Source organism: Arthrobacter sp. NPDC092385, from assembly GCF_044755105.1.
GTDB lineage: Bacteria > Actinomycetota > Actinomycetes > Actinomycetales > Micrococcaceae > Arthrobacter_D.
Genome location: NZ_JBIVQL010000004.1, coordinates 57,672 through 171,199 on the forward strand (window position 1 = coordinate 57,672; position 113,528 = coordinate 171,199).

Below are 113,528 nucleotides of genomic sequence, written 5' to 3' on the forward strand. Positions count from 1 at the left end.
GGCTGGGTGGCGTTCAACCCCACGCCGCCCGAGGACAACGAGCCCGTACCGCCGCAGCAGCAGCCGAAGTCCTCGCCGAAGCCGCAGGTCCTGCAGCCGCCGCCCCCACCGCAGGAGCCCGCCGAACTCCCGCCGGACTCGGCCCCCGAACCCCAGGACGCCGAGGAACGCGAGAAGGACCTCCTCGACGAGCTCGCGCCCTACCTCGCCATCATCGGGATCGCCCTGATCCCCGTCGTCGTCCTGCTCGTCCCGCTCCTGCTCGTCGCGCTGCTCAAGCGGAAGAGACGGAAGCGCCGCGAGCACGACGGCATGCCGGCGGACCGCGTGGGCGGTGGCTGGAGCGAAGTGGTCAGCCTGGCCACCGACCTCGGCGCGGAGACGAACCCGCGGTCAACGCGACGCGAGAGTGCCCGCGACCTCGGCGCGGCCTTCCCGGAGAGCCGTGCGTCCACGACGCTCCTCGCGGCGAGGGCCGACGCCGGGATCTTCGCCGCGGGTGACCCGAGCGAGGAGGAGGTCCGCGACTACTGGCGCGACGTCCACACCTCCCTCGAGGGGATGCGCGGGTCGGTGGGCTTCTGGAAGCGCCAGCGCGCGCGGTTCTCCCCGCGGTCGCTCCTGCGGGACGCCGGTGCACGGAAGCGCGGTGCGGCCGCGCGACGGCCCGCTGCCGGGTCCGGCAGGAGTTCGGGCGAGCGGTCCGGAGAGGATGCCGGCCCACGCTCCCGTCGGCGCCGGCGGGACCGGACGGGGGAGACCCCGTGACGGGCGGCAGTGCACCGGAGTGTCCGCGCTGCGCGGCGTCCCTGCCCCCGGGCACGCCCTACTGTGTTCACTGTGGCAACAGGACCGGGCATCGGGCCGGTCGGGAGCCGGCGCCGGCCGGGGGAAGCAACGGGGTAGGAATGGCGCAGCAAGGACTGAGGGACGCCGCCGCGTCCAGACGCCTGGTCGCGAAACTGGTGGACGTGCTGCCGGCCGCACTCCTCGGCGGAGTCCTCACGGCAATCGGCGTGAGCACCATCGAGACGCAGCAGGTCTCCGCCGTCAGCCGGCAGGTGGACCTCACCGGATTCCTCGTCTTCCAGGGCATCGGCTCGCTGCTGTCCCTCGCCTACGGGATCCTCGTCTGGGGCTGGGAGGCCAGGACGGGCAAGACGCCGGGCAACCTCCTCCTCGGTCTCCGCACCACCGGCGAGGACGACCATCCGGCCGGGTGGCTCGCCATCCTCGTCCGCAATCTGCTCGTGGCCGTGGCCGGTCTCGTCCCCGTGGTCGGCACGGTGCTCATGCTCGTGTCCAACATCTTCGATCGGAACGGCAAGAAGCAGGGCTGGCATGACAAGGCCGCGCACACGCGCGTCTTCGACGTCCGGTCGGGGCGCAACCCGCTCGAGACCGGCGGCATCGGCGGGCCGGCCTCCTTCGCGCCGCCGGACCCCGTGCCAGGACTGCAGCCCGTGCCGTCACCCGTCCCGGGCCGGTCCCCGAACCAGGCCGACGACCAGCCGGCGACTTGTGCGCCGCACCGGCTCCAGGCCCCGTCGGCAGGGGGGCCCGCCCTGCCTGCCCCCGTCCTCGAGGCCCTGCCGGTTCCGGTCGGCCCCGGCAGCATGGTTCCGCCGGCTCCGGCCGTGGCGTCCTTCGCGCCGACGGCTCCGGCCGTGGCGTCCTTCGCGCCGACGGCCCACCCGGACGACGACATCGAGCAGACCAGGGTGACCTCGGGCCGAGCCTCGGGACCGCTGAAGATCCTGTTCGACAACGGGCGCGAAGTGGAGCTGCGCTCGCAGGCGCTGATCGGCCGCAACCCCGCAGGGCAGAATGGGGAGATGATCGACCAGCTCATCGACTTCTCCGACCAGGGACGCTCCGTGTCCAAGACCCACCTCCACGTCCGCGTGGAGGGCCAGGGACTGTGGATCACGGACCGGAACTCCACGAACGGCAGCGCGATCACCGCGCCGGACGGCCAGCGCACCGCCGTGGGTGCGGGCCGGACGCTCCTGGCCCAGCCCGGGTCCACCGTGCACTTCGGCGACCGCAGCTTCCTGGTGGTGCGCCCATGAGCGTCCAGGGCGCCGCGGCGGGCCCGCCGCGCGACCTGCGCCTCGACTACGGATTCGCGACGGACCGCGGACTCCGCAGGGAACTGAACGAGGATTCCCTCATCGCGTCCGAGCCCATCTTCGCGGTGGCGGACGGCATGGGCGGGCATGAGGCCGGTGAGATCGCGAGCGGCATCTGCGTGCGCACCCTCGGATCCAGCCCCATCATCGGCCGCCACCTGCCGGAGTTCTCGGCGGCGGACCTCGAGGAACTCATCGAGGACGCCGACCAGGAGATCCGGCGGCAGACGGGCGGCCAGGCGGGGACCACGCTCACCGGCGTCGTCCTGGTGCAGGAAGCGGGCATGCCCTACTGGCTGTTCTTCAACGTCGGCGATTCCCGCACGTACCGCCTGAGCCAGGGGCAGTTCGGGCAGATCTCGGTGGACCACTCGGAAGTCCAGGAGCTCGTGGACGTCGGCAGCATCTCGCCGGAGGCGGCGCGCACGCATCCGCGCCGGCACGTCGTGACCCGGGCCCTCGGAACGGGCGACGACGCCGAGGCAGATTTCTGGCTCATGCCCGTGGAGGAGGGCGACCGCATCCTCATCTGCTCGGACGGCCTCAGCGGCGAGGTCACCGATGACGGCATCTACACGGTCCTGAGCACCGTGCGCGATCCGCAGCAGGCCTGCGAGGAGCTCGTCGAGGCGACACTCCGCTCCGGCGCACGCGACAACGTGACCCTGATCATCGTCGACGCCACCGGGGTGGGTGAGGAGGCGGAGATGCAGACGACGGCGCCGCGCGGCGGCACCTTCGCGGCCGATGTCGGGCACGCCGTCGAGACCGGCAGGCACCCCGTGCAGACCGGCGACGTCCCCCGACCGGCAGGCTCGCACGCCGTCCTGCCCACGGACGTTCCACGCGGTCACCAGGGGCAGCCGGAGACCTCGGGGGAACAGCCATGACGGACGGTCCGGCCCCGGTCCAGCTTCCCGGACGCACGGCGCCGACCTACGCCTACACGCCCGGCGACTGGACCCTGCTCGCCCGCGGCGGGATGCTCGCGGCGGTGCCCCACGGAACGGACGAAGCCAGGGTCCGGGCGCTGTGGGAGGCCATGGACGACGACGACGCCGGCGTCGCGACGCTGCTTCCCCTCCTGAGCGGGGGATTCGGCGCCGGACTCGCGGCGATGCCGCCATTCGCCGTCGCCGCCACGACCGGCGGGCTGCACGTCATCCTCAGGGGAGCCGTCCGGCTCACGGTCACCGGACCGACGGGTTCCAGCACCTTCACCGGAGAGCGCGTGACCACCTGGACCGAGCATCTGCTCGACGAGGGCAGCTTCTCCTCCTTCACGCTCACGTGCGGGCCGTCGGCCGGTTCGGCGCCGTCGCTGCCGCTCGCCGTGGGCGGCGTCCTGGCAGCATCGGTGACGACGAAGACCTCGGCGGCCAACGCAGCGGAGCTCCCGGAGCCCTCCCGGGTCCGCCGAGGAGTCGGCGGTACGCCGGATGGGATGTCGGACGGGACATCGGACGCGACATCGGGCGGCACGCCGGATGGGACGCCGGGTCCGACACCGGCCGGGACATCGGACGTCCCGCCGGGCCCGACATCGGGCCCGACATCGGGCCCGACACCGGACGGGACATCGGACGCAACGCCGGATCCCACGCCGGACGTGACGCCGGACGCGCTGGTCGCCGAACCCGGGAGCCTCGGGGCCATGGACCCCGAACTCGAGGCCGAGCCTTCGCTCGCGGTCGGGGAACGCGACGTGGACGGGAGGCGCCCGGAAGCCGGTCCCGCCGAGGCGGACGACTCCGCGACGATCAACCCCGGCCTCTACCTGACGAGCGTGCCGGCGGACGTCGCCGACCCCGGCGTCGTCTCCGCCGTGGAGCCGCTGGCGGCGGTGACCGATGCTCCGGCGGCGCGCCCGCAGGGGCACGACTTGCCAGGAGCGGGCGCGACCGATGGCCTGCAGGGTCACGACGCAGCAGCCCGACGACCGGAGGGGGACCGGGTCCAGGGCCACGGTCCCTCCGGGAGCGGCTTCGCGCCGGACGTGGAGGAGGACGGCACCTCGGGCATCGGCTACGACCACCTCTGGGACCAGACCGTGGCCCGCCGCGTGGAGGACGCGGCCGTCCGTGAGGCCGACGACGCTCCGACGGTCGGCTCCGCGCCCGGCCCCTCCCTAGCCGGTCCGTCCACTCTCGGCCCGTCCACTCTCGGCCCGTCCGCTGCCGGCCCCTCAACACCGGGAGAAGTCGCCGCACCAGCGCTGGAGCCCGACGCGGAGAAGCCCGGGAAGCCGACGCCCGACGCGTCGGCGCAGGCGCCGGTGGAAGCGGCCGCCGCACCGCCCACGGTCCTGATCGACTCCGTACCCTGGTCCACCGGCCGGTCCGCCACGACAGTAGTGCCGGAATCCACGGGGTCCGTGCCCCCGGCGCCGCGCGTACCGGCGTCGGCCCCGTCGGCGTCCGCGCCCTCCACCCCGGCCTCGTCCTCGACCTCGTCTACGCCGGCCACCCCGTCCACCCCGCCGGTCCTGGGTGACCACGACGGGCAGACCGTCATGCGCAGCCGGCTTCCGGAGGCTCCCATGGCACCGGAGCTCCCCGTACCCCCGGCACCCGTCGAGCGGGCCGCCGGCACCGGTCCGCTCGTCCTCGCCCGGCTGTGCGTCGCAGGCCATGCCAATGCCCCCACCAGCTCCGCGTGCTCCAGCTGCGGAGGCGCGCTGCAGGACGAGACGCAGCAGGTACCCCGGCCGGGCCTGGGCGTCATGAGGATCTCCACGGGCGAGGTCGTCGACCTCGACCGCTCGATCATCGTCGGACGGCAGCCCTCGGTCTCCCGCGTCCAGGGCCGGGAGATGCCGAAGCTCGTCCAGGTGCAGTCGGCGTCCGGCGACATCTCCCGCTCCCACGTCGAGGTCCGTCTCGACGGCTGGCACGTGATGCTGTGCGACCTCAAGGCCACGAACGGCACCGTGCTGATCCGCGACGGGCAGCCCCCGCGCAGGCTCGGCCAGGGCGAGACGGCCTTCCTGCTCGACGGCGACATCGCCCAGCTCGGTGACGACGTCTCCCTGCGGTTCGAGGACCTGCCGTGAGCACCAGGCGCCCTGCCGCACCGCCGCCGTCGATCTCCGGGTACCGGTACGTGAGCCTGCTCGGCTCCGGCGGCTTCGCGGACGTGTACCTGTACGAGCAGGACCGCCCGCGCCGCCAGGTCGCCGTCAAGGTGCTCATCTCGGACCTCAGGACCGACGGTGCCCGGAAGGCGTTCGAGTCCGAGGCCAACCTCATGGCCCAGCTCTCCTCCCACCCCTACATCGTCACGATCTACGAAGCGGATACCACCGCCGAGGGCCACTCCTACCTGGCCATGGAGTACTGCTCCCGCCCGAGCCTCGACATCCGCTACCGGCGGGCACGCCTCTCCGTCGCCGAGACGCTGACCGTCGGCATCCAGGTGGCGTCCGCCGTCGAGTCCGCGCACCGGGCCGGTATCGCGCACCGCGACATCAAGCCCGCCAACATCCTCGTGACGGACTACAACAGGCCCGCCCTGACCGACTTCGGCATCTCCGGCACCATGGAGTCCAGCGGCACGGACGAGGACCAGGGCATGTCCATCCCCTGGTCGCCGCCCGAGGCGTTCCACGGCGGGGGGATCGACGGCGTCAAGGTGGACGTCTGGGCGCTCGGTGCCACGGTCTACACACTGCTGGCCGGCCGCTCGCCCTTCGTCTTCCCCGGCACGGACAACTCGCAGGCGGCCCTCATGGACCGGATCGCGAGCATGCCCCTGCAGCGCACCGGGCGCGAGGACGTCCCGGATTCGCTGGAGCTGGCCATGGCGACCGCGATGTCGAAGCAGCCCGGCTCACGCTTCGAGTCCGCCTACTCCTTCGCCCTGACCCTCCAGCGGATCCAGACCGAGCTGGGATACTCGGTGACACCGTTCGAGGTGCTCGACGACGCCCCGCTGCAGCCCGGGGACGACGCCGGCGCCGAGGAGACCCGCGTGCGGCGGGTGGTGTCCATCGACCCCGAATCCACGACCTTCGCGCCCACGTTCCCGAACGCGCCGTTCCCCGACCGTGATGCGACGGGCCACACGGGCCCCGCCGGTTCCACCGGCGCGGGTGCCGTGCGCGCGGTCGGGCCGCAGGCCCCTGCCTCCTCGCCGGCAGCTCCCTCACCGGCACCCGCCGCGGAGTCCGCCGGTACGGGCTGGGGCGAGCGGACGGTCCTGAGGGGCGCCGGCACGGCCTCCGAGGACCCGCTGAGGCTCGACACGACGATGCACCGCCCCGCGGCGGCCGGCTCGACGGCGGTGGAACCGGCGGATCCGGCCGCAGCGCCCACGCGCCGACGGCGCCTTCCCCTGCTCATCGGCGTCGGCGCGCTCGTGGTGCTCGGCACCGCGGGCGGGGTCGCCGCCGTCGTCCTTGGTGGCGACGGCGCGGAACCGGCGCCGCCCGTGGGACTGACGCAACCGCCGTCGGACCCGATGGCAGGCCTGGAAGGGAATGTCCCTGCACCCGAGGGCCTCACGGGCGTGCCGCAGGGCAACGACATCGCCTTCTCGTGGGCCAACCCGGATCCGCAGGACGGCGACATCTACCGCTTCCGCACCGTGACGGTGCAGGAGTCGGGCGAGTGGATCAGGACCCAGCAGCTCTCGGCGACGGTGCAGGCCAGCCCGTCCGGCACCACGTGCGTCGACGTGCAGCTCGCACGCAGCAACGGGACGGCGTCCGAGCCAGCCCGCAGCTGCTACCCGGAGTAGGAGAGGAACACCTTGGGGGAACTCGCAATAGATTTCTGCGGTGAATGGCACGAGCCCGCGGAGAACCAGGTCTTCGACATCGGCAGGGAGGGCGACCTCGAGGTCGACGACAACCCGTACCTGCACCGGAAGTTCCTGCAGATCGAACGCCAGAACGGCATCTGGTGGCTGAACAACGTCGGCACCATGCTCTCGGCCACGGTCGCCGACACGAGCGGTGGGATGCAGGCCTGGGTGTCGCCCGGCGCCCGGATCCCGCTGGTCTTCGGGCAGACCCGGGTGGTCTTCACCGCAGGACCGACCACCTACGAGTTCGACGTCCACCTGAAGACGCCCGCATTCCGCCAGGAGAGCCGCGGCGCCGACAGCGCCGGGGACACGACGATCGGGCCGGTGCGGTTCACCGACGCGCAGAAGGCGCTCATCGTGGCGCTCGCCGAACCGATGCTCCGCCGTGAAGGCACCGGCTTCAGCGCCATCCCGTCCTCCGCGGAAGCCGCGAAGCGCCTGGGCTGGGCCCTGACGCGCTTCAACCGCAAGCTCGACAACGTGTGCGACAAGCTCGACCGGGTGGGCGTCGCCGGCCTCCGCGGCGGCGGCGGGAAGCTCGCCACCAACAGGCGCGCCCGCCTCGTGGAGCACGCCATCACCTCGCACCTGGTCACCTCCGACGACCTCCACCTGCTGGACACCATGAAGGGCACATCCGATGACGAATAGCCGGCACGCATGAAGCTTCGCCTGACCCTCCGGCGCGAGCCGGAACCGGCCAAGGACCTCGCCGTCACCGTGGACGGCCTCGCGACCGTCAGCGACGTGGCCCGCGAACTGTACGCCTCCGATCCGGGCCGTGCGGGAGCAGCCGTGCCATCGGGCCTGTCCCTGACGGTCGACGAGTCCTACGTGGCCGGCGGCATGCGCGGACGCACGCTGGACCCGGACCGCAGCCTGTTCGAGTCCGGCCTGCGCCCGGGCTCCACCGTGACCATCACCCGGGTCAGCGACGGGTTCGACCTGCCCGGCCAGGACCGCGGGCCCTCGGTCGCCACGCTCCGCGTGCTCGCCGGGCCCGACGCCGGCAAGGAGTTCTCCCTGCCCGTCGGCGCCAGCTACCTGGGCCGCGACCGCAACGCCGACATCCGCTTCTCGGATCCCATGATGTCCAAGCGCCACGCGCGCATCAACGTGTCCGACACCATCGAGATCATCGACACCAATTCGGCCAACGGCCTCCTGATGGGCGGCACGAGGATCAACCGCGCCCCGCTGACCTCCGCCGACGAGGTCACGCTCGGCGACACGACCGTCAGTGTCGTCTCCCTCGGCCGTGCGGGTGCGGGGGAGTCCACCAATCCGCTCGTCGAGTTCAACCGCTCCCCGCGCGTCGTGCCGTCCTTCGTGGTTCCGCCGAAGACGCCGCCGGCCGGGCCGAAGCGCCCGCAGCCCCAGCGCTTCCCCTACATCATGATGGCAGCGCCGCTGCTGATGGGCATGGTGATGTTCGCGGTGACGCGCAGCCCCTTCAGCGCGCTGTTCGCGCTCATGATGCCGCTCATCCTCGTCGCCAGCCACCTCGACCAGCGCAGCAATGCGCGGCGCGTCTTCCGGGAAGCCGTGGAGCAGTACACGGGCGCCATGGAGTTCTTCCGGAAGGACATGGACCGCCTGCAGCGCGTCGAGCGCGCGGTGCGGCAGGCCGAGGCGCCGTCCGTCGCCGAGACCGTGGACGCCATCTACAAGCTCGGTCCGCTCCTGTGGACGCACCGGCCCGAGCACGCGTCCTTCCTGACGCTGCGCTTCGGCACCGGCACGGCGCCGTCACGCGTGGAGATCCGCGAACCGTCCGCCAACGACACCCTCGCCGAGTACGCGGAGGAGATCGCCGCCGTCGTCGAGCGCTACACGACCCTCGACGACGTCCCGATCGTCGCGAACCTCCGGCTGTCCGGTGCGCTCGGCCTCGCCGGTACGCGCGGCGTGGTCGACGACGTCGCGCGCGGCCTCGTCATCCAGGCGATCGGCCTGCATTCGCCCGCCGAACTCGTGCTGACCGCCCTCACCTCGGTCGAATCGAAGGCGCGCTGGAGCTGGCTCCAGTGGGTGCCCCATGCCGGTTCGGTCCACAGCCCCCTGTCCGGTGACCACCTCGGTGCCGGGCCCGCCGCCGGCGCGGCCCTGCTCTCCCAGCTCGAGGACCTCATCGCGGCGCGCTCCGGCCGGCGCACGGGTGCCGGCCTGCGCGGGGCGCTCGAACCCCAGGACATCGAACTGCCCGCCCCCGTGGTGCCGAGCGTGCTCGTGGTGGTGGAGGACGACGCCTCGGTGGATCGCGCCCGCCTCACGCGGGTCGCGGAACTCGGCCCCGACGTCGGCGTGCACCTCCTCTGGATCGCCACGTCCGTGCCCGCGCTGCCCGCCGCGTGCCGCGACTTCCTCGCCGTCGACGGCGAGAGCGCCAACGTCTCCGGGCAGGTACGCCTGGGCCGGCTCACCACGCCCGTGAGCTGCGAGAGCGTGGACGAGGACCTCGCGGGCCGGCTCGCGCGCATGCTCACCCCCGTGATCGACGTCGGTACCCCGGTGGACGACGAGTCGGACCTGCCCCGGGCGGTGTCCTACGTGGCGCTCGCCGGCCACGACCTGATGGAGGCGACGGCGGCCGTCGCCGACCGCTGGAAGGAGAACAACTCCGTGGCCGCGTCGGCGGTGCCGAACCGGAAGCACCAGGGGTCGCTGCGCGCACTCGTGGGATCCAAGGGCGTGGAGCCGATGTACCTCGACCTGAAGACGGAAGGCCCGCACGCCCTCGTGGGCGGCACCACCGGCGCCGGTAAGTCCGAATTCCTGCAGTCCTGGGTGCTCGGCATGGCCGCCGCGTACAGCCCCGACCGCCTCACGTTCCTCTTCGTGGACTACAAGGGCGGCGCGGCCTTCGCGGAGTGCGTGAACCTGCCGCACAGCGTCGGCCTCGTCACGGACCTCTCGCCGCACCTCGTCCGCCGGGCGCTGACCTCGCTGCGTGCCGAACTCCACCACCGGGAGCGGCTCTTCAACCGCAGGAAGGCGAAGGACCTGCTCGCCATGGAGCGCGAGGCGGATCCCGAGACACCGCCGTCGCTCGTCATCGTGGTCGACGAGTTCGCGGCGCTCGCCCGCGAGGTCCCCGAGTTCGTGGACGGCGTCGTCGACATCGCGGCCCGCGGCCGATCCCTCGGCCTGCACCTGATCCTCGCCACCCAGCGGCCCGCCGGCGTCATCAAGGACAACCTGCGGGCCAACACCAACATGCGCATCGCCCTGCGCATGGCGGACACGGACGATTCCGAGGACATCCTCGGCGATCCCATGGCCGCCTACTTCAGCCCGACCATCCCCGGCCGCGGCGCCGCCAAGACCGGCCCGGGCCGCATCCAGGGCTTCCAGACCGGGTACGCGGGCGGCTGGACCACCAGGGCACCGGCACGGCCCCGCATCGACATCGTCGAGATGGACTTCGGATCCGGCCCGGCGTGGGAACGACAGGGCGGGGAGGAGGCCGAGGAGGTCGGTGGGCCGAACGACATCTCGCGCATCGTGGCGAACGTGTCGCAGGCCGCGATCGAGCTCGGGATCGCGCCGCCGCGCAGGCCGTGGCTCGCCGAACTCGCCTCCGCCTACGACTTCTCCAGGCTGCCGAACCCCCGCACCGACGAGAAGATGCTGCTCGGCGTCGCCGACGACCCCGCCAACCAGGCGCAGCCGACCGTCTTCTACGCCCCGGACACCGACGGCAACATGGCGTTCCTCGGCGCCGGCGGCTCGGGCAAGTCGGCAGCGCTGCGGACCCTCGCGATCGGCGCGGCGGTCACGGTGCGCGGCGGGCCGGTGCAGGTCTACGGCATCGACTGCGCCTCCAACGGCCTCCAGATGCTCGACCAGCTGCCGCACGTCGGGGCCATCCTCGACGGTGAGGATTCCGAGCGCATCGGGCGGCTGCTGCGGTACCTGCGCGGCGTCATGGACGAGCGGGCGGACCGCTTCGCCGAGGTGCGCGCCGGTACCATCACCGAGTACCGCAGGCTGGCCGGCCGCCCGGAGGAGCCCCGCATCCTCCTGCTGGTCGACGGACTGTCGACCTTCCGCGAGAACTACGAGTTCAAGGGCTCGGCACGCCACTTCGAGCTGTTCCAGCAGATCGCGACGGACGGACGGCCCATGGGTGTCCACGTCATCGTGACGGGGGAGCGGACCAGCGCGCTGCCGCCGTCGCTCGCGGCATCCATCCAGCGCCGCATCGTCCTGCGGCTCGCTGGCAAGGACGACTACGCCATCCTCGGCGTGCCCAAGGACGTCCTGTTCATGACCTCACCGCCCGGGCGCGCCCTCAGCGACGGCCAGGAGCTCCAGCTCGCGATCTTCGGCGGCAACGCGAACCTGGCACTGCAGGCGCGGGAGGTGGAGAGGCTGCGCGACGCGATGCTGCGGCAGGGTGTACCCCAGGCGCCGGGCATCCTCAGCCTGCCGGAGTCGATCGAGCTCGACGTGCTCCCGGCCGGTACGCCGGGGAATGCCGTCATCGGGGTCGACGACGCCAACCTCGAACCGGCGGCGATCGCCACCCGCGGCGGGTTCATGGTGAGTGGCCCGCCCGGAGCCGGACGCACCGTGGCACTGGTGAGCCTGGCGGCGGCCCTCGAGCGATCGTCGCCGCGGACCCGGCGCATCTACCTCGGGGCCCGGAAGTCCTCGGTCGCGTCCCTGCCCGTCTGGGACGAGGCCCATGCCACACCGGGCGCCGTCCAGCCCGAGCTGGCGCGCCTGCTGGCGCTGACCACCGAGTCCGACGACGCCGTCGCCTTCTTCATCGAGGGTGTCACCGAGTTCACGGACTCGCCCGCCGAGATGGAACTCTCGACGCTCGTGAAGGCCGCCATCAAGGCGAACCAGTGGGTGGTGGGGGAGGCCGAGACCTCCACCTGGTCGAGCGCGTGGAACCTCGCGGGGCCCTTCAAATCGGGCCGGCGCGGGCTCCTGCTCAATCCCGGCGAGATCGACGGCGACACCCTCCTGAGCACCTCGGTGGGGCGGACGGCGGGGAACCGGTTCATCCCGGGCCGCGGGTACGTCATCGGCAGGGGCAAGGCGTATAAGGTTCAAGTTGCCACCACGACGGGCGGCGCGTCCTAGGTCTCGGACGTGCCACCAGGGCCCGCTGGTGGGTGCCTGCGCCCCTCATGGGGAGGGCTCCCCATCGACACTCCCGGGGGGCTCGCATAGGTTTCAAGTAGTTGCCCGGCCGGACGGACCGGCAGGGCAGCCGGTACCGGGATCACCGGACCGGCACACTCGGAAGGTGGGGACGATGAGCAACATCACGCACGGTAACAACCCTCAGGAGATGCAGGAACTCGCAATGCTCCTGACGCAGAAGTCGGAAGAGATCAACCAGATGGTCAACCAGCTCACCACGAAGCTCGGTTCCACCGGCTGGGAAGGCCCCGACGCGCAGCGCTTCCGCAGCGACTGGGAAGGGCACCGTGCCAAGCTCACCGCCATCGCCTCCGAACTCGGCACCGTGAGCCAGACGGTCCAGAAGAACAAGCAGGACCAGGAGACCGCCTCGGCGTAGGTCCCACCGACTCCGCCACCGGCCCGCAGCCCTCCGCTGCGGGCCGGTGGCGTCACTGCGCAGAACAGGCACGAGTGCGATGGTCCGGGCGGTAGGGCAAGATGGGAAAGTGACCCCAGAACCTGACAGCGCAGCGGACACCCTGGTCTCCGCCGAGGAGACACCGGCCCCCAGTGACGCCCTGAGGGAGGAGTACGCGCAACTCACCGAGGAGGTCCGGGCGCACCGCATCGCGTACTACCAGGACGCCGCGCCCACCATCTCCGACGCCGAGTTCGACGCCCTCTTCCGCCGGCTCGAGGAGCTGGAGGCACTGCACCCCGAACTGGTCTCCAACGATTCACCCACCCAGGAGGTGGGCGGCGAGGTGTCCTCCGCCTTCGCCCCCGTGGAGCACCTCGCCCGCATGTACAGCCTCGAGGACGTCTTCTCGCTCGACGAGCTGCGGGCCTGGCTGGACCGGGCGGCCGCAGGCGTCGAGCAGCGGAACCCGGGCGCCACCATCGCCTGGCTCACGGAGCTCAAGATCGACGGCCTCGCCGTGAACCTGCTGTACCGCAACGGCGAGCTCGTCCGTGCGGCTACGCGTGGCGACGGCGTCACCGGCGAGGACATCACGCACAACGTCCTGACCATCGCCTCCATCCCGCGGCACCTCGCCGGGAGCGACCATCCCGAGGAGGTGGAGATCCGGGGCGAGGTGTTCTTCCCCACGAAGGAGTTCGGCCAGCTCAACGAGCGCATGGTCGCCGCGGGCAAGGCGCCGTTCGCCAACCCCCGCAACGCCGCGGCGGGGTCCCTGCGCCAGAAGGACCCGGCCATGACCGCCGAACGCCCGCTGGACATGTACGTCCACGGCATCGGGGCGCGCACCGGACTGGCGGCGGAGACGCAGTCGGAGACCTACGCCCTCCTCACGGCCTGGGGGCTGCCGACCTCCCCGTACTACAGGGTGCTGTCGACCCAGGACGAGGTCATGGAGTACATCGGGCACTACGGGGAGCACCGCCACGACCTCCTGCACGAGATCGACGGCATCGTGGTGAAGGTGGACAGCTTCGCGCTGCAGCGCGCCCTCGGCCACACCTCGCGCGTGCCGCGGTGGTCCGTGGCCTACAAGTACCCGCCGGAGGAGGTGAACACCAAGCTGCTCGACATCCTCGTGAACGTCGGACGGACCGGACGCGTCACCCCGTTCGGGCTGATGGAGCCCGTGAAGGTCGCCGGGTCCACCGTCGGCATGGCCACGCTCCACAACCAGGAGGTCGTCAAGGCCAAGGGCGTGATGATCGGCGACATCGTGGTGCTGCGGAAGGCCGGGGACGTCATCCCCGAGATCGTGGGACCGGTCATCGCACTGCGCGACCGCCAGGACCCGCCGGTGCGGGAATTCGTCATGCCCACCGAGTGCCCCTCCTGCGGGACCCCGCTCCAGCCCGCGAAGGAGGGCGACGTCGACATCCGCTGCCCCAACGCCCGGTCCTGTCCCTCGCAGCTGCGCGAGCGCGTGTTCCACCTGGCCGGCCGCGGTGCCTTCGACATCGAGGCCCTCGGATGGGAGGCGGCGATCGCCCTGACGCAGCCCGCCGAACCCGAGGTACCGCCCATCACCACGGAGGCGGAGATCTTCGACCTCACGCCGGAGAAGCTGGCGGATGTCCGGATCGAGCGCGACAAGAAGGTCAAGGGCGTGGTGACGGGGCGCGAGCTCGTGCCGTACTTCTATTCGAAGGGCACGGCCAAGAAGCCCTCGGAGCCGAGCGCCACCACCCGCAAGCTCTTCACGGAGCTGGAGAAGGCGAAGAGCCAGCCGCTCTGGCGCGTGCTCGTCGCCCTGTCCATCCGGCACGTCGGCCCCACCGCCTCGCGTGCGCTGGCCACCGCTTTCGGCTCGATGGAGCGGATCCGCACCGCGAGCGAGGAGGAGCTGGCGAATGTCGACGGCGTCGGCCCGACCATCGCCGCCGCCCTCAAGGAGTGGTTCGCGGAGGACTGGCACCGCGAGATCGTGGACCGCTGGGCCGCGGCGGGCGTGCGCATGGCGGACGAGGTCGACGAGAGCGCTCCGCGCACGCTCGAGGGCCTGACCGTCGTCGTGACCGGTTCCCTGGAGCAGTACAACCGCGACGAGGCGAAGGAGGCCATCATCACCCGCGGTGGCAAGGCCGCCGGTTCGGTGTCGAAGAACACCAGCTACGTGGTGGCGGGCGAGAACGCGGGCACCAAGCTCGAGAAGGCCGAGGCGCTCGGGATCCCGGTGCTCAACGAGGAGGGCTTCATCGCGCTCCTGGAGAACGGGCCGGCCACCGGCCCCGACGGTGACGGAGCCGACGTGGACGAGGACCGGGAGGTCGCCGAGGAACTCGAGGCCGGAGCGGGTGCCGGTCCCATCGTCTCCGAGGGGGACACCGCGTCATGATCCCGGCGGGCGGGGGGAGCGGGGACGGCACAGGGTCGTCCCCCGGGGCGCTCCTGCACCTCGCCCGGCAGGCTGCAGCCGCCGGCGCCGAGGTGCTGGCCCGCCGTGGCGCCCGGACACCGGGAGCCACGAGCAAGAGCTCGGACAGCGACTGGGTGACGGCCTTCGACGTCGCCGCCGAGCGGGCGGTGCGCAGCGTCATCGCGACCTCCCGACCGCACGACGCCATCACCGGCGAGGAACTCGGCACCACCGTGCCTCCAGGCGCAGGCCCCGGCGGCGCGGGGATCCGGTGGTCCGTCGACCCGCTCGACGGAACCACCAACTTCATCCGCGACATCGCCTACTACGCCACCTCGGTGGCCGCCGCGGACGGCGACGGCACCTGGCTCGCCGGCGTCGTCCACGCACCGGCGCTGCAGCGCATCTACTGGGCCTCGCGGGGAGGCGGGGCGTGGCTAAGCGACCGCGGCGAGGTGCGGCGCCTCAGCGGTCCACGCGCCGGGCGCGGGCGGCTCCTCGCCACCGGATTCTCGTACGACTCCGCGGTCCGCGCGGACCAGGTAGGGGAGCTGGGTGCGCTCCTCGAGGGCTTCGGTGACCTGAGGCGCCTCGGCTCGGCTGCACTCGACCTCTGCATGGTGGCCGACGGCACGCTCGATGCCTTCATGGAGCGCGGCCTGAACGAACACGATCTCGCGGCCGGTGCGCTGATCGCCGAGGAGGCCGGCGTCGTCGTGCATCGCCCGGCCCTGGCACCCATGCTCGACGGCGGCCCGAGCGAGGCGGAGAGGCTTGCCGCGGTCACGGCGGCAGGAAGCGCCGACTTCATTGCACGGCTCACCCGAACACCGCACCCGACCGGAGGAACACCATGACCACACCGTCCTGGCAGAAGGTCTTCTCGACGCTCGCGGGCGGGCGCGCCCGCGAGCTCTACGCGCGGGCCGTGCTCGGGCAGCCCCTCGATGCGGCGCCGAAGGAGGTGCAGCGCCTCGTCGACGCGGGGCTCCTCACGGACGACCACGCCGTGAACGGGCACCTCTTCAAGGAAGTCCTCTCGTCCGCTGCACCCGGCACGCCGAAGGGCGTGGACCGGTTCTTCCGCGACGGGCGCATCGACGGGCTGCCCCGCGCCGGCCAGGACCGCTCCGACCTCCTGTCCCACCTCGCTGAGCGACTCCTGCCTGCGGACGAGGAGATCAGCGAACCCGAGGTCAACCGGCTGCTGGCCACCGTCACGCACGACATCCCGACGCTGCGGCGCGCACTCGTCGACCACGGCTACGTGGAGCGCTATCCGGACGGCACGGGCTACCGGAGGGTGACGGAGGCGTCCTGACCCCACTGCACGGCGGTCGGCGGGACCGTCCGGAAGGCAGAAGGGCTCCCACACCAGTGCGTGGGAGCCCTTCTGCGGAAGTGGACCTGCGTGTCCTCAGCCCGCTGCGGGGGGCATCATGACGGTGTCGATGAGGTAGACGACGGCGTTGGCGGTCTGGACGCCGCCGCAGATGACGTTGGCGCCGTTGACCATGAGTTCCTGGCCGGAGCCGGTGACCTCGAGGTCGGCGCCCTGGACGGTGGTCTGGGTGGTGCCCTCGAGCTCAGCGGGCTGGATCTTGCCGGGGACGACGTGGTAGGTGAGGATGCTGCTGAGGCCCTCGGTGTCGGTCTTGAGGCCCTTGACGGCCTCGGCGGGCAGGGCGGCGAAGGCTTCGTCGACGGGTGCGAAGACGGTGAACTCGCCGCCGTTGAGGGTGTCGACGAGGTCGACGTCGGGGTTGATCCCGCCGGAGACGGCGGCGGTGAGCTGGGTGAGGATGGGGTTGTTCGAGGCGGCGGTGGCGACGGGGTCCAGGGCCATGCCGGCGACCGATCCTGCGCCGTCGGGGACCGTCTCGGCGTAGCCGGCGCAGCCGGGGCCGACGAGGTTCGCGGCGGGGTCCATCATGGCGTCCGCGGAGGCCGAGGGGCTCATGCTGGCTTCTGCCGACGGCGTCTCGCTCTCGGGGCCCGCCGTGCTGCTCTCGCTGGCCATGTTGCCCGAGGTGGTCTCGGTCGCATCGGTGCCGCCGCACGCTGCGAGACCGAACATCGAGACTGCTGCGATACCGAGGATCGAGAGGTTCCTGCGCTTGGTGAGTTCCATGCTTCTCCTTGGTAGGTGGGCGGGAACTGATCGCCGCCCGCTGTGTCCGACCTTCCCGACGCTGCACTCCACGCGGATGTCTTACTGGTCCTTCGGTGGCACCTCACGGGCAGATGGGTGCCGGACCGGCGTGACGAGCGACACAGCTACCCGCCACCAGCGGTTCTCCACCCGCCGATCCGCATCCCATGGTCGCGGTGGGACGGTACTGGCCGGCGAGCCTGCTTCCGGCTGCCGGCCAGCACCTGCCGTCAGTTCGCCGGTGTGATCTGCGCGTAGAGAGCGGCGGGGTCGTGGGCCAGGGATGCCTTGACCATCGCGCTCCACTCGTCGACAACCACCTCGATCGCGCCCTCGGCCAGTCCGTCGAAGGACGCGCGGGGCACGAGTGCCGGGTCGATCATCGGTCCGTCGTAGCCGGCCATGATGTCGGTGTCCGCCGCACCGAGGTGGACGCCCTGCACGAGTGTGCCCTGCGCCGCGAGGTCCTGCCGTACGCCATTGGTCATGTTCCACTCGGCAGCCTTCGCGGACGCATAGCCTCCGTTACCGGGATAGGAGAACCAGGACAGCGCCGACAGCACGTTGACGATTCCCCCTCCGCCGTTCGCCGCAAGGATCGGGGCGAACTCGCGGATCATGTCCAGGGTGCCCCAGAAATGCGTGTCCATCTCGCGACGGAGCAGGTCGAGGTCGCCCGTGACGAGGGGTGTCGAGGTGGCGATGCCGGCGTTGTTGATCAGCAGCGTGACGTCGGAAGCCGTCCGGGCCGCTGCCACCACCGAGGCGTGATCGGTGATATCGAGCCGAAGCACCTCGACGCGGTCGAGGGCCGCAAGGTCACGTGCCTCGGGGGTGTCGGTGCGGCGTGCTGTGGCGTAGACCTTTCGGGCTCCCCGGGCGAGGAGCTCGTCGACGAAGCGGCGCCCTATGCCTCGGTTGGATCCGGTGACGAGGGCGATCTGGTCGGTGATGTCCATGTGTGGCGTTCTCCATTCTGGCGGCCGGGCCTCGTGCCCTGCCTGCTCGGCTACAGTAGGACTTCACGTTGACGTCAAGGGCAAGTCCGGCCCGGACGTCGGAAGAGAGGAGCGCTCGTGCGCATCGGAGACATCGCCGAGCGAGCCGGGGTCAGCACCCGGGCCCTGCGTTACTACGAGGAGCAGGGCCTGCTGCCGGCGGATCGGACGGCGCGGGGCCAGCGCGTGTACGAGGAGGCAGCCGTGGAGCGGGTCCAGCTGATCCAGCAGCTCTTCTCTGCAGGACTTGCCAGCCGCACGATCGTCGACCTGCTTCCGTGCGTCGACCGGGGTGAGGCGAGCGAAGAGGCACTCTCCCTGCTTCAGCGTGAGCGCGACCGCATCACCGAGAGCATCGCCGAGCTGGAGAAGGCGCGTGCCCAGCTCGACCGTGTCATCGAGATCTCCCTGCACCCCGACCCGGAGCACTGTCCCGCCCTCCGCGCCGAGCCGTCACCCCAACCGGTCTGAGTCCCTCCGGTCGGCAGCCCGCCGTCGATGAGACGGCGTACCAACGCGCGAGTCGTCAATATATGTTGACGCTGCATACCTTCGTCCACTACGTTCAGCGAAGAGGATGCGTCAACACGTGTTGACGGGCTCTTTACCTGAACGGGTGCGTCCGGCATCCAGAGGAGAATCTCATGCAGCCACGGGAGTGGACAGGGGACGCGGAGTTGCTCGGCCCGGCCAATCGGGCACTTCGTCCATCGTGGCCGGCGGCGATCGCGGTCGCCTCTTCGCGGCGGGTCTTCGTGGCAACTGCGGGGACCGAGGCGGAGAGCACCTTCGAGATCGGGTCGGTCTCAAAGGCGCTCACCGGCATGCTGTATGCCGACGCGCTGCAGCGCGGCGTAGTGTCACCGATGACGATGCTGGGGGATGTGCTTCCTCTTGACGGTTTCGGGCCGGTCGCCGCGGTGCCTCTCGGCTCGCTGGCCGTCCACCGATCCGGCCTCCCACGACTGGCCCCCGGGATGTCCGTTCTGCGTCGCAGTCTGGCGTTGTCGATCCGCGGGGAGAATCCGTACGGCGAGACCCTCGCTGGGCTCCTCGAGCAGACGCGGGACGTGCGCGTAGGGTCACCGCGACCTCGGTACTCGAACCTCGGGTTCCAGCTTCTCGGGCATGCGACCGCGAGTGCTGACGGGCGCGGGTACGGCCGACTCCTCCGTGATGTCCTTGGACCCGGGTATTCGACGCCGTCGCGTCAGGATGACCTCCACGACGCCGACCTCTGGGGGACCTCGCGGGTCGGCCGCCCGGTCCAGCCGTGGGTCGGCGAGGCCCTGGCTCCCGCGGGCGGCATCCGGGCGAGCATCGGCACCCTTGGTGGCCTCCTGCGGGCGATCCTGGATCACACTGCTCCGGGTGTCACAGCGCTCGAACCCGTTGCAGATTTCTCCCCGGGCGTCCGGATCGGCGCCGCGTGGATCACTGTGCCGTACCGCGGCCGCACCATCACGTGGCACAACGGTGCGACGGGGGGATTCGGCAGCTGGATCGGTCTCGACCGGGAAGCCCGCATCGGTGTGGCCGTGCTGTCCGCGCGGCACGGAGCGGTGGATCGGCCGGGCTTTCGGCTCCTCGAGGAACTCGTAGCCAGCGGATCGGCAGTCCTTGACTGACGAGGCTGCACTCGATCTACCGATAGCAGGTCGGCTGACTGGCGCGATCCGTAACCATCGAGCACCGCCCTGATCATCATGGCGATTCGTCGGCTAGCTAGCCGTGGCGGAGTATGGCTTCATGACGGAAGCAGCCAGGAGTGAGGGTCTCGTGGTCCGTGTGGGCGGGCGGTCGCGGACTGAGCTCGTCGAAGCATTGCGGGATGCAAGCGTCCAGCTCAATGCCCACGCCGAGACGCTGATCGCTCACTCCGCGTTCGATGACCCGGTGGGTCGACCACTACGAATCGTGGAGCGGACCGTAGCGCAACTTGGCTTCGAGCAGGGTGCCGTTCAGTCCCGAGTCTTCGCGGCCGCACAAGAGCAGGGCCTTGAACTCTGTCCCCTGGTGACCGGCCCCTACCTCCGGTTGGCGATGATGGACCAGATGAACGCACCGGACTCGGTCCTTTCCGCGGGCCGTGGCCCGAGCGGAGCGGTCCATATCGGATCCGAACCCGTCAGCGAGGACGTGGAGTATCCCAAGGGGTTCTACCTGCGTGTTCTGGACGGGCAGGCTTGGCTGAGGGGATATGGCTGCGATGACACGTACGTGTGGTCTCCGGCGCAGCGGCTCGCGTTCCTATTGCCCGATGCGAACGATCAGCGCTGCGCAAGCGCATCCTTCAGCGGGAGGACGCGAGGCTGGGCAGAGCCATGCCTGGTCTTCGACAGCGGTCATGCGCAGCTTCCATCCGGTCGAGCCCCTGAAATTGTTGAGGCCCGAGTGCGTTGATGTATCTGTTGCTCTTGACAACCGATCGCAGGGAAAGCACGATGAAGTTACTAAGGAAAGCGGTTTCCCATGGGGGGCGCCTGACTTGATTCTGCACCAGGACATCAAGGGAGATGGTTATGGTTTCGTTCGTTCATCCACGAAGGTCACGACGAGCACTGGGAGTGGCGGCAGTGGCAGCCGTCGCTGCGGCAACTCTCGTGAGCATGCCAGCATCTGCGGCACCCGAGAACACGCCGGTCCGGCAGGTTGAATACCTGGACCGGGCCCCGGTCGCTGTGACGACCGAAGGGGGAGTCTATGTCGGTTGGCGCGTGCTCGGCCTCGACGCAGATTCGATCGGCTTCCACGTCTACCGCGACGGTGTTCGCATCACTGATACCCCGATCACCGGCAGTACGAACCTGCTCGACGCGGAGGGGACAAGTGCTTCGGTCTACCGCGTGACCGCCCTGATCGACCAACGCGAAGTGACGGTCACCGACGAGTTCATACCGTGGGGGGATCAGTCCCTGGATATCCCACTGCAGAGACCGGCTGGCGGCACGACGCCGACGGGCGAGGCCTATGAGTACGAGGCCAACGACGCATCGGTCGGAGACCTCGACGGCGACGGCGAGTACGAGATAATCCTCAAGTGGAATCCGACAAACGCGAAGGACAACTCACGCTTGGGTTACACGGGCAACGTCTACCTCGACGCCTACAAGCTCGACGGCACACGGCTGTGGCAGATCGACCTCGGTCGCAACATACGTGCCGGAGCGCACTACACCCAGTTCCAGGTGTTCGACTACGACGGTAACGGTCGGGCCGAAGTCGCAATGAAGACCGCCGACGCCACGGTCGATGGCGCCGGCGTAGTGATCGGCGACGCCGCAGCGGACTACCGCAACACGAGCGGCCGCATCCTCGCCGGGCCGGAATATCTGACCGTCTTTGAGGGCACTACTGGTGCGGCCCTCGACAGCATCGACTACGTACCGGCGCGCGGAGAGCTCGCATCATGGGGTGACACCAGCGGCAACCGGATGGACCGCTTCCTGGCCGGCACCGCCTACCTCGACGGTGAGACTCCGAGCATGATCTTCAGCCGCGGGTACTACGCCAGGACCTCCATCGCCGCCTTCGACTTCGTGGACGGCAAGATTCAGGAGCGCTGGGCATTCGATTCGACCACGGCCGGAAACCAGTTCGCCGGGCAGGGCAACCACAACCTCTCCATCGCGGACGTCGACGCGGACGGCGCCGACGAGATCGTCTTCGGGTCGATGACCATCGACAGTGACGGAACCCCGCTCTACACCACCGGCCTCGGCCACGGCGACGCGATGCACGTCACTGACCACATCCCCTCCCGTGACGGGCTCGAGGTCTACTCGGTGCATGAGAGCATGACGAGCAGCGGTCAGCGTGCCGCAACGATGCGCGACGCAGCGACCGGAGAGGTCCTCTGGTCCATCCCCGGCACGCGTGACACCGGTCGTGGAGCTGCAGGGGACATCGACCCAACCCACGAGGGCAATGAGGCGTGGGCGATCGGAGGCACCTACAAGTTCTACTCGAAGGTCGGATCACTCCGGGCAGCCGATGGCACTGACCTCGGAACGAGCATCCCCGCGGCGAACTTCCTCACCTGGTGGGACGGGGACCTGCTGCGCGAGATCACCGACCACGACTACACCGATCCACTGGAGCTCGCCTCTGGTGCGACGCCGACCGTCTCGAAGTGGAACTGGGAGTCGAAGACAGAAGATCGGCTACTCACCCTCGACGGCGCCCTCACCGGCAACGGCACCAAGGGCAACCCGGCACTGCAGGCCGACCTGTTCGGCGACTGGCGCGAGGAACTCGTTTACCGCAGCGCCGACCACTCGTCCCTGAAGATCTTCACCACCACCGATGTCACCGAGCACCGCATCCGCACCCTGATGCACGATCCCGTGTATCGGCTCGGTGTCGCATGGCAGAACACCGCCTACAACCAGCCCCCTCACACGAGCTTCTTCCTCGGCGAGGGAATGACCACACCCCCGGCGTCGAGCATCGCCTACGTCAACGCCCCAGCGCTTGACGAGACAGCACCAGTGGTGACAGGGCTCAAGGACACCAAGGTGGGTGCAAAGCGCGGCCTCACAGCCGAAATCCGGGCAGAAGATGCTGAGTCGGGGATCCGCTCACTCACCGTCACCTTCAACGGACACGAGCTCACCGGGACCGACGGCCGCTATGAGCTCCCCATCGAAGGACTCAAAGGCAGCTACGAACTCAGCGTCACCGCTATCAACCACGCCGGACTCGAAACCACCACTACCGCCGAGATCACCGTGCGACCAGGCAACGGCAAACCCCAGTAGCACGACAAGAAGAAATCAACAAGTCAGCGCTGATACGGGAGGCGGAGCTAGTGCTTCGCCTCCCGTTCCGCTGCTCGTAGTAGCGAGACAACTCTTCGAGGCAGAAATGCTCCTGTGACCTCGGGTGAGTCGATGCTCAGCGCCCAACCATCTCTGGCGTCTTGAGAACCTTCAGGTTATCGGGACACACGCCGAGGGTTACGGAGGCGTAAGTCGGGCTCGGCGTTGGATCTCGCGGTAAACGGTTGTCCGGGAGACGCCCAGGAGTTCGGCCATTTCGCCTCGCGTGTATTCGCCGGCGTCAACGAGGCCGAGCAGGTGCTTGCGTTGATGGTCAGAGAGTTTGGGTTGCTTGCCGCGGAGCCGACCCTTGGCTCTGGCGACAGCCATACCTTCGCGGGTCCGGGCACGGATCAGGTCGGACTCGAACTCCGCCACGATACCCAGGACGTTGAACAAGAGCCGACCGATCGGATCTGTCGGGTCATAGATGCTGCCGCCGAGACTCAGGGCGACGCCCTTGCGTGTGAGTTCATCGGCTATGCCACGGGCATCGAGCACTGAGCGCGCGAGCCGGTCGAGTTTCGTCACGACCAGGGTGTCGCCCCTGCGGCAGGCAGCCAACGCTTCACGTAAGCCGGGTCGAGTTCGGTTCGTGCCGGTGAAGCCGTGGTCGACGTGAATGTTTTCCGCATCGACTCCAAGAGCCATTAGGCAGTCTCGTTGGGCGGTGAGGTCCTGGCCGGTGGTCGAGACACGCGCGTATCCGATCTTCACCCGATCAGTGTTGCAGATCACGTGCCCAGGCGCCCGTTCTTATCGTCCCGGCTAAACGTCCACTCCGCGAGCTGACGGCAGTTGAAGAGTGTCGGTTCTCACGCTCGTCAGCACAGATTCTCAAGGTCGCCTGCACGGGCGTAGGCCGATCCTGATAAGGAACGTCCTCACGACTCTGAATGGAGCCCGAATTTCCAATTCCCCCTCCGTGTACGATCGCGGGCATGACTGCGTGCTCCGTCCTTCGTTGCCTCGAGGCTGCATCGGCTTCCTTCGCTTTGGCGCCCTACTCCGAACGCGCAGTGCCCGTCTGCGGGGCACATAAAGCGAGCCTCGATGCCGGTGCACGCTGGCTTGCCAATCCGGGTACTCCGACGGGAGAGCTTCGTGCAGCGAAGGGTTCAGTTGACGTAACGATCATGATAGGGAACGATCTCTCGTCCGAACCACGAGTTCGTGAGATGGGCGTCAGCCCCACAATCGGCAGCGAGATTGGCTTTTCCATTTCTTTGGGCCTCGAGACACGAGAGGGTCAACAGTCCGTCGACTTTTGGTTGACCGAAGAGCAGGCCAGGCGGCTTGGTTCATGGCTCACGGAATAGCGCCACAACGCCCGCAGCAGGATCCTCCAGCGGACGATGACCGTCTATCGCGGGATCCTCAGGAGCGAGCTTTCCCGCTCATCGGACGACGTTTCATATAGTGGCCTAATGGAACTACGCTCGACGACAGCGAATGACCTGCAAACCATTCTCGGCTGGGTGAAAAACAACCAAGAGATGGTCATGTGGTCGGGCCCAACCTTCACGTGGCCGCTCGAGTACGCCCAACTCGAACGCTACTTCCACAACCCAAACAGAACTTACTGGTCCGCCATTGACACCGAATCGCAGGAGCTCGTGGGACATGCATCCCTCCTGATAGACAACGACGCGGATCTGATGCGTGTCGGGTTCATCATCGTAAATCCGGAATACCGAGGACGTGGAGTAGGACGTGAGTTCGTCGATGCGGTTGTATGCGACGGCTTCCAAGCATCGACTCTCCCCGTCATGAAGTTGGGGGTCTACGCTCACAACACCGCAGCGCTCAAGCTGTACGAGAGTCTTGGATTCAGTAAGACCGGGGTTGTCTTCCAAACCACCGTCGACGAAGAACAGTGGGACGTCCTAGACATGGCTCGCCCCGCAGTGACCGGGTAGGGATCCTCTAGCGGCTACACGCGATCACGTGCAGGAACATGTTCAGGCCAAGTCTCACCAATGCCTCCTGGCTCGTACACGTGCTCGACGAACCCTCTGACCTCTGCCACCAACTCCTCCTGCGTCATATTGGCCGCATCGTCCGGGATGATTCGTTTCGTGCATGGCCTGGACCGTCCAACAGTGAAGCCGTAGGTCCCGTCGGCTGGTCCGTTGATCCACAGGAAGTCGTAGGACAGGGCTCCGTTGGGCTGGCGTCGCTCGCTGATCCGGAACACTTCATGCTCGACCGTGACGTCGAAGGGGTTCATTCCGTGATCCTAGAACCGGCTTCGCTCGGAGTCAGGCACATACTTCACCGCAGGGTCAGAGACGCCCGCTCGAGGATGGTTTGCTAGGTCCATGGCTGAGTCCCGAAAGAAATCGATGCATCCAGCTCGTCGACGGTTGATCATTGCGATAGTGGTCTGGGCGCTAGTGGTTCGGACGCTCATCCTTGTAATCGCAGAAGCACTCGGAATTTCACGTACTTGCAGCGAGCTGCTGAGCATCGCCCTCTTCCTTGCAGTCTTCATTCCACTCTCTGTCGCTGCAGCCAGGGAACTCACGGACCTGCGACGACAGGGGCTTGAACCCCTTCCCCAGATCCCTACACGACGTTCGCTGATCGGGTTCGGCGTCTCCACAGTCCTGTTCTGGGGCTTCTTCGGCTGGCTCGTTATCTGGAGCGATCGCTTCGTGTTCCCGCTTTTGCCAATACTCAGCACCATCTTCCTGATAGTCGCTATCCGGAGGTACCACCTCGCAGGCCAAGCACCCACGACTGATCCGATGCTTCGCGCGCAGGGCGCTACCTCGCCGAATGACCGCTAGAGGATGGCTGTTAGATCGTCCCAGACAGGGACATCATCGGCTGGCGCGGAGTCTGTGAATGCGGGTGGTGGGGCGAACTGTGGGAATGGGTTCAAGCTTCGGCCGCAGCGGACCTTGACCAACGCCGTGACTATGTCGCTCCGGAGGACTACGCGGAGGCTTCCTCACAGGTCGAGGACGCCATCCACGAGGAGTGGAAGGCCCACATCGCCCCCTCGGAAGCGGTCATCGGCGTGGAAGCAGCAGCGCGGGATCACAAGCAAGCCGGGGCCCGGCTGGATAAGACTGTGGCGGCCGCGAGAGCGGCTGGCGCCTCCTGGACCGACATAGGCCGAGCCGCGGGCATCAGCCGGCAATGGGACTGTAAGAAAAACGGTGTGTGAGGTTCGGCCTGATCCGAGAGGAGATGGCCGTGAACGACTTCACGACCGAAGTATCAGAGGCGATGATCGATCCTGTGACGGGAGAGATCATCGATCAAAAGGACCTCGCCGAACGGCTGCTCGCTCAAGCCAAGGAGCAGGGCGTGAGCTTGGTTGGCCCCGGCGGGCTGCTGAATCAGCTCACGAAAAACGTCCTCGAGACCGCCTTGGAAGCGGAGCTGACCGAGCACCTCGGGCATGAGCACGGGCAGACGCCGATCGCGGAGAACATGCGCAACGGCACGCGGGTGAAGACGGTGCTGACCGAGATCGGTCCGGTCGAGATCGAGGTGCCCCGAGATCGGGATGGTTCCTTCGAGCCGGTGATCGTGCCCAAGCGGAAGCGACGTCTGGACGGGATCGATCAGATCGTGCTCTCCCTCTCCGCCCGGGGGCTGACCACCGGGGAAATCGCAGCGCACTTCGAGGAGGTCTACGGGGCCAGGGTTTCCAAGGACACCATCTCGAAGATCACGGAGAAGGTGGCCGGCGAGCTGGCGGAGTGGTCCTCCCGTCCGCTGGACCCGCTCTACCCGGTGCTCTTCGTCGATGCGATTGTGGTCAAGGTCCGTGACGGGCAAGTGCGTAACACCCCGTTCTACGTCGTCCTGGGCGTCACCACGAACGGGGAACGGGAGATCCTCGGTATCTGGGCCGGCGACGGAGGCGAGGGTGCCAGGTTCTGGCTGCAAGTCTTCTCCGAGTTGAAGAACCGCGGCGTCCAGGACGTGCTCATCGCCGTCTGCGACGGTCTCAAGGGCCTGCCGGAAGCGATCACGACCACCTGGGAGCGGGCAGTCGTGCAGCAGTGCATCGTGCACCTGATCCGCAACTCGTTCCGTTACGCCGGCCGCCAGCACCGCGACGGGATCGTGAAGGCCCTCAAGCCCGTCTACACGGCCCCGAGCGAGGCCGCGGCGAAGGACAGGTTCGCCGAGTTCGCCGCCGAGTGGGGCCAGCGGTATCCGGCAATCGTGAAGCTCTGGGAGAGCTCGTGGGCGGAGTTCGTACCGTTCCTCGAGTACGACGTGGAGATCCGACGAGTCATCTGCACGACGAACGCGATCGAGTCGATCAACGCCCGCTACCGCCGAGCCGTCAGAGCGCGCGGCCACTTCCCCATCGAGACCGCGGCGCTCAAGTGTCTCTATCTCGTGACCCGGTCTCTTGATCCGACCGGCGGCGGCTGAGTGTGTCAAGCCAATGTGGCCCCGGTAGGACGGTTATCTCTGGCCCCACCCGTGACTCGATTGTTTGAGGCGGTTGATAACCGTTGAAGATCCCTCCGCGGATGAACAGGTTGCTAATTTACGTTGCCTGCCGTGGCCTGCCGCGGAAGCTTGAAGTCCTGAGGGCTTCTAGCAGCGAGGAGGTCAGCAAGGTCCTGGACAAGGCGCACCTCGCGATACGCGTGGCGCCCGCTCCCAAACCATTCAGGACTGGCGATGATCGCGCCTGCACCGTCGAGCGCGCCGCCTACCAAGGGTGGAACATGATCGAAGCCCAGTCCCAGCCACCGCCAAGTTCCGCACTCTTCGCAGGTACTGCCCGCACGGCCGTGAGTCGCAGTTGTTGCTGCCTCGAGCTCACGTGGGTCGAACCAGGGCGTGGTACCGACGGGGATCTGCAACTGGAAGGCGTGGGTGTGGATTGTCCTGGGCCAGGCAATCTCCCTGAGCTCAATATCGAAGGTCGAGGCAATCTCTCGGGCTAAGGGGGCATCGGCACAAATGATGTCGTCATGGTCATGAGGAATCCATGCTCCCTTCGCGTCGGTAAGACCCTTCTTCTCCAAGACGAGCGACCCTGTCTGCTCATGCTTCGGGATGGCGCAGGTGTGGCACCAGCCGTCTGGCCCGTACATCGGATCGAGCCCAAGCGACGCTCCAGGCCAGGGCCACCCCCTGTTCTTGTTGTACCAAAGGGCAACGTAGTCCACTAAGCCTCGTCTCTCGATCAAACTGCACCACGATGTGCGCGTATTCCGATACTACAAACCTGCCAAAATCCATCACCTTTCATGTCCAGAGGGGGATGTTCATGGGTCAAGCAGGGTGACCTAGCCGACGTCCTGGTGGGCGAGGGTGTGGGCGAGTCGGTAGGAGTCAGTGCCGGTCTCGATGATCGTCCCGTTGAAGGTGAGCCTATCGACGATGGCGGCGCAGAGCCGTGGGTCGGTGAAGGTTTTCGTCCAGCCGGAGAAAGATTCGTTACTGGCGATCGCGATCGAGTTCTTCTCTTCCCGTTCGGTGAGGACCTGAAACAGCAGTTCGGCGCCGCGGCGGTCGAGTTCCATATAGCCGAGTTCGTCGATGCAGAGCAGATCAACCCGGCCGTAGCGAGCAATGGTCTTGGCGAGCATCTTCTCGTCGGCGGCTTCCACGAGTTCATTCACGAGCCTGGTGGCAAGCGTGTATCTGACCCGGTACCCCTTCTCCGCGGCCGCGGTGGCCAGGCCGATGAGCAGGTGTGACTTGCCGGTGCCGGAGTCCCCGATCAGACACAGCGGCCGGCTTTTCCGGATCCAGTCCCCGGTCGCGAGGGTGTGGATGGTGGCCGGGTTGATATTCGGGTTGGCGTCGAAGTCGAAATCCCCGAGCCACTTGTTTCGGGGGAAGTTCGCGGCCTTAACCCGGCGCAGGGAGGATCTGCGGTCCCGGTCATCGCACTCGGCCAGCAACAGCTCGGCCAGGAAGCCCTGATAGGACAGCTGCTCCTTCCCGGCGACGGTGAGCGCTTCATCAAGGACCGCCCGGATCGTGGGCAGGCGCAGCCGGCGGCAGGCCTGGTCCACGGCCGCGACCGCGGCCTGCTCGGTGAGCCCGCGACGCCGGCGCAAGGTCGGAGTGACCGTCGTGGTGGTTGTGGGGGTCATGAGATGTTCTCCTTTGACGCTGTCCTTGAGAGAGCGGTTGGGCTTGGCTGCGGACGTTTAGCCAGCAGCTCGTCATACACGCCGACCGACGGGATGGGCCGGGTATCCGCCGGAAGACCAGCGATGACCGCCGCCGGTTCCATCAACCTGCGCTGAGTCAGGCTGACAACGCGTTGCACTTCCTCGGCTCGATGAGCAACACGATGGGCACCGGAATGACGGCCCGAATCGGACCCACCCTCAGCCGCTGCGGCGTGGCGTCGGGCTTCGACCGCAACGACGTCAGCGCTCACCGCGCCAACCCCGAGAGCAGCACTGATGCCAGCTTTGATGCTGTCGGCGTCAAGGGAGCGGTGGAGCAGCAGTACGTCGATGAGCTCCCGGGTCCCGTCCGCGTCACCGTTAACCCGGCGGGACGCCGCCCAGAACGCTTCATGGGCGCTGGTGAACGTTCCGGCATCTCGGGCCCGAGCCAAAGCGGTCGAGCCGGGTAGGGCGCCGGGTTTTGTCTTCAGGACCTCGAGGTAGTGATCGAGCTGCACGGACTGGCCGTGCTTGATGATGATCCGCTGATGCCGGGCCACCACAGTGCGTCCGTCGAAGACCACGACCTCGGACGCCCGGAGGGAGACCCTGACTTTGCGGCCGATGAACCGTGCCGGGACCGAGTACTTGACCATCCGCACGGTGATCATCGAGGACCGGTCAACCCTGGGCGTCAGCACCACCCCGGGATCGAAGACCTCCACCGGCAGCGGTGCCAGGAACGGCTGCTCGATGGCGAAGTCCTGACCGATCGTGCGGATCCTGTCGTTGATCCGCCGGGAAACGTCCCGGGCTTCCCAGACCCGAATACGGTCATTGAGCTCCTCCAGGGACGCGACGACGGGCATCGGGGAGAGCCGGTTGCGGCGGAACCAACCCACCTCACCCTCGACCCCGCCCTTCTCGTGGGCCCCGTCGATGCCGGGCTGGCAGTAGAACGCGTCGAAGCCGTAGTGGGAGCGGAACAGCACCCACCGGTCGTTCTCAACCCGTTGCCGTCCCTGCCCGAACACCACCGCGGTGACCGCGCTGGTGAGGTTGTCGTACCTGATGTGTCTGGTTGGGATACCGCCCAGCACGGTGAATGCCTCGATATGTCCTTCGAGGAACGCTTCCTGCGCCTGCGTCGGATAGACCCGGTGGATGGCCTTCCCGGAGTGGGAGAGCCGGTAGACGAACATGTGACACTTCGTCTTCACCCCGTTCAGCACTACCCAGACCTCACCGAAGTCCACCTCGGCCTCCGCACCCGGCGCGTGTTCCTGCGGGACGAACACCTCCACCCGGCGGCCGGCCTCCATATCGATTTGGGCCCGCCGGACCCGGACGTAGTCGCGCACCGTGGAGTACGACAGCTCCACCGCTCCGAGCTCGTCGATCAGCCGGGCAAGAATCCTGCGGGCAGTATGGCGTTGCTTCCGCGGCGCCGTCGTATCCTCGAGCAGCATCGCGTCAATCGCGGTCTTGAATGGCTCAAGCCGTCGGGACACTCCCTGCCTGGGTTTACGTTCCGGCGGTAAGGCAGAGATCAGAGCCTGCCTGACCGTCCTTCGATGCACTCCATGCCTAGCCGCCAGCGCGCGAACCGAGAGACCCTCTACTCGGGCGTCCCTGCGAATCTGCGCGAATAACTCCACCCTCGACTCCATCCAGACCAGCCCTCCGTCGCACCCATCAACCGATGGATCCAACGGTGGCGGTGGGGCCACATATAACCGTCATACGAGCCCGGCGAGTCATGAAGTGGGGCCAGAAATAACCGTCCTACCGGGGCCACTCAAACCTGCCACAGTCAGGCGGCAGAGCACGCTGGGTGATCAGGTGGAAACCAGCGCTCAACGCGTTCGCGATCACCTTCGCCGGACGATTCGAGAAGACCACTCACTGATGAAAATCGCCGGACCCCACACACCGTTTATCGGACAGTCCCTGTGTGAATCCCAGCAGTAAGTGGCGTGATTTTCGCAGCGCTTCCTGTCGTGCTCTGCGCGACGACGCGATGAGTTTGGGTCAGCGGTCTCCTCGGGCGAGCACGCCCGATATGAGTAGTTGCACAAGAGTAGCGGCCTCGTACTGGGCATCGCTTGCGGCACTGATGCAGAGGTTGCCAATGCCTTTGAGCACGTTGTAGGCATCGATCTCCGTCGCTGCGGCCCCTGGCTCCCGGGCGGCTTCAAGGAGCGAACCGCAAACCGGGACAAGACGGCCGACGAAGTAGGTATGCAGAGCATCGGAACCGGCGCTGTCTCCTTGCAGTGCGCCGGCGAGCCCGTGCTTGGTGACAAGGAAGTCCACGAACAAGGCCACCCAAGCGCGTAAGGCCGCCTCGGGCGACGCGCTCTCCGCGAGTAGTCGTGGGCCGGCTTCTGCGCACGCCTCGACCTGGTGCCGGTATACCGCGACCACAAGCTCCGGACGCGTGGGGAAGTGTCGGTAGATCGTTCCCACGCCGACGCCGGCTTTCGCTGCGATTTCCCGCACCGGAGCGTCGACTCCGGACGTCACGAACACCGCTGCCGCTGCGTCAAGGAGGGCCTGCTCGCTTTGACGCGGGCGGCCCACGTTCCTGGACTGCGGAACGCGTACTTGCTCGCTGTGGGTGTCAGCCATGTGCCCGTCCTCAATGAGTCGATCTCATCTGCTCGAATTACGGAGCCACGTTCCGTAATATTACGGAATGCTGCTCCGATAGTAGTATCGCAGAGCGCAGCCCTTCGAAAGGAACTCACCATGACCTCATCACTCATCGCCGCACTGGACGGCATCATCGATACCGGCGCTTCGGTGATCTCGGTCGCCCCTGTCCAGCTGTCCGCTCCCGGCCGTGCCGTTCCCCTGGAGGTGCGGGTGTCCGCCCCTGTGACCGGCAGGAACCTTCCTGTCGTCATGTTCTCCCATGGCAACGGATGGAACCTCGACGGGTACGCGCCGCTCACGGCGTTCTGGGCCTCCCGCGGGTTCGTCGTGATCCAACCTACGCACCTGGACTCGCGCCGGAACGGCTTCGGGTTCGACCACCCGGTGTTCCCGACGATCTGGACCGAGCGGATCGCGGATCTCACACGCATCCTCGACCAGCTGGACAGCATCGAGGCCGCCGTCCCCGGACTTGTCGGCCGCGTCGACCGCAGTCGCGTTGCCGCAACAGGCCATTCCTGGGGTGGCCAGACGGCGCAGGCGCTCCTCGGAGCGCGGATCCTCGATGAAGCGGGCCAGGTCGGCGAGGACATGTCCGACAGCCGCGTCACCGCGGGAATCCTCCTCGCAGCAACCGGGATCGGCGGTGACGACCTGCATCCATTCGCCCAGGCCAATTTCCCCTTCATGCGCCCCTCGTTCCACGAGCTGACCACGCCGACCCTCGTCATCGCCGGTGATCGCGACCAGTCGAAGATGTCCAGCCGTGGGCCGGACTGGTTCACCGACGCCTACACGTTCAGCCCGGGCGCGACCGATCTCCTGACCTTCCACGGGGCCGAGCACGCGCTCGGCGGCATCGTCGGACACGAGGTCGCCGAAACAACCGACGAGAACCCGGAACGGGTCGCCGTCGTCCAGCGGATGAGCACCGCTTACCTCCGTACCGCTCTCCAGGTGGACGCGAACAGCTGGCCCGCTGCCCGATCCGCATTCAGCGACAGCACCAATTCGATCGGGCGCGCCGACAGCAAGCAATAGGAGCAGTCAGATCTCCCGCCGCGCACCCGCCGCCGGCGAAGGGGCCGAGGTGTCCTTGATGAACTGAAGTCGCCGCGTGACGTGTACGGAAACAACCGACCGATGAACGGGCTTCAAGGTCGAGCACGAGCACGGGTGCCGTGTTCTATAGGCCGTGTCCGAAACCAATGTCTTGCGACGCTCGTCCGCGAGAAGATGTAACTGGTTGGGCCCCCGGTAGCAGTCCAGCGTCTATGCGATAGCTAATTGGTTTTGTTGCGTCCAGTGTTCCCAGTAGCGTTTCGGCGTCATGCCGTGCAGGGATCCGTGGGGACGTTCATGATTGTAGATGTCCTTCCATTCCTCAGCCAGGTACTTGGCTTCGGCCATGGTGTCGATGATCTCTCCGGAGAGGTGTTCCCTCCGGAATTGGGCGTTGAAGGATTCGATGAAGCCGTTCTGCCAGGGCGATCCCGGGTCGATGAACGCGGTATCGACCCCGGCGGTTTCGCACCACTGGACCAGGGCCGCGGCGGTGAATTCGGGGCCGTTGTCACACCTGACGTAGGTCGGTGCGGTACCGGTTTCGGCGATGACGTTCTCCAGGACCGCGACCACGTCCGAGGCTTTGAACGACCGGCGCGGGATGATCGCCAGCGCCGTGCGCGTGTATTCGTCCATGACGTTGAAGAACCTGACGTGGCGCCCGCAGGAAGTCACGTCGGACTGGAAATCGAAGCTGACCACATGCATCGGGTACTCGGCCGTCAGGCGCTTCTGCTCCCCGGCGCCGGGCCCGGTGCGGCGCTTCTTCCGTGCCCTGGGTTTACAGACCAGGCCTTCGTCGCGCCAGAGCCGGCGAATCCGCTTCCGGTTCAGAGCCACGCCCGCCCATGCGGGCTGGGCCAGGAGGTGCCAGCGGGCCTTCCGCCAGCCCCAGGCCGGGTGCGTCACCGCGATGACGCGCAGGGCTTCCCGGAGTTGCGCTTCCGCGAAGCCCATATCGGGCTTCTTCTTGCGGAACGCGGACCGGTTCTGCCCCAGCACCGTACAGGCGAAGCGTTCGGATGCCCCGAACTTCTCCACCGCCATGCGCACGGCACGGCGGCGGGGTCCGGGGCTCAGAATTTTCCCTTGGCCACCTCACTCAGGATGTCGATGGCCAGTTCCTTCTCCGCGAGCAGCCGCTTGAGCCGGGCGTTCTCCTTCTCCAGCTCCCTGGTCCGCTTGGCCGCTTCGGCGTTCTTCTCAGAACCGTACTGGTTCAGCCACCGGTACCAGGTCGCCTCGGTGACCTGGAGCTCCTTGACGACCTCGACCATCGGGTGTCCGTCGTTGAGCATCTTCTGGCCCTGCCGGACCTTGGCGATGACCTGCTCGGGGGTGTGTCTGCGTGCCATGATTCGTGAATCTCCTCCTGTGTCCATTCTCGGACACGAAACTCACACAGACACTGGACTCCTACCCGGGGACCCACCATACCCAATCGCCATTCAACAGAGTCGCCTGCTGGTCGAGAAGAGGCGCGCGCTAGCATTGCGGCTGCCGGGTCGATACCGACGACCGTTCGTCCAGGGGCAGTCCCAATCAACGCGAACTTTCGGCATTGGTGACAGTCTGAACTTCGTATCACTTCCCGCGGTCTGGGAAACAGCACCAGTTGCCGTGCTGGTATCGCTGTTCTATCTGTTTCTACTGGTTCCGTGTGTGTTGCTCTCCGCGGCACTGATCACAGCCTCGCTTGTTATCCGTCACGGCCAAACAAGCGAGCAGGCCTCAAGGGAGAAGGATCCCGTCTCCGTGGCTCACTGAGCGCGGCAACCATCCCTACTCCGGGGCGACGCGGATCGTGCAGTGCGAGGTCGAAGATCCGTGGGTCAGGTTCCTGAATGCCGTGCTCCGGCTGCGATCCATGCGTCGAGGTCGCGTGGGCGTTGAAAGGTCAGGACAGGAGGCATCGAGGGGTCGGCGATGATCTTCGCGATGGCTTCCCGCTTACGGGTGAAGGTCCTAAAGTGCCAGGCGATGATGGAGTCCCTGGCGAGAGCCCGGCGGAGGGTCTCTATGTTGCCATTGCAGATGCGCTGCCTGGTCACGATGCGGCTGACGGTGCGTCGGATGAGGCGGCCAAGGGAGAACCATCGCGGATAGTCGAGGAACACGATGAGCTCAGCCCGGTCGAGGATGATGTCCCGCCAGGATGAATACGCGCTATCAAGGACCCATCGCTCCTGAGCCGCGATGCTGGCCGCAATCCGATATTGGTCCTCGATCGGCCGGCTCGTCCATCCCGGGAGCCAGCCCAGGTCCTCATCAGCTGAAAACTTCGGCACACCAGTAGTTCTTGCGTAGGAATGCGCAGCCGAGGTCTTCCCGCTACCGGTCACGCCATGGAAGACAACACGCTGGGCCGGTGTATCTGTCATGTCTCCCACCGTAACGTCCGGTGTGGTGGCGTTCCGCGAGTTACAGCGGGCGATCCCGGGTCCGATAGTCCGACCCTGGTCCTGCAGTCAGGGGTTCAGTGCCATGCTGTAACGCATTTCGGACAGCACTGTCACGCCGATGGTCTCCTCCGCGGTGGTTCCGTCCCATGCCAGGCCCATTCGTTCGTAGAACAGCAGACCGCGCTGGTTTCCTTCAAGCACCCACACGGAGAGTTCGCTAAATCCGTGCCCGCGCAGCTGGTCCAGCGCCCCTTCCCATAACCGGTATCCGAGACCTGTACCTGCGTGTTCCTCGAGCAGGTACAGGGCGGTGACTCTTCCGGCTTGCGATCCTGCATCCACGTCATCGCTGCGATCCGCGTGGATAAAGCCAACCAACTCCCCGTTGACGACGGCGATGTGCGGCCGCGGCGCGCCTCGATCCAGGATCATCCTGTTCCAGCCATCTGTCCGGCGTTGAATGTCCAGTGCATCAAGGTACGCGTCATCCATCAGCCCCCGATAGGCCCACTGCCAGGCTCGGACATGCACGGAGGCCAGGTCCGGCAGGTCAGCGTCGGTGGCACGACGAATCTCGACAAATGTCATCGGCCCATTCAATCGAAGAAACGCTGCTTACGGTAGACAATGGGTCCACGGAACCATTTCATCTCAGCGAGGGTGCTCACCACGTGCACGAGCATCAGATGTGTGGATGGCGTCGGCGAGCAGCTGTACGGGACTCTCCGCGATGGTCTTGCGAGAGCGCTGGCTAGGCCACGTCGTAAACCCGTCATCCCTCCATCGAGGAACGACGTGGAAGTGAAGATGAGCCACGGATTGTTCAGACCCTGGCCCACTGGCGCTGAGTAAATTCACGCCCGGAGCACCCAAAGCATCACGCATGGCGACACTGACCTTCTGTACGAGCACCATGGTTGCCGCTAACGACAAAGCGCCGGCCTCGTGGACTCCCGACACATGCACCGTCGGTATGACAAGAGTGTGCCCGGGGGCCAATGAGCTTGCGGGCAAAGGAAGAAGCGCCGCGGCGTGCTCCTCTCTGGCAATCCAATCAACAGGCGCGTGGTCCATCAGCAAGGAACAAAATGCGCAGCTCATATAATCATCCTGCCCCGCAGCAGATGTACCGCGGGAGGATCGCTGAAGGTGCTTGCGCAGGGAGATCGATGCACCGCTCTACTCACACCGTCGCCTGATCACCGAACGACTTTGCGCCCGAGGACGAGCATTCCCAAGGTCACGAAAGCTGTCACGGGGGCTGGTACGGGTAGGTTGTAGGCGGCGAGGTCAGGGGAACTAATGGTGAAGCAGGAGACACGAGCTCGTTATCTGCTCGAGGACGCCGGGGACTATGTGTGCCTTCAGTGGTGTTCGGGCATCACGGTTGAATCCGCCGATGTGGCGTCTGCAACCGAAGCGGTCACCGCTATATCTCCGAACGGTCCGCGTCCTCTCCTGGTGCGCATCGGCCTTATCGACCACATCACCGCGGATGCCAAGCAGCTGCTGGTCAGGGACAGGTGTTCTTCCCGCATCGCGATCATCGGCACCGACGACATCGGACGGATCCTCACGGCCTTCACCCACCGTTCGGTGACGCCCACCCGGTACTTCACCAACGACGAGGAAGCCACCGACTGGTTGCACGATGACACCCGTGAACACCCCAGCATCTTCGGTGAAAGCTACGGCGTGCACAACGCTTTCACCTCGGACATGTGCGACGGCGTGCTCTGGGTGACGTGGGTCCAGGCCTTCCACATCACGGACGCCATCGCGGAGAACATCGTCCTACGCGCCGAGTTCATGAATCCCACCTCGTGCCCGCCCATGCTCCTGAACCTCCATGAGGTCATGTCAGCGACGGACAGGGCCATGGAGATCCTTGCGAATGGGTTGAACATCGCCGCCCTAGCCGTCATCAGTGCCGATCCGCGCGGTCGGACACTGATCGCCTACTACAAGCAGCGGGCACACCCGCCGTATGCAACCCGATTCTTCAGCACGGTCGAGGAAGCCGAGCAATGGCTGGCCCTAAGACCGAGTCCCTAGCGACACTATCGCGCTTTGATCGGGCGCTTTCTTCGAGGCGTCCCCCCTGTCCGTAAGCGGAGCCTTCACTGAGATCTCTTCGGTACTGGGTGAACGCCGTCGTCAGCTCAGCGAGGGATTCGAGACGCATGTCGGCGAGGTCGACCTCTGGGCGTTGAGCGTGAAGGTATCCCCACGGGCCACGACGGATGAAAGCGGTGCGCATGCCCGCTGTCCGCGCTGGCAAGATGTCGTTGTCTAGGCGGTCCCCGACATACAGGATCGCGCTGGCGTCGAGGCGGGTGGCCTGCACAATGCGGGAGAAAAATTCTGCAGAGGGCTTCGCTACACCCCAGGCAGCGGAAGAAGCGATGAAGTTAGCTTCGAAGCCGAGCTCGTGTAGCCGAGCTTCGACACCGATCGGCTGGTTCCCGGCTATGCCAACAACGAGGCCAGCGTCTCTGGCAGCCTTCAAGCAGCTCAGCGCGTCGGGGTACAGGTCCACCTGGTCGATGGACGGGGGCTCAGCCGGACGCTCGACACCCAACACGTCCCAGACGCCACGATGGTCCTTGTCGTGAGCCATCAAGGCGCCGAGTGTTCCCATCAACGCAAAGGGCGTCACGCCCGCACGCTCGGCCTGCGTCGTCCAAGCTCGGGATTCATCGACCAGCGTCTCGCCGACGTCGAACACTATCGCCTGTACTCCGGCAGGGAGCCTCACCCTTCTAGGCTCCGTGTCCACTCAGTCCGTCTCGTCCGAAATTGCAGATAGTAGCTGTCCTCTCCGAGGAATACTCCCGGTTCGCCTCTCCTTGTCTCCTGCATCCCAAGCGACTGAAGGATCCGCACGGAGGCCATGTTGGCGACCAGCGCTTCCGCCCACATGCAGTCCAGAGCCAATTCCTCGAAACCGTACGCAAGGCTGGCTCGGGCGGCTCGTAGGCCAAGGCCTTGGCCCCAGCGACGTGAGGGGCCGATCACGAACCCCAGCTCCTTCTCGCCCGGGTTCGAGCCGTGAAGATCCACGTACCCGACCAGGTCACCGTCGGCGTCCTCGACAGCTAACCGAATCAACCCATCGGGCGGGTCGTCAACCTGTCGTGCCCAGAAGTCGTGCAGTGCATCTCGGGATGTCATGGTCCACCCTGTGTGGCGGCAGAAAGTAGTGTCCTCTCCCCATGCAGCGAGGACGGCTGCATCCGCGTGCTGCAGAGGCCGCAAGCGCAAAGCTGAGGGAGTCATGTCCTCAACCTATCGGCCCGTCCACTGGATCTCTCAGAGCGGGCATCAGCGGTGTTCATGGCGTTTGCGAGCAACTGAGCGGGACTTTTCACGACTGTATGGCGAGAGCGTTGGCTTGGCCACGTTGTGAATCCATCATCCCGCCATCGGGGAACGACGTGGAAGTGAAGATGGGCCACGGATTGTTCCGACTCTGGCCCACTCGCGCTGAGTAGGTTCACGCCCGCCCCGCCCAGGGATCCTGCATCGGACCCGATTGCTGTGAGACTGCGTGCCGATTCGGATCCGTACCTCAGGTAACCCCTGTGCAGCGTTAGTGTCGGGTCATGCCTCTCATAGATTCTTCGATCCGAACGATCGATAGTTCGGTGTCGCATACCTGGCACATCGCCGCGCCGACAAGTCGCCTGTGGTGGGCTCTTACCGACCCGGTGGCATTGCCGCAGTGGTTAGGGAAACTAGCTGCTGGAACCTTCGTTGCAGGAGACGTCGTAAGAATTCAGCACGCGCCAGACTACTTCTGCACCAGCCGAATCACGGAGTATGAACCGGAGCATTGGCTGCGGATGACGTGGAAGTTTCCAGATGAACCTCCGTCGGAAGTCACCATAAGGCTCACTCCTGAAGTGAGTGGGACCCTTATCGAACTGACGCACGAAGGGCTAGGAGACGACGCGCGCAACTACCTTCCTGGGTGGCACACGCACCTGCTCTATCTTGAAGCGCTGCTTCTGGGCCGGCCTCGATCCATGACTGATTTTTGGTCAACGTTTGAAGAGCTTTCCAAGTTTGAGACCGACTTCTATTGAGTACTGAGACAGAGTCTGTCGAAGTAGCCAAGCCGCCTCGAGAACATCGACATGATGATGCCCGCAAGCCGGTCCCTCACTCGGACAGCCCCAGGTGAGCGTACGAGGAAGGACAGGGCCGGACAGACACTGATTTCGGGGATTCCCATAACACCCGCCCGAGAAAATGCCCGGTGAAGGCGCGCCTTATACGGACACGCTCCTGCCGCCTGCAGGCAGTCCACCGGAGATGTCCGGAGGCCACGGCGCTCGAACCTCCGTCCGAGCCCGAAACAGCACCTGGCCGGACGTCGTTGAGCCCCTGCCCCATGGCAAAATGAACCGGTGACTTCCGCTCCGTCCGGCAACGCCGTGTCCGACTCCCGCATCACCATCCGTCCCGTCCAGCCGGAGGACTTCGACGACGTCCGCCGCATCACGCGCGGCGCGTACCTCGAGGCCGGCTACTTCGCCGACGACTCGCACCCCTACATGGCTGTGCTGGCCGACATCGAGCACCGTGCGCAGCACGCGGAGGTCTGGGTGGCCGAGCGCGAGGGCGCCGTGGTCGGTTCGGTCGCGCTGACGTTCGCGGGCCAGCGGTACACGGACATCGCCGTCGAGGGTGAACTCGAGTTCCGGATGCTGGCGGTCGACCCCGCCGTCCAGCGCGGCGGCGTGGGACGGGCCATGGTCGAACGCATCGTCGAGCACGCCCGCACGCTGCCCGGCATCGAGGCCGTGAGTCTGACGAGCGGCTCCGACATGGTGCGCGCGCACCGCCTCTACGAATCCATGGGCTTCGTCCGGGTTCCCGAGCGCGACTGGGAGGTCCCGAACGAGGACATCCTGCTCTGGGTCTTCCGCCTGCCGCTCTGACGCGGGCAGGCCCTGTTCCCGCCGTCGCCCCCGCCCTTCGCCGATGCCGGGCGCTGCCCGCGCCAGCATTAGACTGGACGCAGATACCCACGTCCGACTTCCAGGGGAGATCCATGGCTGAGATCAACCGGGACGACGTCGCGCACCTCGCGCGCCTCGCCCACATCGACATGACCGACGACGAGCTCGACCGCATGGCCGGTGAGCTCGCCGTGATCGTCGATTCCATCAAGACCGTGAGCGAGGTGGCGGGCGACGACATCCCCGCGACGAGCCACCCCATCCCGCTGAGCAACGTGTTCCGCGAGGACGTCGTGGGGGAGACCCTCACCAACGAGGAGGCGCTCCTCGGCGCACCCGACAACGCCGACGGCCGCTTCAAGGTCCCTGCAATCCTGGACGGGGAGTAACCCATGACCGAGATCATCCACCTCTCCGCCGACGCCCTCTCGCAGAAGCTCGCGTCGAAGGAGGTCTCCGCCGTCGAGGCCACGCAGGCCTACCTGGACCGCATCGGCGCCGTGGACGGCGCGATCAACGCGTTCCTGCACGTCAACACCGACGAGGCCCTGCTCGTCGCCGCCGAGGTCGACAAGGCCCGCACGGACGGGGACACGCTGCACCCCCTCGCCGGCGTGCCGATCGCGGTGAAGGACCTCATCGTCACCAAGGGCCAGCCCACCACGGCCGGGTCGAAGATCCTCGAGGGCTGGCAGAGCCCCTATGACGCCACCGTGGTCCGCAAGCTCCGCGCGGCGAAGATGCCGATCCTCGGCAAGACCAACCTCGACGAGTTCGCCATGGGCTCCTCCACCGAGCACTCGGCGTACGGTCCCACCCGCAACCCCTGGGACCTCGACCGGATCCCCGGCGGGTCCGGTGGCGGCTCCGCTGCCGCCGTCGCGGCGTTCGAGGCGCCCCTGGCCCTCGGCACCGACACGGGCGGTTCCATCCGCCAGCCCGGCGCCGTCACCGGGACGGTCGGCGTGAAGCCCACCTACGGCGGGGTCTCCCGCTACGGTGCCATCGCCATGGCCTCCTCGCTCGACCAGATCGGCCCCGTGTCCCGGACGGTCCTCGACAGCGCACTGCTGCACGAGGTTATCGGCGGCCATGACCCGCACGACTCGACATCGCTGACCGATCCCGTCGGCGCGCTCGTCGAGGCCGCCCGGCTGGGCCAGGTCGAGGGCATGCGCATCGGCGTCATCAGGGAACTGCAGGGCGAGGGCTACCAGGCCGGCGTCCTCACCCGCTTCCATGAGTCGCTCGAGCTGCTGCGCTCGGCGGGCGCGGAGATCGTGGAGGTCTCCTGCCCCAACTTCCGGTACGCACTCGGCGCCTACTACCTGATCATGCCGTCGGAAGCCTCCAGCAACCTCGCCAAGTACGACGGCGTGCGCTTCGGCCTGCGCGTGGTGCCCGAGGGCGCCCCGACGATCGAGCGCGTCATGGGAGCCACCCGTGCCGCAGGCTTCGGCGACGAGGTCAAGCGCCGCATCATCCTCGGCACCTACGCCCTGAGCGCCGGCTACTACGACGCCTACTACGGCTCGGCGCAGAAGGTCCGCACGCTCATCCAGCGCGACTTCGCGGCCGCGTTCGAGCAGGCCGACGTGCTCATCTCGCCGACCGCCCCGACCACCGCGTTCAAGCTGGGCGAGAAGCTGAACGACCCGCTGGCGATGTACCTGAACGACGTCGCCACCATCCCGGCGAACATGGCCGGAGTCCCCGGCCTCTCGCTGCCCGGCGGCCTCGCGGACGAGGACGGACTGCCCGTCGGCATCCAGCTCCTCGCCCCCGCCCGCCAGGACGCGCGCCTCTACCGCGTGGGCGCCGTCCTCGAATCACTCCTCGAAGAGACGTGGGGCGGCCCGCTGCTGGCTCAGGCCCCCGAGATTGCAGGTAGGAAGTAATGACTGCTGTAACCGATGAGGTCCTGACCTTCGACGAGGCCATGGAGAAGTACGACCCCGTGCTCGGGTTCGAGGTCCATGTGGAGCTCAACACCCGGACCAAGATGTTCTCCTCCGCGCCCAACGCGTTCGGCGACGTCCCGAACACGAACGTGACGCCCGTGGACCTCGGCCTGCCCGGGGTCCTGCCCGTGGTCAACGGCGTTGCCGTGGAGTCCGCGATCAAGATCGGCCTCGCGCTGAACTGCAAAATCGCCGAGAAGTGCTACTTCGCGCGGAAGAACTACTTCTACCCGGACACCCCGAAGAACTTCCAGACCTCCCAGTTCGAGGACCCGATCGCCTACGACGGGTACATCGACATCGAGCTCGCCGACGGCACCGTGTTCCGCGTCGAGATCGAGCGCGCCCACATGGAGGAGGACGCCGGCAAGCTCACCCACATGGGCGGCTCCACGGGCCGCATCCAGGGCGCCGAGTTCTCCCTCGTGGACTACAACCGCGCCGGTGTGCCCCTGATCGAGATCGTCACCAAGCCGATCGAGGGTGCGGGCTCGCGCGCCCCCGAGCTCGCGAAGGCCTACGTGGCCGCGATCCGGGAGATCGTCAAGAACCTCGGTGTGTCCGACGCCCGCATGGAGCGCGGCAACGTGCGCTGCGATGCGAACGTCTCCCTGCGCCCGCACGGCCAGGAGAAGTTCGGTACCCGCACCGAGACCAAGAACGTGAACTCGCTGCGCTCCGTGGAACACGCGGTCCGCTACGAGATCCAGCGCCACGCCGCCGTCCTGGACTCCGGCACGCCGATCATCCAGGAGACGCGCCACTGGCACGAGGACACGCGCTCGACGACGTCGGGACGCCCCAAGTCCGACGCCGACGACTACCGCTACTTCCCCGAGCCGGACCTCGTGCCGGTCGTGACGAACGAGGCGTGGATCGAGAAGCTGCGGGCCGAACTGCCCGAGCCGCCCGCCGAGCGCCGCAAGCGACTGCAGGCCGACTGGGTCTACTCGGACGCCGAGTTCCGCGACGTCGTCAACGCCGGCGTCATGTCCTCGATCGAGGACACCATCGCCGCCGGAGTGAGTGCCGCCGTCGCCCGCAAGTGGTGGATGGGCGAGATCTCGCGGCGCGCCAAGCTCGCCGACGTCGAGCCCGCCGAACTGGGCGTGACACCCGAACTGATCGTCGAGCTCAACGCGCTCATCGAATCGGGCAAGATCAACGACAAGCTCTCCCGCGACGTCCTCGACGGCGTCCTCGCCGGTGAGGGCACGCCCACCGAGGTCGTGGAGAAGCGCGGCCTCGCCGTCGTGTCCGACGACGGCCCGCTGCTCGAGGCGATCGACGGCGCCCTCGCGGCCCAGCCCGACGTCGCCGACAAGATCCGCGGCGGCAAGGTCCAGGCCGTCGGCGCGATCGTGGGCGGCGTCATGAAGGCGACACGCGGCCAGGCCGACGCCGGCCGCGTCCGCGAGCTGATCCTGCAGCGCCTCGGAGTCGAGGGCTAGCACCGGCACCACGGACGAGGGAGGGTGGAATGGCGGTCCTGCCGAGGGCGGAGATCGACATCGCGCCCTCCCTCGTCCTGTCCCTGCTGTCCGAGCAACAGCCCGACCTCGCCGGGCTTCCCCTGGGGTACGCCGGGAACGGGTGGGACAACGCCCTGTTCCGGCTGGGGGAGGACCTCGTGGTGCGGCTGCCCCGGCGCGAGGTCGCCGAAGCCCTGATGATCGCCGAGCAGCGATGGCTTCCCCGACTGGCCACGCACCTGTCCGTGCCGACGTCGGTCCCGCTGCGCGCCGGCGTCCCCGGTTCCGGGTACCCCTGGCACTGGTCCGTGTGCCGCTGGGTCGAGGGGGCGGCCGGCAGCACGGTCCCGCGCGCGGTTCGTCGCCGCGCCGCGCGTCCGCTCGCCCGGTTCCTCGCGGAGTTCCAGCAGGAGGCTCCTGCGGACGCCCCGGTCAGTCCCGTGGGACGAGGCGGGCCGGTGGCCGTGCGGGACGACGTCGTGCGCGCGCGGCTGGCATCCCTGCCCGCGCTGCCGGGCCTCCCCGCGGCACGGCTCCTGCACGTCTGGCAGGCGGCCCTCGCCGCGCCGGCGTGGTCGCAGGCGTCCCTCTGGCTGCACGGCGACCTGCACCCGGGCAACCTGGTGCTCGGGCCCGATGGCACGCTGGCCGGCGTCGTCGACTTCGGCGACCTCTGCTCCGGCGATCCCGCCACGGACCTCGCCGCCGCGTGGCTCGTCTTCGACGCCGCGGGCAGGGAGGCTTTCCGTGCGGAGTTCGACGCCCTGCGTCCGACCGACCCCGCGACCTGGACGCGGGCCTGCGGCTGGGCGCTGAGCATGGGCAGTGCCATGGTGGCGTCCTCCGACGACTCCCCGGACGTCCGCGTCCTGGGCCTCGAGATCCTGTCCGCGGTCCTCGAGGACTCCGCGGCCTGACGGCCTGACCTACGCCGGACCGCCCGCGTGTCCGCCCGCGTGTCCGCCCGCACGAACCCGCTGATACTGTTGCTCCGGGCACATCCCGCCCGGCACTCGTACCGCGAACGGCCCAGCCCATCCCGCTGGACGCCCGGAGCGGCATGGAAGGAACCGTCCAGTGAAGGCGCTGTACAAATCCGGGGCCCACCCCGGCTTCGAGCTCGTGGACCGGCCCGAACCCGTTGCAGGGTTCGGCGAGGTCAAGATCCGGGTCATCACCACCGGCATCTGCGGCACGGACCTCCATATCGAGAGCTGGGACTCCTGGGCGCAGGGCATGATCAAGGCCCCGCTGATCCCCGGCCACGAGTTCTACGGCGAGGTCGTGGCGCTCGGCGAGGGCATCCGCGGCGTACGGATCGGGGACCGTGTCTCGGGCGAGGGGCATATCGTCTGCGGCGTCTGCCGCAACTGCCGGGCCGGCCGCCGCCAGATGTGCATCCACACCTCGAGCGTCGGCGTGCAGCGCGACGGCGCCTTCGCGGAGTTCGTCGTCGTCCCCGAGACCAACGTCTGGGTGCATGACGCGACCATCACGCCCGAGCTCGGCGCGGTCTTCGACCCCTTCGGCAACGCCGTCCACACGGCCCTGAGCTTCCCGCTCGTCGGCGAGGACGTGCTCATCACCGGAGCCGGCCCCATCGGTCTCATGGCCGTCGCCGTGGCCCGCCACGCGGGAGCCCGCAAGATCGCCATCACCGACGTCTCGGCGCCCCGGCTGGACCTCGCGCGCGGGGTCGGTGCGGACATCGCCGTCGACGTCAGCCGCATGCGCATCGCGGATGCGCAGCGTGAACTCGGGATGAAGGAGGGGTTCGACATCGGGATGGAGATGTCCGGGCATGCCACCGCGCTGCCCGAGATGATCGACAACATGAACCACGGCGGGCGCATCGCCATGCTCGGCCTGCCCTCCGGCCCCATCTCGATCGACTGGGGCAAGGTCGTCACGCACATGCTCACCCTCAAGGGCATCTACGGGCGGGAGATGTTCGAGACCTGGTACGCGATGAGCGCCATGCTGCAGTCCAACCGGACCCTGCGCGAGGCGGTCTCGTCCGTGGTCACCGACTGCCTGCCGGCGAGCCGGTGGCAGCAGGGATTCGCGACAGCGCGCGACGGCGCGAGCGGCAAAGTGGTCCTCGACTGGACCACCTTCTAGGAGACAGGAACACCATGTATTCAGCAGTCCGCGACCAGCTCGCCGGAGAACTGGACGAGATCCGCTCGGCAGGCCTCTTCAAGCACGAGCGGCGCATCTCCTCGCCCCAGTCCAGCACCATCACGGCAGGAGCCCTCGGCGCCGCCGACGCCCGGGTGCTCAACTTCTGCGCCAACAACTACCTCGGCCTCGCCGACCACCCGGACATCATCGCCGCGGCCAAGAGAGCCCTCGACGAGCGCGGGTTCGGCATGGCGTCGGTCCGTTTCATCTGCGGCACGCAGGACCTGCACCTCGAGCTGGAGCGGCGCGTCTCGCAGTTCCTCGGCACCGAGGACACCATCCTGTTCTCCTCCTGCTTCGACGCGAACGGCGGCGTCTTCGAATCGCTGCTCGGCGCTGAGGATGCCGTGATCTCCGACGCCCTGAACCACGCCTCGATCATCGACGGCATCCGCCTGTCCAAGGCGCAGCGCTTCCGGTACGCCAACCGCGACATGGCGGACCTCGAGGCGAAGCTGCAGGAAGCCGCAGGGGCTCGACGGCGGCTCGTCGTCACCGATGGCGTCTTCTCCATGGACGGCTACCTCGCCCCGCTCGAGGCCATCTGCGACCTCGCCGAACGCTACGACGCGATGGTCATGGTCGACGATTCCCACGCCGTCGGGTTCATGGGCCCCACCGGCGCCGGCACGCCGGAACACGCCGGGGTCGCTCATCGCGTGGACATCTTCACGGGCACGTTCGGCAAGGCGCTCGGTGGGGCGTCCGGCGGGTACGTCGCCGCCCGGAGCGAGATCGTCGCCCTGCTGCGCCAGCGTGCCCGCCCGTACCTCTTCTCCAACTCGCTCGCGCCGTCGATCGTCGCCGCGACCCTGACCGCCCTGGACCTGGTGCAGGACAGCACCGAGCTGCGCTCCTCCCTCACCGCCAACGCCGCGCTGTTCCGCCGCCGCATGACCGAGGAGGGCTTCGACCTGCTCGAGGGCGAGCACGCCATCATCCCCGTCATGTTCGGCGAGGCGGTGCTCGCGGCGCGCACGGCCGATGCGATGCTCGCGCACGGCGTGTTCGTCACGGCGTTCAGCTACCCCGTGGTCCCCAGGGGTGCGGCCCGCATCCGCGTCCAGCTCTCGGCGGCCCACAGCGGCGAGGACGTCGAGGCGTGCGTGCAGGCGTTCGTTACCGCGCGTGCCGAGGTGGACGCGGGCAGTCTGGGAGCGGATGGCGGGCAGGCGTCCCACGCCGGCGCGCCGGGCGCGCACGTGGGTAACGCGTAATCCGGCACCACCTCGCGGGTTCCAGTAGGTCCTAAGGGCGCACGTCCCCGTCGACATACATCCAGCGCCCTTCCACTCGGACGAATCGGCTGCGCTCCTGCAGCAGCCCCGACCGCCCGGCTCTCCGGAACGACGCTCGGTACTCCACCACGCCGGCGTCGTCGCAGTCGCCGCCGAGGGCCGTGTCGACGATCTGCAGGCGCCGCCACTCGACGTCCCCGTCGAGATCGACGGTATCCGGACGTGTCGATGGGTCCCACGAATCGAGCAGGTACCTCTCGAGCCCGAGAGCGAACGCCGAGAACCGTGAGCGCATCAGTGCTACCGCCGTCGAAGCTGCCCCTCCCCGGTGGAGCGGCCCGCAGCATTCCCCATACGGCAGACCGGATCCGCAGGGGCAGTCGTCGAGCGTCATATGATTCCTTTCCTGACCGGGAAGGGTCGATCGCTCAGGAGTTCTCGTCGGAGACGCGGATGATGACCTTGCCGGTCACACCGTTCTCGACGGCGTCGTGAGCGGCGCTGGTCTCCTCGAGTGGAAACCAGGAGAGGGGCAGTCCGGCAGCCTTCCCGACAGGCAATACCCCGCTGCTCAGCGCCGCCGTGATGTCCTCCGCCGCAGCGACGAGCGCGTCCTGACCCACCGTGTAGAGCAGCAGGCCCTGCCAGCGGACGTTCTTCGCGAAACTCGCGACCACGGGGGCGGTGAAGTCGTCACCATTGTTGTTCGCGTAGTACGCGATGGAGCCATGGTTGGCGATCACCTCGACGTCGAGCGCCGCGTTCTGCCCGGGGGACACCTCCACGACATGGTCAACGCCGCCTGGAGCAACCTCGCGGATGTGGTGGGCGAGGGAATCGTCGGGGTAGCGGAGAACGTGGTGGGCCCCCGCAGCCAGACCGAGCTTGGCCTTCGCGTCGCTGCTGACCGTTGCGATGACGGTTGCGCCTGCCCAGGCGGCGAGTTGAATCGCCGCGTGGCCGACGGCTCCGGCGCCGCCTTGGACGAGAACCGTGCGTCCCTCGAGGGCGCCGGGAGCGAGTCGCGACGGCCCCTGCTCGTGGACGGTCAGGGCGCGGTGCGCCGTCATCGCCGGTACACCCAGGCTGGCTGCCACATTGAGATCGACGCCGTCCGGCAGGCGGACAGCCCGTTCGGCGGGAATCACGGTGAACTCCTGGGCGGTGCCCGTCGGGCGGCCGTGAGCAGCCAAGTAGATCCATACCCGGTCGCCTACCTGCGGCTCGGTGACGCCCTCCCCGACCGCGTCGACGACTCCGGCGCCGTCCTGGTTGGGGACTACCTCGGGGAACGGGAGGTCGCCGTCAAGCGCGGGCCTTCCAATCCGTCGGATTCACGCCGGAGTTGACGATGCGGACTCGCACTTCGCCCGGACCGGGCGTCGCGATGTCGCGGTCGACGAGAGAGAGAACGGAGGAGGGACCGGTGGAGGAGTAGACGATTGCTTTCACGACTAGCCGGAACTATCGGTGCCCGGACGGTATTCCCGGGGCTCGGGGTCCGCCCTATCGACGGGAGGGCACACCGGACGCCCCCGGATGGGGGAGCGCCATCCTAGGATGACGGGATGAGCCCCCTCGAGTGCGACGTCCTGATCATCGGCGGCGGGATCGCCGGCCTCTCCCTGGCGTCCTCCCTCGCTCCGTTCTCGAGCGTGGTCCTCGTCGAGGCGGAGGGCACGCTCGGGTACCACACGTCGTCCCGCTCGGCGCGCCAGCTCATCCCGAGCTACGGCCCCGGCCCCGTGCTGGACCTCACCCGCAGGACGCTCGAGCTGCTGTCCGGGGTGCAGTCCTCCACCGGCCTGCCCCTGACCGTCCCGCGGTCCTTCCTGCTCGTCGGATCCGGGGACGACGTCGCGGCGAAGGCGAGCGCTTCGATGCGGGGCGTGTCCCACGCGGAAGCGCTCGGGCTCTGCCCCCAGCTGCGCCCGGAATCCTTCGAGGCGGCAGCCATCGACGAGCACTGCGTCGGCACGGACACCGACCTCCTGCTCGAGTACCACCGCCGCAGCGCGAGTGACGACGGCGTCATCATCCTCACCGGGGCGCAGGTCACGGAGGCCCGCTACGACGGCAGCGGCTGGACCGTCCGGGCCGGCTACCGGCCCATCACCGCGGAGGTGGTGGTCGATGCGGCGGGGGCCTGGGCCGACGGCGTCGCGGTGCTGTGCGGCGTCGCGCCCCAGGGGCTGGTTCCCCTCCGGCGGACCGCGGCGATCGTCGCCGCGGAGAATGCACCGCGGGTCGGGACACCGATGGTGGCCGCCGCGGACGAGTCGTTCTACTACCGGCCCGATGCCGAGGGCGTCCTGATCTCACCGAGCGAGGCCGAACCCGCCGAGCCCGGCGACGCCCAGCCCCACCCCGGGGACGTCGACCGGCTCATCGAGCACCTCGGCAGCGTCACCACCCTCGGCATCACGTCGGTCCTGCGGTCCTGGACAGGCCTGCGGACACAGCGGGAGAACGGGCTGCCCGTGGTGGGTTTCGACGCCGGCCATCCCGGCTTCTTCTGGCTCGCAGGCCAGGGCGGCTACGGTTTCCAGACGTCGTCGGGCATCGCCGAACTGGCGGCCGTCCTGCTCAGCGGGGCGGACCCCGCCGATCTCGGGGCCGATCCCGAGCGCATCAGCGCCGCCGCCGCGGCCCTCCGGCCGGCCTGAGCCAGGCCCTGGTGCACTTCGATCGGTGCGGCGGAACGCCGTCCGCCTGAGCGGCCGGCGGCCGGCCCGCAACCGGTCCATGGTGCTGCGTCTGCCCGCCCCGGGCAGACGCAGTTTCCGTAAGGTAGGGAACAGAAGGCCGCCCCGGCGCACGTGCCGGCGGTGGGCCTGGCCATCGGTGGAGCGCCCGTCGCGGGCGGGCAGAGGGAACGGAACGGGATCATGTCAGCAAGTGGAGGCAACAAGGCGATCATCGCGGCCCTGGCCGCGAACCTCACCATCGCCGCACTCAAGTTCGTGGCGTTCGCGCTCACGCGCTCCTCGTCCATGCTCGCCGAGGGCATCCACTCGGTGGCCGACTCGGGGAACCAGGTGCTGCTGCTCGTCGGGGGCAAGCGCGCCAGGCGCCAGGCGAGCCCGGAACATCCCTTCGGCTACGGCCGCGAGCGGTACATCTACGCGTTCATCGTGTCGATCGTGCTGTTCAGCGTCGGTGGCCTCTTCGCGCTCTACGAGGCGTACCACAAGTACCAGGACCCCCACCCCATCGAAGGCTCGTTCTGGTGGGTTCCCCTCGCCGTCCTGATCGGCGCCATCATCGCCGAGTCCTTCTCGTTCCGCACCGCCATCAGGGAGTCCAACCACACGCGGGGGACCATGAGCTGGGTGCGCTTCGTCCGCACGGCCAAGTCACCGGAACTGCCGGTCATCCTCCTCGAGGACCTCGGCGCGCTCGTAGGCCTCCTGTTCGCCCTGATCGGCGTCTCGATGACCCTGCTGACCGACAACGGCCTGTGGGACGCGGCAGGGACCGCCATGATCGGACTGCTCCTCGTGGCGATCGCCGCGATCCTCGCGGTCGAGACGAAGAGCCTGCTCCTCGGTGAGTCCGCGTCCGCGGCCGACGTCGCCAGGATCGAGGCGGCCATCGCCGGTGACGGATCCACCCGGATCATACATCTCAAGACCCTCCACCTGGGCCCGGACGAACTGCTCGTCGCGGCCAAGATCACGGTCGCGAGCCAGGACAGCGGAACGCAGATCGCAGCGGACATCAACAGCGCCGAGCAGCGGATCCGGGCGGCCGTACCGATCGCCACGGCCATCTACCTGGAGCCCGATCTCTACGATCCCCGGGCCTCGGCAACGCCCTCAGCGAACGGAAGCTCCACGCGGCCGCTCCCGCACGGCGGGTAGTCCGCGCAGGTCTAGGATGGGCGCATGAACGTCATCGAAACACGCCTTCCCGGCATCGGAGTGCGGCGCGAGATCGTCACCGGCTCCGGTCGGAGGGTGGGAATCGTCGCACAGCGCGACGGCGATCTCGACCTCATCATCTCGAAGGCCAACGACCCGGATGCCTGCGTGGCGTCCATCCCGCTGACCCCGGACGAGGCCGCGACCATCGGCAACCTCCTCGGCTCGCGGCAGCTCGTCGCGCAGCTGACGGAGGAGCACCGCGACCTGCCCGGAGTGTCCACCCGGCAGTTCCTGATCGAGCGCGGCTCGCCCTTCGACGGGCGCCCCCTCGCGGACACCCGGATGCGCTCACGCTCCGGGGCCTCGCTCGTCGCCGTCCTCCGCTCAGGTCAGGTGCAGGCCTCGCCCACGCCCGATTTCACCCTCGCCGCCGGCGACCTGCTGGTGGTGGTGGGCACGTCCGAAGGCCTCGACGCCGCGGCGGACATCCTGCGTAACGGCTGAGCCGCCTGTGCACACGACCGCCCTGACCCTGATCGAACTCGGCGCCATCCTCCTGTTCCTCGGGATCCTCGGGCGGCTCGCCGGCCGGATCGGACTCTCGCCGATTCCGCTCTACCTGATCGGGGGCCTGTTCTTCGGGCAGGGCGGGTTCATCGAGCTCGACGGCGTCATCGAGTTCAGCGAGGTCGCCAGCGAGATCGGCGTGGTGCTGCTCCTGCTGATGCTCGGGCTCGAATACACCGCGAAGGAGCTCGTCACCGGGCTGCGCCAGTCCTGGCTGGCGGGCATCGTGGACTTCGTCCTGAACTTCACCCCGGGTGCCCTCGTCGCCGTCATCCTCGGCTGGGGGCCGGTCGCCGCCCTGGTCATGGGCGGCGTCACGTACATCTCCTCCTCGGGCATCGCCGCGAAGGTCATCAGCGACCTCGGCAGGCTGGGCAACCGGGAGACCCCCACCGTCCTCGCGATCCTCGTCTTCGAGGACCTGGCCATGGCGGTCTACCTGCCGGTGCTCACCGCGGTGCTGGCCGGTTTGAGCTTCGCCGGGGGCCTCGGGACGGTCGGGATCTCCCTCCTCGTCGTCACCCTCGTCCTGGTGGTCGCCCTGCGGTGGGGGAACGTCGTCTCGGCCGTCGTCGACAGCACGGACCGCGAGGTCTTCCTCCTCACCCTCATCGGCGCCGCCCTGCTCGTCGCAGGGCTCGCGTCGGCCCTGCAGGTCTCCGCGGCCGTCGGGGCGTTCCTCCTCGGCATCGCGATCTCGGGTGCGACGGCCGAGAACGCCGCGCGCGTCCTCGAACCCCTGCGGGACCTCTTCGCCGCCATCTTCTTCGTGGTGTTCGGCCTGAACACCGATCCGGCGTCCATCCCGCCGGTGCTCGGCGTCGCACTCCTGCTCGCTCTCGTCACGTCGGTTACGAAGATCGCCACCGGGTGGTGGGCCGCCCGGCGCCAGGGCATCGGGCGCATGGGGCGTGCGCGCGCCGGGACCGCCCTCGTGGCGCGCGGCGAGTTCTCGATCGTCATCGCGGGGCTCGCGGTGACGTCCGGCGCCGTGATCCCGGACCTCGCGGCCCTCGCCACGACCTACGTCCTGCTCATGGCCGTCCTCGGGCCTGTCCTGGCGCGCCTCGCCGAGCCGGCGATGGAACTGCTGGAGCGCATCCCGGGGCGGAATCCGCGGACGGTCACCGCGGCCTGAGGCGCAGCGGGCAGGACGGTCATCGGCTCGCTGCAGTGCTAGTCGTCGAGGATCTTGCCGATCGGCTCGCGCTTCTCCGCCTGGAACGTGTCCTCTTCGCGGCCGTAGGCCCAGTACCCCGAGAGCGACACCTGCGAGCGGGCCAGCCCCTTCTCCTTGAACAGGACATCGCGCAGGGCCTTCATGGCGCCGCGCTCCCCGTGCACGAAGGCGTCGACCCTGCCCTCGGGCCAGGGGCCGGCAGCGACGGCGTCCGCGAGCAGCGTCGTCGTCCCGGCCGCCTGCCCGCCGCGCCGGAGCCAGTGCAGTTCGAGTCCCGGGGGCGCCGCGAGCGGGATGACCTCCGCGTCGCCGTCCACCTCGAGGTAGGCGTGTCCGACGGCGGCCGGATGCAGCGCCTCGATGCCGGCGGCGATGGCGGGCAGGGCGGAATCGTCCCCGACGAAGAGGTGCCAGTCCGCGTCCTGGTCCGGCGACCACTTGCCGGACGGGCCCATGACCACGAGGGGATCACCGGGTGCGGCGTTCGCGGCCCAGGGGCCTGCGATCCCCTCGTCGCCATGCACCACGAAGTCGATCGCCAGGCGCTGCGACTGCGCGTCGAGCCACCGGATCGTGTAGGTCCGCTTCACCGGCCGGTCGCCCGCCGGGAGGGTGTCCTTCAGTGCCGCGAGGTCGTAGGGCGGCACGAGCCCGAGCCCCGGCTTCGCGAAGAGCAGCTTGGCGTACTTGTCCGTCGCGTCGCACTCCTGCAGGTCGCTGAACCCCGGACCACCCGCCACGACCCGCACGAGGTGCGGGCTCAGCCAGCGGGTCTCCAGGACGGTGAGGACGGCCTGCGGACGGGGCGGCTTGCGGGACGGTTCGGACACGGGCGAGGACATGGAGCGGTGCTTCTTTCTGGCGGGAAGTAGTTAGCCCACCCTAACAAGCTTCACGGGAGGGGCGCTGGGAGCACCTCGAGGGCGGCCGCGAGCAGGGCGCCGTCGTCGACCAGCAGGCGGGCCGCCTCGATCTCCGGAGCGAGGTAGCGGTCGGTTCCCGGTCCTGCGACGTCCTCCCGCAGCCGGGCGCGGACCGCTGCGATCGCAGCGGAACTGCGCAGGCCGCCCTCGGCTCCGCCGTCGCGCATGTCCAGGGCCCTCGCAGCCGTCAGGATCTCGATGGCGAGCACGCGCGTCAGGCCGTCGATGGCCCTGCGCAGCTTGAGGCCCGCGGCCCAGCCCATGGACACGTGGTCCTCCTGCATGGCGGAGGACGGGATGGAATCGACCGATGCCGGGTTCGCGAGCCGCTTGAGTTCGGACACGATGCCGGCCTGCGTGTACTGGGCGATCATGTGGCCCGAGTCGACGCCCGGATCGTGCGCGAGGAAGGCGTTGAGCCCATGGCTGCGGGACGTGTCGAGGAAGCGGTCCGTGCGGCGCTCGCTCATCGAGGCGACGTCCGCGACGGCGATCGCGAGGAAGTCGAGCACGTAGCCCACGGGGGCGCCGTGGAAGTTGCCGTTCGATTCGATCCTGCCGTCACGGGTGATGACCGGGTTGTCGATGGCGGAGCCCAGTTCGATCGCGGCCACCGACTCGGCATGGGCCAGCGTGGCGCGCGCGGCACCGTGGACCTGCGGAGCGCACCGCAGCGAGTAGGCGTCCTGGACACGGGTGAAGCGGTGCCGGCCGGTCTCCGAGGTCAACTGCTCCGCGATGAGCGGGGACCCCTCGAGGAGGGAGCGGATGGACGCGGCCGAAGCCACCTGGCCCGGGTGCGGCCGCAGGGCGTGCAGGTCCTCGGCGAACACCGCGTCGGTTCCCAGGAGCCCCTCCACGCTCATCGCCGCGGCGAGGTCCGCCGTCGTGAGGAGACGGTGGAGGTCGGCCGCGGCGAGGACCAGCATCCCGAGCATGCCGTCCGTCCCGTTGATGAGCGCCAGGCCCTCCTTCTCGCGCAGCTCGACGGGCGGGATGCCCGCGGAGGCGAGGGCCTCGGCGGCGGGGACGAGTTCCCCGGAGCCGGTGCGGACGCTGCCCTCACCCATGAGCGCCAGGGCGACATGGGAGAGCGGAGCGAGGTCCCCCGAGCAGCCGAGCGAGCCGTACTCGCCGATGACGGGCGTGATGCCGGCGTTCAGCATGGCCGCGTACGTCTCGGCCACCAGGGGGCGCACGCCCGTGCGGCCCGTGGCGAGGGTGGAGAGGCGCCCGAGCATCAGCCCGCGCACCACCTCGCGGTCCACCTCCGCGCCCGAGGACGCCGCGTGGCTGCGGATGAGGCTGCGCTGGAGTTGGCTCCGCTGGTCGAGCGGGATGTGCTTGGTCGCGAGTGCGCCGAAACCGGTGGAGACGCCGTAGTGCGGTGTGCCGTCGTCGACGAGGGAATCGATGACGGCGCGCGACGCCGCCATCGCCGCCAGGGCGTCGGGGCCGAGCCCGACCTGCGCGCCGTACCGTGCGACCGCGACGACGTCGGCAGGGGACAGGGGGCCGATCCCCACGATCACGGACTGCTGGTTCACGGTGTGCCTCGGTTCCTGCGACGCGTGCCGCTATTGCCATTGGATGAAAAGGACGTTTCAATAAGTGAAATATACGCCGACGCTGAAAGCAAGGAGGGGAGCATGGCCGAATCATCGACGCGCACCGTCGAACGGGCGCTCGTGCTCCTCGGGGCAGTCTGCGACGCCGGGTCGCTGACCCTCGCTGACGCCGCGCGGGAGGCGGAGCTCTCGGCCTCCACGGCCCTCCGCCTCCTGCGCACCCTGGAGGGGACGGGCTTCGTGCGGCGCGACGGGCTCGGGACCTACCGGCCGGGGCTCCGCGTGGTGCAGCTCGGGGCGCAGGCGCTCGGCCACGAATCCCTGGTGTCCCTCGCCGAACCCGCCCTCGAGCGGCTCGTGGAGCGGACCGGCGAATCCGCATACCTCAGCGTCCCGTCGCACGACGGCGAGGGCGTGTACCTGGCGATGCGCGAAGGCACCCATTCCGTGCGCCACGCGAGCTGGGTAGGGCGCAGCATCCCGCTGGAGGGGACCGCCGTCGGTGCCGTCCTGGCCGGTGCCCACCCGGGCGCCGGCTTCGTCGTCGTACGCGACGGCGTCGAGGCGGACGTGACCGCCATCGCAGCACCCGTGTCACCCGGCGGGCGGCCGGTGGCGGCGCTCAGCGTCGTCGTCCCCAGTTACCGCATCACCGAGGCCGAGGCCGGCCGCATCGGTGCGCTCGTCGCCCGGGAGGCCACCGCCCTCCTGGCCCACACCGACACCCGTGTCGCCCCGACCGAGGACCTGACAGGAGAACCAGCATGACCAGCACCTCCAGCACCAGTACGACCCCCACGCACGACCCGTCCCGCCGGATCCGGGCCGCGCGCGGCACGCAGCTGACGGCGAAGAGCTGGCAGACGGAAGCCCCGCTGCGCATGCTCATGAACAACCTGGACCCCGAGGTCGCCGAGCGGCCCGAGGACCTCGTGGTCTACGGCGGGACGGGCCGGGCGGCGCGCAGCTGGGAGGCGTACGACGCCATCGTCCGCACGCTCGAGACCCTCGACGACGACGAGACGCTCCTCGTGCAGTCCGGCAAGCCCGTGGGCGTGTTCCGCACTCATCCGTGGGCTCCGCGCGTGCTGCTCGCCAACTCGAACCTCGTCGGCGATTGGGCCACCTGGCCGGAGTTCCGGCGCCTCGAGGCCGAGGGCCTCATGATGTACGGGCAGATGACGGCCGGTTCCTGGATCTACATCGGCACGCAGGGCATCCTGCAGGGCACGTTCGAGACGTTCGCCGCCATCGCCCACAAGCGGTTCGGCGGGAGCCTTGCGGGCACGCTGACCCTGACGGGAGGCTGCGGGGGCATGGGTGGCGCCCAGCCCCTCGCCGTCACCCTCAACGGCGGGGCCGTCCTCATCGTCGACGTCAGCGAGGCGCGCCTGCGCCGCCGCGTCGCGAAGCGGTACCTGGACACCGTCGCGGACACGCTCGACGACGCCGTCGCCCAGGTCCTCGCCGCCAAGCGCGAGAAGCGCGCCCTGTCCGTCGGCGTCGTCGGCAACGCCGCCACCGTCTTCCCCGAACTGCTCCGGCGCGGGCTCGACGTCGACATCGTGACCGACCAGACCTCCGCCCACGACCCGCTGAGCTACCTCCCGGAGGGGATCGCCCCCGACGAGTGGGAACGCGAGGCCTCGGCCGACCCCGACGGATTCACCAAGAAGGCCCAGGCCTCCATGGCCCTGCACGTGGAGGCGATGGTCGGCTTCCTGGACGCCGGCGCGGAGGTCTTCGACTACGGCAACTCGATCCGCGACGAGGCGCGCAAGGGCGGCTACGGGCGCGCCTTCGACTTCCCCGGCTTCGTGCCCGCCTACATCCGCCCCCTGTTCTGCGAGGGGCTCGGCCCGTTCCGCTGGGTCGCGCTCTCCGGGGATCCGGCGGACATCGCCGTCACGGACGCCGCCCTCAAGGACCTGTTCCCGGACAACGGGCACCTGCACCGCTGGCTCGACGCCGCCGCCGAGCACGTCGAGTTCGAGGGCCTGCCCGCACGGATCTGCTGGCTCGGCTACGGCGACCGTGCGAAGGCCGGCCTGCTCTTCAACCGGCTGGTCGCGGAGGGCAGGGTGTCCGCACCGATCGTCATCGGGCGCGACCACCTCGACTCCGGGTCCGTCGCCTCGCCCTACCGCGAGACCGAGGCCATGGCGGACGGCTCGGACGCCGTCGCCGACTGGCCCCTGCTCAACGCCCTGCTCAACACCGCATCCGGCGCCACCTGGGTCTCCATCCACCACGGCGGCGGCGTCGGGATCGGCCGGTCCATCCACGCCGGGCAGGTCTCGGTCGCGGACGGGACGGACCTCGCGGCCCAGAAGCTCGAGCGCCTCCTCACGAACGATCCCGGCATGGGCGTCATCCGCCACGTCGACGCCGGCTACGAGCGCGCCCGCGAGGTCGCCGCCGAGCGCGGCGTGCGCATCCCCATGCAATCCTGAAGGCCCCGCAACGCCACCGAAAGGCATCGACGTGCAGACCGTCTCCTCCGTCCTCGACTCCATCAGCGACGTCGGCCGCGATCCGGCCCGCGGCGGGTACTCCCGCGGCGTCTACACGGGCGCCGAGCTCTCCCTGCGCGAGTGGTTCACCGCCGAGGCCGCAGCCCGCGGGCTGTCGATGGAGACCGACCGCAACGGAATCCTCTGGGCCTGGTGGGACGCGACGGGCAGCCGCGACGGTGCCCTCGTCACCGGCAGCCACCTCGACTCGGTGCCCGGGGGTGGGGCGTTCGACGGCCCGCTCGGCGTGGCCTCGGCACTCGTCGCCGTGGATCTCCTGCGCGAGCGCGGCGTCCAGCCGAACCGCTCGCTCGCCGTGGCGGTCTTCCCCGAGGAGGAGGGGTCCCGGTTCGGCGTCTCCTGCCTCGGGTCCCGCCTCCTCACCGGGACGCTCGATCCCGATCATGTGCGGTCCCTGAAGGACACCGACGGCACCACGTTCGCCGAGGCGGCCCTCGCCGCCGGCATCGATCCGGCGCACCTGGGCCGTGACGAGGACGCGATCCGGCACATCGGCGACTTCGTCGAGCTCCACGTCGAGCAGGGGCGCGGGCTGATCGACCTCGATTCCGCCGTCGCCATCGGCTCCACCATGCTCGGGCACGGCCGCTGGCGCCTGTCCATCACCGGCCAGGGCAACCACGCCGGCACCACCCTCATGGCCGACCGCGCCGACCCCATGGTCGCCGCAGCCCAGGTGGTCCTCGCCGTGCGGAAGATCGCCGCGGAGCAGGACGGCGCCCGCGCCACGGTCGGCAGGCTGCAGCCCGTGCCCGGTGGGACGAACGTGATCGCCTCGCGCGTCGACCTCTGGCTCGACGTCCGCCACGAGGAGGACGCGGTGACGGCATCGCTCATCGAGAGGATCCACGGCCAGGCCCAGAAGATCTGCGCGTTCGAGGGGTGCCGGGCCAGGCTCACCGAGGAATCGCGCAGCTCCACGGTCCACTTCGACGGCGCCCTGCAGCGCACGCTGGGCAACGCGCTCGGACGCTCCTTCCCGGGCACCCCGACGCTGCCCACCGGCGCCGGGCACGACGCCGGCATCCTGGGCGCCATCGCGCCGACGGCCATGCTGTTCGTCCGCAACCCCACCGGCATCAGCCACTCGCCCGAGGAGTTCGTGGAGCGCGAGGACGCCGACGCCGGGGCCACCGCCCTGGCCGACGTCCTCGAAGACCTGCTGTGACCGGGAACATGGACGCCGTCGGACCCGTCCCCGCACCGGGCCCGGACGCGGTGCTGCCCGCCGTCCGTGCCGTGTGGTGCGAGCACGCCTGGCTGGGGGCCGGCGGCGTGGCGGACGCGGTCCGGGTGGAGGTCGACGGCGCGGGGACGGTCGTCGGGGTCCTGCCCGGCGTCCCCGCGCAGGACGGCGACGTCGTCCTGTCCGGTGTGGCCTTCCCCGGTGCCGCCAATGCGCATTCGCACGCGTTCCACCGTGCCCTGCGGGGCCGCACCCACGACCGCGGCGGGACGTTCTGGACGTGGCGGGAGACCATGTACCGCGCGGCCGGGGCGCTGACCCCGGCGCTCTACGAGGAACTCGCCACCGCCGTCTACGCCGAGATGGTCGCGGTGGGCTGGACGAGCGTCGCGGAATTCCACTACGTCCACCACCGGCCCGACGGCACGCCCTACGGGCAGGGGGACTCCGGCCCGCACGCCATGGAGCTCGCCCTCGCGCGGGCGGCCGTCCGCGCGGGCATCCGGCTCACGCTGCTCGACACCTGCTACCTCGCCGGCGGCTTCGGCACGCCCCTCGAGGACGGGCAGCGCCGGTTCTCGGACGGCACCGCCGCACGGTGGCTGGACCGGCTCGCATCCCTCCGCACCACGATCTCCGCGCTGTACCCGGCGCAGCAGGTGTCCGTCGGCGCCGCCATCCACTCCGTGCGTGCCGTCCCCGAGGACCAGTTGGCCGTCATCGCGCAGCACCTGCCACCGGATGTGCCCCTGCACGTCCACCTCTCGGAGCAACCGGCGGAGAACGAGGACTGCCTCCGCGCCACCGGCCGCACCCCGACCGCCCTGCTCGACTCCCACGGGCTCGTCGGGGACCGGCTGTCCGCCGTCCACGCGACCCACGTCAGCGGGCGGGACATCGCTGTCCTCGCCGATGCCGGGGCCGTCGTCGTCCTCTGTCCCACCACGGAGGCGGACCTCGCGGACGGTCTCGGCCCGGCCGGCGACTTCCGCGCGGCGGGAGCGAGGCTCGCCCTCGGCACCGACCAGCACGCCGTCGTCGACCCCTGGCTCGAGATGCGGGCTTTGGAGCACGGAGAGCGCCTGCGCACCGGGCGGCGGGGCCACTTCGGTCCGGAGGAGCTGCACGGCATCGCCGCGCTCGGCGGGGCCGCCGCGCAGGGACGCCGCGGAGCCGGCTTCCGTCCCGGCTGCGCCGCCGATTTCATGGCCGTCGACCCGCGCAGCACGCGCACCGCCGGATCCTCCCGGGCGCAGCTCGCTTACACCGCCACGGGCCAGGACGTCACGGGCGTCGTCGTCGGCGGGGTCCTCGTGGCGCGCGACGGCGTCCACGCCACGCTCGGCAGGCCCGCCGACCTGCTGTCGGCGGCCATCGCCCGCCTGGACGAAGCGGCGGATGCGCCGACCGGGCCCGGCCGCGCGACGGCGAACCACCGCCGGGGAAGGCACTGATGTCCGTCCTGATCACGAATATCGGCGAGCTGCTGACCCAGGACGCCGACGCCACGGTCCTGCGGAACGCCGCCGTGGTGTTCGAGGGTGAGCGCATCAGCTGGATCGGCGCATCGGCGCAGGCTCCGGCCGCCGACGAGAGCCATGACGCCGGCGGCCGCGCCGGACTGCCCGGCTGGGTCGACAGCCACACGCACCTCGTGTTCGCCGGCGACCGGACGGCCGAGTTCGAGGCCCGCATGGCGGGGGAGTCCTACGCCGCGGGCGGCATCGCCGTAACCGTCGAGGCGACGCGCGCCGCAGGGGACTACGACCTCACGCGGCTCCTGCTGGCTCGGGTCGCCGAGGCCGCCGCGGGCGGGACCACCTACCTGGAGACGAAGACGGGTTACGGGCTCGACGTCGAGCAGGAGGCGCGCAGTGCGCGCATCGCGGCAGGCGTCGTCGACGAGGTCACCTTCCTCGGCGCGCACCTCGTGCCGCGCGGGGAGGACGCGGACCGGTACACCGACGTCGTCTGCGGCCCGATGCTCGATGCCGTCCTGCCCTACGTGCGCTGGGCCGACGTCTTCTGCGAGGCGGGTGCCTTCACCGCCGAGCAGTCCCGCCGGGTGCTCTCTGCGTGCGCCGCCGCGGGCCTCGGACTGCGCGTGCACGGCAACCAGCTGGGACAGGGCGACGGTGTGGCGCTCGCCGTCGAGTTCGGTGCTGCCAGCGTGGACCACGTCAACCACCTGTCCGACGCCGACGTCGAGGCGCTCGCCGGCACGTGGGCCGGCGAGCAGTCCGTCCCCGGCACCGTCGCCACGTGCCTGCCCGCCTGCGATCTCTCGACGCGGCAGCCGTTCCCGCCCGCGCGGAGGCTGCTCGACGCCGGGGTGCAGCTCGCGATCGCCAGCAACTGCAACCCGGGGACGTCGTACACGAGTTCCATGGGCTTCTGCGTCGCCACCGCCGTCCTGCAGATGGGGCTGACCGTTCACGAGGCCGTCCGTGCCGCCACGTACGGAGGGGCGCTGGCGCTGCGGCGGCACACGGGCGACGACGCCGACGGCCGCCGCGCGGTCGGCTCGCTCGCCGTCGGGCACCGGGCGGACCTGCAACTGCTGAACGCACCCTCGGCCACGCACCTCGCCTACCGTCCCGGCATGCCGCTCGTGCACGCCGTCTGGAGGGCCGGCAACCGGGTGCGGTAGGCCGGCCGGACCGCGCGGTGGCTGGGAATCACCGGGTACCGCTGGGAGGATAGCGCCATGCATGCCGAGTCCGCTTCCGCCTCCTCTCCGTTCGTTCCCGCCCTCGCGGACGCACCCGCGCCGAAGCGCCGCATCACCGCGGAGCTGCTGATCGTCTTCGGGCTGTCGCTCGGACAGTCCGCCGTGTACTCCGTCGTGAACCTGGCGGAGAAGCTCTCGCGCGGCCCGCTCGCAGGCCAGACCACCACGCTCAACCCGGTGCTCGACGAGCGCCAGTACTTCGACCTCGCGTATCAGCTGCTGAACATCTTCTTCGCGCTGGTACCGGTGGCCCTCGTGCTGTTCCTGCTCAGCGGGCACGGTGTCTCAGCATTCCGCCGGCTCGGCTTCACCTTCGAGAAGCCGCTGCGCACCGTCGGCTTCGGCGTCGGCCTGGCCGCGGTCATCGGTGTCGGCACCCTCGGCGTCTACGCCGGCGGCCGCGCCCTGGGCATCACCACGGCGCTGGTGCCCGCCGCGCTCGACGCCTACTGGTGGAGCATCCCGGTCCTCATCCTCTCGGCCGTCCGGCATGCGGTGCTCGAGGAGGTGATCGTGGTGGGCTACCTGTTTATCCGCCTGCGCGAGCTCGGCTGGTCCACGCCCGCGATCCTGCTCACGAGTTCGCTGGTGAGGGGCAGCTACCACCTCTACCAGGGCTTCGGGCCGTTCATCGGCAACGTGCTGATGGGGCTGCTCTTCGCCTGGTTCTACACGCGCACCCGCAGGGTCATGCCGCTCGTGATCGCCCATGCGCTCATCGACATCACCGGGTTCGTGGGCTTCGCGCTGATCGGACCGGCCATCGGCATCGGCGGATGACGTGCTGGGGCAAGCCTCACCTTTGCTCATTTGCGCACGGTAATCGTGACTAAATTATCGGCCGACCGCGGTGTTACCGTGATCACATTCAGCGGAACGGCGGCTCCGACCGGGGGCCCCACCGGAACCGTCAGGAGGAATCATGAGTGTCGTCACCAGTGTCTCCGAGTGCAGTGTCCACAACTGCTCGTTCAACCATGACGGCTGTACCGCCGTGGCCATCACGGTGTCGGGGAGCGAGGAGCACGCGTCCTGTGCCACCTTCATCGACACCTCCGTCAGCGGCGGCCTGCCCAAGATGCTGGCCCACGTCGGTGCCTGCCAGCGCTCGGAATGCAGCTTCAACCATGACCTGCTGTGCGGTGCTCCTGCCGTCAAGGTGGGACCGGGCGCCGACGCTGCGGACTGCCTCACCTACACCCACGCCTGATCACCACGGCAGCACGAAGAAGGGACCGGACGGTCGTCCGGTCCCTTCTTCGTCCAGTGCCGACGCCGGCTAGATCTCGACGCGGCCGGCTTCGGTCTCGAACGTCACGGACATGATGCCCGGGGTGCCGTTCGGGGCGATCCACTGCACCTGCACGCCGTCGAGCGTCTCCTCGACGGCGGTGCCCAGCCACTCGGTCACGCGCTCCGAGGAGCCGGCGATGGTCAGGCAATCCAGCCTGACGGCCGCCGGGCGGGCCTTCGAGGGGTGGAGGGACTCGGTGCCGTCGTCCCAGCGCAGCAGGTAGGGGACCTGCGGATCCGCGATGAGCCCCTTGATGCCGATCTGCTGCCACGTCAGTTCCTGGCCGTCCGGGAACTTCCGGTTCCCGGGCACCGCGCTGCGGCCGAGGCGCTCCTCGAACGGTCCGAGATCGTCCACGGCCACGCACCAGCCCATCCAGCCGCCGCCCGCCTCGGAGCGCGCACGCACGGCCTGACCGAACGGGGCCTTGTCCGACGCCGGGTGGTTCAGGACCTCCACGACCTCGAGGTACTGGCCGTTGACCAGCGGGAAGATCATGTTGCGGGTGCCGAAGCGTGGGTGCACACCGCCTTTCACCGGCTCCACACCGAGCTTGGCGGAGATCCGGTCGGCCGTGGCGGAAAGTCCATCGGGTTCACAGGCATATGAGACATGGTCCAGGCGCATGCCGACATTTTGGCACTAAGTGATCTGCGTCTCGACTTAGGCTCCCCTTACTGCTGGTCCCGGCCGTCGCGGGTGCCCCGGAGGAGCCGTGCTGCTTCACGGAGGGTCATACGGGTTGCCGGATCCGCCGGGATGGGATTTCATGAAGGCAGGTCATGAGTGCCAGCACGAAGCCCCGGCTTGCTGGCCGGCAACCCTCCAACCGCGGTGGGGTGCCCCGGGTGAAGACCAGGTTCGGCGCTACTTCGGCGCCGTGCAAGCGCGGGCTCCTGCAGGGCCCGGTCTCCTGGAGCGGCGTGCACCGGCCGGAGCATCGGACCTCGGCGGAGCCCCTTGAACAGGGAGCACCATGTCCAACGATTGGTCCTTTGAGACACGCCAGATCCACGCCGGCCAGGTGCCGGACGCCGCCACGGGAGCGCGCGCGCTGCCCATCTACCAGACGTCGTCGTTCGTGTTCCCGAGCGCCGAGAGCGCCGCGAACCGGTTCTCGCTGACCGAGCTCGCGCCCATCTACACCCGCATCGGCAATCCCACGCAGGAAGCGGTGGAGACGCGGATCGCGAGCCTGGAAGGCGGAGTCGGCGCGCTGCTGCTCGCCTCGGGCCAGGCGGCGGAGACCTTCGCGGTCCTCAACATCGCCGAGGCGGGGGACCACATCGTGGCGAGCCCCAGCCTCTACGGCGGCACGTACAACCTCCTCAAGCACACGCTGAAGAAGTTCGGCATCGAGACCACGTTCGTGGAGGACCCGGACAACCTCGAGCAGTGGCGGGAGGCGGTCCGGCCCAACACCAAGCTCTTCTTCGGGGAGGTCGTCTCCAATCCCCGGCAGGACGTCCTCGACATCGAGGGCATCAGCGCCGTCGCCCACGAGCACGGGATCCCCCTGATCGTGGACAACACCCTGTCCACCCCGTACCTGATCCGGCCGATCGAGTGGGGCGCGGACATCGTGGTCCACTCGGCGACCAAGTACCTGGGCGGGCACGGCAACGCCATCGCCGGGGTCATCGTCGATTCGGGCAACTTCGACTTCGCGCAGCATGCCGAACGCTTCCCGGGGTTCAACACGCCCGACGAGAGCTACCATGGGCTCGTCTACGCGCGGGACCTCGGCGTCGGCAGCGCGCTCGGCGCGAACCTCGCGTACATCCTGAAGGCGCGCGTCCAGCTGCTGCGCGATCTCGGCGCCTCCGTCTCCCCGTTCAACGCGTTCCTCATCGCGCAGGGACTGGAGACCCTCAGCCTGCGCGTCGAGCGCCACGTGCAGAACGCCCAGGCCGTCGCCGAGTGGCTCGAGGGGCACGACGACGTCGAGCGCGTCTCCTACGCGGGCCTCGCCTCGAGCCCCTGGTACGAGCGCGGGAGGAAGTACGGACGGAACGGCACGGGCGCGATCGTCAGCTTCGACATCGTCGGGGGACTGGAGGCGGGCAAGCGCTTCGTGGACGGACTCGAACTGCACTCCCACGTCGCGAACGTGGGGGACGTCCGCTCGCTCGTCATCCATCCGGCGTCCACCACGCACAGCCAGCTCGGGGCGGAAGCACAGCTCACCGCCGGAGTGCGCCCGGGCCTCGTCCGCCTGTCGGTGGGCCTGGAGAACATCACCGACATCCTCGCCGACCTCGACGCGGGCTTCCGCGCCGCCAAAGGAGCCTAGCCCTTCGTGACCACCTACCCTCCTGCTCCGCTGTACCCCGGGATCGACGACGCACGCCCTTCGGGGGACGGGCTCCTGCGCATCGCGTCGATCGGTCCGCTGGCCCTGGAGACCGGGGGAGGGCTGCCCGACGTCCAGCTCGCCTTCGAGACCTGGGGCAGGCTGAACCGGGATGCCTCGAACGCCGTGCTCGTGCAGCATGCCCTGACGGGCAGCTCGCACGTGGCACGCGGCGCCTCGGAGGAGGAGGGCTGGTGGGACGCGCTCGTCGGGCCGGGCCGCACGGTGGACACCGACCGCTACTTCGTGGTGTCGATCAACATGCTGGGAGGCTGCTACGGCTCGACGGGGCCGGCGAGCCTCGCTCCGGACGGCACGCCGTGGGGATCGCGCTTCCCCTTCGTCACCATCCGCGATTCCGTGCGGGCCGAGGCCCTGCTCGCCGACCAGCTCGGCATCGGGCAGTGGCACTCGGTCCTCGGCGGGTCCATGGGAGGGGCGCGCGCCCTCGAATGGGCCCTGATGTATCCGCAGCGCGTCCGGCGGTGCGCCGTCATCGCCTGCACTGCCGCCAGCTCGGCCGAACAGATAGCGTTCGCCCAGGCGCAGCTGCAGGCAATCCGGCTCGACCCCGCGTACCGCGGCGGCGACTACTACGACGGCCCGCATCCGGATGTGGGCCTCGGCCTCGCCCGCCGCATCGCGCACATCACCTACCGTTCCGAGCGGGAGCTCGAAGCGCGCTTCGGCCGCGCGGAGCAGGATGCCGAGCAGGCCTTCGGGTCCGTCCTGCCGGCCGATCGCGGCCGCTACCAGGTGGAGAGCTACCTCGACCACCAGGCGGAGAAACTCGTGGACCGGTTCGACGCCAACAGCTACGCCATCCTGACCGAGGCGCTCATGAGCCACGACGCGGCGCGGGACCGGGGGAGCCTGGACGACGCGCTGGGCGCTGCGACGTCGGACTTCTTCATCGCCGCGGTCGACACGGACCGGCTCTACTTCCCCGAGCAGTCCCGGCGGCTCGCGGACGGACTGCCCGGGGAGGTCCCCGTCCACATGATCTCCTCGCCCGTGGGGCACGACGCCTTCCTGACGCAGATCCACCAGCTCGACGACCAGCTCCGCACCGCCTTCTACACGGAGTAGCAGTACGCGGTTGGGTTTCCCCGGACGGGCACCTAGTCTTGGAGCTAAGCCTGCTTAGGAATTCATGGCAGGCACGTCCGGGGCCGACGCCCCGGACTCATCGACGAAAGTTGAAGAGGAGCTGTTCATGGAACTGAGCACCATTGGCTGGAACCAGGAAGCACGCGACAAGATCCTGCTCGACTCCGACCGTGCCCTCCAGGGTGCGGTCCGCGAGGCCGTGGAGACGATGGACGGGAAGTCCCGCGACGAGATCTACGAATTCCTCTTCCAGAAGCTGCAGCCGCAGTTCGTCGACTTCAAGCCCGGGCCCGATCTCAGCGCGTGCGCCGACGCCGTGGCCAACGGTGAGGTCTCGCTCGACAGCTGAAGGCCCAGCGGGTGCGCTGGGCCCGCGTGAGGACAGGAACGACCGGCCGGGCGAGCTTCGGCCGGTCGTTCCTGTCGTCTCGACGGGGGAATCGGCCGGACCGCCGGGCTGCCCGCGTCAGTCCGCAGCGCCAGGGGGCATCCCCGGCCCGAAGATAGGCGACGGTTCGAGACGCTTGGCGGTCACGCCGTCGCCCGACGACTGGTGCCGCAGGCGCCGCAGCACCCATGGGACGAAGTACTCGCGGGCCCACACGAGGTCCTCGGCGCGGGCCCTGCGCCAGGTGCGGGCCGGGAGGTCCTTCGGGTGGAGCGGCTCGAGGGTATGCCGGACGGCGAGGGTGTCGAGGACCATCGCGGCGACGGTGTGGTGTCCCAGCGGTGAGAAATGCAGGCGGTCCGACGACCACATCTGCGGGTTCTTGAGTTGCCGCAGCGCCCACATGTCCGCGATGACCGCCTCGTGGCGGGCCGCGATGGTGCGGAGGTTCTCGTTGAAGATGGCGGTCTTCGAGCGGATGCTGCCCAGCACCGTCTCCCGCACGTCCGGGCCGGTGAAGAGGACCACGGTGGCACCCGAGGCCGCCAGGGTCGCGACGACGGCGTCGAGCTTCTCCGCGAGCAGGTCCGGATCCCCGCCCGGGCGCAGGAGGTCGTTGCCGCCGGCCGAGAGGGTGACGAGGTCCGGCCGCAGGGCCAGGGCCGCTTCCACCTGCTGGTCGATGATCTGCTGCAGCAGGCGCCCCCTGACCGCGAGGTTCGCGTAGGCGAAGCCTGCCTGCCCGCGGGACAGTTCCTCGGCGACCCTGTCCGCCCAGCCGCGGTTCCCGCCGATGCTCGCCGGGTTGGGGTCGCCGATCCCCTCGGTGAAGGAATCGCCCAGGGCCGCGTACCGGTGCCACGGGTGCGGCTCGGGGTTCAGGCTCGGATCGATCATCGGACCGTTCGGGATCGCGTCGGTCGCGGTCGCGGTCGTGGTCGTGGTCGGCTGGGAGGGTCGGGCGTCGGCAGGGCTCACCCGACCATTCTTCCAACTGCGGCCTCCCGTGAGTCAACGTCCGGTGTCGTGCCAAGATAGGAACCATGACCGAATCTGCCCCTGGCACAGCTGCGCCCTCCACGAGTTCCTGGGATCCGGTGATCCTGTGGTCGAAGCCGGAGTCCGAGCGGACGGGCACGCCCCTGCTCGTCCTGTTCCACGGCTACATGGCCAACGAGGAGGACCTCATGGGCCTCACCGACCACCTGCCCGCCGAGTTCACCGTGGCGTCGGTGCGCGCTCCCCTCGCCGTGGGGCAGGGCTTCTCGTGGTTCCCGCTGTCCCGTGAGGACGATTACTCGGTGGAGCGGGTGGTCGAGAGCGTCGGCGCCGTGTCCGCCTGGCTGGACACCGTCAGGGAAGCACACTCGAGCGTCAGCATCCTCGGCTTCTCGCAGGGCATGGGGGTGGCGACGTCGCTCCTGAGGCACCGGCCCACCGACTTCGCCTGCGTCGTGGGGCTCTCAGGATTCGCCGTGCCCTCGGAGGGGCACCCCTTCTTCCGTGACGACGACGCCGCCGCCACGCCCGTTCCGTTCTTCTGGGGACGTGACCAGGAGGACCAGGTCATCACACCCGAGATGATCGAGTTCACCCACGCCTGGCTGGTGAAGCACACGAAGCTCACCAAGATCCTCTACTCGAACATGTTCCACAGCATCAACCACCGGGAACTCGCGCACGTGCGGGAGTTCCTGAGCATGACGGTCCTCGACCGGCGCTGATCCGGGCAGGGGCCTCCGAACGGGCCGCCCCGCCCCTCCTAGGAGCGCGTGATGCGGACGGTCTCGCCGTTGACGCTCACGGTGTCACCGGGGTGCAGTTGGCGTCCGCGGCGTTCCTCGATGTCCCCGTTGACCTGGACCAGGCCGTTGTCGATCAGGGCCTTGGCCTCCACTCCGTCCTCCGCGAGCGAGGCGAGCTTCAGGGCCTGCCCGAGCCGGATCATGTCGTCCCTGATCGGGAGTTCTGGAAGGGATGCGTCGTCGGTCATGCATCCCATCATGCCGGATGCCCGCGCACTAGGCTGTACGGGTGTCTGATGCGCCCGTGCTTCCCCCTGCCGTCGGTTTTCCCCTCGCCCTGACCGCGGGTCTCGCCATCCCCCTGCAGGGAAGGATCAACGGAGCCCTCGGAACAGTGCTCGACGACGGCATCGCGGCCGCCCTGATCAGCTTCGGTACCGGACTCGTCGTGATGATCGCCATCACGCTCGTGCTGCCGGGCGCGCGCGCCGGCGCCCGCCAGATCATCCCCTCCGTGCGCGAGCGCCGCTTCCCGCCCTACTACGTGGCGGCCGGTGCCATCGGTGCGTTCTTCGTGTTCTCCCAGTCGCTGACCATCGGCATCCTCGGCGTCGCCCTGTTCACGGTGGCGACGGTCATGGGCCAGTCGCTCAGCGGGCTCCTGGTGGACCGCGCGGGTATCGGGCCGGGCGGGAAGCGCGCGGCGACGCCCATGCGCGTGATCGGTGTCGTCCTCACGGTCCTGTCCGTCGTCTGGGCCGTGTCACCGCGCTTCGGAGCCGCGGGCGAGCTGTCGGCCTGGCTGGTGCCCGTGCTGCTCCCCGTCGCCGCCGGCGTGCTGATGAGCTTCCAGCAGGCGATGAACGGGACGGCGGCGCTGCACTACGGCACGCCGCTCGCGGCCACGCTCATGAACTTTATCGCAGGCACCGCAGTCCTGCTGACCGCCTGGCTCATCAAGGTCGCCATCGCGGGACCGGGCAATCCGCTGCCGCCGGAGTGGTGGTACTACCTCGGCGGTCCCATGGGATGTGTCTTCATCGGGCTCGGTGCGCTGCTCGTGCGCAGCCTCGGGGTCCTGCTCACGGGGTTGTGCATGATCGGGGGGCAGCTCGTGGGCTCGCTCCTGCTCGACCTCGTGTTCCCGGCTCCCGGCACCATCATCGTGTTCGCGACGATCGCCGGGACGCTGCTGACGCTCGGCGCGATCATCCTCACCACCCTGCCCTGGCCCCGGCGCGCCCGCCCCTAGGGCGCGCACTGCGGGGGGCTGATCCGCAAGGAGCCCCCCGCAGCGCGGCGTCCGGTCTAGCGGTCCGCGACCTCGTGGTCGTGGTCGTGCTCGGGGTGGAGTCCACCGCCGCTCTCGGTGCCGCCGCCGAGGGGGTTGCCCTCGAAGCGGTCCTTCGGGCCCTTGCCCTTCACCGGGGCTCCGGCGCCGTTCACGTCGAACGTGCTCATGGCATAGGTCACCGTGAGGTGGGCGACGGCGTCGCTCAGCTGGTCGAGCGCCTCGAGGCTGAGGTTGTTGGTGTCGTCACAGGCCGCGTGGTAGCAGGCGTCGTACGGAGCGCCCGCGAGGCCGCCGAAGAGCACGGCCTGTTCGGGCGTCTTGATGCCCTCGGCGCCCGTGAACAGTCCGCCGGCAGGGATCCCCTCGGCGATGAAGGGTCCGTAGTCGCTGCGGCCGCTGAAGGCGGTCTCACCGGATGCGAGGCCCGCCGACGCGAAGTAGTCGTGGAAGTCCTGCTCGATCTGTCCGGAACCGGCCGGACCGGCCGCGGCATTCGGGCCGACCGGGAACGCCGAGTTGTCGCCGTCGTACACGAAGCGGCCGAAGTTCGGCGAGCCGATCATGTCGAAGTTGAGGTAGAGGCCCACCGAGTCCAGCCGGCCCTTCTCGACGAGGTCGGCGACGTAGTACTCCGAGCCGAGCAGGCCCTCCTCCTCCGCGCCCCACCACGCGAAACGGACCTTGTTCGTGGTCCTGACCTTGCTCATGCCCTCGGCCACCGCGAGGATGCCTGCGCTGCCCGTCCCGTTGTCGTTGATGCCGGGGCCAGCCAGGACGCTGTCCAGGTGCGCGCCGACCATGACGACGTTCTCGGGATCGCCGGTCGCGGTCTCGGCGATGATGTTGTACGTCTCGCGGTTCTCCGAGATCGTGTCGACGACGACCCTGCCGGTCACGTCGTCGCCGATCAGGCTGGTCCCCGCGGCGAAGCTCGCGCCGACGACAGGGATTCCCACGAGGTCCGGTGCGCCGAGCGTCCCGGCGACGGCGCCGGTGTTCAGCCCCACCCCGGTGTTGAAGATCACCACGGCGGCGGCGCCCGCCGCTTCGGCATTGGCGGCCTTGAGTGCGAAGGTGCACCCGCCGCGCTGCACCAGGGCGATGGACCCGGCCGTGAAGCCGGCGAAATCGGCCGCCTCGCAGCCGCTGGTCCCGGCCGCGCTCGCAGTGCCGGTCGTGTCGACGGTCTCGATCGCCCCGGAGGCGTCCCCACCCGCGGAGTAGGTCATGGTGGCCACGTCGTCGGGGCCGTAGGTGACGTCGTCGGGCGTGGACTGCTCCAGCACGGCCGGGCTGAGCTCGGCGAAGAACGGGAAGGTGAAGGGCTGGACGGTGGGTGTGTAGCCCGCCGCGGTCAGCTTGCCCACGATGTAGTCGACCGAGTCGGAGTAGCCCTCGGTGCCGGAGGCGCGGGTGTCGCCGTTGGCTTCGGCGATGGCGTCCAGGGCGGTGAGGTGGCCCACCACGTTCTCCACCGTGACGGCGGTCCGGAGCTTCTTCGAGGAGTTGTTGGTGCTGGTGTCGTAGGTGGGGGCGGCGGTGGCCGCGAGGCCGCCGCCGGCCACGAGGGAGAGACTGCCGGCGAGGGCCAGCGTCGCGCGTCCGAGCCGGGCGCGCGGAGGAAGGGGTAGGGTCACGGGGTTCCTTAGGGTGCGAGCGCCCGGTCCGTCCGGGCTGAAGTGACGTGGATCACACGCCGCAATGGGTTCAACCTAGGAAGAGTTCGGGCGCGGCGTCAAGGTGTGCGGCGTCTGCCTCGCGGGCCGACCGCTTCCGGGGCCGGCCCCGGACGCCCCGCTCCGGCCCCCGGCGCCCTGAGCGGACCCGGTAGGCTTGCGGGGTGGCTCCCGCGCCTGTCCACCCGGGCGGGACCGCCCGATGCACGCGACCCCCACCTGCGACCGCACCCAGCGGCCTGCACAGAACTGGAGAACAAACACCATGGCAGCAGCCAAGTCAGCACTCGACCCCATCATCTCGCTCGCCAAGCGGCGCGGCTTCGTGTTCCAGTCGGGGGAGATCTACGGCGGTTCCCGCTCTGCCTGGGATTACGGGCCCCTCGGCGCCGAGTTCAAGGAGAACATCAAGCGTCAGTGGTGGCAGACCATGGTGCGCGGACGCGAGGACGTCGTCGGACTGGATTCCGCGGTCATCCTGCCCCGCCAGGTCTGGGAGGCCTCCGGGCACGTCGAGGTCTTCAGCGACCCGCTCGTCGAGTGCCTGTCCTGCCACAAGCGCTACCGCGCCGACCACCTCGAGGAGGAGTACGAGGAGAAGAAGGGCCGGGCGCCGGAGAACGGCCTCAAGGACGTCACCTGCGCCAACTGCGGCACCAAGGGCCAGTGGACCGAGCCGCAGGAGTTCTCGGGACTGCTCAAGACCTTCCTCGGGCCCGTGGCCTCCGAGGAGGGCATGCACTACCTGCGGCCCGAGACCGCCCAGGGCATCTTCGTGAACTTCAACAACGTGCTGACCACCGCGCGCAAGAAGCCCCCCTTCGGCATCGGGCAGATCGGCAAGAGCTTCCGGAACGAGATCACCCCGGGCAACTTCATCTTCCGCACGCGCGAGTTCGAGCAGATGGAGATGGAGTTCTTCGTCGAGCCCGGGACGGACGAGGAATGGCACAGGTACTGGATCGACCAGCGTTTCTCCTGGTACACGGACCTCGGCATCAAGGCCGACAACCTGCGACTCTTCGAGCACCCGCTGGAGAAGCTGAGCCATTACTCCAAGGGCACCACCGACATCGAGTACCGGTTCGGTTTTTCCGGCTCCGAGTGGGGTGAGCTCGAAGGCATCGCGAACCGCACGGACTTCGACCTCTCCACGCACTCGAAGCACTCGGGCACGGACCTCGGGTACTTCAACCAGGCCACCAACGAGCGCTACACACCCTACGTGATCGAGCCCGCGGCGGGCCTGACGCGCTCCTTCATGGCGTTCCTCGTCGACTCCTACACCGAGGACGAGGCGCCCAACGCCAAGGGTGGCGTGGACAAGCGCACCGTGCTGAAGCTGGACCCCCGGCTCGCCCCGGTCAAGGCCGCCGTGCTCCCGCTCAGCCGCAACGAGGACCTGTCCCCGAAGGCGAAGGACCTCGCGGCGCAGCTGCGCAGGAGCTGGAACATCGACTTCGACGACGCCGGTGCCATCGGCCGCCGCTACCGCCGCCAGGACGAGATCGGCACGCCGTTCTGCATCACCGTGGACTTCGACACCCTCGAGGACCAGGCCGTGACGATCCGCGAGCGCGACACCATGGCGCAGGAACGCGTGGCCCTCGACCAGGTGCAGGGGTACCTCGCCGCGCGCCTGATCGGAGCCTGATGGCCCTCGAATACCGCGCCTGGCAGGAGGGGGACGACCTCGAGCTCATCCAGCTCTGGGGCGGCCCCGAATCGGCGGCGGCCGAGCAGTTCCGCGGGTCCTTCCGCGCGCCGTCGGACAATCCCTGGAACCGCTGCATCACCGCGGTGGACCAGGGGATCCCGGTAGCGGCCGGCTGCGTATACGGGGCGGCGCTCCACCCTGACCGGCTCTGGTGCTACATCGAGGTCGCCGAGGACCATCGGCGCGCGGGTGTCGGATCCACCCTGCTCACGATGCTCCAGCACGAGGCAGCAGCCTCGCCGTCGGGCATCACCGCACTGCGGTCGAAGGTGACGCCGGGCACCACCGGCGCCGCGTTCGCCGAGGCGACGGGCTTCGGCACGCTGCAGCGATCACGGCTCGTCGTCGTGGGACCGGGCGCCCTCGCGGCGCCCGCCTTCGACGACGCCGCGGGCCCGCAGCTCGAGGAGGCCGCCACCGGATCCGTCGAGCTGACCCGGGCGCTGGCGACCTTCTACGAGTCCGTCCACGCCTGGGACCGCGCGGACATCAGCCTGGGTCGCGCGCAGCAGCTGTTCCTCGGCGACGCGAGCGGCGCCGGGGGAGCGATCGTGCTGCGGGACAGGCCCAGGGCCGACGGCGGTGCCATCGCGGCCTTCGCGGTCAGCTACACGCAGGCCCGGACCGACGACCCGGCGGACGTCCTGCTCGGCTACGACACGACCCTCAGCCCGCAGGAGCAGCAGGCCGCCGTCGCCACCATGATCGCCATGCTCGTGCACCAGTACCCCATCCAGCTCGAGGTGGACGACTCGATGGAAGCGCTGGTCGCCGTCCTCGACCCCCTGCTGGCCACCGGCGCGGCGCGGCTCGCCGGTCCGGAGACCCTGGTGGTCGCGACGGCCTGAGCGCCTGCGCGGCCGGACACCCCGGGCGCCACGCGACCGCCCGACGACACGGAGGGGGCCGCTCCCGGTGCGTCAGCCGCGGTCGTGCCGGCCGGCCTTCTTGTCCGCGATGTCGGCCGCCTCGCGCTCGGCGTCGGTCATGGCGCTGCCGCCGAGGTGCGCAGGCATCCACCAGGCACCCGGCTCCGGGGTCACCGGGAAGTCGGCGATGCACGTCATGATGCCCTCCTGCAGCTCCTGGCGCAGCTTCTCCGTCTCCTCCGTGACGTCGAGCCCTGGCGCATGGTGGATGGCAGGGCTGATGTGGACGCGGACGGGGGACTTCCAGGCCCGCCGGACGGAGAAGCCGTGGCCGCGGGTCAGCAAACGGTGGGCGCCCCAGACGGAGACCGGGATCACGGGCACGCCGGCTTCGGCCGCGAGCCGTACGGCGCCGGTCTTGAGGGACCGGACGGTGTAGCTGCGGGACACGCCCGCCTCGGGCAGGATGGCCACGTACTCACCGGCCCGCAGCTTCGCGAGCGCGTCGTCGTACGCCTCGGCGCCCGCCTTCCGGTCCGTGACGACATGGCCGAGGCCGAAGACGAACGGGCTGACGAACCAGTGTCCCGCCGCCCGTTTCGAGATCATGTAGCGGGCCTGGATGCGTGCGTGGTTCCACAGGACGAGTTCCGCGAAGGCGAAGTCGAGGTACCCGAAGTGGGTGATGGCGACGACGGCGCCGTGCCCGGGCACCGCACGCCGCGAACGCCCCTGGAGGGGGTCCGAGGCCGGGAGGTTCTCCGTCCCGCTGACCGTGATCGGCAGGCGCAGGGCCGCGAAGACCGCCTTGCCCGCGTACACCACGAACCGGTACATGCGGTCGCTCTGCCGCGGCTTCCATCCCATGCTCAGATCCTTCGTCCGGCCTTCGGCGGGAGCGGGAAGACCCGCTCGTGCCCTCTACGTACTCTTTGTACCCCGGCCGGCCGCAGATACGCGTCCCGGACAGAGGTTTTCCTGCTCGGGTCCGGCAGCGGAGCCGGCCCGCCCGCCGTGGAGGACGGGCGCGACGCCGCGCACTGCGTTCTCCTGCGTAGAATCCCAGAGGCGCCCGGTGCGCCACGTCCGCCGCCCGAACGAGAACCGTCCGGACAACCGCCTGAGAACCCGAGGGAAGTCCGTGGGCCACAGCCACCTGAACGCCACCGAGAGTCCGGAGCCCACCTCCGCCGCGCTCGCCACGCGACGGCGGGCCACCGTGCTGCTCTCGGCGATCCTCGTTCCCCTCGGCGTCCTCACCCTCATCGCCATGGTGGTGCTCTGGCCCACGGGCGACCGCAGCTCCCTCTCGGTCGCGAATCCGTATGCGACGGCCGAGGGCGTCAGCTTCGAACGGGGAACAGTCCGCGAGGTCGGCGAGGGGGACTGCCCGTCCTCACAGGCCACCGTCGACGCCGGCGGCACCGCCCTGACCTGCACCATCGCCTACACGCAGCCGGCTCTCGGGGGTGATGTCATCCCCGTGGAGGTGACGCCCGAACTCGCGAAGACCAGGGCTGTGGAGGCGGGCGACGAGATCCGCTACCTCGACCTCGCCGCGGTCATGCAGGGCGGGGCCGCACCCTACGTGTTCGTCGATTTCGTGCGGTCCGTCCCGATCGTCGCGCTCGCGGTCGTGTACGCCGTCGTCGTCATCGCCGTCGCGCGCTGGCGCGGACTGCGCGCGATCATCGGCCTCGTCGGGGCGCTCGTGATCCTGGCGCAGTTCATTTTGCCCGGGCTCGTGGAGGGCCGGCCGCCCCTGCTGCTCGGACTCGTGGGATCGGTGGTGATCATGTACGGCGTCCTGTACTTCGCGCACGGCTTCTCGGCCCGGACGTCCACCGCCCTGCTCGGGACGGTCTTCGGACTCGGCGTCACGGCGGCCCTCGCCGCATGGGTCACGGACGCCGCCCACCTCACCGGTGTCGGGGACGAGAACGCCTACACGCTCGTGAACGCGTCGGATGAGCTGTCCATCTCGTCCATCATCCTGTGCGGCCTGATCATCTCGGGCCTCGGCGTCCTCAACGACGTCACCATCACGCAGTCCTCCTCGGTGTGGGAGCTGTACGAGCTCGCTCCGGACACCCCGGGGCGCCGGCTCTTCGCCTCCGCGATGAGGATCGGGCGGGACCACATTGCCTCCACCGTCTACACCATCGCCTTCGCCTATGCCGGCGCGGCACTGCCCGTGCTGATCCTCGTCTCCCTCTACGACCGGGCCCTGCTCGACACGCTCACGAGCGGTGAGCTGGCCGAGGAGGTGGTGCGGACCCTCGTGGGCTCGATCGGCCTGGTGCTCGCCATCCCCCTCACCACCGGGATCGCGGTGCTCGTGGTGAAGGCGGTGGGCCCGAAGGCCGGGGGCGGCAGGAACGACGACGGCTCCCGGGACCACGCCGAGCCCGCGGTCCCCGCGCACGGGGACGCGGGGACCCTCGCTCCGGGCGGGCGCCTTGTCGCGCTCGGCGAGCGGCGGGCCCGGCGCGCTGCCGGGGAGGGCGCATGACGAACGCATGGCGCAAGGCCGCCAGGGAGCGCAGGCGCACAGCGAACACTGCATCCGGATTTGCGGGACCTTGCGACAATGGAGGGGTGACCGCAGTATCGACACTTCCCGCTCCCTCCGGCGATCCCGGCTACGGCGACTCCACGGCCGCCCTTCCCGACGCAGCCGACGGCGCGCTCCGGCTCGACCTCCCGCCGCTCACCCTCGGCAACATCACGGTGGACACCCCGGTGATCCTCGCGCCGATGGCCGGCATCACCAACAGGGCGTTCCGCCGGCTCTGCCGCGAATACGGTGGCGGCCTCTACGTGTCCGAGATGGTCACCTCCCGCGCGCTCGTGGAGCGCAGCCCGGAGTCCATGCGCATCATCTCGCACGACGACGACGAGGCGGTGCGCTCGGTGCAGCTGTACGGCGTCGACCCGAAGACCGTGGGCGCCGCCGTGCGCCTGCTCGTCGAAGAGGACCGCGCCGACCACATCGACCTGAACTTCGGCTGCCCCGTGCCCAAGGTCACCCGCAAGGGCGGGGGAGCGGCGCTGCCGTGGAAACTCGACCTCTTCACGGGCATCGTGCAGACCGCCGTGCGCGAGGCGTCGAAGGGTAACGTCCCGCTGACCATCAAGATGCGCAAGGGCATCGACGAGGACCACCTCACGTTCCGCGAGGCCGGCAGGATCGCACGCGACAGCGGTGTCGCCGCCGTCGCCCTCCACGGGCGCACGGCGTCCCAGTTCTACTCGGGCCAGGCGGACTGGAACGCCATCGCGGAACTCCGCGAGGCGCTGCCGGACATCCCCGTGCTCGGCAACGGCGACATCTGGAGCGCGGAGGACGCCGTGCGCATGGTGCGGCAGACCGGCGTCGACGGCGTCGTCATCGGCCGCGGCTGCCAGGGCCGTCCGTGGCTCTTCGGTGACCTGATGAACGCCTTCGAGGGCAGTTCCGCCCGGTACCGGCCGGGCCTGGGGCAGGTCGCGGACACCGTCTACCGCCATGCGGAGCTCCTCGTGGAGACGTTCGGCAGCGAGATGATGGGGCTGCGCGACATCCGCAAGCACATGGCCTGGTACTTCAAGGGCTACGTGGTGGGCGGGGAGCTGCGGGCGAAACTGGCCACGGTGCCCACCCTCGAGGTGCTGCGCGGCCTCCTGGACGAACTCGACAAGGACTCGCCCTATCCGGGCTCCGACGCCGAGGGCCCCCGGGGCCGTGCCGGCTCGCCGAAGAAGACCGCCCTGCCCGAGCACTGGCTCGACGGCCGCGTCCTCAACGAGGCGCAGCAGGCCGATATCGCCGCAGCCGAGGTGGACGTATCCGGCGGATGACGCCGGCGTCCCCGGGTCCCGTCCTCCGCTCCACACCGGCCGGACCGGGCAGGACTTCCCCTCCCACCTGCGCTAGAAAGGCATCATGAGCTTCCCCGAACTGTCCGCCACCACCGGCTACAGCGTCGCGGACACGGAGCGGTGGGTGGAGGAGCCGCCCAAGAGCTCCCACCGCACCGACTTCGAACGCGACCGCGCCCGGGTGCTGCACTCATCGGCCCTGCGTCGCCTCGGCGCGAAGACGCAGGTCGTCGCGCCGGACACCGACGACTTCGTGCGGACCCGCCTCACCCACTCGCTCGAGGTCGCGCAGGTGGGCCGTGAGCTGGGCCGGACCCTCGGGTGTGATCCGGACATCGTCGACACCGCCTGCCTGGCCCACGACCTCGGGCACCCGCCCTTCGGCCACAACGGCGAATCGGCGCTCAATGACATCGCCCACGCCATCGGCGGCTTCGAGGGCAATGCGCAGACGCTCCGCCTCCTCACGCGGCTCGAACCGAAGGTCCTGGCGCCCGACGGCGGGCCCGCGGGCCTGAACCTCACCCGCGCGAGCCTGGACGCCGCGTGCAAGTACCCGTGGACTGCGGCGGCGGCCCCGGTGATCAGCGGCCAGCGCACCACGAAGTTCGGTGCGTACGACGACGACCTGCCGGTCTTCGCATGGCTGCGCGACGGTGCCCCGGAGGGCCGCTCGTGCCTCGAGGCGCAGGTCATGGACCTCGCGGACGACATCTCGTACTCGGTGCACGACGTCGAGGACGCCATCGTCGCAGGGCACCTCCAGCTCAAGTGGATGGACAGCGCCGATGCACGTGCACGCGTGGTCGGCTACACCCAGCAGTGGTACCTCCCGGGCAGTGATCCGGCGGCCGTCGATGCGGCGCTGGCCCGCCTCGAGAAGACGCCGGTGTGGGTCCGGGAGGCGGACGGCACGCGCCGGTCCATGGCCGCGCTCAAGAACATGACCAGCCAGCTGATCGGCCGCTTCTGCCTGAGCGCCATGCAGTCCACGCGCTCCATCTACGGGCCCGACTCCCTGACCCGCTACAACGCCGAGATGGTGGTGCCGGAGGAGACCATCATGGAGATCGCCGTCATGAAGGGCCTGGCCACCACCTACGTGATGACGACCGATCACCGCCAGCCGCTCTACGAGCGCCAGCGCGAGATCCTCGCGTCCCTCGTCGCCCGGATCCACGCCGACGGCGAGCGCTACCTCGAGCCGATGTTCGCCGCCGACTGGCGGGAGGCGCCGGACGCCGACGCCCGCCTGCGCGTGGTCATCGACCAGGTGGCGTCCCTCACCGACGCCTCCGCGCTCAGCCTCCACGAGCGCATCGTCGGGCCCGTTCCCGCCCTCTGGTAGGCCTGCTCCTCCCCAACGGCCCTGAGCGCCCCTGCGCCGGCGGCTGTCAGGGTGTCGGTGGGGCAGGCATAAACTGGGTTCCATGGCCGGACTCATCAAGCGTGAAGACATCGATGAGGTGCGGCAGCGGACCGACATCAAGGAGGTCGTCGAGGCCTACGTCACGCTCAAGTCGGCCGGCATCGGCTCGTGGAAGGGGTTGTGCCCCTTCCACGACGAACGGTCGCCGTCCTTCCACGTGCGCCCCCAGATGGGCTCCTACCACTGCTTCGGGTGCGGCGAGGGCGGAGACGTCATCTCCTTCGTGCAGAAGCTGGACCACACCTCCTTCAGCGAGACCGTGGAGAAGCTCGCGGCGCGCATCGGCTTCGAGCTGCACTACGAGGACGGCGGCACGGGCCCGCGGCGAGAGGACGTCGGCAAGAGGCAGCGCCTGCTGGACGCCCACAAGATCGCGGCCGAGTTCTTCCGCGACCAGCTCCTCACGCAGGGCGCTGCCACCGCGCGCCAGTTCCTGCAGGAGCGGGGCTTCGACCGCGCGGCCGCGGAGCAGTTCGGCGTCGGCTACGCCCCGCAGGGCTGGGACACGCTGCTCAACCATCTGACGGGCCGGGGGTTCACCCTCGACGAGTTGAAGCTGACCGGCATGTTCAGCGCGTCGTCGAGCAACGCCGGGCGGTTCTACGACCGCTTCCGCGGGCGGCTCATCTGGCCCATCCGCGACATCACCGGGGACACCGTCGGGTTCGGTGCGAGGAAGCTGTACGAGGACGACCAGGGACCGAAGTACCTCAACACCCCCGAGACCTCCCTCTACAAGAAGTCCCAGGTGCTGTACGGCATCGACCTCGCCAAGCGGGACATCGCCAAGAACCGGCAGCTCGTCGTCGTCGAGGGCTACACCGACGTGATGGCCTGCCACCTCGCCGGCGTCGGGACCGCCGTCGCGACGTGCGGCACGGCGTTCGGCACGGACCACATCAAGATCGCCCGCAGGCTCCTGTCCGACGACGGCACGGGAGGCGAGGTCATCTTCACGTTCGACGGCGATGCCGCGGGGCAGAAGGCCGCCCTGCGCGCGTTCGAGGAGGACCAGCGCTTCAACTCGCAGACGTACGTGGCCGTCGAGGCGTCCGGCGCGGACCCGTGCGAGCTCCGGCAGACCCGGGGCGACGACGCCGTCCGCGCCCTGATCGCCGATCGCCGGCCCCTGTTCGAGTTCGCGATCAAGGCGTCCTTCGGGAACTTCGACCTCTCCTCCGGGGAGGGGCAGGTCAAGGCCCTGCGGCATGCCGCCCCGATCGTCGCGCAGATCCGCGACGTCTCCCTCCGCTCCACCTACACGAGGGAACTCTCCCGCTGGCTCGGCATGCAGTACGTCGGGGAGGACCAGGTGGCGCGTGCCGTCGCGGCGGCTGCGCGCCGGGACAGCGCCCCGGCGTCCGCGGCCGGAGGCCGCCAGCACGGGCAGCAGGGCCAGCAGGGCCGGCCCGGCCGGCCCGGCCAGCAGGGGAGTGCCGGGCAGCCGGGTGGCGCGTCCTCCGGTCATGGCTCCGAGCCTGCCCCGTCCGAGGAACCGTTCTTCGAGCGCCCTGATCCGCGGGACCCCATCGCCCGGATGGAGCGGGAGGTACTCGAGGTGGCCCTCCAGCAGCCCACCCTGCTCACCGCGGCCCAGTGGGAGAGCTTCTCCACGTTCCGGTTCACCGTCCCCGTCTACGAGGCGCTGCACAACGCCGTCCTGGCTGCGGGGGCCGCGGGGGCGGAGCTCTCCCGGTGGGTGGAGTCGGTGCGCGAGGGCGTACCGGACGTCCTGCGTCCCCTCGTCAGCGAGCTGGCCGTCCGGCCGCTGCCGGCGAAGGACGCCGATGCGATGGTGCTGTACTGCCGCGACATCCTGAACCGCCTCACGGAGCTCCGGATCACGCAGCAGAAGGCGGAGAAGCTCGGCCAGCTCCAGCGCATGGATCCGGCGGCGGATCCGGTGCTCTACAACCAGGTGCAGCGCGACCTGATGGAGCTCGAGATGCAGCGGCGGCAGCTCCGCGAGGAGTGAGCCGGCGCTGATTTCACTTCGCCCCTGAAGGTATGTAGAGTAATACCTGCGCATTCCTCCGTAGCTCAATTGGCAGAGCATTCGACTGTTAATCGAAGGGTTACTGGTTCAAGTCCAGTCGGAGGAGCGAATATGCCCCTGACCAGTGGAAACACCGGTCAGGGGCATTCTTTTGCCCGGGTGCCGGCCGTGTGTGCCGGCCGTGTGTGCCGGCCGGCCGGGCACCGGCGGCCCGGCTGCTGGCCTCGTCCGGTGAGCGGCCCGGAAGCTGTCAGGGGGCGGGCGTAGGCTGTGCCGCATGGACAACGACGGCAAGCTCATCCTGGTCACCGGAGCAACCGGATACATCGGCGGCAGGCTCGTCACGAAACTCGTCGCAGAGGGCCGCCGCGTCCGCGTGATCGTCCGTTCCCCGCAGAAGCTCAAGGACGTGCCCTGGGCCGCCTCCGTGGACATCGTGCAGGGGGACCTGCAGGACCGCGACACCATGGAGAAGGTGAGCCGGGGCGTCGACACGCTCTACTACCTCGTCCACTCGATGGGCTCGGGCAGGAACTTCGACCAGCGGGAGGCCGAGATCGCGTCCACCGTCTCGGCGGCGGCGGCCCAGGCCGGCGTCCGCCGCATCGTCTATCTCGGCGGCCTCCACCCAGAGGGCGTCGAGCTGTCCACCCACATGCGTTCGCGCACGCAGGTGGGCAGGATCCTCCTCGAATCGGGTACCCCCACCATCGCCTTCCAGGCCGGCGTCGTCATCGGGTCCGGTTCGGCGTCCTTCGAGATGATCCGCCACCTCTCCGACGTCCTGCCCGTGATGCCCGCGCCGAAGTGGGTCCTGAACCACATCGAGCCCATCGCCGTCCGCGACGTCATCCACTACCTCGTCGGCGCGCTCGATCTCCCGGAGGACCTGAACCGGACGTTCGACATCGGCTCGCGCGAGGTGCTGACGTACGCCGAGATGATGAACCAGTACGCCGAGGCCGCGGGCCTGCCACGCCGCCGGATCCTCGCACTGCCGGTCCTCACGCCCCGCCTCGCGGGGCACTGGGTCAACCTCGTCACGCCCATCCCACGGGCCATGGCCATGCCGCTCATCGAGTCGCTGCAGCACGACGCCGTCACCGCCGAACACGACATCGACCGGTACATCCCCGTTCCGGAGGGCGGCCTGACGGGCTACCGCCGGTCCGTGGACCTGGCACTCGGCAAGATGCGCGGGGGAGAGGTCGAGACGAGCTGGGCAGGGGCGTCGCAGATCGACACCGAAGCCGACCCCTTGCCCTCGGACCCCCAGTGGGCGGGACACACCGTCTTCACGGACGTCCAGACCTACAGCTCCACGGCGTCGCCTCAGCAGCTGTGGAGGGTGATCGAGGGCATCGGCGGCGAGAACGGCTGGTACTCCTGGCCCGTCGGCTGGGCGGCGCGTGGCTGGATGGACAAGCTGGCCGGAGGCGTGGGCCTGCGCCGCGGGCGCCGGGACGCGAAGGAGCTCCTCACAGGGGAGGCACTCGACTTCTGGCGCGTCGAAGAGCTCGTGCGCGGTGAGCGACTACGGCTCCGCGCCGAGATGAAGGTGCCGGGCCGCGCGTGGCTCGAGTTCAGGGTGGAGCCCGACGGCTCCGGCAGTTCCTACTACCAGCGGGCGGTCTTCTTCCCGCAGGGCCTGTCCGGGCGGCTCTACTGGCTCGCCGTGCTGCCGTTCCACGGCTTCATCTTCAGCTCGATGGCACGCAACATCGCCAAGACGGCGGAAGCGGCGGCGTCGGGTCCTGAGCAGGAGCCCGCGGCCGCCTGACGCCCGCCTGCGCTACTGGAGTGCCGGCACCTTCCGGGGGCGGACGACGCCCCAGAGGAACACCACGGCGAGGGCGATGCACGCGGCCATCACGAGCGCCATCGGCGTGGCTGATTCGATGCCCTCGCCCAGCAGCCCGACGAGGGGCGAGACCACGCCCGCCGTGCCGAAGGTCACCGCACCGAGCAGCGAGGCGGCCGTTCCTGCCTGCGCGCCGTTGTTGATGAGCGCCAGCACCTGCACGCAGGGGAAGATGAAGCCGGTCGCCATGATGTAGAACCACAGCGGAAGCGCAGTACCCCAGAAGCCGAGGCCCAGCTGGTCGAAGGCGAGGATGAGCAGGGCCATGACCAGCTGCACCACGGTCGCCATCGCGATGACCCACTGCGGGCCGACGCGCCTGAGCACGCGTGAGCTGATCTGGACGCCGGCGACGATGCCCAGGGAGTTGATCGCGAACAGCAGGCCGTACTGCTGCTCGTTCAGCCCGTACGGCCCCTGGAAGAGGAACGGAGACGCGGACAGGTAGGAGAAGAGCCCGGAGAAGTTCATGCCGCCGACCAGCAGGATGCCGATGAAGATGCGATCGCTCAGCACCGCCCGGTACCGCTGCGCCACGGTGAGGCCGGACTGCCGGCGGTTCTCCTTCGGCAGGGTCTCGATGATGAACAGGGACACGGCGGCGATCACGAGCACGCCGTAGCACGCGAGGAACCAGAAGATGCCGGGCCAGGGGAAGAGCAGGAGCAGCTGCGAGCCGATCACCGGGGCGAAGATGGGAGCCATGCCGTTGACGAGCGCCATGTAGGACAGCATGCGGACGAGCGTGTAGCCGCCGAAGAGGTCCCTCACCATGGCCATCGCCACCACGCCGCCGCCCGCGGCGCCCACACCCTGCAGGACGCGGAACAGCATCAGCATGTTGATGTCCTCAGAGGACGCCGCACCGATGGAGGCACCGACATGGAGCGTGGTCGCGAGGATGAGGGGAAGGCGCCGGCCGATCTTGTCACTGAGCGGACCCACGAGGAGCTGGCCGCCGGCGAAGCCGATGATCGTCCCTGTGAGCGTCAGCTGGACCGCCGCCTCGGAGACGCCGAGATCCGAGCGCAGCGCGGGGAAGGCCGGGAGGTACAGATCGATGGTGAAGGGGCCCAGGGCCGTCAGCGTCCCGAGGATGAAGACGTAGATGATCTTCTCGCGGCGGGAGAGGGTGTCGCCTGGATGCGTGATGGTGCTCAAGATGCTGCCTAACGGAACGGGACGTGCTGCCGGTGGATACGGACGTGGAGCGGGGACGGCATCGACCGCGGCGGCGGCCCGGCGACGACGGCGGAGCGGCCCAGCTGCGCGACCAGCGTCCGCGACGGGACGATATGGTTGCTGCGGCGAATCAATGACCCCCTCATCCTATGACCTGCGTCAACCCTTCGGGCAGGTGACCGGCAGGTGCGGGGGTGGCCGGGTCGCTGCTAAGCACCCTTCGGACTGACGTAGGGTGAGGAAACACGGAACGAGCAGGGAGAACCGAAGATGAGCGAGAACGCCGCCGGCCGGGATACGGCACAATCACCGCAGCACCTGGCACGGGTCATAGCGATCACGGTCGCGGCTGCGGTGGGCGGGCTCCTGTTCGGCTTCGACACGGCCGTCATCAATGGAGCGGTCGATTCGATCCAGGCCGACTTCGACCTGAGTCCCAGCGTCCTCGGTTTCACCGTGGCCATCACGCTGCTCGGCTGCGCGGCGGGCGCGTGGTTCGCCGGCGGTCTCGCCGACCGCTGGGGCCGCAAGAAGGTCATGGTCGCCGCAGCCATCCTGTTCGCGGTCAACTCCGCTGGATCGGCGTACGCCTTCTCGGAATGGGACCTCATGGCCTGGCGCCTCGTCGGGGGCCTCGCCATCGGTATCGCCTCCGTGATCGTCCCCGGCTATATCGCCGAGATCGCGCCCTCCAAGTGGCGCGGGGGCCTGGCTTCGATCCAGCAGCTGGCCATCACGGTCGGCATCTTCGCGGCACTGCTCTCGGACGCCTCGCTGGCCGGCGCAGCCGGCGGGGCCGGCAACGAGCTCTGGTGGGGGCTGTCCGCGTGGCGCTGGATGCTCCTCGTCGGCGTGGTTCCGGCCATCATCTACGGCGTCCTGGCGCTGATCATCCCCGAATCGCCCCAGTTCCTCATCCGGGCGGGTCGCGACAAGGAAGCCGCGCACGTCCTGTCGCGCGTGTCCGGCGTGAGTGACACGACGGGCAAGATCAGCCAGATCAGGGAGAGCTTCGAGCGGGAGGACCGTGCGAGCTACCGGGATCTCCGCGGGCCCGCGTTCGGGCTGCAGCCGATCCTCTGGATCGGCATGGCCATCGCGGCGCTGCAGCAACTGGTCGGCATCAACGCGATCTTCTACTACTCGACGACGCTCTGGAAGTCCGTGGGCTTCAGCGAGAGCGACTCCTTCACGACGTCGGTCATCACCTCCGTCATCAACGTGACCATGACGTTCGTCGCGATCTTCTTCGTCGACCGCGTCGGACGGCGCAGGCTGCTGCTCATCGGTTCGGTGGGCATGGCTGTCGGGCTGCTCGCCGCGACACTCGCCTTCCTGCAGGCCGACGGATCGGGCGAGGACATCTCCCTGCCCGGAGCATGGGGACCGATCGCCCTCGTCGGGGCCAACCTCTTCGTCGTCTTCTTCGCCGCGACCTGGGGTCCGGTCATGTGGGTGACCCTCGGCGAGATGTTCCCCAACCGCATCCGCTCGATCGCCCTCGGAGTCGCCACGATGGTGAACTGGGTCTTCAACTTCATCGTCACCCTGACCTTCCCCTGGGTCAGCGAGAACCTCGGCCTCTGGACCATGTACGCGGCCTTCACGGTCTTCGCCGTCCTGTCCTTCATCTTCGTGCGGACCAGGCTGCCCGAGTTCACCGGCAAGGACCTGGAGGACAACAAGGAGCTCACCACCGCGTGAGCTCCCTCGGGGCAGTGCCCTACCCCACGGCACCGGGTTCGGCCTCCGCCGGCACAGCGACCACGAAGCGGAACCCGGGCGGCAGCCCGATGGTAATTTTGGTTCAGCGAATGTCCAGCAAGACACACACGAATGGAGGCAGGGCCTATGAACAGCTCGGCTAGTACGCGCGGCAAGCGGTCCACAGGCTCGCTCTCACTGTTCGGACTCATCAAACTCCTTGCGCGGCTCACGCCGCGCCAGGTCAGCGACGAGTTCTCGATCGCCGTCGAGCAGATGAAGCAGAAGGGGATCAAGGCCGGCATCGCGGCGGCCTTCCTCGTCGTCGCGCTCGTCTTCGTGCTGTTCTTCGCCGTCGCCCTGGTCGTCGCGGCCATCCTGGGCCTCGCCGAGGTGATGCCGGCCTGGCTGGCAGCGCTGCTGGTCGCACTGCTCTTCCTCGTGATCGGCGGCATCCTCGCCCTCATCGGCGTCTCGCGGCTCAAGAAGCAACTCCCGCTCGTGCCGGAGGACGCCATCCGCGGCATCCGCTACGACCTCGGCGTCCTGAAGGAGGGTCGCAGCTTCGATCCGGCCACGCTCGACGTCAAGAAGCCCAAGGACGACAAGGACGACAAGAAGCGCAAGGACGACGACGCGAGGGACGCCAAGCCCAAGGAGCCCACGCCGTCGTACGAGGAACTGCGTGGCCGCTCGGGCGAGCGCCGCACGCACATCGCCGACGCCCGCGATTCGCTCGGTGCCCGAGCGGACATCACGTCGCGCCTCGGCAAGGCCAGGCACCGCTCACCGGAGGCGGGTTCGAAGGCCGGCGGCACGAAGGGCGACGTCGCCGCCGTCGCGGTGCGGCGGGACGTGCCGCACAACACGACACTCGCCGACCGCTGGAAGCCGCTGAGCGTGCTCGCCGCCTCCGTGGCCGCGATGATCGTGATGCTGCGCCGGCTCCTGACCAGGTAGAACCGGGCAGGACCACCAGGCCCAGGGCGGCCGTTCGCCCGTGACCCGACCGCAGCCCGCTGCGGACCTCACGGCTGAGCGGCCGCTCGCTGTGCATAATGGGGTGGGGAGGCACGGGTGATGAGATTGATCGGGGCTGGAGGGCGGCCCGGCAGCGAGGGTCCGGAGCTCGCGACGGCGTGGACCCTGCCGAACCTCATCACGATCGTCCGATTCCTGGGCGTCCCCCTCTTCGTGTGGTTCATCACCCAGGAGCGTTACGGGCCCGCAGTCCTCACCCTCGTGGTGATGGGCTCCACCGACTGGATCGACGGCTACGTCGCACGGCGCCTGAACCAGGTGTCGGCGGTCGGGAAGTGGCTCGACCCGGTGGCGGACCGCACCGCCCTGATCGTGATCGCCGTGACCTTCGTCGTGGACGGCATCGCCCCGGCATGGCTCGTCTGGGCCATCGTCATCCCCGACATCATCCTGATCATCAACGCCGTGATCCTCTTCCGCGGACCGCTGCACCTCCGCGTGATACTGGTCGGGAAGATCCGCACCGCACTACTGCTCGTCGGAGCACCACTGCTCCTGCTGCACCGTGTCGAGGGCTTCGGGCAGGAGTGGATCCTCGTCGTCGCGCAGGGGCTGCTCGCCGCAGGCTGCGTGCTGCACCTCGTGGCGGCGTACGCGTACTTCAGGGCAGCTCACCGCAAGTACCGGCTGGAGCGGGCCGAGCAGCAGTCGTGCCCGCCCTAGCCATCGCACTGGCGCTGCTGGGCGCGGTGTTCCTCGCGTTCGGAGCGCAGCGGCAGGGCAGCGCCGTCCGGGCGAACACGGGCGGGCTGTCCCTCAGCTCGGCCGGGTTCACGCGACTCCTGGCCAACCCGCGCTGGCTGTTCGGCCTCGTGCTGCTCGGGGCCGGAACAGCCCTGAACGTCGTCGCCCTGGCCCTGGCGAGCCTGACGGTCGTCCAGCCCATCGGAGCGATCGCCTTGGTGATCACCACGATCGTCAACTCCCGCGACCAGGGCATCCGGATCAACCGGCCCACCGTCGCAGCCATCACGGCGTGCGTCGCGGGCAGCGCCCTCTTCGTGGTGCTCGCGGTGAACGTCACCCGCGAGAACCATGCGATCGCACCCGCCCAGGAACTGTCGGTGGTGCTCCTGCTCGGTGCCGCCGTCGTGCTCTTCGGCTCGCTCGCGGTGGTCGGCCGGCACCGCCTCAACGCCTTCGCCTACATCCTCGGCGCCGGTGTCCTCTTCGGGTTCGTCGCGGTCCTGACCAAGATCGTCGCGGGCCATCTGCTGGACCCCAACGGCCGCTTCCTGCTCAACGTCCCCGTCCTCACCCTGGTGGCCCTCGCCGCGGCGGCAGCGCTCGGATCGTGGTTCGTACAGAGTGCCTATGCCACCGGACCGCCCGATCTCGTCATCGCCGGACTCACGGTCATTGATCCCATCATCGGGATCGCCGTCGGCATCACCATCCTCGACGAACTCCAGCCGGACGTGCGCACCGTGACCGCCCTGGGCATGGGTGCGGCGGCCCTCGTTGCTATTGTGGGTGTCGTCGCCCTCTCCCGCCACCACCCCGATGTGGTGAAGAGGCAGCGCTGACACGACCGGCCAGTTCCGTCCAGCACACCGACTAGGGGATCCACGCGTGAGTTACCCGGCTTCCTTCAAGCCCCTAACCATCCTGATCGCCGCGGACACCTACCCGCCCAACGTGAACGGCGCCGCCCAGTTCGGGTACCGGTTGGCGAAGGGCATGGCTGGGCGAGGGCACGCAGTGCACGTCCTCGCTCCGCGCGCGACCAATGGCAGGAGCTTCACCGAGCCGGGCGGGGACTGGACGGTCCACCGCCTCCGCTCGCACAGCGTGCCGACCCACGAGTACTGGCGCATCTGCTATCCCTGGGAGATCAAGCGCGACATCAGCCTGCTCTTCGACCAGGTCCAGCCCGACGTCGTGCACATCCAGTGCCACTACATGGTGGGGGAGTACACGCTGTACGAAGCCGTCAGGCGCGGCATCCGGGTGGTGGCCACGAACCACTTCATGCCCGAGAACCTCAATCCGTTCCTGCCGTTCCCGGAGTGGCTCAAGAAGATCGTTGCCAGGAACTCCTGGAAGGATATGGGCAAGGTGATGAGCAAGGCCGCCGCGGTCACCACGCCCACTCCGCTCGCCGCCAAGGCCATGCAGGACCACGCGTTCCTGCGCGAGGTGCTGCCCGTCTCCAACGGGATCGACTCCGCCGCCTACGAGGTGCAGCCGGGCGAGGTGATCGAGCCCCACGAGCATCCGACCGTCCTCTTCGTCGGCCGACTGGCCGAGGAGAAGCACGTCGATGTGCTGATCGATGCCGTGGCCAAGACCCCCGACCACCTGCGCGTCCACCTCGAGATCGTCGGCGGCGGCGAGGTGAAGCCCGCGCTGCAGGCCCGGGCCGCCCGGCTGGGCATCAGCGACCGCGTCAGCTTCCGGGGCCTGATCGACGACGACGAGCTGCGCAGGAGCTACATCCGCGCCGCACTGTTCTGCCAGCCCGGCACCGCCGAGCTGCAGTCCCTGGTCACCCTCGAGGCGATGTCCGCCTCGACCCCGGTGCTGCTCGCCAACGCCATGGCGCTTCCGCACCTGGTGTCCGACGGCGAGAACGGCTACCTGTTCACGCCCGGGAACTCCGACGAGCTGGGAAGGCGCATCACCGAGATCCTCGAGCTGCCGCTGGAGGACCAGCAGAAGATGGGTGCGGCCAGCCGCGAGATGGTGGGCAGGCACGACATCAACGAGACCCTGGCGACGTTCGAGGGCCTGTACTACGGCACGCTGTCCGCCGAGGCTCGGTCCGCTGCCGCTTCCGCCGGCAACGGGTCCGGCTCCGCCGTCCGCTTACAATGAGACCTGCGCCCGGATCCCTCCGGTGCGCGAACAGGGGTGACCGCCCCTGGGGGGCTGTAGCTCAGCTGGTTAGAGCAGCGGACTCATAATCCGTTTGTCCTGGGTTCAAGCCCCAGCAGCCCTACCCGCCGGGTCCTCGACCTGCATGATGCGTCATCCGCTCCGGCGGGTGGCGCATTCGTCGTCCAGGGCCGGTTCGTCCCCTGCCACCCGGCGCCCGGCCGCCCCCGCCGCGTTCACTGGCGCGCTAAGTTACCGGCGGGTAACATAAGGCCATGAGCGCGACACGCGCCCGCCACGCTGTCAGCGTGGTCGAGTGGGGTGCTGGTCGCCGATGACCAGAGTGAGGGAAAAGCGATGAGCAGGACGTCGATCGATGTAAACAACCTCCCGTACGCCGATGGGGACTTCTACGCCTTCGAGGAGCTCCTCTCCGACAAGGAGCGCGCCCGACTGGCGGAGATCCGTGCCTGGCTCACCCGGGAGGTCCGCCCGAACGCCGTCGACTGGTGGAACCAGGGCGCGTTCCCCATGGAGCTCATCCCGAAGATCGCGGAGCTGGATCCGGTGAGCCCGGTCCACCGCCAGGGCTACTCCAACCTCTTCGCCGGCATCACCCACGCCGAGTTCACGCGTGCGGACACCTCCATCGCCACCTTCATGGGCGTCCACGACGGACTGTTCACCGGCTCCATCGAGGCGCTCGCCTCGAAGGAGCAGCAGGAGGAGTGGCTCCCGGAGATCTATGCGATGAAGAAGATCGGGGCCTTCGGCCTCACCGAGCCCCTCGGAGGATCGGATGTCGCGGGAGGAACCCGCACGACGGCGCGCCGCGACGGCAACACCTGGATCCTGAACGGCGCCAAGCGATGGATCGGCAACGCGACCTTCTCCGACTGGGTGGTCGTCTACGCGCGCGACCTCGGGGACAACCAGGTCAAGGGGTTCCTCGTGGACACGACGACGCCGGGCTTCACCGCCACCAAGATCGAGAACAAGATCGCCCTCCGCACGGTGGAGAACGCCGACATCGTCCTCGACGACGTCGTCATCTCCGACGACTTCCACCTCAAGGGCGCGAACAGCTTCCGCGACACCAACAAGGTGCTCAAGGTGACGCGGCTCGCCGTCGGCTGGCAGGCCGTGGGACAGCAGCTCGCCGCCTTCGACGTCGCGCGCCGCTACGCCGTGGAGCGGGAGCAGTTCGGCCGGCCGATCGCCAGCTTCCAGCTCGTCCAGCAGCAGCTCGTCCAGATCCTCGGCAACGCGATGAGCTCGATGGGCATGATGGTGCGCCTGTCACAGCTCGAGGACGCCGGCAAGGCCAAGGACGAGCAGTCCGCCCTCGCGAAGGCCTTCACCACGGCCCGCATGCGGGAGAGCGTCGCGGCAGGACGCAACATCCTCGGCGGGAACGGGATCGTCACCGACTACGAGATGGCCAAGATCTTCTCCGACGCGGAGGCCGTGTACTCCTACGAGGGCACGCAGGAGATCAACACGCTCGTGGCCGGCAGGTCGATCACGGGGATCGCAGCCTTCGTGTAGCAGTGCGGGGCCCCGGGCCCGCCTTCCTCCCATCGCGCGCCGGTCAGCCGGTCAGTGGCAGGAGGACGGAGGGCCGCCGGTCCGTCACGAAGGACAGCGGATCCACGTACTCGCCGTGCTCGCGGACTCCCCAGTGCAGGCAGGGGAGTCCGCAGTGGGCGGCCGGACCGCCCGCCCCCGGCTCCTGCAGGGTGGCGACGGCGTCACCCCTGCTGACGCGATCGCCCTCGACCCGGTCGGTGGTGACCGGTTCGAAGCTGCTGACCCGCCCGCCGCCGTGGTCGATCGACAGCACTCCGCGATCCACCACCGTCCCGGCGAAGGACACCACCCCGTCCGCCGGGCTCGCCACGGACACCGGCTGTCCGGTCGCGGCCGACAGGTCCACGCCGCGGTGGCCGCGCTGCCATGTCCGCGGAGGTTTCTCGAAGGGGCGCAGGACCGCCGGCGCAGGGAGCAGCGGCCACGACCACTCCGGGACGAAGGCGGCAGGGGACAGCGGCAGGTCCCCGCCGGGAAGGACCTGCTGCCGGTGCGCCGAAGATCCGGGGGTGCCGGGGGCTGCCTGCGAAGCGACGGCCGATCCCGAGCTCGACATGAGCGCCAGGACCATGGCCAGGACGATCACGGGGTGCGGGACACGGGGTCGGCGGCGCGTACGGCGGAGCTGGGGGGCGGCGGTTGCATCCATGATCGGGATCCTGTCCGACCGGCCCTCCGCCGGGGCCCTCGGGGCGCGCTATGTGGACAGCCGGAGACCATCGCGGCAGCACCGGCGCGGCGCGTTCCGGCACGACCCCTGTAGTACACTTGTCGAAGCAGTCTGCTGCTTCCACCTCTTCGTGCCCCTGGTATCGACGTGGCTCGGGATCACCGGGCTGACTACGCGTGCCTGCGATTCTGCGCCCCTACGAGCGCCGAAGTGCCCACCCTGCGGTCCGGACCAGTCCGGAAGGGGCGGGAACGTCTCCGACGACGACCAGGTACCAGGACGTGTCGGCCACCCCGGCCGGTACTGAGACAACCGTCAACAAGCTTCAGGCGGCGCCCTGCGCCCGAGCCGAAGCTGAAAGAAAGGCAGAAAATGCCAGTAGTAACCATGCGCCAGCTGCTCGACAGCGGCGTCCACTTCGGTCACCAGACCCGCCGTTGGAACCCGAAGATGAAGCGCTTCATCTTCACCGAGCGCAACGGCATCTACATCATCGACCTCCAGCAGTCGCTGGGCTACATCGACCGCGCGCACGAATTCGTCAAGGCCACCGTCGCCCACGGCGGAACCGTCCTCTTCGTCGGCACGAAGAAGCAGGCCCAGGAAGCGATCGCCGACCAGGCGACCCGCGTAGGCCAGCCCTACGTGAACCAGCGCTGGCTCGGTGGAATGCTCACCAACTTCCAGACGGTCTCCAAGCGCATCCAGCGCATGAAGGAACTCGAAGAGATCGACTTCGACGACGTCGCCGGCTCGGGCCACACCAAGAAGGAACTCCTGCTCCTCAAGCGTGAGCTCACCAAGCTGCAGAGCAACCTCGGCGGTATCCGCAACCTGACCAAGGCGCCCTCGGTCGTCTGGGTTGTCGACACCAAGAAGGAACACCTCGCCATCGACGAGGCCAAGAAGCTCAACATCCCCGTCGTCGCGATCCTCGACACCAACTGCGATCCCGACGAGGTCGACTTCCCGATCCCGGGCAACGACGACGCGATCCGCGCCGTCAACCTCCTCACCCGCGTGATCGCGGACGCCGTGGCCGAAGGCCTCATCGCCCGCCACAACCGCTCCGGCAACAACGACTCCGCAGCTGCGGACGAGCCCATGGCCGAGTGGGAGCGCGAACTGCTCGAGGGCAACGCCGACGCTCCTGCAGCCGAGGAAGCCGCAGCACCCGAGGCAGGGACCGCCGCCCCCGAGGCCGAGGCAGCAGCCCCCGCCGCCGACGACGCCCCTGCAGGCCTGCAGGCGCCGATCGCCGAGGAAGTCCCCGAAGCAGTGGCTCCCGTCACCGAAGCCGCAGCAGACGACACCAAGTAGTTCCCGTTGCGTAAGGGGTGTGGGTCGAACCACGCCCCTTACGCATGTTCCGCAGGTGTTCACCGCGTGACGCCTGCGCCGCGGGCCGTGGTCCGCGGATGCTCTTCGTAGATCCACTTCAACTTAGGAGTTCATATGGCAAATTTCACTGCCGCTGACATCAAGGCCCTGCGCGAGCGCACGGGCGCAGGCATGATGGACGTCAAGAAGGCCCTCGACGAAGCCAACGGCGACGCCGACAAGGCGCTGGAACTGATCCGCATCAAGGGCCTCAAGGGCGCGACCAAGCGCGAAGGCCGCTCGACCGCGGAGGGCCTCGTCGCCGCCCGCGTCGAAGGCAACGTCGGCGTCATGGTCGAGGTCAACTGCGAGACCGACTTCGTGGCCAAGGCCGCTCCCTTCATCGAGTTCTCCAACAAGGTGCTTGCCGCGGCCATCGAGTCCGGTGCAACCGACGTCGAGAGCCTCCTGGCATTCGAGCTCGAGGGCAAGCCCGTCTCCGAGCACGTCATCGAAGCAGGCGCGCTGCTCGGCGAGAAGGTCGACGTCCGCCGCGTCGCCCGCGTGGAGGGCCAGATCGTCGACGCCTACCTGCACAAGACGTCCAAGGACCTCCCCGCGCAGGTCGGCGTGCTCTTCGCCGTCGAGGGCTCCGGGAACGCTGCCGTCGAGACCGCTCACGACGTCGCCGTCCACATCGCCGCCTACTCGCCCACGTACCTGACGCGCGAGGACGTCCCGGCCGAGCTCGTCGAGTCGGAGCGCCGCATCGCCGATGAGACCGCACGCGCCGAGGGCAAGCCCGAGCAGGCACTCGCGAAGATCGTCGAAGGACGCCTCACCGGCTTCTTCAAGGAGGGTGTCCTGGTCGACCAGGCATTCGCGAAGGACGCGAAGAAGTCCGTCGCCACGGTCCTCTCCGACGCCGGCGCCAAGGCAACGGCCTTCGCGCGGTTCCGCGTCGGAGCCTAGGCCCGGCCAGTCAGCACGAAGGTGAAGGGCGGCCGCCATCGAGGTGGCCGCCCTTTCCTGCGCCCGGGAGGCGCGCCGTATCCTGTAACGGGTCCGGAGACATCCCAACCCCCTGCACCACCAGCCGTCCGACCAGGAACGGCCAGTTCTATGCCCGGGAGGCATTCCATGGACACCACTTCCACCACTCCAAAGGGCGGCACCACGGGCCGGCGCCGGGTCCTCCTCAAGCTCTCCGGCGAGGTGTTCGGCGGCGGCAAGCTGGGCGTCGATCCCGAGACGGTCCGCTCGGTCTCGAAGCAGATCGCCGCGACCGTCGGTGACGTCGAGGTGGCGATCGTCGTCGGCGGCGGGAACTTCTTCCGCGGCGCCGAACTCTCCCAGAGCGGCATGGATCGCTCACGCGCCGACTACATGGGCATGCTCGGCACCGTGATGAACTGCCTGGCACTGCAGGACTTCCTCGAGCAGGCCGGCGTCGAGACCCGGGTGCAGAGCGCCATCACGATGGGCCAGGTCGCCGAGGCGTACATCCCGCGCCGCGCCATCCGCCACCTCGAGAAGGGCCGCGTGGTCATCTTCGGCGCCGGTGCCGGCCTCCCGTACTTCTCCACCGATACCGTCGCAGCCCAGCGCGCCCTGGAAGTCCACGCGGACGAGGTGCTCATGGCCAAGAGCGGCGTCGACGGCGTCTACACGGCCGATCCCCACAAGGACCCGACGGCCCGGAAGCTCGACACCCTGTCCTACGACGAGGCCCTGCGCCGCGACATCCGCGTCATGGACCAGACCGCGATGACCATGTGCAAGGACAACAACCTGACCATGGTGGTGTTCGGCATGGAGGGCGAGGGCAACGTCACCCGCGCCATCCGCGGCGAGAAGCTCGGCACCATCGTCACCGCATAGCCGTTCGGTGCAGGCGGGGCAACGCCGCACTGCCTGCGCCGGGATGCCGCACGCCCTTGAACTAGGATTGACCACTGGAACGGTTGCCGCGCAGCCGACCGCAGAGCGAAGGAGACATTGTGATCGAAGAGACCTTGCTGGAAGCCACCGACAAGATGGACAAGGCCGTGGAGGTTGCCAAGGACGATTTCGCCACGGTCCGCACCGGCCGCGCCAACGCCTCGCTGTTCTCCAAGGTGGTGGTGATGTACTACGGTGCTCCCACCCCGCTGCAGCAACTGGCGTCCTTCCAGAACCCTGAGGCGCGCACCCTGCTCATCACCCCGTTCGACCGCAGTGTCCTGAACGACATCGAGCGGGCCCTCCGCGACTCCGACCTCGGCGCCAACCCGTCCAACGACGGCAACGTGATCCGCGTGGTCCTGCCCGAGCTCACGCAGGAGCGGCGCAAGGAGTACGTGAAGCTGGTCAAGACGAAGGCGGAGGACGCCAAGATCTCGATCCGCAACATCCGCCGCAAGGCGAAGGACGGCATCGACAAGGCGGTCAAGGACGGCGACTCCGGAGAGGACGAGGGCTCGCGTGCCGAGAAGGAACTGGATGCGCTGACGAAGTCCCGCGTGGACCTCGTCGACGAGCTGCTGAAGCGCAAGGAAGCCGAGCTGCTCGAGGTCTGATGGCAGACCACGATCCTCCTGGCGCGGGTCCCGGGCACCACCCCCGGCCCGACGCCGGGACAGACGACGCACGCGCCGTCGCCTTCGCCGGCGGAACGGCGAAGGCGACGGCGCAGCAGGCCGCCGCCGGCGCCGGCACGGCTTCCGATACCGCGCCCGTATCCGGAGGACGACGTCGGCTCCGTTTCGGGCGGTCCTCCGGCCATGGCCTGTTCCGGCGGCGCCGGCCCATCAGGGAACCGGGCAAGCCGTCGCGTGCAGGGAGGAATCTGCCGGCCGCCATCGGTGTCGGTGCCGGCCTCCTGATTCCCGTCCTGGTGGGGCTCTTCTTCTTCCCGATCGTCTTCGTGGGCATCGTCACGCTGTTCGGCGCCTTCGGCGTCTGGGAGACCTGCAGGGCGCTGGAGCTCCGGCGCATCCGCGTGCCGCTCGTGCCCACCATGGCCGGCACGCTGGTCCTGCCGTTCTCCGCGTATCTCGGCGGCGCGGAGGGACTCGCCGCCGCTGCCGTGTTCTCCGTGCTCGGGCTCTTCCTGTGGCGCGCGCTCGATCCCGCGCCGGATGCCGCGAAGAGCCTCATGGCCGGAACCTTCGCGGTGCTGTGGGTGCCGTTCATGCTGAGCTTCGCGATGCTGCTGATGCGCGCCGAGGGCGGGTTCCTCGTGATCGCGACACTGCTGCTGCTCGTGGTCGCCAATGACACGTTCGGCTACCTGATCGGGGCGTTCTTCGGCAAGCACGCCATGGCTCCGAAGATCAGCCCGAAGAAATCGTGGGAGGGCTTCGGTGGATCGATCGGCGGCGCGCTCGTGGTCGGCGGTCTCTGCGCCGTGTTCCTCATGGGGCAGCCGCTGTGGATCGGGCTGGTGCTCGCCGTGGCGATCGTCGCGTCGGCCACGGCCGGCGACCTGGCGGAATCGATGATCAAGCGCGAACTCGGCGTCAAGGACATGGGCACCATCCTCCCGGGGCACGGCGGCGTGATGGACCGCCTGGATTCGATCGTCCTCGCCTCCCCGATGGCGTACCTGCTGTCCGCTACATTGGTACCGGGGTTGCTGTAACCGCAGGTCAGCGGTGGAATCCTGGAGCCGAGCGGCTCCCGCACGGTCTCACGAGGGTTTCAGCGAAAAGGACTTAAGACAATGGACGTGGCTCGCCCGGGCAGCTCTCCCTTCGCGCGCGTCGGACGCCGGGAGTTCGGCTACAACACGCGCCAGGTCGACCGCTTCCTCACGAAGGCCCGCCGGCACTACAACGCGGAGGACCCGGCCAGGGACACCATCACCAGCAACGACGTCCGCGCCATGGCCTTCGACCCCGTGAAGGGGGGCTACGAGCCGCAGGCGGTGGATGCCGCACTGGACCGGCTCGAGGACGTCTTCGCCCAGCGGGAGCGCGACCACCTGATCGCGACGCAGGGGGAGGACGCGTGGCTCCGGCAGATCGGCCGCACCGCGGCGGTCCTCCGTGGGCGGCTCCACCGCCCGGCGGGGGAACGCTTCCGCCGCCCGACGAAGAAGAACAGCCCGAGCTACGACGTCGGGGACGTCGACCGCCTGTGTGACGAACTCCTGCGCTACCTCGAGCAGGACATGCCGATGAGCGTCGACGTGGTGCGCCGTGCCGTGTTCCGGGAAGCTCGGGGAGCCGACGGCTACGAGGAGAACCAGGTGGACGTCTTCCTGGACCGCGTCGTCGAACTCATGGCCGGTATCGACTGATGCGCTGAGCCTCCAGCCGGTCCCGCGAGCGCTCTGGCTCGAACCAGCGTGCGCATCGGGACCGGTGCAGCTCGGGTTCAGTGCGCCTCGGGCGTGTGCAGACGTGCGAGCACGCGCGACGCCGAGGCAGGACGCCGTCCCGCCGTCGCACGTGACACGAGCACCATCGTCACGAACGCCGTCGGCACGGTCCACAGTGCAGGCTGGCCCAGCCAGACCCACGTCCCGCCCGCGCCGGGTCCGAGCAGCGCCGTGGCCGTGATCGCCCCGCCGCACAGTACGCCACCGGTGAGCATGCCCGCGATGGCCCCGGCGTCCGTCAGCCCGCGCCACCAGATCCCGAGCAGCAGCAGCGGGCAGATGGTGGAGGCCGTGAAGGCGAAGACGGACCCGACGCTGCCGGCCAGTGCGAGGCTGTCGGTCAGCAGGGCGACCACGAGCGGGATGAGCGCCGACAGGAGCGCGGCGCGGCGGAATCCCAGCACGCTGCCGTGGAAGAACTCCTGGCTCACCACCCCTGCGAGGGACACCACGAGGCCGCTCGTCGTCGAGAGGAACGCCGCGAAGGCGCCCGCCGTCACCAGTGCGGAGAGGACATCACCCGTGGCGCCGTCGAAGATCCGCCCGGGCAGCAGGAGGACGGTGGCATCTGCAGCTCCCTCCGCCGCGAGTTCGGGCGTGTGGATGCGTCCGAGGATCCCGTACACCGTGGGGAACAGGTAGAACGCGGAGAGCAGGCCGAGGACGATCACCGTCGTCCTGCGCGCCGACGCGCCGTCCGGATTGGTGTAGAACCGGACGAGGACGTGCGGAAGGCCGAGCGTCCCGAACAGGAGGGCGATCACGAGCGAGATGGTGCCGTAGAGGGACGCATCCGCGGCCGTGTCGAGATCGGTGGTGAACGCGCTGCCGCCGGCCGTGACGGACCGTCCGTCCGCCCCGAGCCGGAAGAGGATGAAGGCCACCGGGACAGCGAGGGCCGTCAGCTTCAGCCAGTACTGGAAGGCCTGCACGAAGGTGATGGAGCGCATGCCTCCGGTCACGACACTCAGGCACACCACGACGACGACGGCGATCGGGCCGACCCACGACGGCAGGCCCGTGGTGATGCTCACCGTCAGGGCCGCTCCGTGCAGCTGCGGCACGATGTACAACCAGCCGACGACGACGACGAGCATGCTGGTCACGCGGCGCACGAGCAGCGAATCCAGCCTCGCCTGGGCGAAATCGGGGATGGTGTACGCCCCTGACCGGCGCAGGGGAGCGGCGACGAAGAGCAGGAGCATCAGGTAGCCGGCGGTGTAGCCGATGGGGAACCAGAGGGCGTCGACACCGGAGATGAGGATCAGGCCGGCGACGCCGAGGAAGCTCGCCGCGGACAGGTACTCGCCGCCGATCGCGGAGGCGTTCCACCACGGGCGGACCGTCCGGGAGGCGACGTAGAAATCACCGGTGGTCCGGGAGATCCGCAGGCCGTAGATGCCGATGAGCACCGTGCTGAGCGCCACGAGGGCCAGGGCCGTGTAGCCCACGGCCGGGCTCAGCTGGAGGGTCCCGCTGTCGAGGGCGTCAGTCATCGTCGACCAAGTCCTGGAAGCGCCGCTCGTTGCGGGAGGCGCTGCGCACGTACAGGACGGCGCAGCCGATCACAAGGGGATAGATCCCGAGACCGAGGAGCAGCCACGGGATGGGCACGGTCAGGATGGTCACCCGGTTGATGTCCGGGAACACCGCGAGCAGCACGGGGATGCCGATGAGGATGACGAGGAAGCCGCCGGCCACCACGAGTGCCAGGCGCAGCTGCGACCGGATCAGCGAGGCGACGAACAGCTGGCCGACCTCGGACTGCTCGGCCATCTCCCGGGCCACCGGAAAGGACGCACCGGTGGCGCGGGCGGCGGTCCTCGGGGCCGTGACGCGGACCCGGCGCGGGACCTGGGGGTCGTCCTGGATCATCGCGCCCGCGGCCGGGCGACGGCGGCTGGTTGGAGATGCACGGGTCGTTAGTGGCTCGGGCGCAGGCGCGTGGCCTCGAGCTTCTCGCGGACGTCGGGCAGGTGCCGTCGGCTGACCGGCAGCTCCGCGTCCCCGACGAACAGGCTCGCACGGCCGGCACCCATGCGGACCTTGCGCACCTGGTCCATGGCGACGAGGTAGGAGCGGTGCGTGCGGAGGAACCCGGCCTCGGCCCACTGCCGCTCGAGGTCGTTGAGCGGGATGCGGATGAGGTAGCTCGCCTCCGCGGTGTGCAGGCGTGCGTAATCGCCCTGGGCCTGGACGTACCGGACGTCGTCGCGGCGGATCATCCTGCTCACCCCGCCCTGGTCCACCGTGATGACCTCGGGCGCCGCCGTCGAGCCCTCCATCAGTTCGCAGACCCGGCGGACGGATTCGGCCAGGCGTTCGGTGCGCACGGGCTTCAGGAGGTAGTCGACGGCGCGGAGCTCGAACGCCTCCAGGGCCCGGTCCTCGTCCGCGGTCACGAACACGACGGCGGGCGGACGGCTGAAGCGGGAGATGACCCGGGCGATGTCCAGCCCGGAGAGGGACGGCATGTGGATGTCGAGGAACAGGGCGTCGACGCTGTGCTGCTCGAGGGCCCTGAGCGCCTCGGCTCCGCTCGACGCGCGGTGGATCGTCCCAATGCGGGCGTCCTTGCCGAGGAGGAATGCCAGTTCCTCGACGGCGGGGAGCTCATCGTCGGCGATGATGACATTGACCATGGACCCTAGGTTACGCGCCTCACGCCCGGTGGTCGGGCTGCGACTTCGGCACGCGCATGGTGATGAGGGTCCCCGCGCCGGGGGCCGTGTCGATGATGAGGCCGTGGTCGTCGCCGTACACCTGCCGCAAGCGCGAATCGACGTTCCGCAGGCCCACGTGGACGCCCTCGGTATGTCCCGCGAGCACGGACCGGAGGTGGTCCGGCTCGATCCCGACGCCGTCGTCCTCGATGGTCACCTCCGCGAAGGCCCCGACGTCGTGCGCAGTGATGGTGATGTTCCCGACGCCGTCCTTCGAGTCCAGGCCGTGGCGCACGGCGTTCTCGACGAGGGGCTGGAGGCTAAGGAACGGGATGACCGTGCTCAGCACCTCCGGGCCGATCTCGAGGCTGACCTTGAGCCTGTCGCCGAACCGCGCACGCTCGAGCAGGAGGTAGCGGTCGATGCTGCGCAGTTCCTCGGCCACCGTGGTGAAGTCGCCGTGGCGGCGGAAGGAGTACCGCGTGAAGTCGGCGAACTCGACCACCAGCTCCCGTGCCCGCTGGGGATCGGTGTTGATGAAGGAGGCGATCGCATTGAGGGAGTTGTAGATGAAGTGCGGGCTGATCTGCGCGCGCAGCGCCCGCAGCTCGGCCTCGGCCAGGAGGCGCCGGGACGAATCGAGTTCGGCGAGTTCCACCTGCGTGGACACCCAGCCGGCGAGCTCGTTGGTGGCGCGCACGAGGCCGGCGTTGACGTCACCGGCGAAGGCCCCCACGGTGCCGACCACGCGGTCGTCCACGCGGACCGGGGAGAGCACGAGTTCGCCCAGGTCCGTCAGGCCGGCCGCGTCGAGGCGCTGACGGCGGAAGATCTGGGTCCGGCCGCTCTCGAGGACCTGCCGGACGAGCGGCATCACGTCCGGCGGCGTCCCCCGCCCGCCGTCCCAGGCGAGCACGCCGGCGTCGTCGCTGATCATGAGGACATCGCACCGCAGGAGGCCCCGCAGGTGGCGGCTGGCCCTGGACGCGCCCGAGGGCGTCAGGCCCTCCCGCAGGTATTCGGAGGCCAGCGCCGCCGTATGGAGGGTCGCGTAGGTGGCGCGGTCGGCGTCGGACCCGAGGTCCCGGTAGGAGCGCGAGAGGCGGAAGCCGAGCGAGGCGACGACCGCGAGGGTGAGGACGGCGACGGCGCACACCAGGGCGGTGTCGACGGCGGCGCTGAACATGGCTCCAGAGTAGCGTCCGCGGAACGGCGTCCAGCGCATGCCGTTCGTCGCTCACGCCGACCGTTCGGCGCAGCGTCCTGCTCACTCACCGACCTGCGGAGGCGTGCTGCTGGTCGGGGCCGGCGCCGTACCCCAGAGTGATGACAGTCACACCGACGTGCCTTCCTGCGCGGCGTTCGATGCCGCGACCAGCGGCTGGGGTGACGTCCCGACCAAAGGAGGAACAATGGGTTCGCACCCAGTAGAGCCGGTAGCCGGCTCCGGTGCTGCCGTCGACTTCACCGAAGTCCAGCAGACCGAGCAGTTCAAGGAGCTGCGGAAGCGCCATCGCAGCTTCGTCTTCCCCATGGCAGTGTTCTTCCTGCTCTGGTACTTCGCCTACGTGCTGCTCGCCGACTACGCGCACGACTTCATGGCCACGCCGGTGATCGGCAACGTCAACATCGGCATCATCCTCGGGCTGCTGCAGTTCGTCAGCACCTTCGCCATCACCATGTGGTACGTCAGCTACGCCAACAGGCGCCTCGATCCCATCGCCGCGAACCTGCGCCACGAGCTCGAGGAAGCCGCCCCCGAAGCATTCATCGACCCTGCAGGCGGAAAGAAATGATCTCCATTCCCAGTGCGGGCGTCCGCCTGCCGCTCCAGACGGCCGAGGTGACCACCGTCGGTTCCCCGGCCCTCAACATCACGATCTTCGGCCTGTTCGTCGCGATCACCCTCGTGATCGTGCTCCGCGCCAGCCGGAACAACAAGACGGCGGCCGACTACTACGCGGCCGGCCGCTCGTTCACCGGCGGCCAGAACGGCACCGCCATCGCCGGGGACTACCTCTCGGCTGCATCCTTCCTCGGGATCGTCGGCGCGATCGCCATCAACGGGTACGACGGCTTCCTGTACTCGATCGGGTTCCTCGTCGCCTGGCTCGTGGCGCTGCTCCTGGTCGCCGAACTGCTGCGCAACACCGGCAAGTTCACGATGGCGGACGTCCTCTCCTTCCGCCTGAAGCAGCGTCCGGTCCGCATCGCCGCCGCCATCACCACGCTGGCGGTCTGCTTCTTCTACCTGCTCGCGCAGATGGCCGGCGCCGGCGGGCTCGTCTCGCTCCTGCTCGGCATCAACGACCGCCTCGGCCAGTCCGTGGTCATCACGGTGGTCGGCGTGCTCATGATCATGTACGTGCTGATCGGCGGCATGAAGGGCACCACGTGGGTGCAGATCATCAAGGCCTGCCTGCTGATCGCCGGCGCGTTCATCATGACCATCTGGGTGCTGGCCCTGCACAACTTCAACCTCTCGACGCTGCTGGGCAAGGCGATCGAGACCTCCGGCAACGAGGCGATCACGAGCCCGGGCCTGCAGTACGGCCTCAGCGCCATCACGCGCCTGGACTTCCTGTCGCTGGCGCTCGCCCTCGTCCTCGGAACGGCTGCGCTGCCGCACGTGCTCATGCGCTTCTACACCGTCCCCACGGCCAAGGAAGCCCGCCGCTCCGTCGTCTGGGCCATCTGGCTCATCGGCGCGTTCTACCTCTTCACCCTCGTGCTCGGCTACGGCGCCAGTGCGCTGATCGGATCGGAGCGCATCCTGGCCGCGCCGGGAGGAGTCAACTCGGCTGCACCGCTGCTGGCCTTCGAACTCGGCGGCTCCATCCTGCTCGGCCTGATCTCCGCCGTCGCGTTCGCCACGATCCTCGCGGTCGTCGCGGGCCTGACCATCACGGCCGCGGCCTCCTTCGCGCATGACATCTACGCGAGCGTCATCCGCAAGGGGAAGGTCGACCCTGACGGCGAGGTGAAGGTCGCGCGTCGCACCGTCGTCGTCATCGGCCTGCTGTCGATCCTCGGCGGCATCGGCGCGCAGGGACAGAACGTCGCGTTCCTCGTGGCGCTCGCCTTCGCCGTGGCGGCCAGCGCCAACCTGCCGACCATCCTCTACTCGCTGTTCTGGCGGAAGTTCAACACCCAGGGCGCCGTCTGGAGCATGTACGGCGGCCTCGGCTCGGCCATCCTGCTGATCGCGCTCTCGCCGGTCGTCTCCGGCACCGAGAAGTCGATGATCCAGGGCGCCGACTTCTCGGTGTTCCCGCTCAGCAACCCGGGCATCGTCTCGATCCCGCTCGCGTTCTTCCTCGGCTGGCTGGGCACAGTGCTCTCCCGCACCCAGGAGGATCCGATGAAGCAGGCCGAGATGGAGGTACGCTCGCTCACCGGTGTCGGCGCCGAGAAGGCGACCGACCACTGATGTAGTCCCTGCAGCACCGAGGGAGGCCGTTCCTCCGCAGGGTGGGGCGGCCTCCCTCGTGTGTGCTTCGTGTGTGCTTCGTGCGGGGGAGAGGCGGGGAGGGTCAGGCCTGCACCGCGAGGAGCCGGAGGATGTCGGCAAGGGCGGACGGCATGCTCACGTCCGGGTCGTACAGCCACTGCAGCTGGATGCCGTCGAAGACCCCGACGATCAGGCGGGCGGCATCCTCCGGCGCTATGTCGGTGCGGATCTCGCCCCGGGCCTGGGCCTCGGCGATGTCCTGCCCGACCGTCCGGAGGAGCCAGGAGTAGCGGTTGCGGAAGTAGTCATGGGCAGCGTGGTCCGGTCGTGTCGCGGTCGCGGAGGCCACCGCGAAGAGCGCCGTCAGGCCCGGGTGCCGCTCGTTGTGCTCCGCGATGCCCGGGAAGTCCGCGAGGGAGCCGGGCGACCCGCCGTGCCGTGTGCTGTTCTGCTCGTCCCGGTCGGCGAGGACCGCCGTCAGCAGGTCCTGCTTTCCGCTGAAGTAGTGGAACAGCGTCGCTTCCTTGATGCCTGCCCGCTCCGCCACGAGCTTGAGCGTGGTGCCCTCGAATCCCTCGGCGGCGAAGACCTCCGCGGCGATCCTCAGGAGATCGCGCCGTCGCTCGACGCCCTTGGCGTAGCTGCCCTGCGGCTTCGTGCCCATGCATCGAGTGTAGGGCGGTGGTCAACTGCCGAGAATGGACCTAGTTCCACTCGGCTCTTTGTACCCCGAGCCACATCGGTTCCCCTTGGCGAAAGAGCAGTCATGGGCAGACATCCCTGCGCTGGGACGGTTCTTCGATTCGTTTCGAGGTTCGGCGGTCGTACCTCGAGGTGTGGTCGTCGGCGGGCATTCGGACGGTAACCACTACACCGGTAGCTGCGGTGAGCACGGCGAGGGGGTGATGGCCGGGGAATCCCATACAGGTTAGCTAGCAGCCCGGCCAGGAACGCCCCGATGGCGTCACGCCACAGCGGTAAATTCCCATGGAGCGGGGTAGACCATGGCTGTTCCCAGTTCCAGGAGGATCGCGGCGATGAACCAGGGCTGGAAGCTGTCGGCTGTGGCCACTATCACGAGCCCTGCGTACTGGATGAGCATGCGGGCGACGAGTTGTCCTGCGCCCCGGACGGCGGGGTGGACGGCGGCAGGGATCCCGGCCTGGTTCAGGCTCAGCCCGGAGCTGATGAACAGGACGGGGAAGAGGCCCCGGGCGGGGCCGTCGTTGAGGTTGTTGACCAGTCCGGCCTGGCTCGCTGCGGACAGTGACCGGCCTCTGAAGCTGGTAAGTGCGAACACCTGTCCCGTGATGAGGTTCGCGTGCGCTGTGCCCTGCGTGCTGTCGTGGCGGGAGGCTTCGGTTTTCGCGTGGTGGTGGGTTTCGCGGACGAAGAGGACGGATAGGCCCAGGCCGAGGGCGATGGAGGCGGTTCCGAGGAGATGTACGTCAGCGCGCTCGTGTACAGGTCCAGCTGGAAGGTCTGGGACGCCAGCAGCGGCAGCACGGTGCGCTCCTGGCCGGGTGTCCCGCCGACCAATGCGTTGACGGCCACCAGCAGCATGAACTGCGCCAGGTTCTGCCCAAGGCCCAATACAGTACCCAGGGATTCCGAGTGATGGCGTGGGGGTGTGCTGCCGGGCATGCGCAGCGCTCCGTTCAGGCTGGAAGCCATGAAAGAGCCCGGGCGCGCGCGTGGGGGTTCGCCCGGGCTCAGTGCCCGGATCAGCAGGGGGTGCTGCCCGGGCGGTCCAGGGGGCTACTTCGTGGCCGGCGTGGTTCCGCGGGCCTGCCGGTAGCTGTTCCAGGCGGAGTAGCTGCCGTCGAGTTCGACGACGTCGTACCCTGCCCGGCGCAGTGCGCTGGCGGCGACGGAGTTCCGGAGCCCGCTCTGGCAGTAGCTGATGATCGTCCCCTCGGTGGGAAGTTCGTCGAGGTGCCACATGACCCGGCCGCCGTTGAGCTGGTGCGCCCCGGGGATGTGGCCCGCGCTGTGCTCGGTGCGGTTGCGGACGTCGAGGATCATTGCCGCGTCGACCTCGCCCAGGTCTTCGGGCTGGATCAGGGCGGGCGTGGTGGTGGGCAGCCCGTCGAGGCTGGTGACGTACCCGGCCACATCGTCTATACCGACCCGGACGAGGTGGTCCCAGATCTCCTGTGCCTGCTCCTGTCCGGTGGCGAGCAGGACGAGCGGGTTCTTGTCCGTCTCCGGGTTCACGACCCACGCCCCGTAGGTGGCGATCGCAGCGCCGGCGGGGATGTTCAGGGACCGCTCGACCGTGCCGGCGTGGACCTCGTTCGCTGAGCGGGTGTCGATGAACGTCACCGTGTCCGCGGCGAGATCCCTGGCGACGTGGGTCTTGTCGAGCTCGGTCAGGGGTGCGCGTTCGCCCATGACGGCGGGGCCTTTCCGGTTTTCGCGCTTCATCCGCCCGAAGTAGGCGTGCGCGTCGGGCTGACCGTCGAGGAGTTCGTCGATGAAGCCCTGCTCGTCGTTCGCCGCGAGGTACGGGCCCCACCAGGAGTACAGCCGCTCGTAGCCGACGGTGGAGGAGGGGATAGCACCCAGGGCCTTGCCGCAGGCGCTGCCGGCGCCATGCGCGGGGTGGACCTGCACGTAGTCGGGCAGGGTCAGGAACTTCTCCTGCAGGCTCTTGAAGAGCTGCTTCGCCCCCTCGAAGCGGGTATCGACGCCGCCCGCGGCTTCGTCGAGCAGGTCCGGGCGGCCGAGGTCGCCGGAGAACACGAAGTCACCCGAAAGCAGGTAGCCGGGCTGATCGCTGAACGCACCGTCGGTGACGAGGAATGACAGGTGCTCGGGGGTGTGTCCGGGGGTGTGGACAGCCTTGATGCTGATGTTGCCGACGGTGATCGCGTCCCCGTCGTAGAGGCGGGTTCCCTCGAACTGGTACTGCCAGTCCGGTCCGCCTTCGCCGGAGACGTAGATCTCGGCTCCGGTCGCCGCGGCGAGTTCCCGGGTGCCGGAGAGGTAGTCGGCGTGGATGTGGGTCTCGGTGACAGCCACGATCTTCATGTTGTTCTTCGCGGCGAGGTCCTGGTAGACGGCGATGTCGCGTCGGCCGTCGACGACGACGGCGGTGCCGTTGGCCTGGCAGCCGATGAGGTAGCCGGCCTGGGCGAGGTCTTCGTCGTAAATCCGTTCGATCAGCATCTGGTGCTCCTTCGGTTCGAGGGGTGTATACCCCGTGGGGTATTGCTCTGGTGTCCAGCATAATACCCCGGGGGGTATACCGCAAGGCGGGGAGTGCCTGCGGGGAAGGGTGCTGGGAGGAGGGTGCGTGACCGGGCCCGGGACGGGCCGGGTCCGGGCACGCACCCGGACTATGGGGTCCGTCACCGCGTTCGTCACCGCGTTCGTCACCGGGTCTTTAGCGGCCTGCCTGGTCGGCCTGGGCGGCCTGGGTGGCCCGGTTGCCTGGTGTGGTGGGGGCTACGTGTAGGTGACGGGGTGGCCGCCTCGGTACCATTCGGTGATTCCGCCGGCGACGTTGACGGTGTCGTAGCCGCGGCTGGTGAGCATCCGGGCGGCCTGGCTGCTGCGCTTACCGGAGCCGCACAGCAGGTACACCGTGGTGTCGGGTAGGTCCGTGAGGCGGGAGGGCAGCTCCTCGAGCGGGATGTTCTTCGCTGCCGGGGATGAAGGCGGTGGAATGTTCTTGCCTGCTCCGGACATCGACCAGTGCGACGCCGGGCCAGAGTTCGGCCAGGCTGTCGGCCGTGATGGTGCGCAACGGCCCGGGCGGGAGGTCCCTGTCAGGCGTTGTGTGGTGTGGCATCCGCGCGGAGCGTGTCCAGGTCCAGGTTCTTCACGGCCTGGACGAGTTCTTCCAGTCCCGCGGCGTTCAGGGCCCCGGGCTGGGAGAAGACCAGGGTCTTGTTCTTGAAGGCCATCAGGGTGGGGATGGAGGTGATGTTCGCGGCGGCGGCGAGGGCCTGCTCGGCTTCGGTGTCCACCTTGGCGAAGGCGGCATCCGGGTGCCTTTCGGCGGCGGCGCCATAGGTAGGGGCGAACATACGGCAGGGCCCGCACCATGCTGCCCAGAAGTCGACGAAGACGATGTCGTTGTTCTCCAGGGTCTGCGCGAAGCTCTGTTCCGTGACGTCGATCGTTGACGTGGTTGTTGTCGTGGTTGTCATGGTCTTGTTCCGTCCTTTCCGAGTTTTGCGGGGCGTGGCGTGGTGGTACGGCGGGTTCAGGTGGTGGGCAGGCCGGCACGGGTCCAAGCGGTCATACCACCGGCCATGGTGTCGGCGCTGAAACCGGCGCTGTTGAGGGCGTCCGCGACGCGGGCCGAGCGGTTCCCGCTGCGGCACACGGCGATGATCGGGACGGCGGGGTCCAATTCGGCCAGGCGTGCCTGCAGGTCTCCCATCGGGATGTGCAGGGCGCCGGGAATCATGCCTTCGGCGACTTCGAAGTCCTCACGGACGTCAAGGATCTGCGCTGACGGGCGGCGGGCGTTGGTGTCATTGATCGTGATCTCTGCCATGGAGAGGTCCTCTGGGTGGGATGGGGTCGAACGGTGTAGGTGAGGTGTGGGATGGATCAGGCGGGTGTGGGTGTGTTGCGGCGCCGACCCCGCCGAGCCTGCTTGTAGCGGTGACGGGTGTTCAGGGGGCAGGCCGGGATGATGAATCGGCAGGCGACAAGTGCTGCGAGGGCCAGACCGGCGACAGCTGCGGCCAGGGCGAGGCGGATGTCCGTGGGTGCCTGTTGGATGAGGACGAACGCGCCCATGACAAGGACGAACCAGCCGAAGCCCTTGCGCAGGGCAGCTTCGGGAATCCGGCCGGCGAGCTGGGCGCCGATCAGGGACCCGACAATCGCTGCGGCGGTCACGGCGAGGGTCAACGGCCAGTTGATCTCCACTGTGGTGAGGTACCCGGCGAGTCCCGCGAAGGACTTCATGGAGATCACGACCAGCGAGGTGCCCACGGCCACCGACATCGGCAATCCACCGAGCAGAGCCAGGGCGGGAACGACGAGGAAACCGCCACCGGCCCCGACGAGCCCGGTGACCAGGCCGACGACCACACCATCAAGGATCACCCGCTTCAGGGGCAGCTCACGCTTGACCCCTTCAGCTGGTGCGGAATCCGCGCCGGCACCCGTGGTGCCGGAGGTCTTCCTGCGTCCGCGGATCATCGCGACCGACGTGGCGACCATCATCAGGGCGAACGCGATGAGCAGGACCTGACCGGGGATGAACCCGCCGAGCAGTCCGCCGATGAACGCGCCGGCCATGCCGGCCGCACCGAAGATCAGGCCGGTCCGCCACATCACCCGCCCATTGCGGGCGTGGCTGATCACACTGATCGCCGAGGTGACACCGACAACGAACAGGGACGCCGCGATCGCTTGCTTCGCCTCGAAGCCGGCCACGTACACCAGGATCGGAACAGTCAGGATCGACCCCCCGCCGCCCAGGACGCCCAGGGACAGCCCAATCAGGACCGACAGGGCCAGAACGAGGATCAGGGTCGCACTCACGCCACACCAGCTTTGGCAGCTGCCCCGCCGGCCTGAACGTTCTCGGCAGAGGGTGTGGGGAGGGAGAGGATCGCGGATTCGCGGGTGGGTTCCTGGGCTGCCTTGTTCCACGGCAGGACGGTCAGGGCCTTACCCATGGCGCAGGTGTTCGTCGCCGCCGAGAACGTGAGCCCGGTACCGATCACGCCGGCAATGGTGCGGACCTTGGGGGAGACGAATCGTCCGCCGGCGAGCCCGGCGATGACGAGGGAGCCGGCGACCATGCGGACCTGGCGCTCGAGGTCCCAGCGGGCCTTGCCGCGCACGACGTCGCCGCCGGCTGCGGCGTACCCGGGAACACCACCGGTCAGGACGTGGGCTGAGCTGATGCCGGATGCGGCCAGACGCTGACGGGCCTGCTCCGCACGCACACCGGACTGGCACGCCAACACAACCCGGCTTCCCAGACGCGACGCGAGTTCGTCGGTGTGCTCGGACAGAAGCGGCAGCGGCACATTGTAGGAGCCCGGGATATGCACGGATTCGAACTCCGCCGCGGACCGCACATCAATCACCACAAAGTCCTGTTGCTCATCGACCCAGGAACGCAGTTCCTCGGGCGCCAACGCCGCGATGCCAGGAGAAGCGACAGGAGCGACAGGCGCGACAGGGGCGGCACTGGCCCAAGCGGCGGAAGGGGACGAAGCGGAATCGGTGGGGGTGGGGGTGCTCATGGGAACCTCTCGGAAGTTGTGTAACTGAATACCCCCAGGAGTATTCCGCATACCCCCCGGGGTAGCAAAATACCCGCGGGGGTATATGCTCAGGTGAGTAGAACCGACCTTTGGAGAACACGATGCAGCTGAACCCGACCGAACTGACGCCCGTCATCAATCGCATGAAGCGAGCCCAGGGCCAACTGGCCGCGGTAGTCCGCATGTTGGAGGAAGGCAAGGACTGCAAGGACGTCGTCACCCAGCTCTCGGCGGTCTCCAAAGCATTGGACCGTGCCGGGTTCGCCATCATCGCCAGCGGACTGGAGCAGTGCATCGTGCAGCAGGACGCCAGCCTGGACAAGAAGGAACTCGAAAAGCTGTTCCTGACTCTGGCCTGAGGCGAACACTGCACAAGATGCTCTACGGAACGAAGGCCAGCTAGCGCTGGTGCCCCTGTGGTGCATAGACCGGCGAAGCTCGGAACCGAAGCTGCGGCCGCTCGCCGCCGAACCATCCCTCGGCGCGCTCCTGCCCTGCAATGTCCTAGTCGACCGCGGAGTCGACGCGCAAGCGACGCCCATCGAAGCGATAGACCCATAGACCATGGTCCAGCTCAGTGACAGCCCCGCGGTCCGCGATGTCGCCAACGACGCCGAAGCCCGCATGGACAAAGCCCTCCTGCGCCTGGCTGACGCAGAGCACACGCGGTGTGGAGAACTGACCTTTGGCTTCGAGGCAGCGAATCAGCCGTACCCAGACGCCGAGGCCCGTCCCTCGGGGCGTGCACTGTCACACCTCGCCCTTCAATTGGGGTGATCATCCAACCCGTACGCGGTGGAGGATCGCGGTGTGACGTTGTGCGGCGAAGCGGAAACTGACCGGAGCGGCCTCCTGACCGGGAGGTCAGGAGGCCGTCCGTGGTCCGCGCGCGAGCAGCGGCTCCACCCGGAACGGGATGAGCTCGCCCATGGCGAGGGAGGTGTCGCAGCGCTCGACGCCGTCGCAGCTGAGGATCTTGCCGTTGATGCGGAAGAGGTCCTCGGCGTCGACGGCGACCACCCGCACCAGGATGTCCGCCTGGCCGGTCAGGCCGAAGGCCTCGATGACCTCGGGCACGGCGGCGATGCTGTGCGTGATCGCCGCCAGCTTCTGCTGCTGCACGTGCACGTGGATGAAGGCGGTCAGCGGGTAGCCGAGCGAGACGGTGTTGATGCGCCGCTCGAAGGAGAGGAAGACCGCCTTCTTCTCGAGCTGCGCCATCCTCGCCTGCACCGTGTTCCGGGACAGCCCCAGCTTCTGCGCGAGCGCGACGACGGTGCGCCGGGGATCCTTCGCCATGGCCAGCAACAGGCGCGTGTCGGTGAGGTCGAGGGGTTGCATAGTGCGCAACGCTAACACGGCCCCTCGCGCCCGAATAGTGCAATCTGCTCAGTCGAGGACAGAACAGTTGTGCCACCTGTCCCCTGTGAGTAGGGTCACACTCACTCCGGGTAAAGGCGCCCGGGGCTCCTCCTGGCGGCCCGATCGGCCGGTGGAGGGAAGTCTGCGAGTGCGAAGGTTGCGTGCAATGACCCAGAACGGCGACCAGCCAGGACCGGGACCGACAGGACGCGGCGACGACGGAGCGGAGAGCGGGACGGTCTACCCCGGCCCCGCCCGTGCCGGCGGGGACCGCCTCGTCCAGCTCATCGACCACCATGGGGTCCGCCAGCCGCACGGACATTACGACCGGCTCGTCGCGGATGTCGACGGCGCCGCCCTGCGGAAGCTGTACGAGGACATGGTGGTGGTGCGGCGCATCGACGCCGAGGCCACCGCACTGCAGCGCCAGGGCGAGCTCGCCCTCTGGCCCCCGCTCCTCGGACAGGAAGCGGCCCAGATCGGTTCCGGCCGTGCCCTCCGGGCCGACGACTTCGTCTTCTCCAGCTACCGCGAGAACGGCGTGGCCTACTGCCGGGGCGTGGACCTGGCGGACCTCCTGCGGGTCTGGCGCGGCAACGCGTCCTCGGGCTGGGACCCCTACTCCATCAACATGGCGACGCCGCAGGTCATCATCGGCGCCCAGACCCTGCACGCCACCGGCTATGCGATGGGCATCATCAACGACGGAGCCGATTCCGTCGCCGTCACCTACTTCGGGGACGGCGCCACCAGCCAGGGGGACGTCAACGAGGCCATGGTCTTCGCGGCGAGCTTCCAGGCGCCGGTGGTCTTCTTCTGCCAGAACAACCACTGGGCCATCTCCGAGCCTGTGGGGCTCCAGGCGCACGTCCCGATCGCGCGGCGGGCACCCGGCTTCGGCATTCCCTCCGTGCGGGTCGACGGCAACGACGTCCTCGCGTGCCTGGCCGTGACGCGCGAGGCCCTCGCACGCGCCCGCTCCGGCGGCGGCCCCACCTTCATCGAGGCCGTGACCTACCGCATGGGCCCGCACACCACGGCAGACGATCCGACCCGCTACCGGGACGCGAACGAGCTCGAAGACTGGGCGGCCCGAGACCCGCTCGCCCGCCTCGCCACCCTGCTCGACTCGCTCGGGTTGCTGGACGCGGACTACACCGACTCGGTGGAGGCCCGGGCCGACGCCGTCGCCGCCGAGTTGCGCGAGGGTTGCCTCTCAATGCCCGAGCCCGCGCCGTCGGACATCTTCAGGCACGTGTACAGCTCGCCCAACTCCGAGCTCGACCGCCAGCAGGACCACTACGAGCGCTACCTCGCCTCCTTCGCCCAGGCTCCCCAGGAAGGATCCCGCTGATGTCCACCATGACCTTCGGCCGTGCGATCAACGCCGGATTGCGCCGCGCCATGGACGAGGATCCCAAGGTGATCCTGATCGGCGAGGACATCGGGAAGCTCGGCGGCGTCTTCCGCATCACGGACGGCCTGCAGAAGGACTTCGGGCCGCACCGCGTCCTCGACAGCCCGCTCGCCGAGGCCGGCATCATGGGGACGGCCGTCGGCATGGCGTACCGCGGGTACCGTCCGGTCGTGGAGATCCAGTTCGACGGCTTCATCTACCCGGCCTTCGACCAGATCGTCTGCCAGGTGGCCAAGCTGCACTACCGCACGCAGGGCGCCGTGAAGATGCCCATCACCGTCCGCGTGCCCTTCGGCGGCGGCATCGGTTCCCCGGAGCACCACTCCGAATCGCCCGAGGCCTACTTCACCCATACCTCCGGCCTGCGCGTGGTGAGCGTCTCCAACCCGCAGGACGCCTACACGATGATCCAGCAGGCCATCGCCAGTGACGACCCGGTGCTCTACTTCGAGCCCAAGCGGCGCTACCACGTCAAGGGCGAGGTGGACGAAGCGCTCGATCCGTCGTCGTCGGACATGGGAGCCGCGCGGATCGTCACCGAGGGCGCCGACGTCACCCTCGTGACCTACGGCCCACTCGTGCCGACAGCCCGCGACGCCGCCATCGCA

The 113,528-nt window shown here is 68.8% G+C and carries 106 protein-coding genes, 2 tRNA genes, 2 pseudogenes and 1 riboswitch (2 of these 111 cut by a window edge); of the genes and pseudogenes, 71 read left to right on the plus strand and 39 right to left on the minus strand.

Annotation, left to right across the window (positions count from 1 at the left end; genetic code table 11):
- From ACIQCY_RS06615 to ACIQCY_RS06665, 11 genes are all read left to right on the plus strand, one after another.
- Positions 1-768, plus strand: the final stretch of a protein-coding gene (locus tag ACIQCY_RS06615) for a transglutaminaseTgpA domain-containing protein (protein ID WP_400483104.1). Its footprint begins 1,725 nt before the window's first position; 768 of the gene's 2,493 nt are visible here — the last part of the coding sequence; the start codon falls outside the window, past its left edge; it ends in the stop codon at positions 766-768.
- A gap of 140 nt (positions 769-908) precedes the next feature.
- Positions 909-2,072, plus strand: a complete 1,164-nt coding sequence (locus ACIQCY_RS06620) for an RDD family protein (protein WP_400483105.1) — start codon at positions 909-911, stop codon at positions 2,070-2,072.
- Positions 2,069-3,022, plus strand: a complete 954-nt coding sequence (locus ACIQCY_RS06625) for a PP2C family protein-serine/threonine phosphatase (protein ID WP_400483106.1) — start codon at positions 2,069-2,071, stop codon at positions 3,020-3,022. Before ACIQCY_RS06620 ends, ACIQCY_RS06625 begins: the two co-directional genes overlap by 4 nt.
- Positions 3,019-5,184 carry an FHA domain-containing protein gene (locus tag ACIQCY_RS06630; protein ID WP_400483107.1) on the plus strand — a complete coding sequence of 722 codons (2,166 nt, stop codon included), beginning with the start codon at positions 3,019-3,021 and terminating at the stop codon, positions 5,182-5,184. Before ACIQCY_RS06625 ends, ACIQCY_RS06630 begins: the two co-directional genes overlap by 4 nt.
- A complete protein-coding gene (locus ACIQCY_RS06635; RefSeq protein WP_400483108.1) occupies positions 5,181-6,869 on the plus strand; it encodes a protein kinase in 1,689 nt (562 codons plus the stop codon). Before ACIQCY_RS06630 ends, ACIQCY_RS06635 begins: the two co-directional genes overlap by 4 nt.
- Positions 6,870-6,881: 12 nt before the next feature.
- Entirely contained in the window at positions 6,882-7,589 is a 708-nt protein-coding gene (locus ACIQCY_RS06640) for a hypothetical protein (RefSeq protein ID WP_400483109.1), read from the plus strand.
- Between the two features lie 9 nt (positions 7,590-7,598).
- Positions 7,599-12,035, plus strand: a complete 4,437-nt coding sequence (locus tag ACIQCY_RS06645; RefSeq protein ID WP_400483110.1) for an FtsK/SpoIIIE domain-containing protein — start codon at positions 7,599-7,601, stop codon at positions 12,033-12,035.
- Positions 12,036-12,210: 175 nt separating this feature from the next.
- Positions 12,211-12,477: a WXG100 family type VII secretion target gene (locus ACIQCY_RS06650; RefSeq protein ID WP_400483111.1), complete on the plus strand. Its 267-nt coding sequence runs from the start codon at positions 12,211-12,213 to the stop codon at positions 12,475-12,477.
- A 79-nt stretch (positions 12,478-12,556) separates the two neighbouring features.
- Positions 12,557-14,896: an NAD-dependent DNA ligase LigA gene (ligA, locus tag ACIQCY_RS06655; RefSeq protein WP_400483112.1), complete on the plus strand. Its 2,340-nt coding sequence runs from the start codon at positions 12,557-12,559 to the stop codon at positions 14,894-14,896.
- Entirely contained in the window at positions 14,893-15,774 is an 882-nt protein-coding gene (locus ACIQCY_RS06660) for an inositol monophosphatase family protein (protein ID WP_400483113.1), read from the plus strand. Before ligA ends, ACIQCY_RS06660 begins: the two co-directional genes overlap by 4 nt.
- The gene (locus ACIQCY_RS06665; RefSeq protein WP_400483114.1) at positions 15,771-16,238 is read left to right on the plus strand and encodes a DUF2087 domain-containing protein; all 468 of its coding nucleotides are present in this window, start codon (positions 15,771-15,773) and stop codon (positions 16,236-16,238) included. Before ACIQCY_RS06660 ends, ACIQCY_RS06665 begins: the two co-directional genes overlap by 4 nt.
- A 96-nt stretch (positions 16,239-16,334) precedes the next feature.
- Here the strand turns inward: ACIQCY_RS06665 and ACIQCY_RS06670 are convergent, their stop codons facing one another.
- Both ACIQCY_RS06670 and ACIQCY_RS06675 read right to left on the minus strand, forming a co-directional pair.
- Positions 16,335-17,048: a fasciclin domain-containing protein gene (locus ACIQCY_RS06670; protein WP_400483115.1), complete on the minus strand. Its 714-nt coding sequence runs from the start codon at positions 17,046-17,048 to the stop codon at positions 16,335-16,337.
- Positions 17,049-17,299: 251 nt separating this feature from the next.
- Positions 17,300-18,028, minus strand: a complete 729-nt coding sequence (locus ACIQCY_RS06675; protein WP_400483116.1) for an SDR family oxidoreductase — start codon at positions 18,026-18,028, stop codon at positions 17,300-17,302.
- 117 nt (positions 18,029-18,145) lie between these two features.
- Between ACIQCY_RS06675 and ACIQCY_RS06680 the strand changes: the two genes are divergently transcribed.
- The 4 genes from ACIQCY_RS06680 (at position 18,146) to ACIQCY_RS06695 (ending at position 22,827) form a co-directional block, all read left to right on the plus strand.
- Entirely contained in the window at positions 18,146-18,538 is a 393-nt protein-coding gene (locus ACIQCY_RS06680) for a MerR family transcriptional regulator (protein ID WP_400483117.1), read from the plus strand.
- Positions 18,539-18,711: 173 nt separating this feature from the next.
- A complete protein-coding gene (locus tag ACIQCY_RS06685; protein WP_400483118.1) occupies positions 18,712-19,695 on the plus strand; it encodes a serine hydrolase domain-containing protein in 984 nt (327 codons plus the stop codon).
- A 121-nt stretch (positions 19,696-19,816) separates the two neighbouring features.
- A complete protein-coding gene (locus ACIQCY_RS06690) occupies positions 19,817-20,470 on the plus strand; it encodes a hypothetical protein (RefSeq protein WP_400483119.1) in 654 nt (217 codons plus the stop codon).
- A gap of 206 nt (positions 20,471-20,676) precedes the next feature.
- Complete coding sequence (locus ACIQCY_RS06695; protein WP_400483120.1) at positions 20,677-22,827, plus strand: rhamnogalacturonan lyase; 2,151 nt, start codon at positions 20,677-20,679, stop codon at positions 22,825-22,827.
- A gap of 198 nt (positions 22,828-23,025) precedes the next feature.
- On the opposite strand, the gene ACIQCY_RS06700 is transcribed toward ACIQCY_RS06695, so the two are convergent.
- Complete coding sequence (locus ACIQCY_RS06700) at positions 23,026-23,604, minus strand: recombinase family protein (RefSeq protein WP_400483121.1); 579 nt, start codon at positions 23,602-23,604, stop codon at positions 23,026-23,028.
- Between the two features lie 710 nt (positions 23,605-24,314).
- Between ACIQCY_RS06700 and ACIQCY_RS06705 the strand changes: the two genes are divergently transcribed.
- Positions 24,315-24,806 carry a GNAT family N-acetyltransferase gene (locus ACIQCY_RS06705; protein WP_400483122.1) on the plus strand — a complete coding sequence of 164 codons (492 nt, stop codon included), beginning with the start codon at positions 24,315-24,317 and terminating at the stop codon, positions 24,804-24,806.
- 14 nt (positions 24,807-24,820) lie between these two features.
- Here the strand turns inward: ACIQCY_RS06705 and ACIQCY_RS06710 are convergent, their stop codons facing one another.
- A complete protein-coding gene (locus tag ACIQCY_RS06710; RefSeq protein WP_400483123.1) occupies positions 24,821-25,117 on the minus strand; it encodes a hypothetical protein in 297 nt (98 codons plus the stop codon).
- 91 nt (positions 25,118-25,208) lie between these two features.
- On the opposite strand from ACIQCY_RS06710, the gene ACIQCY_RS06715 reads away from it, so the two are divergent.
- Both ACIQCY_RS06715 and ACIQCY_RS06720 read left to right on the plus strand, forming a co-directional pair.
- A complete protein-coding gene (locus tag ACIQCY_RS06715) occupies positions 25,209-25,679 on the plus strand; it encodes a hypothetical protein (RefSeq protein WP_400483124.1) in 471 nt (156 codons plus the stop codon).
- Between the two features lie 445 nt (positions 25,680-26,124).
- Positions 26,125-27,288, plus strand: a pseudogene (locus ACIQCY_RS06720) (IS256 family transposase); the annotation flags it as partial.
- A gap of 116 nt (positions 27,289-27,404) precedes the next feature.
- Here the strand turns inward: ACIQCY_RS06720 and ACIQCY_RS06725 are convergent.
- The 4 genes from ACIQCY_RS06725 to ACIQCY_RS06740 form a co-directional block, all read right to left on the minus strand.
- Positions 27,405-27,896, minus strand: coding sequence for a hypothetical protein (locus tag ACIQCY_RS06725; protein WP_400483125.1), 492 nt, complete (start codon positions 27,894-27,896; stop codon positions 27,405-27,407).
- Positions 27,897-28,160: 264 nt separating this feature from the next.
- Complete coding sequence (istB, locus tag ACIQCY_RS06730; RefSeq protein WP_400483126.1) at positions 28,161-28,976, minus strand: IS21-like element helper ATPase IstB; 816 nt, start codon at positions 28,974-28,976, stop codon at positions 28,161-28,163.
- Positions 28,973-30,670 carry an IS21 family transposase gene (gene istA / locus ACIQCY_RS06735; protein WP_400483127.1) on the minus strand — a complete coding sequence of 566 codons (1,698 nt, stop codon included), beginning with the start codon at positions 30,668-30,670 and terminating at the stop codon, positions 28,973-28,975. The genes istB and istA overlap by 4 nt, the downstream gene beginning before the upstream one ends.
- Positions 30,671-31,031: 361 nt before the next feature.
- Entirely contained in the window at positions 31,032-31,631 is a 600-nt protein-coding gene (locus tag ACIQCY_RS06740) for a TetR/AcrR family transcriptional regulator (protein WP_400483128.1), read from the minus strand.
- Positions 31,632-31,751: 120 nt separating this feature from the next.
- Between ACIQCY_RS06740 and ACIQCY_RS06745 the strand changes: the two genes are divergently transcribed.
- Complete coding sequence (locus tag ACIQCY_RS06745; protein ID WP_400483129.1) at positions 31,752-32,699, plus strand: alpha/beta hydrolase family protein; 948 nt, start codon at positions 31,752-31,754, stop codon at positions 32,697-32,699.
- Positions 32,700-32,930: 231 nt separating this feature from the next.
- On the opposite strand, the gene ACIQCY_RS06750 is transcribed toward ACIQCY_RS06745, so the two are convergent.
- From ACIQCY_RS06750 to ACIQCY_RS06765, 4 genes are all read right to left on the minus strand, one after another.
- Positions 32,931-34,078 (minus strand): IS3 family transposase gene (locus ACIQCY_RS06750; protein ID WP_400483130.1). Its coding sequence is split into 2 segments (ribosomal slippage): positions 32,931-33,805 and positions 33,805-34,078, totalling 1,149 coding nucleotides; the frame shifts between segments, so codons are not numbered across the junction.
- Positions 34,079-34,555: 477 nt separating this feature from the next.
- Positions 34,556-35,104 carry an adenylate kinase gene (locus ACIQCY_RS06755; protein ID WP_400483131.1) on the minus strand — a complete coding sequence of 183 codons (549 nt, stop codon included), beginning with the start codon at positions 35,102-35,104 and terminating at the stop codon, positions 34,556-34,558.
- Positions 35,105-35,191: 87 nt separating this feature from the next.
- A complete protein-coding gene (locus ACIQCY_RS06760; RefSeq protein ID WP_400483132.1) occupies positions 35,192-35,713 on the minus strand; it encodes a GNAT family N-acetyltransferase in 522 nt (173 codons plus the stop codon).
- A 63-nt stretch (positions 35,714-35,776) separates the two neighbouring features.
- The gene (locus tag ACIQCY_RS06765) at positions 35,777-36,226 is read right to left on the minus strand and encodes an HIT domain-containing protein (RefSeq protein WP_400483133.1); all 450 of its coding nucleotides are present in this window, start codon (positions 36,224-36,226) and stop codon (positions 35,777-35,779) included.
- 201 nt (positions 36,227-36,427) lie between these two features.
- Here ACIQCY_RS06765 and ACIQCY_RS06770 point away from each other — a divergent pair, with 201 nt between their 5' ends.
- Complete coding sequence (locus tag ACIQCY_RS06770) at positions 36,428-37,180, plus strand: hypothetical protein (RefSeq protein WP_400483134.1); 753 nt, start codon at positions 36,428-36,430, stop codon at positions 37,178-37,180.
- Here ACIQCY_RS06770 and ACIQCY_RS06775 read toward each other — a convergent pair.
- The 3 genes from ACIQCY_RS06775 to ACIQCY_RS06785 are packed head-to-tail and all read right to left on the minus strand — an operon-like array spanning position 37,128 to position 38,781.
- Positions 37,128-37,853 carry an HAD family hydrolase gene (locus ACIQCY_RS06775; RefSeq protein WP_400483135.1) on the minus strand — a complete coding sequence of 242 codons (726 nt, stop codon included), beginning with the start codon at positions 37,851-37,853 and terminating at the stop codon, positions 37,128-37,130. The two genes, ACIQCY_RS06770 and ACIQCY_RS06775, sit on opposite strands and share 53 nt — an antisense overlap.
- Before the next feature lie 26 nt (positions 37,854-37,879).
- Positions 37,880-38,404, minus strand: a complete 525-nt coding sequence (locus tag ACIQCY_RS06780; protein WP_400483136.1) for a GNAT family N-acetyltransferase — start codon at positions 38,402-38,404, stop codon at positions 37,880-37,882.
- Positions 38,401-38,781: an HIT family protein gene (locus ACIQCY_RS06785; protein WP_400483137.1), complete on the minus strand. Its 381-nt coding sequence runs from the start codon at positions 38,779-38,781 to the stop codon at positions 38,401-38,403. The genes ACIQCY_RS06780 and ACIQCY_RS06785 overlap by 4 nt, the downstream gene beginning before the upstream one ends.
- Between ACIQCY_RS06785 and ACIQCY_RS06790 the strand changes: the two genes are divergently transcribed.
- The 8 genes from ACIQCY_RS06790 to ACIQCY_RS06825 all read left to right on the plus strand — a co-directional run bounded on the left by ACIQCY_RS06790 (position 38,731) and on the right by ACIQCY_RS06825 (position 46,926).
- On the plus strand, positions 38,731-39,213 hold the full coding sequence (locus ACIQCY_RS06790; protein WP_400483138.1) for an SRPBCC domain-containing protein: 483 nt from the start codon (positions 38,731-38,733) through the stop codon (positions 39,211-39,213). The two genes, ACIQCY_RS06785 and ACIQCY_RS06790, sit on opposite strands and share 51 nt — an antisense overlap.
- Positions 39,214-39,537: 324 nt before the next feature.
- The gene (locus ACIQCY_RS06795; protein ID WP_400483139.1) at positions 39,538-40,071 is read left to right on the plus strand and encodes a GNAT family N-acetyltransferase; all 534 of its coding nucleotides are present in this window, start codon (positions 39,538-39,540) and stop codon (positions 40,069-40,071) included.
- 113 nt (positions 40,072-40,184) lie between these two features.
- A complete protein-coding gene (gatC, locus tag ACIQCY_RS06800) occupies positions 40,185-40,481 on the plus strand; it encodes an Asp-tRNA(Asn)/Glu-tRNA(Gln) amidotransferase subunit GatC (RefSeq protein WP_400483140.1) in 297 nt (98 codons plus the stop codon).
- Positions 40,482-40,484: 3 nt separating this feature from the next.
- Complete coding sequence (gene gatA, locus ACIQCY_RS06805) at positions 40,485-41,990, plus strand: Asp-tRNA(Asn)/Glu-tRNA(Gln) amidotransferase subunit GatA (protein ID WP_400483141.1); 1,506 nt, start codon at positions 40,485-40,487, stop codon at positions 41,988-41,990.
- Complete coding sequence (gene gatB / locus ACIQCY_RS06810; protein WP_400483142.1) at positions 41,990-43,504, plus strand: Asp-tRNA(Asn)/Glu-tRNA(Gln) amidotransferase subunit GatB; 1,515 nt, start codon at positions 41,990-41,992, stop codon at positions 43,502-43,504. The genes gatA and gatB overlap by 1 nt, the downstream gene beginning before the upstream one ends.
- Positions 43,505-43,533: 29 nt before the next feature.
- Positions 43,534-44,442 (plus strand): aminoglycoside phosphotransferase family protein, encoded by a 909-nt coding sequence (locus tag ACIQCY_RS06815; protein WP_400483143.1) that lies wholly within the window; start codon positions 43,534-43,536, stop codon positions 44,440-44,442.
- A 160-nt stretch (positions 44,443-44,602) separates the two neighbouring features.
- Entirely contained in the window at positions 44,603-45,646 is a 1,044-nt protein-coding gene (gene tdh, locus ACIQCY_RS06820) for an L-threonine 3-dehydrogenase (protein WP_400483144.1), read from the plus strand.
- A 14-nt stretch (positions 45,647-45,660) separates the two neighbouring features.
- Entirely contained in the window at positions 45,661-46,926 is a 1,266-nt protein-coding gene (locus ACIQCY_RS06825; RefSeq protein ID WP_400483145.1) for a glycine C-acetyltransferase, read from the plus strand.
- Positions 46,927-46,957: 31 nt separating this feature from the next.
- Here the strand turns inward: ACIQCY_RS06825 and ACIQCY_RS06830 are convergent, their stop codons facing one another.
- Both ACIQCY_RS06830 and ACIQCY_RS06835 read right to left on the minus strand, forming a co-directional pair.
- On the minus strand, positions 46,958-47,341 hold the full coding sequence (locus ACIQCY_RS06830; RefSeq protein ID WP_400483146.1) for a YchJ family protein: 384 nt from the start codon (positions 47,339-47,341) through the stop codon (positions 46,958-46,960).
- A 34-nt stretch (positions 47,342-47,375) separates the two neighbouring features.
- Positions 47,376-48,399, minus strand: a pseudogene (locus ACIQCY_RS06835) (NADPH:quinone reductase).
- A 116-nt stretch (positions 48,400-48,515) separates the two neighbouring features.
- Here ACIQCY_RS06835 and ACIQCY_RS06840 point away from each other — a divergent pair.
- The 4 genes from ACIQCY_RS06840 (at position 48,516) to ACIQCY_RS06855 (ending at position 52,518) form a co-directional block, all read left to right on the plus strand.
- Positions 48,516-49,613 (plus strand): NAD(P)/FAD-dependent oxidoreductase, encoded by a 1,098-nt coding sequence (locus ACIQCY_RS06840; RefSeq protein ID WP_400483147.1) that lies wholly within the window; start codon positions 48,516-48,518, stop codon positions 49,611-49,613.
- 222 nt (positions 49,614-49,835) lie between these two features.
- Positions 49,836-50,810: a cation diffusion facilitator family transporter gene (locus ACIQCY_RS06845; RefSeq protein ID WP_400483148.1), complete on the plus strand. Its 975-nt coding sequence runs from the start codon at positions 49,836-49,838 to the stop codon at positions 50,808-50,810.
- 24 nt (positions 50,811-50,834) lie between these two features.
- A complete protein-coding gene (locus tag ACIQCY_RS06850; RefSeq protein ID WP_400483149.1) occupies positions 50,835-51,317 on the plus strand; it encodes a cation:proton antiporter regulatory subunit in 483 nt (160 codons plus the stop codon).
- A gap of 7 nt (positions 51,318-51,324) precedes the next feature.
- On the plus strand, positions 51,325-52,518 hold the full coding sequence (locus ACIQCY_RS06855; protein ID WP_400483150.1) for a cation:proton antiporter: 1,194 nt from the start codon (positions 51,325-51,327) through the stop codon (positions 52,516-52,518).
- A gap of 38 nt (positions 52,519-52,556) precedes the next feature.
- Here the strand turns inward: ACIQCY_RS06855 and ACIQCY_RS06860 are convergent, their stop codons facing one another.
- Both ACIQCY_RS06860 and hutH read right to left on the minus strand, forming a co-directional pair.
- Positions 52,557-53,402 carry a siderophore-interacting protein gene (locus tag ACIQCY_RS06860; protein ID WP_400483151.1) on the minus strand — a complete coding sequence of 282 codons (846 nt, stop codon included), beginning with the start codon at positions 53,400-53,402 and terminating at the stop codon, positions 52,557-52,559.
- Between the two features lie 50 nt (positions 53,403-53,452).
- Positions 53,453-55,030 carry a histidine ammonia-lyase gene (gene hutH, locus ACIQCY_RS06865; protein ID WP_400483152.1) on the minus strand — a complete coding sequence of 526 codons (1,578 nt, stop codon included), beginning with the start codon at positions 55,028-55,030 and terminating at the stop codon, positions 53,453-53,455.
- A gap of 102 nt (positions 55,031-55,132) precedes the next feature.
- Here hutH and ACIQCY_RS06870 point away from each other — a divergent pair, with 102 nt between their 5' ends.
- The 7 genes from ACIQCY_RS06870 (at position 55,133) to ACIQCY_RS06900 (ending at position 62,712) form a co-directional block, all read left to right on the plus strand.
- Positions 55,133-55,819 carry an IclR family transcriptional regulator gene (locus ACIQCY_RS06870; protein WP_400483153.1) on the plus strand — a complete coding sequence of 229 codons (687 nt, stop codon included), beginning with the start codon at positions 55,133-55,135 and terminating at the stop codon, positions 55,817-55,819.
- Positions 55,816-57,504 carry a urocanate hydratase gene (gene hutU, locus ACIQCY_RS06875; protein WP_400483154.1) on the plus strand — a complete coding sequence of 563 codons (1,689 nt, stop codon included), beginning with the start codon at positions 55,816-55,818 and terminating at the stop codon, positions 57,502-57,504. The genes ACIQCY_RS06870 and hutU overlap by 4 nt, the downstream gene beginning before the upstream one ends.
- 31 nt (positions 57,505-57,535) lie before the next feature.
- Positions 57,536-58,753 (plus strand): allantoate amidohydrolase, encoded by a 1,218-nt coding sequence (locus ACIQCY_RS06880; RefSeq protein ID WP_400483155.1) that lies wholly within the window; start codon positions 57,536-57,538, stop codon positions 58,751-58,753.
- Positions 58,750-60,225 carry a formimidoylglutamate deiminase gene (locus tag ACIQCY_RS06885; protein ID WP_400483156.1) on the plus strand — a complete coding sequence of 492 codons (1,476 nt, stop codon included), beginning with the start codon at positions 58,750-58,752 and terminating at the stop codon, positions 60,223-60,225. Before ACIQCY_RS06880 ends, ACIQCY_RS06885 begins: the two co-directional genes overlap by 4 nt.
- Positions 60,225-61,421, plus strand: coding sequence for an imidazolonepropionase (hutI, locus tag ACIQCY_RS06890; RefSeq protein ID WP_400483157.1), 1,197 nt, complete (start codon positions 60,225-60,227; stop codon positions 61,419-61,421). The genes ACIQCY_RS06885 and hutI overlap by 1 nt, the downstream gene beginning before the upstream one ends.
- Positions 61,422-61,478: 57 nt before the next feature.
- Positions 61,479-62,282 (plus strand): CPBP family intramembrane glutamic endopeptidase, encoded by an 804-nt coding sequence (locus ACIQCY_RS06895; protein WP_400483158.1) that lies wholly within the window; start codon positions 61,479-61,481, stop codon positions 62,280-62,282.
- A 142-nt stretch (positions 62,283-62,424) separates the two neighbouring features.
- The gene (locus tag ACIQCY_RS06900; RefSeq protein ID WP_400483159.1) at positions 62,425-62,712 is read left to right on the plus strand and encodes a DUF1540 domain-containing protein; all 288 of its coding nucleotides are present in this window, start codon (positions 62,425-62,427) and stop codon (positions 62,710-62,712) included.
- A 69-nt stretch (positions 62,713-62,781) separates the two neighbouring features.
- Here ACIQCY_RS06900 and ACIQCY_RS06905 read toward each other — a convergent pair whose 3' ends face one another.
- On the minus strand, positions 62,782-63,423 hold the full coding sequence (locus tag ACIQCY_RS06905) for a VOC family protein (protein ID WP_400483160.1): 642 nt from the start codon (positions 63,421-63,423) through the stop codon (positions 62,782-62,784).
- 151 nt (positions 63,424-63,574) lie between these two features.
- A riboswitch (SAM riboswitch) is annotated at positions 63,575-63,691 on the plus strand.
- 81 nt (positions 63,692-63,772) lie between these two features.
- Between ACIQCY_RS06905 and ACIQCY_RS06910 the strand changes: the two genes are divergently transcribed.
- From ACIQCY_RS06910 to ACIQCY_RS06920, 3 genes are all read left to right on the plus strand, one after another.
- Positions 63,773-65,089 (plus strand): bifunctional o-acetylhomoserine/o-acetylserine sulfhydrylase, encoded by a 1,317-nt coding sequence (locus tag ACIQCY_RS06910; RefSeq protein WP_400483161.1) that lies wholly within the window; start codon positions 63,773-63,775, stop codon positions 65,087-65,089.
- A gap of 6 nt (positions 65,090-65,095) precedes the next feature.
- The gene (locus ACIQCY_RS06915; protein WP_400483162.1) at positions 65,096-66,238 is read left to right on the plus strand and encodes a homoserine O-acetyltransferase; all 1,143 of its coding nucleotides are present in this window, start codon (positions 65,096-65,098) and stop codon (positions 66,236-66,238) included.
- A gap of 64 nt (positions 66,239-66,302) precedes the next feature.
- Entirely contained in the window at positions 66,303-66,608 is a 306-nt protein-coding gene (locus ACIQCY_RS06920) for a hypothetical protein (RefSeq protein ID WP_400483163.1), read from the plus strand.
- A gap of 117 nt (positions 66,609-66,725) precedes the next feature.
- Here ACIQCY_RS06920 and ACIQCY_RS06925 read toward each other — a convergent pair whose 3' ends face one another.
- Positions 66,726-67,544 (minus strand): SGNH/GDSL hydrolase family protein, encoded by an 819-nt coding sequence (locus ACIQCY_RS06925; RefSeq protein ID WP_400483303.1) that lies wholly within the window; start codon positions 67,542-67,544, stop codon positions 66,726-66,728.
- A gap of 146 nt (positions 67,545-67,690) precedes the next feature.
- Here ACIQCY_RS06925 and ACIQCY_RS06930 point away from each other — a divergent pair, with 146 nt between their 5' ends.
- Positions 67,691-68,371, plus strand: a complete 681-nt coding sequence (locus ACIQCY_RS06930; RefSeq protein WP_400483164.1) for an alpha/beta hydrolase — start codon at positions 67,691-67,693, stop codon at positions 68,369-68,371.
- Positions 68,372-68,409: 38 nt separating this feature from the next.
- Here the strand turns inward: ACIQCY_RS06930 and ACIQCY_RS06935 are convergent, their stop codons facing one another.
- On the minus strand, positions 68,410-68,640 hold the full coding sequence (locus tag ACIQCY_RS06935) for an RNA-binding S4 domain-containing protein (protein WP_400483165.1): 231 nt from the start codon (positions 68,638-68,640) through the stop codon (positions 68,410-68,412).
- Positions 68,641-68,681: 41 nt separating this feature from the next.
- Here ACIQCY_RS06935 and ACIQCY_RS06940 point away from each other — a divergent pair, with 41 nt between their 5' ends.
- Positions 68,682-69,644, plus strand: coding sequence for a DMT family transporter (locus ACIQCY_RS06940; RefSeq protein WP_400483166.1), 963 nt, complete (start codon positions 68,682-68,684; stop codon positions 69,642-69,644).
- A 56-nt stretch (positions 69,645-69,700) separates the two neighbouring features.
- Here ACIQCY_RS06940 and ACIQCY_RS06945 read toward each other — a convergent pair whose 3' ends face one another.
- Positions 69,701-71,323: a M28 family peptidase gene (locus tag ACIQCY_RS06945; RefSeq protein WP_400483167.1), complete on the minus strand. Its 1,623-nt coding sequence runs from the start codon at positions 71,321-71,323 to the stop codon at positions 69,701-69,703.
- Positions 71,324-71,627: 304 nt separating this feature from the next.
- On the opposite strand from ACIQCY_RS06945, the gene ACIQCY_RS06950 reads away from it, so the two are divergent.
- A complete protein-coding gene (locus tag ACIQCY_RS06950; RefSeq protein ID WP_400483168.1) occupies positions 71,628-73,016 on the plus strand; it encodes a glycine--tRNA ligase in 1,389 nt (462 codons plus the stop codon).
- Positions 73,016-73,927 (plus strand): GNAT family N-acetyltransferase, encoded by a 912-nt coding sequence (locus ACIQCY_RS06955; protein ID WP_400483169.1) that lies wholly within the window; start codon positions 73,016-73,018, stop codon positions 73,925-73,927. Before ACIQCY_RS06950 ends, ACIQCY_RS06955 begins: the two co-directional genes overlap by 1 nt.
- 72 nt (positions 73,928-73,999) lie before the next feature.
- Here ACIQCY_RS06955 and ACIQCY_RS06960 read toward each other — a convergent pair whose 3' ends face one another.
- Complete coding sequence (locus tag ACIQCY_RS06960) at positions 74,000-74,815, minus strand: lysophospholipid acyltransferase family protein (protein ID WP_400483170.1); 816 nt, start codon at positions 74,813-74,815, stop codon at positions 74,000-74,002.
- Between the two features lie 274 nt (positions 74,816-75,089).
- Between ACIQCY_RS06960 and ACIQCY_RS06965 the strand changes: the two genes are divergently transcribed.
- The 6 genes from ACIQCY_RS06965 (at position 75,090) to ACIQCY_RS06990 (ending at position 83,014) form a co-directional block, all read left to right on the plus strand.
- Positions 75,090-76,460: a YibE/F family protein gene (locus tag ACIQCY_RS06965; RefSeq protein ID WP_400483171.1), complete on the plus strand. Its 1,371-nt coding sequence runs from the start codon at positions 75,090-75,092 to the stop codon at positions 76,458-76,460.
- An 86-nt stretch (positions 76,461-76,546) separates the two neighbouring features.
- The gene (gene dusB, locus ACIQCY_RS06970) at positions 76,547-77,788 is read left to right on the plus strand and encodes a tRNA dihydrouridine synthase DusB (protein WP_400483172.1); all 1,242 of its coding nucleotides are present in this window, start codon (positions 76,547-76,549) and stop codon (positions 77,786-77,788) included.
- A gap of 85 nt (positions 77,789-77,873) precedes the next feature.
- Entirely contained in the window at positions 77,874-79,157 is a 1,284-nt protein-coding gene (locus ACIQCY_RS06975) for a deoxyguanosinetriphosphate triphosphohydrolase (RefSeq protein ID WP_400483173.1), read from the plus strand.
- 82 nt (positions 79,158-79,239) lie between these two features.
- Complete coding sequence (gene dnaG / locus ACIQCY_RS06980) at positions 79,240-81,213, plus strand: DNA primase (RefSeq protein WP_400483174.1); 1,974 nt, start codon at positions 79,240-79,242, stop codon at positions 81,211-81,213.
- A gap of 54 nt (positions 81,214-81,267) precedes the next feature.
- Positions 81,268-81,340 (plus strand) — tRNA-Asn (locus ACIQCY_RS06985).
- A 171-nt stretch (positions 81,341-81,511) separates the two neighbouring features.
- On the plus strand, positions 81,512-83,014 hold the full coding sequence (locus tag ACIQCY_RS06990) for an SDR family oxidoreductase (protein ID WP_400483175.1): 1,503 nt from the start codon (positions 81,512-81,514) through the stop codon (positions 83,012-83,014).
- Positions 83,015-83,026: 12 nt separating this feature from the next.
- On the opposite strand, the gene ACIQCY_RS06995 is transcribed toward ACIQCY_RS06990, so the two are convergent.
- Entirely contained in the window at positions 83,027-84,256 is a 1,230-nt protein-coding gene (locus ACIQCY_RS06995) for a multidrug effflux MFS transporter (protein WP_400483176.1), read from the minus strand.
- Positions 84,257-84,547: 291 nt separating this feature from the next.
- On the opposite strand from ACIQCY_RS06995, the gene ACIQCY_RS07000 reads away from it, so the two are divergent.
- From ACIQCY_RS07000 to ACIQCY_RS07030, 7 genes are all read left to right on the plus strand, one after another.
- Complete coding sequence (locus ACIQCY_RS07000; protein ID WP_400483177.1) at positions 84,548-85,981, plus strand: sugar porter family MFS transporter; 1,434 nt, start codon at positions 84,548-84,550, stop codon at positions 85,979-85,981.
- 147 nt (positions 85,982-86,128) lie between these two features.
- The gene (locus ACIQCY_RS07005; protein ID WP_400483178.1) at positions 86,129-86,941 is read left to right on the plus strand and encodes a phage holin family protein; all 813 of its coding nucleotides are present in this window, start codon (positions 86,129-86,131) and stop codon (positions 86,939-86,941) included.
- Between the two features lie 120 nt (positions 86,942-87,061).
- On the plus strand, positions 87,062-87,685 hold the full coding sequence (locus ACIQCY_RS07010; RefSeq protein WP_400483179.1) for a CDP-alcohol phosphatidyltransferase family protein: 624 nt from the start codon (positions 87,062-87,064) through the stop codon (positions 87,683-87,685).
- Complete coding sequence (locus tag ACIQCY_RS07015) at positions 87,673-88,548, plus strand: DMT family transporter (RefSeq protein WP_400483180.1); 876 nt, start codon at positions 87,673-87,675, stop codon at positions 88,546-88,548. The genes ACIQCY_RS07010 and ACIQCY_RS07015 overlap by 13 nt, the downstream gene beginning before the upstream one ends.
- A 46-nt stretch (positions 88,549-88,594) precedes the next feature.
- The gene (locus ACIQCY_RS07020) at positions 88,595-89,839 is read left to right on the plus strand and encodes a glycosyltransferase (RefSeq protein WP_400483181.1); all 1,245 of its coding nucleotides are present in this window, start codon (positions 88,595-88,597) and stop codon (positions 89,837-89,839) included.
- 50 nt (positions 89,840-89,889) lie between these two features.
- Positions 89,890-89,963, plus strand: a tRNA-Ile gene (locus ACIQCY_RS07025).
- Positions 89,964-90,196: 233 nt separating this feature from the next.
- Positions 90,197-91,387, plus strand: coding sequence for an acyl-CoA dehydrogenase family protein (locus ACIQCY_RS07030; RefSeq protein ID WP_400483182.1), 1,191 nt, complete (start codon positions 90,197-90,199; stop codon positions 91,385-91,387).
- A gap of 43 nt (positions 91,388-91,430) precedes the next feature.
- On the opposite strand, the gene ACIQCY_RS07035 is transcribed toward ACIQCY_RS07030, so the two are convergent.
- Complete coding sequence (locus ACIQCY_RS07035; protein ID WP_400483183.1) at positions 91,431-92,078, minus strand: M23 family metallopeptidase; 648 nt, start codon at positions 92,076-92,078, stop codon at positions 91,431-91,433.
- Between the two features lie 393 nt (positions 92,079-92,471).
- Here ACIQCY_RS07035 and rpsB point away from each other — a divergent pair, with 393 nt between their 5' ends.
- The 6 genes from rpsB (at position 92,472) to ACIQCY_RS07065 (ending at position 97,701) form a co-directional block, all read left to right on the plus strand.
- Positions 92,472-93,419 carry a 30S ribosomal protein S2 gene (rpsB, locus tag ACIQCY_RS07040; protein WP_400483184.1) on the plus strand — a complete coding sequence of 316 codons (948 nt, stop codon included), beginning with the start codon at positions 92,472-92,474 and terminating at the stop codon, positions 93,417-93,419.
- 135 nt (positions 93,420-93,554) lie between these two features.
- A complete protein-coding gene (gene tsf, locus ACIQCY_RS07045; protein ID WP_400483185.1) occupies positions 93,555-94,391 on the plus strand; it encodes a translation elongation factor Ts in 837 nt (278 codons plus the stop codon).
- A 168-nt stretch (positions 94,392-94,559) separates the two neighbouring features.
- Positions 94,560-95,300 carry a UMP kinase gene (pyrH, locus tag ACIQCY_RS07050; protein ID WP_400483186.1) on the plus strand — a complete coding sequence of 247 codons (741 nt, stop codon included), beginning with the start codon at positions 94,560-94,562 and terminating at the stop codon, positions 95,298-95,300.
- Positions 95,301-95,419: 119 nt separating this feature from the next.
- Entirely contained in the window at positions 95,420-95,977 is a 558-nt protein-coding gene (gene frr / locus ACIQCY_RS07055; protein ID WP_400483187.1) for a ribosome recycling factor, read from the plus strand.
- Positions 95,977-97,041, plus strand: a complete 1,065-nt coding sequence (locus ACIQCY_RS07060; protein ID WP_400483188.1) for a phosphatidate cytidylyltransferase — start codon at positions 95,977-95,979, stop codon at positions 97,039-97,041. The genes frr and ACIQCY_RS07060 overlap by 1 nt, the downstream gene beginning before the upstream one ends.
- Positions 97,042-97,122: 81 nt before the next feature.
- Positions 97,123-97,701 carry a DivIVA domain-containing protein gene (locus ACIQCY_RS07065; RefSeq protein WP_400483189.1) on the plus strand — a complete coding sequence of 193 codons (579 nt, stop codon included), beginning with the start codon at positions 97,123-97,125 and terminating at the stop codon, positions 97,699-97,701.
- A gap of 77 nt (positions 97,702-97,778) precedes the next feature.
- On the opposite strand, the gene ACIQCY_RS07070 is transcribed toward ACIQCY_RS07065, so the two are convergent.
- From ACIQCY_RS07070 to ACIQCY_RS07085, 4 genes are read right to left on the minus strand one after another with little or no spacing between them, the layout of a single operon-like run.
- On the minus strand, positions 97,779-99,245 hold the full coding sequence (locus tag ACIQCY_RS07070; protein ID WP_400483304.1) for a cation acetate symporter: 1,467 nt from the start codon (positions 99,243-99,245) through the stop codon (positions 97,779-97,781).
- A gap of 25 nt (positions 99,246-99,270) precedes the next feature.
- Positions 99,271-99,657, minus strand: coding sequence for a hypothetical protein (locus ACIQCY_RS07075; protein ID WP_400483190.1), 387 nt, complete (start codon positions 99,655-99,657; stop codon positions 99,271-99,273).
- Between the two features lie 47 nt (positions 99,658-99,704).
- On the minus strand, positions 99,705-100,424 hold the full coding sequence (locus tag ACIQCY_RS07080; RefSeq protein WP_400483191.1) for a LytR/AlgR family response regulator transcription factor: 720 nt from the start codon (positions 100,422-100,424) through the stop codon (positions 99,705-99,707).
- A 19-nt stretch (positions 100,425-100,443) separates the two neighbouring features.
- Positions 100,444-101,631, minus strand: a complete 1,188-nt coding sequence (locus tag ACIQCY_RS07085) for a histidine kinase (protein WP_400483192.1) — start codon at positions 101,629-101,631, stop codon at positions 100,444-100,446.
- Positions 101,632-101,857: 226 nt separating this feature from the next.
- On the opposite strand from ACIQCY_RS07085, the gene ACIQCY_RS07090 reads away from it, so the two are divergent.
- Together ACIQCY_RS07090 and ACIQCY_RS07095 are read left to right on the plus strand one after the other, a co-directional pair.
- On the plus strand, positions 101,858-102,241 hold the full coding sequence (locus ACIQCY_RS07090; RefSeq protein WP_400483193.1) for a DUF485 domain-containing protein: 384 nt from the start codon (positions 101,858-101,860) through the stop codon (positions 102,239-102,241).
- The gene (locus ACIQCY_RS07095) at positions 102,238-103,875 is read left to right on the plus strand and encodes a cation acetate symporter (RefSeq protein WP_400483194.1); all 1,638 of its coding nucleotides are present in this window, start codon (positions 102,238-102,240) and stop codon (positions 103,873-103,875) included. Before ACIQCY_RS07090 ends, ACIQCY_RS07095 begins: the two co-directional genes overlap by 4 nt.
- A gap of 103 nt (positions 103,876-103,978) precedes the next feature.
- Here the strand turns inward: ACIQCY_RS07095 and ACIQCY_RS07100 are convergent, their stop codons facing one another.
- The 8 genes from ACIQCY_RS07100 to ACIQCY_RS07135 form a co-directional block, all read right to left on the minus strand.
- Complete coding sequence (locus ACIQCY_RS07100) at positions 103,979-104,560, minus strand: TetR family transcriptional regulator (protein WP_400483195.1); 582 nt, start codon at positions 104,558-104,560, stop codon at positions 103,979-103,981.
- 300 nt (positions 104,561-104,860) lie between these two features.
- Positions 104,861-105,196 (minus strand): hypothetical protein, encoded by a 336-nt coding sequence (locus ACIQCY_RS07105; protein WP_400483196.1) that lies wholly within the window; start codon positions 105,194-105,196, stop codon positions 104,861-104,863.
- 458 nt (positions 105,197-105,654) lie between these two features.
- On the minus strand, positions 105,655-107,067 hold the full coding sequence (locus ACIQCY_RS07110) for a rhodanese-like domain-containing protein (RefSeq protein ID WP_400483197.1): 1,413 nt from the start codon (positions 107,065-107,067) through the stop codon (positions 105,655-105,657).
- A gap of 279 nt (positions 107,068-107,346) precedes the next feature.
- Complete coding sequence (locus ACIQCY_RS07115) at positions 107,347-107,589, minus strand: rhodanese-like domain-containing protein (protein ID WP_400483198.1); 243 nt, start codon at positions 107,587-107,589, stop codon at positions 107,347-107,349.
- 80 nt (positions 107,590-107,669) lie between these two features.
- Positions 107,670-108,053, minus strand: a complete 384-nt coding sequence (gene trxA / locus ACIQCY_RS07120; protein WP_400483199.1) for a thioredoxin — start codon at positions 108,051-108,053, stop codon at positions 107,670-107,672.
- 56 nt (positions 108,054-108,109) lie between these two features.
- A complete protein-coding gene (locus ACIQCY_RS07125; protein WP_400483200.1) occupies positions 108,110-108,406 on the minus strand; it encodes a rhodanese-like domain-containing protein in 297 nt (98 codons plus the stop codon).
- A 56-nt stretch (positions 108,407-108,462) separates the two neighbouring features.
- On the minus strand, positions 108,463-109,407 hold the full coding sequence (locus ACIQCY_RS07130; RefSeq protein WP_400483201.1) for a sulfite exporter TauE/SafE family protein: 945 nt from the start codon (positions 109,405-109,407) through the stop codon (positions 108,463-108,465).
- A complete protein-coding gene (locus tag ACIQCY_RS07135) occupies positions 109,404-110,120 on the minus strand; it encodes a rhodanese-like domain-containing protein (protein WP_400483202.1) in 717 nt (238 codons plus the stop codon). The genes ACIQCY_RS07130 and ACIQCY_RS07135 overlap by 4 nt, the downstream gene beginning before the upstream one ends.
- A gap of 122 nt (positions 110,121-110,242) precedes the next feature.
- Here ACIQCY_RS07135 and ACIQCY_RS07140 point away from each other — a divergent pair, with 122 nt between their 5' ends.
- Both ACIQCY_RS07140 and ACIQCY_RS07145 read left to right on the plus strand, forming a co-directional pair.
- Complete coding sequence (locus tag ACIQCY_RS07140) at positions 110,243-110,500, plus strand: metal-sensitive transcriptional regulator (RefSeq protein WP_400483305.1); 258 nt, start codon at positions 110,243-110,245, stop codon at positions 110,498-110,500.
- A gap of 205 nt (positions 110,501-110,705) precedes the next feature.
- Positions 110,706-110,918, plus strand: a complete 213-nt coding sequence (locus ACIQCY_RS07145) for a hypothetical protein (RefSeq protein ID WP_400483203.1) — start codon at positions 110,706-110,708, stop codon at positions 110,916-110,918.
- An 87-nt stretch (positions 110,919-111,005) separates the two neighbouring features.
- Here ACIQCY_RS07145 and ACIQCY_RS07150 read toward each other — a convergent pair whose 3' ends face one another.
- Positions 111,006-111,482: an Lrp/AsnC family transcriptional regulator gene (locus ACIQCY_RS07150; protein ID WP_400483204.1), complete on the minus strand. Its 477-nt coding sequence runs from the start codon at positions 111,480-111,482 to the stop codon at positions 111,006-111,008.
- Between the two features lie 187 nt (positions 111,483-111,669).
- Here ACIQCY_RS07150 and pdhA point away from each other — a divergent pair, with 187 nt between their 5' ends.
- Positions 111,670-112,857: a pyruvate dehydrogenase (acetyl-transferring) E1 component subunit alpha gene (gene pdhA, locus ACIQCY_RS07155; RefSeq protein WP_400483205.1), complete on the plus strand. Its 1,188-nt coding sequence runs from the start codon at positions 111,670-111,672 to the stop codon at positions 112,855-112,857.
- A protein-coding gene (locus ACIQCY_RS07160; RefSeq protein WP_400483206.1) for an alpha-ketoacid dehydrogenase subunit beta crosses the window boundary here: on the plus strand, positions 112,857-113,528 show its 5' portion. The gene runs 351 nt beyond the window's last position; only the first 672 of its 1,023 coding nucleotides appear in the window; the start codon lies at positions 112,857-112,859; its stop codon lies beyond the right edge, outside the window. Before pdhA ends, ACIQCY_RS07160 begins: the two co-directional genes overlap by 1 nt.

Coding starts and splice junctions, on each gene's coding strand:
- ACIQCY_RS06620 (WP_400483105.1), top strand. CDS start 909: ATGGCGCAGCAAGGACTGAGGGACGCCGCCGCGTCCAGACGCCTGGTC.
- ACIQCY_RS06625 (WP_400483106.1), top strand. CDS start 2,069: ATGAGCGTCCAGGGCGCCGCGGCGGGCCCGCCGCGCGACCTGCGCCTC.
- ACIQCY_RS06630 (WP_400483107.1), top strand. CDS start 3,019: ATGACGGACGGTCCGGCCCCGGTCCAGCTTCCCGGACGCACGGCGCCG.
- ACIQCY_RS06645 (WP_400483110.1), top strand. CDS start 7,599: ATGAAGCTTCGCCTGACCCTCCGGCGCGAGCCGGAACCGGCCAAGGAC.
- ACIQCY_RS06650 (WP_400483111.1), top strand. CDS start 12,211: ATGAGCAACATCACGCACGGTAACAACCCTCAGGAGATGCAGGAACTC.
- ligA (WP_400483112.1), top strand. CDS start 12,557: ATGGTCCGGGCGGTAGGGCAAGATGGGAAAGTGACCCCAGAACCTGAC.
- ACIQCY_RS06660 (WP_400483113.1), top strand. CDS start 14,893: ATGATCCCGGCGGGCGGGGGGAGCGGGGACGGCACAGGGTCGTCCCCC.
- ACIQCY_RS06665 (WP_400483114.1), top strand. CDS start 15,771: ATGACCACACCGTCCTGGCAGAAGGTCTTCTCGACGCTCGCGGGCGGG.
- ACIQCY_RS06670 (WP_400483115.1), bottom strand. CDS start 17,048: ATGGAACTCACCAAGCGCAGGAACCTCTCGATCCTCGGTATCGCAGCA.
- ACIQCY_RS06675 (WP_400483116.1), bottom strand. CDS start 18,028: ATGGACATCACCGACCAGATCGCCCTCGTCACCGGATCCAACCGAGGC.
- ACIQCY_RS06685 (WP_400483118.1), top strand. CDS start 18,712: ATGCAGCCACGGGAGTGGACAGGGGACGCGGAGTTGCTCGGCCCGGCC.
- ACIQCY_RS06690 (WP_400483119.1), top strand. CDS start 19,817: ATGACGGAAGCAGCCAGGAGTGAGGGTCTCGTGGTCCGTGTGGGCGGG.
- ACIQCY_RS06695 (WP_400483120.1), top strand. CDS start 20,677: ATGCCAGCATCTGCGGCACCCGAGAACACGCCGGTCCGGCAGGTTGAA.
- ACIQCY_RS06705 (WP_400483122.1), top strand. CDS start 24,315: ATGGAACTACGCTCGACGACAGCGAATGACCTGCAAACCATTCTCGGC.
- ACIQCY_RS06710 (WP_400483123.1), bottom strand. CDS start 25,117: ATGAACCCCTTCGACGTCACGGTCGAGCATGAAGTGTTCCGGATCAGC.
- ACIQCY_RS06715 (WP_400483124.1), top strand. CDS start 25,209: ATGGCTGAGTCCCGAAAGAAATCGATGCATCCAGCTCGTCGACGGTTG.
- istB (WP_400483126.1), bottom strand. CDS start 28,976: ATGACCCCCACAACCACCACGACGGTCACTCCGACCTTGCGCCGGCGT.
- istA (WP_400483127.1), bottom strand. CDS start 30,670: ATGGAGTCGAGGGTGGAGTTATTCGCGCAGATTCGCAGGGACGCCCGA.
- ACIQCY_RS06740 (WP_400483128.1), bottom strand. CDS start 31,631: ATGGCTGACACCCACAGCGAGCAAGTACGCGTTCCGCAGTCCAGGAAC.
- ACIQCY_RS06745 (WP_400483129.1), top strand. CDS start 31,752: ATGACCTCATCACTCATCGCCGCACTGGACGGCATCATCGATACCGGC.
- ACIQCY_RS06755 (WP_400483131.1), bottom strand. CDS start 35,104: ATGACAGATACACCGGCCCAGCGTGTTGTCTTCCATGGCGTGACCGGT.
- ACIQCY_RS06760 (WP_400483132.1), bottom strand. CDS start 35,713: ATGACATTTGTCGAGATTCGTCGTGCCACCGACGCTGACCTGCCGGAC.
- ACIQCY_RS06765 (WP_400483133.1), bottom strand. CDS start 36,226: ATGAGCTGCGCATTTTGTTCCTTGCTGATGGACCACGCGCCTGTTGAT.
- ACIQCY_RS06770 (WP_400483134.1), top strand. CDS start 36,428: ATGGTGAAGCAGGAGACACGAGCTCGTTATCTGCTCGAGGACGCCGGG.
- ACIQCY_RS06780 (WP_400483136.1), bottom strand. CDS start 38,404: ATGACTCCCTCAGCTTTGCGCTTGCGGCCTCTGCAGCACGCGGATGCA.
- ACIQCY_RS06790 (WP_400483138.1), top strand. CDS start 38,731: ATGCCTCTCATAGATTCTTCGATCCGAACGATCGATAGTTCGGTGTCG.
- ACIQCY_RS06785 (WP_400483137.1), bottom strand. CDS start 38,781: ATGCGACACCGAACTATCGATCGTTCGGATCGAAGAATCTATGAGAGG.
- gatC (WP_400483140.1), top strand. CDS start 40,185: ATGGCTGAGATCAACCGGGACGACGTCGCGCACCTCGCGCGCCTCGCC.
- gatA (WP_400483141.1), top strand. CDS start 40,485: ATGACCGAGATCATCCACCTCTCCGCCGACGCCCTCTCGCAGAAGCTC.
- gatB (WP_400483142.1), top strand. CDS start 41,990: ATGACTGCTGTAACCGATGAGGTCCTGACCTTCGACGAGGCCATGGAG.
- ACIQCY_RS06815 (WP_400483143.1), top strand. CDS start 43,534: ATGGCGGTCCTGCCGAGGGCGGAGATCGACATCGCGCCCTCCCTCGTC.
- ACIQCY_RS06825 (WP_400483145.1), top strand. CDS start 45,661: ATGTATTCAGCAGTCCGCGACCAGCTCGCCGGAGAACTGGACGAGATC.
- ACIQCY_RS06830 (WP_400483146.1), bottom strand. CDS start 47,341: ATGACGCTCGACGACTGCCCCTGCGGATCCGGTCTGCCGTATGGGGAA.
- ACIQCY_RS06840 (WP_400483147.1), top strand. CDS start 48,516: ATGAGCCCCCTCGAGTGCGACGTCCTGATCATCGGCGGCGGGATCGCC.
- ACIQCY_RS06845 (WP_400483148.1), top strand. CDS start 49,836: ATGTCAGCAAGTGGAGGCAACAAGGCGATCATCGCGGCCCTGGCCGCG.
- ACIQCY_RS06850 (WP_400483149.1), top strand. CDS start 50,835: ATGAACGTCATCGAAACACGCCTTCCCGGCATCGGAGTGCGGCGCGAG.
- ACIQCY_RS06860 (WP_400483151.1), bottom strand. CDS start 53,402: ATGTCCTCGCCCGTGTCCGAACCGTCCCGCAAGCCGCCCCGTCCGCAG.
- ACIQCY_RS06870 (WP_400483153.1), top strand. CDS start 55,133: ATGGCCGAATCATCGACGCGCACCGTCGAACGGGCGCTCGTGCTCCTC.
- hutU (WP_400483154.1), top strand. CDS start 55,816: ATGACCAGCACCTCCAGCACCAGTACGACCCCCACGCACGACCCGTCC.
- hutI (WP_400483157.1), top strand. CDS start 60,225: ATGTCCGTCCTGATCACGAATATCGGCGAGCTGCTGACCCAGGACGCC.
- ACIQCY_RS06895 (WP_400483158.1), top strand. CDS start 61,479: ATGCATGCCGAGTCCGCTTCCGCCTCCTCTCCGTTCGTTCCCGCCCTC.
- ACIQCY_RS06900 (WP_400483159.1), top strand. CDS start 62,425: ATGAGTGTCGTCACCAGTGTCTCCGAGTGCAGTGTCCACAACTGCTCG.
- ACIQCY_RS06905 (WP_400483160.1), bottom strand. CDS start 63,423: ATGCGCCTGGACCATGTCTCATATGCCTGTGAACCCGATGGACTTTCC.
- ACIQCY_RS06910 (WP_400483161.1), top strand. CDS start 63,773: ATGTCCAACGATTGGTCCTTTGAGACACGCCAGATCCACGCCGGCCAG.
- ACIQCY_RS06920 (WP_400483163.1), top strand. CDS start 66,303: ATGGCAGGCACGTCCGGGGCCGACGCCCCGGACTCATCGACGAAAGTT.
- ACIQCY_RS06925 (WP_400483303.1), bottom strand. CDS start 67,544: ATGATCGATCCGAGCCTGAACCCCGAGCCGCACCCGTGGCACCGGTAC.
- ACIQCY_RS06930 (WP_400483164.1), top strand. CDS start 67,691: ATGACCGAATCTGCCCCTGGCACAGCTGCGCCCTCCACGAGTTCCTGG.
- ACIQCY_RS06935 (WP_400483165.1), bottom strand. CDS start 68,640: ATGACCGACGACGCATCCCTTCCAGAACTCCCGATCAGGGACGACATG.
- ACIQCY_RS06950 (WP_400483168.1), top strand. CDS start 71,628: ATGGCAGCAGCCAAGTCAGCACTCGACCCCATCATCTCGCTCGCCAAG.
- ACIQCY_RS06955 (WP_400483169.1), top strand. CDS start 73,016: ATGGCCCTCGAATACCGCGCCTGGCAGGAGGGGGACGACCTCGAGCTC.
- ACIQCY_RS06960 (WP_400483170.1), bottom strand. CDS start 74,815: ATGGGATGGAAGCCGCGGCAGAGCGACCGCATGTACCGGTTCGTGGTG.
- ACIQCY_RS06975 (WP_400483173.1), top strand. CDS start 77,874: ATGAGCTTCCCCGAACTGTCCGCCACCACCGGCTACAGCGTCGCGGAC.
- dnaG (WP_400483174.1), top strand. CDS start 79,240: ATGGCCGGACTCATCAAGCGTGAAGACATCGATGAGGTGCGGCAGCGG.
- ACIQCY_RS06990 (WP_400483175.1), top strand. CDS start 81,512: ATGGACAACGACGGCAAGCTCATCCTGGTCACCGGAGCAACCGGATAC.
- ACIQCY_RS07000 (WP_400483177.1), top strand. CDS start 84,548: ATGAGCGAGAACGCCGCCGGCCGGGATACGGCACAATCACCGCAGCAC.
- ACIQCY_RS07005 (WP_400483178.1), top strand. CDS start 86,129: ATGAACAGCTCGGCTAGTACGCGCGGCAAGCGGTCCACAGGCTCGCTC.
- ACIQCY_RS07010 (WP_400483179.1), top strand. CDS start 87,062: ATGAGATTGATCGGGGCTGGAGGGCGGCCCGGCAGCGAGGGTCCGGAG.
- ACIQCY_RS07030 (WP_400483182.1), top strand. CDS start 90,197: ATGAGCAGGACGTCGATCGATGTAAACAACCTCCCGTACGCCGATGGG.
- ACIQCY_RS07035 (WP_400483183.1), bottom strand. CDS start 92,078: ATGGATGCAACCGCCGCCCCCCAGCTCCGCCGTACGCGCCGCCGACCC.
- rpsB (WP_400483184.1), top strand. CDS start 92,472: ATGCCAGTAGTAACCATGCGCCAGCTGCTCGACAGCGGCGTCCACTTC.
- tsf (WP_400483185.1), top strand. CDS start 93,555: ATGGCAAATTTCACTGCCGCTGACATCAAGGCCCTGCGCGAGCGCACG.
- pyrH (WP_400483186.1), top strand. CDS start 94,560: ATGGACACCACTTCCACCACTCCAAAGGGCGGCACCACGGGCCGGCGC.
- ACIQCY_RS07060 (WP_400483188.1), top strand. CDS start 95,977: ATGGCAGACCACGATCCTCCTGGCGCGGGTCCCGGGCACCACCCCCGG.
- ACIQCY_RS07065 (WP_400483189.1), top strand. CDS start 97,123: ATGGACGTGGCTCGCCCGGGCAGCTCTCCCTTCGCGCGCGTCGGACGC.
- ACIQCY_RS07075 (WP_400483190.1), bottom strand. CDS start 99,657: ATGATCCAGGACGACCCCCAGGTCCCGCGCCGGGTCCGCGTCACGGCC.
- ACIQCY_RS07080 (WP_400483191.1), bottom strand. CDS start 100,424: ATGGTCAATGTCATCATCGCCGACGATGAGCTCCCCGCCGTCGAGGAA.
- ACIQCY_RS07085 (WP_400483192.1), bottom strand. CDS start 101,631: ATGTTCAGCGCCGCCGTCGACACCGCCCTGGTGTGCGCCGTCGCCGTC.
- ACIQCY_RS07090 (WP_400483193.1), top strand. CDS start 101,858: ATGGGTTCGCACCCAGTAGAGCCGGTAGCCGGCTCCGGTGCTGCCGTC.
- ACIQCY_RS07095 (WP_400483194.1), top strand. CDS start 102,238: ATGATCTCCATTCCCAGTGCGGGCGTCCGCCTGCCGCTCCAGACGGCC.
- ACIQCY_RS07100 (WP_400483195.1), bottom strand. CDS start 104,560: ATGGGCACGAAGCCGCAGGGCAGCTACGCCAAGGGCGTCGAGCGACGG.
- ACIQCY_RS07110 (WP_400483197.1), bottom strand. CDS start 107,067: ATGCTGATCGAACGGATTTACGACGAAGACCTCGCCCAGGCCGGCTAC.
- ACIQCY_RS07115 (WP_400483198.1), bottom strand. CDS start 107,589: ATGTCCGGAGCAGGCAAGAACATTCCACCGCCTTCATCCCCGGCAGCG.
- trxA (WP_400483199.1), bottom strand. CDS start 108,053: ATGACAACCACGACAACAACCACGTCAACGATCGACGTCACGGAACAG.
- ACIQCY_RS07125 (WP_400483200.1), bottom strand. CDS start 108,406: ATGGCAGAGATCACGATCAATGACACCAACGCCCGCCGCCCGTCAGCG.
- ACIQCY_RS07135 (WP_400483202.1), bottom strand. CDS start 110,120: ATGAGCACCCCCACCCCCACCGATTCCGCTTCGTCCCCTTCCGCCGCT.
- ACIQCY_RS07140 (WP_400483305.1), top strand. CDS start 110,243: ATGCAGCTGAACCCGACCGAACTGACGCCCGTCATCAATCGCATGAAG.
- ACIQCY_RS07145 (WP_400483203.1), top strand. CDS start 110,706: ATGGTCCAGCTCAGTGACAGCCCCGCGGTCCGCGATGTCGCCAACGAC.
- ACIQCY_RS07150 (WP_400483204.1), bottom strand. CDS start 111,482: ATGCAACCCCTCGACCTCACCGACACGCGCCTGTTGCTGGCCATGGCG.
- pdhA (WP_400483205.1), top strand. CDS start 111,670: ATGACCCAGAACGGCGACCAGCCAGGACCGGGACCGACAGGACGCGGC.